The sequence below is a fragment of the Rhodococcus sp. ACS1 genome (assembly GCF_002300155.1).
Lineage (GTDB): Bacteria > Actinomycetota > Actinomycetes > Mycobacteriales > Mycobacteriaceae > Rhodococcus_F > Rhodococcus_F koreensis.
This window is the reverse complement of sequence record NZ_NSDZ01000002.1, coordinates 171,258-286,600: the sequence shown is the minus strand read 5'-3', so window position 1 is coordinate 286,600 and position 115,343 is coordinate 171,258. Positions and strand designations below refer to the sequence as shown.

The 115,343-nt window shown below is 67.5% G+C and carries 103 protein-coding genes and 2 tRNA genes (2 of these 105 cut by a window edge); 64 read left to right on the top strand and 41 right to left on the bottom strand.

The genetic code is table 11. From position 1 onward, the window contains the following. From CJ179_RS08605 to CJ179_RS08590, 4 genes are all read right to left on the bottom strand, one after another. On the bottom strand, positions 1–674 hold the 5' portion of the coding sequence (locus CJ179_RS08605) for an acyl-CoA dehydrogenase family protein (protein WP_095861193.1). It extends 487 nt beyond the left edge of the window; only the first 674 of its 1,161 coding nucleotides appear in the window; its start codon is at positions 672–674; its stop codon lies beyond the left edge, outside the window. A gap of 80 nt (positions 675–754) precedes the next feature. Next, positions 755–2,188, bottom strand: coding sequence for an aldehyde dehydrogenase family protein (locus CJ179_RS08600; protein ID WP_095861192.1), 1,434 nt, complete (start codon positions 2,186–2,188; stop codon positions 755–757). Beyond that, positions 2,185–3,015 carry an SDR family oxidoreductase gene (locus CJ179_RS08595; protein WP_095861191.1) on the bottom strand — a complete coding sequence of 277 codons (831 nt, stop codon included), beginning with the start codon at positions 3,013–3,015 and terminating at the stop codon, positions 2,185–2,187. The genes CJ179_RS08600 and CJ179_RS08595 overlap by 4 nt, the downstream gene beginning before the upstream one ends. A 35-nt stretch (positions 3,016–3,050) precedes the next feature. After that, a complete protein-coding gene (locus CJ179_RS08590) occupies positions 3,051–5,114 on the bottom strand; it encodes an acetate--CoA ligase family protein (RefSeq protein ID WP_095861190.1) in 2,064 nt (687 codons plus the stop codon). A 230-nt stretch (positions 5,115–5,344) separates the two neighbouring features. Between CJ179_RS08590 and CJ179_RS08585 the strand changes: the two genes are divergently transcribed. Further along, positions 5,345–6,832, top strand: a complete 1,488-nt coding sequence (locus tag CJ179_RS08585; RefSeq protein WP_095861189.1) for an APC family permease — start codon at positions 5,345–5,347, stop codon at positions 6,830–6,832. 36 nt (positions 6,833–6,868) lie between these two features. Here CJ179_RS08585 and CJ179_RS08580 read toward each other — a convergent pair whose 3' ends face one another. The 8 genes from CJ179_RS08580 to CJ179_RS08545 form a co-directional block, all read right to left on the bottom strand. After that, positions 6,869–7,462, bottom strand: coding sequence for a TetR/AcrR family transcriptional regulator (locus tag CJ179_RS08580; RefSeq protein WP_095861188.1), 594 nt, complete (start codon positions 7,460–7,462; stop codon positions 6,869–6,871). Continuing rightward, on the bottom strand, positions 7,459–8,676 hold the full coding sequence (locus CJ179_RS08575; protein ID WP_095861187.1) for a cytochrome P450: 1,218 nt from the start codon (positions 8,674–8,676) through the stop codon (positions 7,459–7,461). The genes CJ179_RS08580 and CJ179_RS08575 overlap by 4 nt, the downstream gene beginning before the upstream one ends. 55 nt (positions 8,677–8,731) lie before the next feature. Further along, on the bottom strand, positions 8,732–9,118 hold the full coding sequence (locus CJ179_RS08570) for a hypothetical protein (RefSeq protein ID WP_095861186.1): 387 nt from the start codon (positions 9,116–9,118) through the stop codon (positions 8,732–8,734). 43 nt (positions 9,119–9,161) lie between these two features. After that, complete coding sequence (locus tag CJ179_RS08565) at positions 9,162–9,725, bottom strand: hypothetical protein (protein WP_072941010.1); 564 nt, start codon at positions 9,723–9,725, stop codon at positions 9,162–9,164. Between the two features lie 265 nt (positions 9,726–9,990). Further along, positions 9,991–10,626 carry a DUF2461 domain-containing protein gene (locus CJ179_RS08560; protein ID WP_005238799.1) on the bottom strand — a complete coding sequence of 212 codons (636 nt, stop codon included), beginning with the start codon at positions 10,624–10,626 and terminating at the stop codon, positions 9,991–9,993. 71 nt (positions 10,627–10,697) lie between these two features. Further along, positions 10,698–11,678 (bottom strand): ribose-phosphate diphosphokinase, encoded by a 981-nt coding sequence (locus tag CJ179_RS08555; protein ID WP_072941005.1) that lies wholly within the window; start codon positions 11,676–11,678, stop codon positions 10,698–10,700. Continuing rightward, on the bottom strand, positions 11,675–13,177 hold the full coding sequence (gene glmU / locus CJ179_RS08550) for a bifunctional UDP-N-acetylglucosamine diphosphorylase/glucosamine-1-phosphate N-acetyltransferase GlmU (RefSeq protein ID WP_095861185.1): 1,503 nt from the start codon (positions 13,175–13,177) through the stop codon (positions 11,675–11,677). Before glmU ends, CJ179_RS08555 begins: the two co-directional genes overlap by 4 nt. Before the next feature lie 76 nt (positions 13,178–13,253). Next, positions 13,254–13,324: transfer RNA gene (locus CJ179_RS08545), tRNA-Gln, on the bottom strand. A gap of 238 nt (positions 13,325–13,562) precedes the next feature. Between CJ179_RS08545 and CJ179_RS08540 the strand changes: the two genes are divergently transcribed. The 3 genes from CJ179_RS08540 to CJ179_RS08530 all read left to right on the top strand — a co-directional run bounded on the left by CJ179_RS08540 (position 13,563) and on the right by CJ179_RS08530 (position 15,901). Then, the gene (locus tag CJ179_RS08540; RefSeq protein ID WP_241031699.1) at positions 13,563–14,174 is read left to right on the top strand and encodes a TetR/AcrR family transcriptional regulator; all 612 of its coding nucleotides are present in this window, start codon (positions 13,563–13,565) and stop codon (positions 14,172–14,174) included. Between the two features lie 117 nt (positions 14,175–14,291). Continuing rightward, a complete protein-coding gene (locus tag CJ179_RS08535; protein WP_072940999.1) occupies positions 14,292–14,933 on the top strand; it encodes a ScbR family autoregulator-binding transcription factor in 642 nt (213 codons plus the stop codon). Positions 14,934–15,004: 71 nt separating this feature from the next. Continuing rightward, on the top strand, positions 15,005–15,901 hold the full coding sequence (locus CJ179_RS08530; RefSeq protein WP_257015390.1) for a polysaccharide lyase: 897 nt from the start codon (positions 15,005–15,007) through the stop codon (positions 15,899–15,901). Positions 15,902–16,028: 127 nt separating this feature from the next. Here CJ179_RS08530 and CJ179_RS08525 read toward each other — a convergent pair whose 3' ends face one another. Both CJ179_RS08525 and CJ179_RS08520 read right to left on the bottom strand, forming a co-directional pair. Then, entirely contained in the window at positions 16,029–16,904 is an 876-nt protein-coding gene (locus CJ179_RS08525; RefSeq protein WP_095861184.1) for a class I SAM-dependent methyltransferase, read from the bottom strand. A 150-nt stretch (positions 16,905–17,054) separates the two neighbouring features. Next, entirely contained in the window at positions 17,055–18,425 is a 1,371-nt protein-coding gene (locus CJ179_RS08520; protein ID WP_072940992.1) for a glutamate-1-semialdehyde 2,1-aminomutase, read from the bottom strand. A 206-nt stretch (positions 18,426–18,631) separates the two neighbouring features. Between CJ179_RS08520 and CJ179_RS08515 the strand changes: the two genes are divergently transcribed. Next, positions 18,632–19,975, top strand: a complete 1,344-nt coding sequence (locus CJ179_RS08515; protein ID WP_072940989.1) for a polysaccharide pyruvyl transferase family protein — start codon at positions 18,632–18,634, stop codon at positions 19,973–19,975. Between the two features lie 57 nt (positions 19,976–20,032). On the opposite strand, the gene CJ179_RS08510 is transcribed toward CJ179_RS08515, so the two are convergent. Beyond that, the gene (locus CJ179_RS08510) at positions 20,033–20,734 is read right to left on the bottom strand and encodes a GNAT family N-acetyltransferase (RefSeq protein ID WP_095861427.1); all 702 of its coding nucleotides are present in this window, start codon (positions 20,732–20,734) and stop codon (positions 20,033–20,035) included. A gap of 236 nt (positions 20,735–20,970) precedes the next feature. On the opposite strand from CJ179_RS08510, the gene CJ179_RS08505 reads away from it, so the two are divergent. The 5 genes from CJ179_RS08505 to CJ179_RS08485 are packed head-to-tail and all read left to right on the top strand — an operon-like array spanning position 20,971 to position 28,524. Then, the gene (locus tag CJ179_RS08505; RefSeq protein ID WP_095861183.1) at positions 20,971–22,449 is read left to right on the top strand and encodes a hypothetical protein; all 1,479 of its coding nucleotides are present in this window, start codon (positions 20,971–20,973) and stop codon (positions 22,447–22,449) included. A gap of 9 nt (positions 22,450–22,458) precedes the next feature. Further along, complete coding sequence (locus CJ179_RS08500; protein ID WP_143548879.1) at positions 22,459–23,982, top strand: O-antigen ligase; 1,524 nt, start codon at positions 22,459–22,461, stop codon at positions 23,980–23,982. Next, a complete protein-coding gene (locus CJ179_RS08495) occupies positions 23,979–25,043 on the top strand; it encodes a glycosyltransferase family 4 protein (protein ID WP_095861181.1) in 1,065 nt (354 codons plus the stop codon). Before CJ179_RS08500 ends, CJ179_RS08495 begins: the two co-directional genes overlap by 4 nt. After that, positions 25,040–27,319, top strand: coding sequence for a glycosyltransferase (locus CJ179_RS08490; RefSeq protein ID WP_241031524.1), 2,280 nt, complete (start codon positions 25,040–25,042; stop codon positions 27,317–27,319). The genes CJ179_RS08495 and CJ179_RS08490 overlap by 4 nt, the downstream gene beginning before the upstream one ends. Further along, a complete protein-coding gene (locus CJ179_RS08485; protein ID WP_095861180.1) occupies positions 27,319–28,524 on the top strand; it encodes a glycosyltransferase family 4 protein in 1,206 nt (401 codons plus the stop codon). Before CJ179_RS08490 ends, CJ179_RS08485 begins: the two co-directional genes overlap by 1 nt. Positions 28,525–28,538: 14 nt before the next feature. Here CJ179_RS08485 and CJ179_RS08480 read toward each other — a convergent pair whose 3' ends face one another. Beyond that, positions 28,539–29,930 carry a putative glycoside hydrolase gene (locus CJ179_RS08480; protein ID WP_241031525.1) on the bottom strand — a complete coding sequence of 464 codons (1,392 nt, stop codon included), beginning with the start codon at positions 29,928–29,930 and terminating at the stop codon, positions 28,539–28,541. Between the two features lie 74 nt (positions 29,931–30,004). On the opposite strand from CJ179_RS08480, the gene CJ179_RS08475 reads away from it, so the two are divergent. The 5 genes from CJ179_RS08475 to CJ179_RS08455 all read left to right on the top strand — a co-directional run bounded on the left by CJ179_RS08475 (position 30,005) and on the right by CJ179_RS08455 (position 36,722). Then, the gene (locus tag CJ179_RS08475) at positions 30,005–32,161 is read left to right on the top strand and encodes an alginate lyase family protein (RefSeq protein ID WP_241031526.1); all 2,157 of its coding nucleotides are present in this window, start codon (positions 30,005–30,007) and stop codon (positions 32,159–32,161) included. Between the two features lie 78 nt (positions 32,162–32,239). Then, on the top strand, positions 32,240–33,559 hold the full coding sequence (locus tag CJ179_RS08470) for a nucleotide sugar dehydrogenase (protein WP_072940966.1): 1,320 nt from the start codon (positions 32,240–32,242) through the stop codon (positions 33,557–33,559). A 2-nt stretch (positions 33,560–33,561) separates the two neighbouring features. Then, positions 33,562–34,590, top strand: coding sequence for a glycosyltransferase family 2 protein (locus CJ179_RS08465; protein ID WP_095861178.1), 1,029 nt, complete (start codon positions 33,562–33,564; stop codon positions 34,588–34,590). 14 nt (positions 34,591–34,604) lie between these two features. Then, entirely contained in the window at positions 34,605–36,173 is a 1,569-nt protein-coding gene (locus CJ179_RS08460) for an oligosaccharide flippase family protein (protein ID WP_241031527.1), read from the top strand. Beyond that, positions 36,174–36,722, top strand: a complete 549-nt coding sequence (locus CJ179_RS08455) for a YdcF family protein (protein WP_241031528.1) — start codon at positions 36,174–36,176, stop codon at positions 36,720–36,722. On the opposite strand, the gene CJ179_RS08450 is transcribed toward CJ179_RS08455, so the two are convergent. Then, complete coding sequence (locus CJ179_RS08450) at positions 36,677–37,846, bottom strand: transferase (protein ID WP_095861424.1); 1,170 nt, start codon at positions 37,844–37,846, stop codon at positions 36,677–36,679. The genes CJ179_RS08455 and CJ179_RS08450 overlap by 46 nt on opposite strands. 62 nt (positions 37,847–37,908) lie before the next feature. Between CJ179_RS08450 and CJ179_RS08445 the strand changes: the two genes are divergently transcribed. After that, the gene (locus tag CJ179_RS08445) at positions 37,909–38,475 is read left to right on the top strand and encodes a dTDP-4-dehydrorhamnose 3,5-epimerase family protein (protein ID WP_095861423.1); all 567 of its coding nucleotides are present in this window, start codon (positions 37,909–37,911) and stop codon (positions 38,473–38,475) included. Between the two features lie 19 nt (positions 38,476–38,494). Here CJ179_RS08445 and CJ179_RS08440 read toward each other — a convergent pair whose 3' ends face one another. The 4 genes from CJ179_RS08440 to CJ179_RS08425 are packed head-to-tail and all read right to left on the bottom strand — an operon-like array spanning position 38,495 to position 42,235. Then, positions 38,495–39,535, bottom strand: a complete 1,041-nt coding sequence (locus CJ179_RS08440; protein ID WP_095861177.1) for an NAD(P)-dependent oxidoreductase — start codon at positions 39,533–39,535, stop codon at positions 38,495–38,497. Between the two features lies 1 nt (position 39,536). Further along, a complete protein-coding gene (locus tag CJ179_RS08435) occupies positions 39,537–40,187 on the bottom strand; it encodes a PIG-L deacetylase family protein (RefSeq protein ID WP_072940958.1) in 651 nt (216 codons plus the stop codon). Between the two features lie 3 nt (positions 40,188–40,190). Continuing rightward, positions 40,191–40,979, bottom strand: coding sequence for a glucose-1-phosphate cytidylyltransferase (locus CJ179_RS08430; RefSeq protein WP_095861176.1), 789 nt, complete (start codon positions 40,977–40,979; stop codon positions 40,191–40,193). Continuing rightward, positions 40,976–42,235, bottom strand: a complete 1,260-nt coding sequence (locus CJ179_RS08425) for a class I SAM-dependent methyltransferase (RefSeq protein WP_095861175.1) — start codon at positions 42,233–42,235, stop codon at positions 40,976–40,978. The genes CJ179_RS08430 and CJ179_RS08425 overlap by 4 nt, the downstream gene beginning before the upstream one ends. A 347-nt stretch (positions 42,236–42,582) precedes the next feature. Between CJ179_RS08425 and CJ179_RS08420 the strand changes: the two genes are divergently transcribed. The 25 genes from CJ179_RS08420 (at position 42,583) to CJ179_RS08300 (ending at position 77,949) form a co-directional block, all read left to right on the top strand. Then, positions 42,583–43,047, top strand: a complete 465-nt coding sequence (locus tag CJ179_RS08420) for a GyrI-like domain-containing protein (protein WP_072940954.1) — start codon at positions 42,583–42,585, stop codon at positions 43,045–43,047. Beyond that, positions 43,044–43,469 (top strand): hypothetical protein, encoded by a 426-nt coding sequence (locus tag CJ179_RS08415; protein WP_095861174.1) that lies wholly within the window; start codon positions 43,044–43,046, stop codon positions 43,467–43,469. Before CJ179_RS08420 ends, CJ179_RS08415 begins: the two co-directional genes overlap by 4 nt. Before the next feature lie 192 nt (positions 43,470–43,661). Next, the gene (locus CJ179_RS08410; protein ID WP_095861173.1) at positions 43,662–44,438 is read left to right on the top strand and encodes a hypothetical protein; all 777 of its coding nucleotides are present in this window, start codon (positions 43,662–43,664) and stop codon (positions 44,436–44,438) included. After that, positions 44,435–46,558 (top strand): Rv1355c family protein, encoded by a 2,124-nt coding sequence (locus CJ179_RS08405; RefSeq protein WP_095861172.1) that lies wholly within the window; start codon positions 44,435–44,437, stop codon positions 46,556–46,558. The genes CJ179_RS08410 and CJ179_RS08405 overlap by 4 nt, the downstream gene beginning before the upstream one ends. Before the next feature lie 14 nt (positions 46,559–46,572). Further along, positions 46,573–48,417: a bifunctional diguanylate cyclase/phosphodiesterase gene (locus tag CJ179_RS08400; RefSeq protein WP_095861171.1), complete on the top strand. Its 1,845-nt coding sequence runs from the start codon at positions 46,573–46,575 to the stop codon at positions 48,415–48,417. Between the two features lie 349 nt (positions 48,418–48,766). Continuing rightward, the gene (locus CJ179_RS08395; RefSeq protein WP_257015388.1) at positions 48,767–50,140 is read left to right on the top strand and encodes a sugar transferase; all 1,374 of its coding nucleotides are present in this window, start codon (positions 48,767–48,769) and stop codon (positions 50,138–50,140) included. Between the two features lie 259 nt (positions 50,141–50,399). Further along, positions 50,400–50,837: a holo-ACP synthase gene (gene acpS, locus CJ179_RS08390; RefSeq protein ID WP_072940945.1), complete on the top strand. Its 438-nt coding sequence runs from the start codon at positions 50,400–50,402 to the stop codon at positions 50,835–50,837. Beyond that, on the top strand, positions 50,834–51,076 hold the full coding sequence (locus CJ179_RS08385; RefSeq protein WP_015889559.1) for an acyl carrier protein: 243 nt from the start codon (positions 50,834–50,836) through the stop codon (positions 51,074–51,076). The genes acpS and CJ179_RS08385 overlap by 4 nt, the downstream gene beginning before the upstream one ends. Then, on the top strand, positions 51,073–52,278 hold the full coding sequence (locus CJ179_RS08380) for an acyl-CoA dehydrogenase family protein (RefSeq protein WP_095861170.1): 1,206 nt from the start codon (positions 51,073–51,075) through the stop codon (positions 52,276–52,278). The genes CJ179_RS08385 and CJ179_RS08380 overlap by 4 nt, the downstream gene beginning before the upstream one ends. Then, positions 52,275–53,225 (top strand): amino acid--[acyl-carrier-protein] ligase, encoded by a 951-nt coding sequence (locus CJ179_RS08375; protein ID WP_072940941.1) that lies wholly within the window; start codon positions 52,275–52,277, stop codon positions 53,223–53,225. Before CJ179_RS08380 ends, CJ179_RS08375 begins: the two co-directional genes overlap by 4 nt. Then, positions 53,222–54,187 (top strand): DUF1839 family protein, encoded by a 966-nt coding sequence (locus CJ179_RS08370; protein ID WP_072940938.1) that lies wholly within the window; start codon positions 53,222–53,224, stop codon positions 54,185–54,187. The genes CJ179_RS08375 and CJ179_RS08370 overlap by 4 nt, the downstream gene beginning before the upstream one ends. 32 nt (positions 54,188–54,219) lie before the next feature. After that, positions 54,220–56,655: a glycosyl hydrolase gene (locus CJ179_RS08365; RefSeq protein WP_095861421.1), complete on the top strand. Its 2,436-nt coding sequence runs from the start codon at positions 54,220–54,222 to the stop codon at positions 56,653–56,655. A 119-nt stretch (positions 56,656–56,774) separates the two neighbouring features. Continuing rightward, positions 56,775–60,422 (top strand): transcription-repair coupling factor, encoded by a 3,648-nt coding sequence (mfd, locus tag CJ179_RS08360; protein ID WP_095861169.1) that lies wholly within the window; start codon positions 56,775–56,777, stop codon positions 60,420–60,422. A gap of 4 nt (positions 60,423–60,426) precedes the next feature. Further along, a complete protein-coding gene (locus CJ179_RS08355; protein ID WP_072940930.1) occupies positions 60,427–61,293 on the top strand; it encodes a MazG family protein in 867 nt (288 codons plus the stop codon). A gap of 305 nt (positions 61,294–61,598) precedes the next feature. Next, positions 61,599–62,426 carry a glycosyltransferase family 2 protein gene (locus CJ179_RS08350; RefSeq protein WP_072940928.1) on the top strand — a complete coding sequence of 276 codons (828 nt, stop codon included), beginning with the start codon at positions 61,599–61,601 and terminating at the stop codon, positions 62,424–62,426. Between the two features lie 6 nt (positions 62,427–62,432). After that, a complete protein-coding gene (locus tag CJ179_RS08345) occupies positions 62,433–63,383 on the top strand; it encodes a glycosyltransferase family 2 protein (protein WP_095861168.1) in 951 nt (316 codons plus the stop codon). Next, a complete protein-coding gene (locus tag CJ179_RS08340) occupies positions 63,380–64,690 on the top strand; it encodes a glycosyltransferase (RefSeq protein ID WP_095861167.1) in 1,311 nt (436 codons plus the stop codon). Before CJ179_RS08345 ends, CJ179_RS08340 begins: the two co-directional genes overlap by 4 nt. Beyond that, positions 64,674–66,467 carry a serine aminopeptidase domain-containing protein gene (locus tag CJ179_RS08335; protein ID WP_072940920.1) on the top strand — a complete coding sequence of 598 codons (1,794 nt, stop codon included), beginning with the start codon at positions 64,674–64,676 and terminating at the stop codon, positions 66,465–66,467. Before CJ179_RS08340 ends, CJ179_RS08335 begins: the two co-directional genes overlap by 17 nt. A gap of 2 nt (positions 66,468–66,469) precedes the next feature. Beyond that, the gene (locus CJ179_RS08330) at positions 66,470–67,843 is read left to right on the top strand and encodes a lipopolysaccharide biosynthesis protein (protein WP_095861166.1); all 1,374 of its coding nucleotides are present in this window, start codon (positions 66,470–66,472) and stop codon (positions 67,841–67,843) included. After that, positions 67,830–69,071: a hypothetical protein gene (locus tag CJ179_RS08325; protein WP_095861165.1), complete on the top strand. Its 1,242-nt coding sequence runs from the start codon at positions 67,830–67,832 to the stop codon at positions 69,069–69,071. Before CJ179_RS08330 ends, CJ179_RS08325 begins: the two co-directional genes overlap by 14 nt. A gap of 2 nt (positions 69,072–69,073) precedes the next feature. Further along, the gene (locus CJ179_RS08320) at positions 69,074–69,745 is read left to right on the top strand and encodes a DUF998 domain-containing protein (RefSeq protein ID WP_072940912.1); all 672 of its coding nucleotides are present in this window, start codon (positions 69,074–69,076) and stop codon (positions 69,743–69,745) included. 31 nt (positions 69,746–69,776) lie between these two features. After that, positions 69,777–70,574: a glycoside hydrolase family 16 protein gene (locus CJ179_RS08315; RefSeq protein WP_072940910.1), complete on the top strand. Its 798-nt coding sequence runs from the start codon at positions 69,777–69,779 to the stop codon at positions 70,572–70,574. Then, positions 70,567–72,675, top strand: a complete 2,109-nt coding sequence (locus CJ179_RS08310; protein WP_095861164.1) for a hypothetical protein — start codon at positions 70,567–70,569, stop codon at positions 72,673–72,675. Before CJ179_RS08315 ends, CJ179_RS08310 begins: the two co-directional genes overlap by 8 nt. 56 nt (positions 72,676–72,731) lie before the next feature. Beyond that, positions 72,732–73,571 (top strand): glycoside hydrolase family 16 protein, encoded by an 840-nt coding sequence (locus CJ179_RS08305; protein WP_095861163.1) that lies wholly within the window; start codon positions 72,732–72,734, stop codon positions 73,569–73,571. A 409-nt stretch (positions 73,572–73,980) separates the two neighbouring features. Next, positions 73,981–77,949, top strand: coding sequence for a bifunctional diguanylate cyclase/phosphodiesterase (locus tag CJ179_RS08300; protein WP_095861420.1), 3,969 nt, complete (start codon positions 73,981–73,983; stop codon positions 77,947–77,949). An 18-nt stretch (positions 77,950–77,967) separates the two neighbouring features. Here the strand turns inward: CJ179_RS08300 and efeB are convergent, their stop codons facing one another. The 3 genes from efeB to efeU are packed head-to-tail and all read right to left on the bottom strand — an operon-like array spanning position 77,968 to position 81,342. Beyond that, the gene (gene efeB / locus CJ179_RS08295; protein ID WP_095861162.1) at positions 77,968–79,248 is read right to left on the bottom strand and encodes an iron uptake transporter deferrochelatase/peroxidase subunit; all 1,281 of its coding nucleotides are present in this window, start codon (positions 79,246–79,248) and stop codon (positions 77,968–77,970) included. Between the two features lie 2 nt (positions 79,249–79,250). Next, positions 79,251–80,390 carry an iron uptake system protein EfeO gene (gene efeO, locus CJ179_RS08290; protein WP_095861161.1) on the bottom strand — a complete coding sequence of 380 codons (1,140 nt, stop codon included), beginning with the start codon at positions 80,388–80,390 and terminating at the stop codon, positions 79,251–79,253. Positions 80,391–80,406: 16 nt separating this feature from the next. Then, the gene (gene efeU / locus CJ179_RS08285; protein ID WP_095861160.1) at positions 80,407–81,342 is read right to left on the bottom strand and encodes an iron uptake transporter permease EfeU; all 936 of its coding nucleotides are present in this window, start codon (positions 81,340–81,342) and stop codon (positions 80,407–80,409) included. Between the two features lie 246 nt (positions 81,343–81,588). Between efeU and CJ179_RS08280 the strand changes: the two genes are divergently transcribed. The 6 genes from CJ179_RS08280 (at position 81,589) to CJ179_RS08255 (ending at position 86,219) form a co-directional block, all read left to right on the top strand. After that, on the top strand, positions 81,589–82,359 hold the full coding sequence (locus CJ179_RS08280) for a lytic transglycosylase domain-containing protein (protein WP_095861419.1): 771 nt from the start codon (positions 81,589–81,591) through the stop codon (positions 82,357–82,359). A gap of 198 nt (positions 82,360–82,557) precedes the next feature. Further along, positions 82,558–83,844: a phosphopyruvate hydratase gene (gene eno, locus CJ179_RS08275; RefSeq protein ID WP_072940896.1), complete on the top strand. Its 1,287-nt coding sequence runs from the start codon at positions 82,558–82,560 to the stop codon at positions 83,842–83,844. Between the two features lie 33 nt (positions 83,845–83,877). Beyond that, on the top strand, positions 83,878–84,600 hold the full coding sequence (locus tag CJ179_RS08270) for a septum formation initiator family protein (RefSeq protein ID WP_072940893.1): 723 nt from the start codon (positions 83,878–83,880) through the stop codon (positions 84,598–84,600). Beyond that, positions 84,597–85,151 carry a DUF501 domain-containing protein gene (locus tag CJ179_RS08265; RefSeq protein WP_072940892.1) on the top strand — a complete coding sequence of 185 codons (555 nt, stop codon included), beginning with the start codon at positions 84,597–84,599 and terminating at the stop codon, positions 85,149–85,151. Before CJ179_RS08270 ends, CJ179_RS08265 begins: the two co-directional genes overlap by 4 nt. Further along, positions 85,148–86,092, top strand: a complete 945-nt coding sequence (locus CJ179_RS08260; protein ID WP_095861159.1) for a Ppx/GppA phosphatase family protein — start codon at positions 85,148–85,150, stop codon at positions 86,090–86,092. Before CJ179_RS08265 ends, CJ179_RS08260 begins: the two co-directional genes overlap by 4 nt. A 50-nt stretch (positions 86,093–86,142) precedes the next feature. Further along, a tRNA-Leu gene (locus tag CJ179_RS08255) sits at positions 86,143–86,219 on the top strand. 234 nt (positions 86,220–86,453) lie between these two features. On the opposite strand, the gene CJ179_RS52640 is transcribed toward CJ179_RS08255, so the two are convergent. The 4 genes from CJ179_RS52640 to CJ179_RS08235 form a co-directional block, all read right to left on the bottom strand. Next, positions 86,454–87,032, bottom strand: a complete 579-nt coding sequence (locus tag CJ179_RS52640; RefSeq protein WP_241031531.1) for an HNH endonuclease — start codon at positions 87,030–87,032, stop codon at positions 86,454–86,456. Between the two features lie 71 nt (positions 87,033–87,103). Next, entirely contained in the window at positions 87,104–87,880 is a 777-nt protein-coding gene (locus CJ179_RS08245; RefSeq protein WP_095861158.1) for a trans-aconitate 2-methyltransferase, read from the bottom strand. A 17-nt stretch (positions 87,881–87,897) separates the two neighbouring features. Beyond that, on the bottom strand, positions 87,898–88,269 hold the full coding sequence (locus CJ179_RS08240) for a hypothetical protein (RefSeq protein WP_095861418.1): 372 nt from the start codon (positions 88,267–88,269) through the stop codon (positions 87,898–87,900). Positions 88,270–88,423: 154 nt separating this feature from the next. Further along, positions 88,424–88,867: a hypothetical protein gene (locus CJ179_RS08235; RefSeq protein WP_072940882.1), complete on the bottom strand. Its 444-nt coding sequence runs from the start codon at positions 88,865–88,867 to the stop codon at positions 88,424–88,426. Between the two features lie 171 nt (positions 88,868–89,038). On the opposite strand from CJ179_RS08235, the gene CJ179_RS08230 reads away from it, so the two are divergent. Both CJ179_RS08230 and CJ179_RS08225 read left to right on the top strand, forming a co-directional pair. Next, positions 89,039–89,473, top strand: coding sequence for a hypothetical protein (locus CJ179_RS08230; RefSeq protein WP_072940880.1), 435 nt, complete (start codon positions 89,039–89,041; stop codon positions 89,471–89,473). Continuing rightward, positions 89,470–90,072, top strand: a complete 603-nt coding sequence (locus tag CJ179_RS08225) for a metallophosphoesterase (protein WP_072940877.1) — start codon at positions 89,470–89,472, stop codon at positions 90,070–90,072. Before CJ179_RS08230 ends, CJ179_RS08225 begins: the two co-directional genes overlap by 4 nt. On the opposite strand, the gene CJ179_RS08220 is transcribed toward CJ179_RS08225, so the two are convergent. From CJ179_RS08220 to CJ179_RS08200, 5 genes are all read right to left on the bottom strand, one after another. After that, positions 90,044–91,030, bottom strand: coding sequence for a helix-turn-helix domain-containing protein (locus tag CJ179_RS08220; RefSeq protein ID WP_095861157.1), 987 nt, complete (start codon positions 91,028–91,030; stop codon positions 90,044–90,046). The two genes, CJ179_RS08225 and CJ179_RS08220, sit on opposite strands and share 29 nt — an antisense overlap. Positions 91,031–91,046: 16 nt before the next feature. Then, positions 91,047–91,586, bottom strand: coding sequence for a MarR family winged helix-turn-helix transcriptional regulator (locus tag CJ179_RS08215; protein WP_095861156.1), 540 nt, complete (start codon positions 91,584–91,586; stop codon positions 91,047–91,049). A 91-nt stretch (positions 91,587–91,677) separates the two neighbouring features. Beyond that, positions 91,678–92,511 (bottom strand): mycofactocin-coupled SDR family oxidoreductase, encoded by an 834-nt coding sequence (locus tag CJ179_RS08210; protein WP_072940868.1) that lies wholly within the window; start codon positions 92,509–92,511, stop codon positions 91,678–91,680. A 23-nt stretch (positions 92,512–92,534) separates the two neighbouring features. Continuing rightward, complete coding sequence (locus CJ179_RS08205; RefSeq protein WP_072941198.1) at positions 92,535–93,278, bottom strand: SDR family NAD(P)-dependent oxidoreductase; 744 nt, start codon at positions 93,276–93,278, stop codon at positions 92,535–92,537. Positions 93,279–93,303: 25 nt separating this feature from the next. Beyond that, a complete protein-coding gene (locus CJ179_RS08200; protein ID WP_072940866.1) occupies positions 93,304–94,239 on the bottom strand; it encodes a 3-oxoacyl-ACP reductase in 936 nt (311 codons plus the stop codon). A gap of 247 nt (positions 94,240–94,486) precedes the next feature. On the opposite strand from CJ179_RS08200, the gene CJ179_RS08195 reads away from it, so the two are divergent. Then, positions 94,487–95,950: an MFS transporter gene (locus tag CJ179_RS08195; protein ID WP_072940864.1), complete on the top strand. Its 1,464-nt coding sequence runs from the start codon at positions 94,487–94,489 to the stop codon at positions 95,948–95,950. A 71-nt stretch (positions 95,951–96,021) separates the two neighbouring features. On the opposite strand, the gene CJ179_RS08190 is transcribed toward CJ179_RS08195, so the two are convergent. Both CJ179_RS08190 and CJ179_RS08185 read right to left on the bottom strand, forming a co-directional pair. Next, positions 96,022–96,504: a nuclear transport factor 2 family protein gene (locus CJ179_RS08190; protein ID WP_072940861.1), complete on the bottom strand. Its 483-nt coding sequence runs from the start codon at positions 96,502–96,504 to the stop codon at positions 96,022–96,024. Beyond that, the gene (locus CJ179_RS08185; RefSeq protein ID WP_095861155.1) at positions 96,501–97,397 is read right to left on the bottom strand and encodes a TIGR03619 family F420-dependent LLM class oxidoreductase; all 897 of its coding nucleotides are present in this window, start codon (positions 97,395–97,397) and stop codon (positions 96,501–96,503) included. Before CJ179_RS08185 ends, CJ179_RS08190 begins: the two co-directional genes overlap by 4 nt. 200 nt (positions 97,398–97,597) lie before the next feature. Between CJ179_RS08185 and CJ179_RS08180 the strand changes: the two genes are divergently transcribed. Next, complete coding sequence (locus CJ179_RS08180; RefSeq protein ID WP_095861154.1) at positions 97,598–98,491, top strand: IclR family transcriptional regulator; 894 nt, start codon at positions 97,598–97,600, stop codon at positions 98,489–98,491. Between the two features lie 33 nt (positions 98,492–98,524). Here the strand turns inward: CJ179_RS08180 and CJ179_RS08175 are convergent, their stop codons facing one another. Next, complete coding sequence (locus CJ179_RS08175) at positions 98,525–99,061, bottom strand: flavin reductase family protein (protein WP_095861153.1); 537 nt, start codon at positions 99,059–99,061, stop codon at positions 98,525–98,527. 197 nt (positions 99,062–99,258) lie between these two features. Here CJ179_RS08175 and CJ179_RS08170 point away from each other — a divergent pair, with 197 nt between their 5' ends. The 12 genes from CJ179_RS08170 to CJ179_RS08115 all read left to right on the top strand — a co-directional run bounded on the left by CJ179_RS08170 (position 99,259) and on the right by CJ179_RS08115 (position 110,305). Then, a complete protein-coding gene (locus CJ179_RS08170; RefSeq protein ID WP_095861152.1) occupies positions 99,259–100,134 on the top strand; it encodes an alpha/beta fold hydrolase in 876 nt (291 codons plus the stop codon). Further along, complete coding sequence (locus CJ179_RS08165; protein WP_095861151.1) at positions 100,131–101,843, top strand: FAD-binding protein; 1,713 nt, start codon at positions 100,131–100,133, stop codon at positions 101,841–101,843. The genes CJ179_RS08170 and CJ179_RS08165 overlap by 4 nt, the downstream gene beginning before the upstream one ends. Then, positions 101,843–102,628 carry a 2-keto-4-pentenoate hydratase gene (locus tag CJ179_RS08160; RefSeq protein ID WP_095861150.1) on the top strand — a complete coding sequence of 262 codons (786 nt, stop codon included), beginning with the start codon at positions 101,843–101,845 and terminating at the stop codon, positions 102,626–102,628. The genes CJ179_RS08165 and CJ179_RS08160 overlap by 1 nt, the downstream gene beginning before the upstream one ends. A 7-nt stretch (positions 102,629–102,635) precedes the next feature. Continuing rightward, on the top strand, positions 102,636–103,541 hold the full coding sequence (locus CJ179_RS08155; protein WP_206016232.1) for an acetaldehyde dehydrogenase (acetylating): 906 nt from the start codon (positions 102,636–102,638) through the stop codon (positions 103,539–103,541). 38 nt (positions 103,542–103,579) lie between these two features. Further along, positions 103,580–104,638: a 4-hydroxy-2-oxovalerate aldolase gene (gene dmpG / locus CJ179_RS08150; RefSeq protein WP_072940841.1), complete on the top strand. Its 1,059-nt coding sequence runs from the start codon at positions 103,580–103,582 to the stop codon at positions 104,636–104,638. A gap of 40 nt (positions 104,639–104,678) precedes the next feature. Continuing rightward, entirely contained in the window at positions 104,679–105,857 is a 1,179-nt protein-coding gene (locus CJ179_RS08145; protein ID WP_072940838.1) for an acyl-CoA dehydrogenase family protein, read from the top strand. An 87-nt stretch (positions 105,858–105,944) separates the two neighbouring features. Continuing rightward, the gene (gene bphC / locus CJ179_RS08140) at positions 105,945–106,856 is read left to right on the top strand and encodes a biphenyl-2,3-diol 1,2-dioxygenase (protein WP_095861148.1); all 912 of its coding nucleotides are present in this window, start codon (positions 105,945–105,947) and stop codon (positions 106,854–106,856) included. Further along, complete coding sequence (locus CJ179_RS08135) at positions 106,853–108,004, top strand: S9 family peptidase (RefSeq protein WP_095861147.1); 1,152 nt, start codon at positions 106,853–106,855, stop codon at positions 108,002–108,004. The genes bphC and CJ179_RS08135 overlap by 4 nt, the downstream gene beginning before the upstream one ends. A gap of 78 nt (positions 108,005–108,082) precedes the next feature. Next, positions 108,083–108,469 (top strand): hypothetical protein, encoded by a 387-nt coding sequence (locus CJ179_RS08130; RefSeq protein WP_095861146.1) that lies wholly within the window; start codon positions 108,083–108,085, stop codon positions 108,467–108,469. A gap of 3 nt (positions 108,470–108,472) precedes the next feature. Continuing rightward, positions 108,473–108,850 carry a PEP-utilizing enzyme gene (locus CJ179_RS08125; RefSeq protein ID WP_179377543.1) on the top strand — a complete coding sequence of 126 codons (378 nt, stop codon included), beginning with the start codon at positions 108,473–108,475 and terminating at the stop codon, positions 108,848–108,850. After that, positions 108,850–109,449, top strand: coding sequence for a hypothetical protein (locus CJ179_RS08120; protein WP_072940827.1), 600 nt, complete (start codon positions 108,850–108,852; stop codon positions 109,447–109,449). The genes CJ179_RS08125 and CJ179_RS08120 overlap by 1 nt, the downstream gene beginning before the upstream one ends. 19 nt (positions 109,450–109,468) lie before the next feature. Then, positions 109,469–110,305, top strand: coding sequence for a DUF427 domain-containing protein (locus CJ179_RS08115; RefSeq protein ID WP_072940825.1), 837 nt, complete (start codon positions 109,469–109,471; stop codon positions 110,303–110,305). A 16-nt stretch (positions 110,306–110,321) separates the two neighbouring features. Here CJ179_RS08115 and CJ179_RS08110 read toward each other — a convergent pair whose 3' ends face one another. Further along, the gene (locus tag CJ179_RS08110) at positions 110,322–111,548 is read right to left on the bottom strand and encodes a low temperature requirement protein A (protein WP_072941192.1); all 1,227 of its coding nucleotides are present in this window, start codon (positions 111,546–111,548) and stop codon (positions 110,322–110,324) included. A 70-nt stretch (positions 111,549–111,618) separates the two neighbouring features. Next, the gene (locus tag CJ179_RS08105; RefSeq protein ID WP_072940823.1) at positions 111,619–112,434 is read right to left on the bottom strand and encodes an alpha/beta fold hydrolase; all 816 of its coding nucleotides are present in this window, start codon (positions 112,432–112,434) and stop codon (positions 111,619–111,621) included. 231 nt (positions 112,435–112,665) lie between these two features. On the opposite strand from CJ179_RS08105, the gene CJ179_RS08100 reads away from it, so the two are divergent. Further along, positions 112,666–113,451, top strand: coding sequence for an SDR family NAD(P)-dependent oxidoreductase (locus CJ179_RS08100; RefSeq protein ID WP_095861145.1), 786 nt, complete (start codon positions 112,666–112,668; stop codon positions 113,449–113,451). 11 nt (positions 113,452–113,462) lie between these two features. On the opposite strand, the gene CJ179_RS08095 is transcribed toward CJ179_RS08100, so the two are convergent. The 3 genes in view from CJ179_RS08095 to CJ179_RS08085 are tightly spaced (at most 23 nt apart) and all read right to left on the bottom strand, a layout consistent with a single transcriptional unit that may run on beyond the window. Then, positions 113,463–114,254 (bottom strand): SDR family oxidoreductase, encoded by a 792-nt coding sequence (locus tag CJ179_RS08095; RefSeq protein WP_095861144.1) that lies wholly within the window; start codon positions 114,252–114,254, stop codon positions 113,463–113,465. A 23-nt stretch (positions 114,255–114,277) separates the two neighbouring features. After that, positions 114,278–114,532 carry a hypothetical protein gene (locus CJ179_RS08090; RefSeq protein ID WP_072940814.1) on the bottom strand — a complete coding sequence of 85 codons (255 nt, stop codon included), beginning with the start codon at positions 114,530–114,532 and terminating at the stop codon, positions 114,278–114,280. Next, positions 114,510–115,343: the 3' portion of a Rieske 2Fe-2S domain-containing protein gene (locus CJ179_RS08085; protein ID WP_095861416.1), read on the bottom strand. 330 nt of this gene lie beyond the right edge of the window; the window shows 834 of its 1,164 coding nt (coding positions 331–1,164); its start codon lies beyond the right edge, outside the window; it ends in the stop codon at positions 114,510–114,512. The genes CJ179_RS08090 and CJ179_RS08085 overlap by 23 nt, the downstream gene beginning before the upstream one ends.

Sequence of the window (115,343 nt, the reverse complement as noted above, 5' to 3'; positions counted from 1 at the left end):
ACGTTGTCGAAGAAGATCTCCCGGCACACGATGGCGCGCTGCCCCATCTTCTTCATCGGCTCACCGAACGTCATTCCCTCGGCGCCCTTCTCGATCAGGAACGCGGAGACGCCACCGGACCGCTGGGTGCGGTCGGTCTTCGCGAACACGACGTAGAACTGGGCGGCGCCGGCGTTGGAGATCCACGCCTTCTGCCCGCCCAGCCGGTAGCCGCCGTCGACGCGCTCGGCCGTGGTGACGATCGACGCCGCATCCGAGCCGGACCCAGGTTCGGTGGTGGCCAGCGAGGTCATCGGGGCGTTCGGTCCGGTGAGGGGGCCGAGCCACTGCTTCTTCTGTTCCTCCGTGCCGAGGACCATGATCGGATCGGAGAAGAAGCCGTTGGAGCACAAGAGGTTTCCGATGCCGGGGTCACCCCAGCACAGTTCCTCCTGCACGAGGCACTGGGTGAAGACGTCGCCCATGCCGCCTCCGCCGAACTCCTCGGGGATCATGAAGTCGGTGATGCCCACCGCGGCGGCCTTGGCGAAGATGTCGACGGGTGTCACGACATCCGCCTCGTCGACCTCCCGGCCGCGGGGCCGGATCTCCTTCTGCGCGAAGTCGCGGCACAGCTCGATGATCTGCTTCTGCTCGTCGGTCAGGGGCCAGGCGGGGATGTTCGTGGTGGTCATATCGTGGTTCCTTCGCTTCGAATGCGGTTGAGTCGGTGCGGGGCTGTGGGTATGGGGTTGTGGGGATGTAGGTGCGACGGTCAGCGCTGCACCGCCGTCAGTTCGGTGAACTCCTCGACGCCGAACCGGCCGAGCTCGCGGCCCAGGCCGGAGGACTTCCAGCCCCCGAACGGGGCCTCGGGGTTGAACGGGGCGCCGTTGATGTCGACCTGACCGGTGTCCATCCGGGCCGCGACGCCCAGTGCCCGTTCCGGGTCGGCGGACCACACGGCGCCGCCGAGCCCGTAGTCGCTGTCGTTGGCGAGCCGGATCGCGTCGTCGTCGCCGTCGTGGGGCAGGACGACCAGCACCGGTCCGAAGATTTCGTCGCGCACGATCGGGTCGTGCGGCCCGACGTCGGCGAGCACCGTCGGTCGCAGGTAGTGGCCCGTCTCGAGGCCGGCGGGCATGCCGGAACCTCCCGCTGCCAGGCGGGCCCCGCCGGCCACGGCCGCGTCGACCGCCTCCGCGATCGATCGTCGCTGGGCAGCCGAGATCACCGGGCCGAGTTGCGTCGCGCGGTCCCTGGGGTCACCCACCCGCAACGTGCGGGCGTGGCCGGCGGCGAGTTCGACCGCTTCCTCGTACCGTGTGCGCGGCACGAGCAGGCGAGTCCACGCGCTGCACGTCTGACCCGAGTTGAGCATGGCGGCGTCGACGGTCGCGGTGACCGCTGCCGGCAGCGGGGCATCGCCGAGCACCACGGACGCCGACTTGCCGCCGAGCTCGAGGCACGCGCGTGTCAGGGATTCGGCGGCGGCGTGTGCGACGCCCCTGCCGACTGCGGTGGAGCCGGTGAAGGACACCACGTCGACCCCGGGATGCGCGGCCAGCGCGGCCCCCACCGTTCGACCGCTGCCCGGAACCAGGTTCAGTACCCCTGCCGGAAGGCCGGCATCGATCGCGGCGTCGGCGAACAGGTAGGTGGACAGCGGGGTGAGCTCGGCCGGCTTCACGACGGTGGTGCATCCCGCCGCGAGAGCCGCTCCCACCTTGGCCGCGAGCTGGTAGAACGGGTAATTCCACGGCGTGATGCAGGCGACGACACCCGCGGGGCGGCGCAGCAGCAGCGTCCGGCCCAGCCGTTCCCGGAACGGAAGGTCCCTGGCGAGCCGGGCATACGAGGTGAGGATCTCGATACCGAGGTCGATGTGCGCTTCCTCGGCCACGGTGACGGGGGCACCCACTTCCGCGACGGTGGTGTCGACGAGGAGCTGCCTCCGCGCGCGCAGCTGGGTGCACAACGCGTCGAGGATCTCGGCGCGATCCTCGGGAGCACGTGCACCCCAGACTGTTCCGGCGGAGCGTGCCGCCGCGACGGCCGCGTCGACGTGGGCGATGCCGGCCGACGCGGACCGGCCGATCACCGATTCGGTGGCCGGGTCGTGCACCTCCGTGCAGTCGGTGACGGGAATCCAGTCCCCGCCGACGAGGATCGAGTCGCGGTCCCAGGTAGTGTGAATCGTGGTGGTCATCGGGCCGCCGCTCGCGAATCCGTGTACACGGACTTGCCGAGCCACTGGCCGCCGTCGGTGACGAGGACCTCTCCGGTGACGTAGCCGGAGCGGTCGCTGAGCAGGAAGGCCGCGGACTCGGCGACCTCCTCCGGCGTGGTGAAGCGGGCAGCGGGGACGCTCGACAGCACTCGGGCGCGGTCCTGCTCGGTGGGCCACAGGGCCGCGCCGGCTCCCTCGGTCTCGGTCGGTCCCGGTGCGATGCAGTTGATCCGGACGCCGCGGCCGCCCCATTCCACGGCCAGGGTGCGCGTCATGGAGACGACACCCGCCTTGGCCGCCGCACTGTGAACGGTGCCGGGGTGACCGTGCCAGGCGTAGCTGGCGATGGTGTTGAGGATGGTGCCGCGGCCGGTCGCCAGCATGTGGCGGCCTGCCGCGCGGGTGCAGTAGAACGTGCCGTTCAGGACGATGTCCACCACGGCCTTCCACCCGCCTGGCGTGAGGTCCTCGCTGGGTGCCACGAAATTGCCTGCGGCGTTGTTGACGAGGGCGTCGAGTCGGCCGTAGCGGTCGACCACCCCGTCGATTGCCGCGTCCACGGCGTCGGAATCCCGCACGTCGCACACCACGGCCTCGGCTTTCCCGCCGACCCGCTCGGCCGCCCGGACGGTGTCCTCGAGCGCGTTCTGCCTGCGGCCGAAGACGACGACGGTGCCGCCCGCGGCTGCCCACCGCATCGCGACAGCGCGTCCGATACCGGAGCCGCCACCCGTGACGACGGCGACACGGCCGCGGAATTCGTCGGCGGTGTTCGGGACGAGGCTGGGGGAGTGGGTTTCGGTCATCGCATGGTTCTCCTGTGCTGTCTCGGGATATGGACTCACGGGGCGGGGGTCGGTTCAGCGGCCACGACGAGCGCGTCGACGGTGAGTGCTCCGTCCGGGGCGACGCGGACCGGATTCAACTCGATCTCGGCGATGTCGGGCCGTTCCGCGATCAACCGGGAGACGCGCGTGATCACGTCGACCAGACCGTCGACGCACACCGCGGGGCGTCCGCGCCACCCGCGCAGAAGCGGCATGCAGCGGAGGCGTTCGAGCATCGCGAGAGCGTCGTCGGGTCCGACGGGGGCCGATTCGAGTCCGATGTCCTGGAGTACTTCGGTTTCGGTGCCGCCGGCGCCCACCACGATCACCGGACCGAGGTCGGGATCGCGGCGTGCGCCGACCAGGATTTCCACGGTGCCCGCCCGGGTGTCCTGCTCCTCGAGCACGTAGTCGCCGTCGCCGAGCCGGGAATGCATGTCCTGGAAGGTGCGCGCCAGTTGTTCGGGGCCGTCGATGCCGACCACGACGCCGCCCGCCTCGCTCTTGTGCTCGAGCCAGCTCGCCTTGAGGACGAACGGGGCACGCAGCCGGCCGGCCACGTCGACCGCCTCCTCATGGGTCCGCACGACTGCGCCGTCGGGGAAGGCGACGCCGAGGTCGGTGAGAAGTTCCCGCGCGGCCCAGTATCCCGCCCGGAGTCCGTCCTTCGGAACAGGCTCGGAGAGAGTGGGATTCGATTGCTTCTGCGGTCGCAGGCGGGACAGCCCGGACAGGGCGCGGATCGCGGAATCGATCGTGTCGAACACGGGGACGCCGTGCCGCCACAACGCCTCTGCGGTGCGCGATTCCGGAGCCATGGTGTGGACGACGACGGGTTTGCCCGTCTCTGCGGACGCCCGGCCGATCCGTTCGGCCACGGCCGCTTCGCGTTCGGCGAGAGTGGGCGCGTCCCGCGCGTAGCAGCCGAAATACCCGGTGAGCACCACGGCGTCCGACTCGTCGGCACGCAGAAGGTGCTCGACGACGCTCGCGTAACTTCCCAGATCCTGCTCACCCGCCCCGGCGAGGTCGACCGGATTGCTGCTGGCCGCACCGGGAGGCAGTTGCAGCGCAATGGATTCGGCGAGCGCCGGCGAGAAGTCGGGGACCGTCAGTGCGCTCGCGCTCGTCACGTCCGCGGCGATTGCGCACTGCCCGCCGCTGTCTCCGACGATGGCGACGCGGTTGCCGACGGGAACGGTGGTGGAGAGGAATGCGCGGGCCACGGTGATCAACTCGTCGGGGGTGCTCACGCGGAGCACGCCTGCCGCGCGGCAGGCCGCGTCGACGACATCCACGGCAGAGGTGAGTGAGCCTGTGTGGGAGCGTGCCAGGCGCGTGCTCGCGGCACTGGCGCCAACGGTCAGCAACAGGGTCGGTCGTCCGGTGTCCCGCAGGGCACGCAACGTCCGGAACAGGGATTCACCGTCGCTGAAACTTTCGAGGTACAGAGCGATCACGCGCGTCGGGTCGTGGTTGCCGAGATCGGCGAGCAGTTCCGCTGCGGTGACGTCGGACTGGTTGCCGATGGAAACGAACCGGGAGACGCCCACGCCATGCCGGGCGCCGAGCGTCGCGAGTTCGGAGCCGAGTTGCCCGCTCTGCGAGATGATGGCGAGCGGCCCGGGTGTGAACCGCCCCCACGCCAGCGAGAGGTCGGTGGCGCTGTCGTAGATGCCGAGGCTGTTGGTGCCGACGAGTCGCGCTCCGGCACTGCGGATCCGGGCCGCGAGCTCGGCTTCGCCGGGCACGCCCGCGGTGACGCCGAGGAATCCGCGGACGCCGAGTGCGAGGGCCTCGTCCACCACGTCCGAGACGAACGGCGCCGGCACACAGAGAGCCACGAGGTCGGGGACCTCGGGGAGGGCCGACAGGTTCGGGTGGCACGGGTGTTCGAGGAGGGTGTCGGTTCTCCTGTTGACCAGATGGACTCGGCGGCGGTGCTCGCCGATCAGGGCGCCGCTCGCCAGCCAGTAACCCCACTTCGCGGGATCGGCGGAGGCGCCGACGACGGCTACCGAGGCAGGGTCGGAGAAGGCGCTCAGTTGTGTGACGGACTCGGCCACCACAGTGGTCATAGGGGATTCTCCTCGATCTCACGTTGCTGTCGATCGGAAAATAGATAACTGGCTCATCAGTCAATTTAGATTGTGGCGGCACTCACAGGGGCTGTCAACCCGCCTTCCGGACGTCGCTCGGGGCGCGATGCGCTCTTGACATCGGGTGTGATCGCCCTCACGATGATTCATAACTGGCCCACCAGCCAACTATTCGACACTCTCTGTCCTGTCATCCGCGAGGAGCATTCATGAAGACTGTGCACGATGGATCGACCACGGAGGACACGATGACGTCCTCGGCGGAAACCGACGCCGAGGCCGGTCAACTGCCGCGCGGAATCCTCCCGACGTGGGCGGTGTTCGGCGTCTCGCTCGGCATTCTGGCGCCCGCGTCGACGCTGGCCCTCGCCATCGGCGTCGTCGTCACCATCGCCGGCAACCTCAGCTGGATCACGTGGGCCGTGACCTCGGTACTGGTCCTCGGATTCGCCGGGGGCATCGGCTGGCTGGCCAAACGCTTCACCACCACCGGAGGGACGTACGGACTCGCGGCTCGCGCGGCAGGCAAACCGGCCGGATTCTTCGTCATGGTCACCCACCTCGCGTCGTCACTCGTCGCGGGACCCGCGTGCGTGATCGGCTCGGCGATCTACCTCGACGCGTTCCTTCAGAAGGTGGGTCTGCCTGCGAGCACGTGGACGCTCGGCATCTGCGCCGGGGCCGTCGCGGTCGCGGTGACCGCCCTGAACCTTCGTGAGGTGAAACTGTCCGCGAAGCTGCTGCTGGTCATCGAATTCTTCACGGTGGCAGTGATCGTCGTGCTCCTGGTCGTGGTCCTCGCGAATTCGGACACCGGACCGATCGACAGCCGGCAGTTCGACTTCCACGGCTTCAGTGCCACAGCGATCCTCGCGACCGCAGGCTTCTCCGTGTTCTCCCTCGCCGGATTCGACCACGCCGCTACGCTGGGCCGCGAGGCGCGTCATCCCAAGCGGGCCATCAGCTTCGCCGTCGTCGGCTCGGTCCTGGCCTGCGGGGTGCTCTACATCGTCGCGACCTACATCATCGTGCTCGGCTTCCGCGGGTTGCCGATCGAGAACATGAACGCACCCCTCGACACCCTGGCGGAGCACAACGGCGTCGGGTGGCTCGGCTATCTGATCGACATCGGTGTCGCCGTCAGCTTCTTCGGATCCACACTCGGGGTCATGGCAGGCACCAGCCGGACCGTGTACACCCTGGCCCGCGACGGTCTGCTGCCCGCCCGCCTCGGCAAGGTCAGTGCCGGCCACGGAACTCCCGTCGGCGCGGTGACGACCCTCGGCGTCATCTACCTCGTGGCCGGGCTCCTCGGCGTGCTGGTGACGACGGCGGAGACGTCGTACGGTTTGCTCGGGACGTACGCCGGCTACATGCTGATCGCCGCATACGGACTCACCGCGCTGGCGGCCGGCTACTGCGCGGTGCGGTCGCGGTCGCTGCGCCTGGGCATCGGACTCGCGACCGTGCTCGCCGCGATCGGGTCCGTGCTCGTGTACTGGTACAGCTTCAACCCGTTCCCGTCCGGAGCGCGAGGCGTGGTCGCGTGGATCTTCTTCGCGACCGTGCTCGGCTACCTCGCCCTGTACTGCTACCTGCGGCTCCGCAAGCCGCTCGTCTTCGCGCGGATCGGTGAATCCGACCGGAAGACGACCCTCGAGGTCGATGCAGACGAGCAGGCCGGCGTGGTGCGCTGACCGTCGTTCTGCCGGACGAACGGGACGCTCGTTGCGTCAGATCGAACGAGCGTCCCGTTCGTCGGCATCGTGTGCGACCAATGCAGGTGCGACGAACTGTTCGAGCATGGTGCGTTCGTCGGAGTCGTCGATGCCCGGGACGGCGAGCAGCGAGACGATGATGCGGACGAGCCACCGAGCCTTCCTGGACGTCTCCTCTCCGGAGAATCCCGCCTGCCCCAGGAACGCGGTGCCCAGCGACTCGATGACATCCGACGAGTGCGCGATCTGCGCGGCCAGGCCCGAGTCGCCGAGCTGAAACCACGCGGCCAGAGTGGGGTCGGCGCGCACCAGCCGGATCGCGGCCAGCATCGCCTCCACGATCGCGTCCTTCGGGTCGGCGGTTCCGGACACCTCCTCCGCGACCAGTGCGCCGATGCGCCGGGCCTCGCGGTGGACGAACGCCAGCTGCAATGCCTGTCTGCTGTCGAAGTAGCGGTACAGCGTGGCGCGGGAACATCCGGCCGCCCGGGCGACGTCGGCCATACCGACAGCGGTGATGCCGTTGTCGACGTACAGCTGGGCGGCGACGTCGAGGATTCGCTCGGCGGCGAGGCGGGGTCGTTCGTCGCGCATCCAGTCGGCGTTCATTCGCGCACCCGGAACGGGATGCTCGTCGGGCGGCGCACGTAGTTGCCCTCGGCGTAGACGACGGCGTCGACGTCGACCGTGAAGTCGGGGCAGCGGGCCAGCAGTTCTTCCAGCGCTACCCGGGCCTGCATCCGGGCCGCGGCCGCACCCAGGCAGTGGTGGGCGCCGTGACTGAACGTGAGGATCTGCGTCGGTCTGCGGCGCACGTCCAGCTCCTCCGAATCCGGTCCGAACCGGCGCGGGTCGCGGTTCGCGGAGCCGTACAGCAGGAACACCTTCCGGCCCTCGGGGATGGTGGTGCCCTCGATTTCGACGTCGCGGGTCACCGTGCGGGCGAGGCCCTGGACGGGGGCGGTGAGCCGCAGCAATTCCTCGACGGCGTCGCCGAGTAGCTCCGGGTGGTCGATCAGATCGCGGCGCTGATCCCGGTGTTCGGTGAGCAACTGGACCGCGCCGCCGAGCATTCCGGTGGTCGTGTCGTTGCCGCCGGTGACCATCGTGAACGCGAAACCGAGGATGGAGAGCAGTCCGGTGAGATCGCCGTCGGCTCCCATCCCGCCCGCGACGAGGTGCGAGACGGTGTCGTCTCCGGGGTCGGTGCGCCGCCGCTCGATCAGTCCGCCGAAGTAGCCCATCAGATCGGTGACCGCACCCGTCGCCTGCAGCGTGTCGCCCTGCGCGTTGGCCGCGACGATCGCGTCGGTCCAGCCGTCGAATTGCGCCCGGTCCTCCTCGGGGACGCCGAGGTAGTGGGCGACGACCATGCTCGGCAGCGGCTTGAACAGCTCCTTCACGACATCGCCCTCGCCGGCCTCCCGCAGTCGTTCGAGGCGCTCCACCACGAAAGCCCGGACCGCCGGTTCGACGGCGGTGACCTGGCGCGGGGTGAATCCCTTCGACACGAGGCGGCGGAACGCGGTGTGGTCGGGTGGGTCGAGCATCACCAGCGGCGGATTGTCCTGCAGGCCGATCTTCTCCAGCTCGCCGTACGTCGTGGTGAGGCCGGCGGCGGACGAGAACGTCTCGGCGTCCCGGGCCGCCGCGTAGACGTCGGCGTGCCGGGACAACACCCAGTAGTCGTTCCCGGGTGCGTCCTCGGGGACGACGCGATGGACGGGGTCGTGGTCGCGCAGGGCGGCGTACATCTGCCACGGGGCGCGCCACGTGGGTCCGGACCTCGGCACGAACGAGACGCTCGACACATGTGCGGTCATGTATCGATGGTGAGACACATCGCCAGAAGTGTCAATGGTGCTAGGGGCCGGGCGCCTAGCCGAACAGGGCGAACGCCACCACGGCGAGGATCATCACGAGTACCGGGGTGAGAATCAGCAGCAGTCCGAGCAAACCGGGATTCTTCACCGGCCGGTGGTCGATGGCGCCCTTGCTGAAACTGCTGAACGGCGACGCGTAATACACCGGGGGCGCCGGGTGGTACCGGTTGTCGACGGTGATCTGCGCCTTGCCCTGCTCCCAGATCCACGGGACCGCGATCTCGATGTGGTGCACACCGGGAGGCGCCGGAATGACGTTGTGACCCCACCGAAGCGGCACGGGAAAGCCGTTGATCCGGGCATTGGGCGTCACCAGCATCGGGCCCATCGGCGGTTTCTTCGCGTCGATGACCAGCGCGGTGGGAGAGGAGACGGGCTGCACGAAGGGCGACGGTATCACCCTGCGGCAGCCCGGAGGATGTGGCCTACTGGCCGGCCGCGATCCGGGCCTTCTCCAGTGCCGCGAGGGTGCGGAGCACAGTGGCGCGCTGCTTCTCGAGGTCGCTGATCCGGGCGCGTGCGGCGAGGCCGGCGGGCTCACCGATCAGGTTCATCTGAGCATCGATGGCCGAGAGCTGATCGAGCAGGCCGGTAACGCGCGATTCGAGCGCGGCGACGTCGACGGCGTCGGTGCGCACCGGTGCCACCGGCGGCGTGGCCGACGTGCGGGACGCGCTCGGGCGAGACGACGCAGTGGCCGACGACGTTCCGGAATGGGCGGTGCTGCGCGGCTCCGACACCACGCTGGCAGCCCGGGGACGGAGCGCCTTGCGCACTGCGGCCGGGTCCGGGAGCTCCGAGAGCTTCGTCTCGTTGAGGTCGCGGCGCGCGTCGCGGGCGTTGACCCGGTGCTCGCGCTCCTCGTCGTCGTCGGACTGCAACGTGCCGCCGAGTGGACGCAGTCCGTACATGCCGAGGAAGCGGCGGGCTTCGTCGATGACCGTTTCCTTCTCGCGGCAAGTGCCACACCGAGGTTCGTTACGGAACATCTCGACTGCGTTGTCGTCTCCGCACCATACGCACGCCCCCGGCGACCAACGCCGGACGTTTCGAATTGCAGCGATATCGATAGGGCCGGAGAGAGTCTGCGCGTCGATCACGACGAGCCACAGTAGGGGAATTCGCGCGTGCGGGTCACATCGCCGTAAGTACGACCTGCGGTTCTGCGGCCAAGCGTGACGAAGATCATGTCGAGGCCCCGGAAAGTGCCGAGGAAACGCTGTGTGCCACACATGTTTTCCCGACCGGTAAGTTTCATTCTCCGGCACCGATCACGGTGGTCAGCCAGTCGACGAGCGGGCGCATCGAACGCCAGGCAGTGCGGACTTCGTCAGCGGCGCGGGGAGTTTCGATCCAGTCGGGGGAGAGGTAGCTCCGGCTGGCGGTGAGCGATTTGTGCCGCATCAGGTCGAGGCGCGGGTGGTCCTCGGCGACACCGCGGGGGCGCGTCTTCAGCGTGTCGCCGCCGATCTCGAAGCCGGACGACCGGACCTTCTTCACGAGCCGGACGAGTTCGCGACCCTTGCGGTCGTCGTCGACGGCGTCACGGAAGCGGCCGACCTGCAGCGGGGTATGCGAGTAGAAGCCGCCCGCGACGAACAGTCCGGCCGCGTCGATCTGCACGTAGTAGCCCACGCCGGGGCGGGTCTCGACGAATCCGCCCTGATGGGTCTTGTAGGGCGTCTTGTCCTTCGAGAACCGGACGTCGCGGTAGGGGCGAAACACCTTGCCCGCGCCGAACTCCGATTCGAGTTCCGCGAGCAGGGCGGTCATGGGTGCGCGCACCGAGTCGTCGTAGACGGATTTGTGCGCGGTCCAGAAACTCTTGCTGTTGTCTGCCTCGAGGTCCTCGTAGAAGTCGAGAGCAGCGGTGGGGATCCCGGTGAACACACGGGCAAGGCTACGCCTGTGAGTGGTTGACGAGTCCCTGGACTCGTCAACCACTCACAGGCGCGAAGCGCCTAGGCGTTGCCGTTGAACAGCGACGTGACGGAGCCGTTCTCGAAAACTTCCTTGATGGTGCGAGCCAGCAGCGGCGCGATGGACAGCACCGTGAGGGTCGGGAACTTCTTCGACTCGTCGATCGGGAGCGTGTTGGTGACGATGACTTCCCGCGCACCACATGCGGCGAGACGCTCGGCCGCCGGGTCGGACAGGACGCCGTGGGTGGCGGCGATGATCACGTCGCCCGCGCCGGCTTCCTTGAGGATCTTCACGGCGCCGGCGATGGTTCCACCGGTGTCGATCATGTCGTCGATCAGGATGCAGGTGCGGCCTTCGACGTCACCGACGACGCGGTTGGACTTCACCTGGTTCGGCACCAGCGGGTCGCGCGTCTTGTGGATGAACGCCAGCGGCGCGCCGCCGAGGGTGTCGGCCCACTTCTCGGCGACCCGGACGCGACCGGAGTCGGGGGAGACGACGGCGATGTTGTCGGTGCCGTAGTTGCCGCGGATGTACTCGGCGAGCTGACCCTGCGCGTGCATGTGGTCGACGGGGCCGTCGAAGAAGCCCTGGATCTGGTCGGTGTGGAGGTCGACCGTGATGATGCGGTCGGCGCCGGCCGTCTTGAGGAGGTCGGCGATCAGGCGAGCCGAGATGGGCTCACGGCCGCGGTGCTTCTTGTCCTGGCGGGCGTACGGGTAGAACGGCAGGATCGCGGTGATGCGCTTGGCCGATCCGCGCTTGAGCGCGTCGATCATGATCAGCTGTTCCATCACCCACGTGTTCAGCGGCGCCGGGTGGCTCTGCAGCACGAAGGCGTCGGAGCCGCGGACCGACTCCTCGAAACGGACGAAGATCTCGCCGTTCGCGAAGTCACGGGCAGTCTGCGGGGTGACCCGCACGTCGAGTTCCTTCGCGACCTGTTCGGCCAGCTCCGGATGCGCGCGACCAGAAAAAAGCATGAGGTTCTTCTGGTTGTCGATCCAATTCGCGGTCACTGCTCTATGCCATCCTTTAAATCTTGCTTCTCGGTTTCGTGCAGATCTGAACTGTGGTGCGGTCCCGCGGCGGCTGCCGCCTCGGCGGCGGCGGTACCGGGCCGATTTCGTTGCACCCAGCCGTCAATATTGCGCTGCTTCCCTCCGGAGACCGCGAGTGCCCCCGGCGGTACGTCGAAACGCAGCACCGTGCCGGCGCCGGTGTAAGCACCGTCACCGACCTGTACCGGAGCGACGAACATGGTGTCCGATCCGGTCCGGACGTGTGACCCCACCACCGTACGGCTCTTGGCGACGCCGTCGTAATTGACGAACACGCTCGACGCACCGATGTTGCTGTACTCGCCGATCGTGGCGTCGCCCACGTAGGTCAGGTGAGGAACTTTGGTGTGTGCCCCGATGTCGGCGTTCTTCGTCTCGACGAAGGCGCCGAGTTTGCCGGACGCACCGAGGACGGTGCCGGGACGCAGGTAGGAGAACGGACCGACGGTGGCGCCCGCGCCGATCGTCGATTCCGAGCCGTGGGTACGCACCACGCTGGCACCTTCGCCCACCGACACGTCGGTGAGGGTGGTGTCGGGACCGATGACGGCGTCCTCACCCACGGAGGTGGTGCCGAGCAGCTGCACACCGGGATGGATCGTGACGTCGCGGGCGATCGTGACGCCGACGTCGATCCAGGTGCTCGACGGATCGACGACGGTGACCCCGGCCCGCATCCAGTTCTCGACGGTCCGGCGGTTGAGTTCGGCGGCCAGCCTCGACAGCTGGACGCGGTCGTTGGCGCCTGCGACCTTCGCGGAGTCGGCCAGGTGGGCGGCGAAGACGGGGGCGCCGGCCTCGCGGGCGATCTTGACGACGTCGGTCAGGTACAGCTCGCCCTGCGCGTTGTTCGCGTTGAGCTGCCCGAGCGCGGAGCGCAGGAACTCGGCGTCGAACGCGTACACGCCGGCGTTGACCTCGGTGATGGCCGCCTGCTCCTCGGTGGCGTCGGCCTCCTCCACGATCTCGGCGATCTCACCGTCGTGGGGCAGGCGGATGATCCGACCGTAGCCCCGGGGCTCGGGGGCGGTGAACGTCAGCACCGTGACCGCCGCGGGGGTGGGTTCGCTGCGGTGCTCGTCGACGAGAGCGTGCAGGGTGCGGCCGTCGAGCAGGGGGACGTCCGCGGCGGTGACCAGCACGGTCCCGTGGAAGTCGGCGGGCAGGGCGGACAGGCCGCATTCGACGGCGTGCCCGGTGCCGTTCTGCTCCTCCTGTACGGCGATCGCGATCGGGCGGCCCAGTTCCGTCTCGAGCGCGCCGACGGCCACTCCGACGCGTTCCTTGTCATGACCGACGACGGTGACGAGGTGCGTCGGATCGACCTCCGCGGCGGCGTGCAGGGAATGCGCCAGCATCGTGCGTCCGCCCAGGGTGTGCAACACCTTGGGGGTCTTCGACCGCATCCGAGTTCCCGCGCCGGCGGCGAGGACGACCACGGCGGTCTGCACTGGCATGAAGCTCCCTCTGGGTCGTTCCACTCTTGCTGTTCTCGACAGCTCCACCTGCAGGAATTATCTCCGCAGGCTTCTGCTCCGCCGCCAGGACTCGAACCTGAACTATCTGAACCAAAATCAGAGGTGCTGCCATTACACTACGGCGGATTGCCACACACACGGGGTGTCACGCCCGTTTGCGCGAGAGAATCCTCGCATGCCGACCCGCCGGACGTCGAACCGCTGCCGAAATTTGTCCCGAACGCCCCGATAGAGTGGGTGCTACCTGCAGTGTTTCGGCGCTGCCCGTGGCGCTTCGTCGTCGCGAGTGTCAGGAAAGGATGGTGCCTCGGTGCCCCGACCCACGGACGTGGACGCGACCCCCGAGAGGGCGGTCCGCACCCGGATGACCGGCACGCAACGCCGGGAGCAGTTGATCGAGATCGGTCGAGCCCTGTTCGCGGAGCGCGGCTACGAGGCGACGTCGATCGAGGAGATCGCACAGCGCGCCCACGTCTCCAAGCCGGTCGTCTACGAACACTTCGGCGGTAAGGAAGGCCTCTACGCCGTGGTCGTGGATCGGGAGATGTCGCGGCTGCTGGAGATGGTGACGTCGTCGCTGAAGCAGAACCGCTCCCGGATCCGGGTCGAGCGGGTGGCGCTGGCGCTGCTCACCTATGTGGAGGAGCACACCGACGGATTCCGCATCCTCGTCCGCGACTCGCCGGTGGCGGCGCCGGACGGAACGTACTCGAGCCTGCTCAACGAGGCGATCGGCCAGGTCGGGCACATCCTTGCAGGCGACTTCGCGCGGCGAGGGTTCAATCCGGATCTCGCCCTGCTGTACGCGCAGGCGCTGGTCGGAATGGTGTCCACCACCGCGACGTGGTGGCTGGACGAGCGGACGCCGCCGAAGGAGGTCGTCGCCGCGCATCTCGTCAACCTGTGCTGGAACGGGCTGACCAATCTCGAGGCGGATCCACAGTTGGGCACCGATCGGCCCCGCGCGACGCCGTAGTGAACGTGTTCTCGTTTTCCGACTCGCGGTTCAACTTCCGGAGGGCTGAGCCTGTCAAGTGCTAGGGTTCGCTGGAGTTTGCGCGCCCCGTCGGGGGGGTTGTTCGGGAGGCAGTCGATGGCGAGACAGGTTCGAGCAGAGGTAACTCGGGCTTCGGTCCTCATGGCGGCGGCCGACGTGTTCTTACGGCTCGGCTACGCGAATGCGGGTCTCAACGAGATCATCGAGCAGTCGGGTGTGACCAAAGGTGCGTTGTACTTCCACTTCAGTTCGAAGGAAGACCTCGCCCGCGGTGTCATCGACGAGGGACAGATCCGCCTCACGGCAGGTATGACGTCCGTGAGTGACGGGCCGACGCCGGCGCTGGAGGCGCTCGTCGCCCTGTCCTACGTGGCGATCGAGGCCGCGAGTGCCGATCCGATCGTCGCGGCGATGTTGCGGCTGCAGCACGAGATCGGCGACTACCAGGGTACGCACGGCAACGTCGTGGCGTCGTGGCAGCAGGGTTTCGAACGACTCGTCACCCGCGCGCTCGAGGAGGGCGACATTCTCGCGGAGGACGACGTCTCCGCGACGACGCTGTCCACATTCCTGCTCGGGTCGCTGCTCGGGGCTCACGTCGTCGCGAGCGCGACCGGCGCCTTCGATGATCTCCCGCGTCGCATGGAACGGGTCTGGTACTTCATCCTTCCCGGTCTGGTCGAGCCGTCGAAGCTCGTGTACTTCCGCCAGTTCGCTTCGCGGCGCCTACTGCGCTGACCGGAGCCACTAGCTTCCAGATGTCAGGCTGAGTACGCTCATCATCAAAGTGATGGATAGCTCTCTTGCCTATGTTGGGGGCGGACAGAAGGCTGTGGGAGGCCGCGCTCACCCAAAGTGATGGAGCCACCATGTTCCGCTCGCGTCCTGTGTTTGCTTCGCGTGTGGCCGTTGCGGCCGTCGTCGTTGCCATGTCGGTCACACCGCTTGCTGTGACGGTAGCGGCAAGCGCCGCGCCGACCGCGGGGCGGGTCTTCACGGGCGACTACAGCGGCGGCAACTTCTCTCAATGGCCTTCGGTGCAGAACAAGAGCTACAACGGCCCCGGAACGGGCTACGTCCCCACCTATTCCGCGAGCATCGTCCCGGACGCGACATATGGCCAGGCCGCTCGCTTCGAGGTCCGCAGCGGCGACGCCCCGTCGTTCGGGGAAGGTGAGCGTTCCGAGGTGGCGGCCGGGAACGACACCGGCGGCTTCGAGGGCCAGGCACGCTGGTATCAGTTCGCCACTAAATTCGACTCCACATTTCCACAGAACCACGCCAGCCTGGGCTGGGGGCTGACGAACCAGTGGCACCAGGACGTGAGTATCGGAAGCCCACCGGTCGGATGGTATGTGAGCCAGCGGAACGGCTACTGGTCGCTCGTCGTCAACAAGCAGTCGCTTCCCGGCGCCGATCTGGAAACGCTGTCCATCTTCGACACCCCACTGGACGTGGGGAGTTGGCATGACGTGAAGATGCAGATCAACTGGTCGGCGTCGGACGCGACCGGATGGATCAAGCTGTGGCTCAACGGCGTACGGCAGACGTTCGCCAACGGTGCCGACACATACTTCGTCCGTACACTGATTCCCGGCACGTCCACCGTCTATTACAAAGAGGGCTACTACCGGGAACAAATGCAACCCACCGGTGTCGTTTTCCACGCGGGATTCCGGTGTGCCACCGAGGAGGGGGCGCTGTAGGCGACAGTCGACGGTCCCGCCCTGTGAATCACATTGCGACGGATCTGGACGTCCGCTACCCCAAATCGCTTATCTCACAGGGAAAGTGAAACAGGGCGCGGCGGTCCTCGTGTCCCTTCGGTGTGCGCTACCTGCGCTCGGCGATCAACATGACTTCACGGACCGCGAGTGGGCCGGCGAGCTTCGCACGAAGGGACGGCGGGGCTGCCTGCAACGGACGCTCGATGATCGCCTTCACTGCGACCGGCACATACGCGTGACGCTTGATCCTGCCGAGGTGTGTCAATATCCGACTCGGCACGGCGCGGCCGCGCACGCGCCGGAAACCCGCATCGCGCAGCATGGCGCCCAACTCCCCGTTGGTGTATTCCTTCAAGTGAAAGCCCGTGGCCACTGGAGTGAAGCCGCGCGAAATGTCCCAAGGGCCGGTCAGTCGACTGGGTGTTTCGATGAGAAAGCGACCTCCCGGACGCAGAATCTTCCGTACCGCGGCCAGATGCTCGGGAACATCGTCGGGGTGCAGGTGCTCCATGACCTGACGGCTTACCACGAAATCGGCGGAGGACGGCGGGAGCGGTGGGTTGAGTACGCTACCGACCATGAAGCGTGCGTTGGCCGGTCGCTCCTGGTCCGCCAGTTTCACCATCGTGTCCGAGGCATCGATGCCGATGCAGTCGCGCACGGCGGGCGCGAACCGGCGAATCAGCGCCCCTGTCCCGCAGCCTACGTCGACCAAGGTGTCCGTTGGCCGAGTCAGAGCTCCGTACTGCTGGAACCATACCTCTTCGAAGGCTTCTTCGGACGCCGCGTCCGTAACATGCGCTCGATGCCATGGAACCTCCTCGAACAGGCGGTTGTATACGTCACGAGTGACAGCCTCCCGCGTGTCGGGGGTGCTGGCCAACAGCTCCTCGCGCAGTTCGCGTTCGATGTGCCAGTGAACTCTGTCCCGGTCTTCTGGCGGCGGCCAGTGTTTCGATGGTTCGCCCGGTGGATGAGACATATCGATCGAGTCCTCCCGTGAAACTGAAGTGAGGGTTCCGGCCGAGACCTCCCGAGAGCTCTGACCAGGAAGGATCGCTCGAGGACGGAGATCCGCCTTACACACTTCAGTGTAGACATCGGGGAGGCGCCTCCGAGGCGAACCCGGCGACTAGTCCGATGGGCCGATTCTGCGGGGTGCGGCATACCGGCGGAGGGCGGGGGCGACGGGCCGGCCGCGGAGGAATTCCGCCACGCTGCCGGATTCGATTGCCTTGCTGTAGGTCTGCAGGGCACGTCGGGTCGCCTCGAGGGTGTGGGCGATGTCCGCCGGGGTGTGTGCTGCGGATGTGACGAATGATTGACCGAGCACCCCGCCCGACAGCAGTTCCTGTAGGAAGAGCGTGCGGAACTCCTGCGATGGTTGACGTTCGGGGTCTCGGGTGACGAAGACGAGGCAGGATGGCCTGCCGATCACTTGGACGTAGTCTGCGACACCCATCTCTGCTGCGGCTGCGTTGACACCATCGGCCAAGAGCTGTCCCGACTGCATCATGTGCGATATGGGGTCTTCGGTGGCGTAGACGTGAACGACCGCTCGGAAGGCCGCCAGCCCGGCGCACTCGGGGCCGTGCGTGGTCGACAGGAGAAACACACGCTCACGGTCCGTATTCAGGCCCCCTAGGTCCATGTACTCACGTTTACCGGCGAGGGCCGAGATCGGAAAGCCGTTGCCCATGGCCTTTCCCCAGCACGACAGGTCGGGTTCGACCGAGTAGACCGACTGTGCACCGCCGGCCGACCAGCGGAATCCGGTAATCATCTCATCGAAGATGAGTAGTGCGCCGTGTCGGTCACAGAGGGTGCGGACCCCCTGCAGGAAGCCAGGTTCCGGCTCCGCCGTTGCGGTGGCGGCTTCGAGGATGACACAGGCGATCTGACCGTGATTCGAGTCGAAAAGTGCGCTGAGCGAAGCGAGGTCGTTGTACGCGAAACCGGCGGATCTGGCGGCGACATCGGTGGGGACGCCACTGTTCATCGCGGTGGTACCGATGAACCAGTCGTCGACCGAGAAGAAGGGTTGATTGCAGATGGCCACCACATCTCGACCCGTCACCGCCCGTGCAAGGCGGACCGCGGCGGTGGTGACGTCCGACCCGTTCTTGGCGAACTTCACCATGTCCGCGGCGGGAACCAGTTCGAGGAAATCTTCCGCGGCATGCAGTTCGAGTTCGGTCGGCCGGCTGAAGTTCGTCCCATCGGCGATCGCCGCACACACGGCGTCCGTCACAGGACGGTAGCCGTGCCCCAACGTCACCGATCTCAGACCCATGCCGTATTCGACAAAACTGTTTCCGTCCGCATCCCATACGCGGGCGCCTGAACCGCGAACGAGAACGGGCGCCATGAAGTCCGGATACTGGTCGGGTCCGCGCGCATAGGTGTGCGCGCCGCCCGGGACCAATCTGTTCAGCCGGGACTGCAGTTCGTTGGAGCGTGTGAACGACCTGCGGGCTGAGCCGTCGTCGCGTGCAATCGACATAGCCGAACTCCGGGGTGTGGAGGGTGCAGTGCCTACAAGTGTGCGGTACTGTCGAGACGAGTCTCTCCCCGCTGGGGTGCACTCGCAAGTGGCGTCGATCGGAAATCTGTTCCCCGGCTGCATCTGACGAGACTGTTGTCGGCCCAGCGCTGCTGCGCGAGACTGGAGCCGTACTGGATATCTCTCCGGACCGTTCAAGGACAGTAATGGCGAACTATGAGGCCGACTCGACGGGCATCGACAGTTCGACTGTGCGTGTATTGATCGAGAACGGGGAGTACTGGCTTACCAATCGAGGTGACCTCGCCATCCTCGACGTCACCGTCCGGCGCCTGAGTGAGCGATGGCCGGGTGCGCGGCTCGGCGTTCTGACCTACGCACCGTCGTTGCTGCGCGCGTTCGCTCCCGCCGCCGAGCCGGTGACCTATCGACGTGGGAGCAGATGGTCACGATCCGGACCGTGGTGGCAGGTGCCAGCGTACGCCGGGCCCCGGTTGGTCGGCCCGGTCTCGGCGGGCTGGTGGGCTGTCTCTGATCGTCCACGGCACTACGCGCGCAAGGTCCGGGACTCCCTTCGCACACCGACCGCCGTGCCGGACGAAACCGGGCGAATTCCGCGCATTCCGATGGCCGTCCGCGATGCCTCACTGGTGCTCGCGATGGGCGGCGGCTACATGACCGACGTGGATCCCTACCAGGCTCACCGCACCCTCGATCTGCTCGAGCGTGCGGCTGACCTGCACATACCGACCGCGATGTGCGGACAGGGCATCGGACCGCTCACAGGAGAACACATACTCGCTCATGCCATGCGTGTCTTGCCGAAGGTCGACCTCATCGCGGTCCGAGAGCAAGAGCGAGGTCCCGCTCTCCTGCGGTCGCTCGGCGTGCCTTCCGAGCGGGTCGTGGTTACCGGGGACGACGCGGTGGAGTTGGCCTACGGCATGCAATCCGACACGATCGGGACCGACATCGGGGTTTGCCTTCGCGTGGCCGGATACTCCCCGGTCACGGACAGGGCGCAGGATGTCGTCGGCCGTGTGTTGAGGGGGTTCGCCGGCACGGTCGACGCTGGTCTCGTCCCGCTGATCGTCTCCGAATACGAGGCCGAAGATCGTCACTCGACGATGCCGTTGGTCGACGGGTTCCCGATCGTGAGACCCACGGTGGGGCGCTTCGCCAGTGCCCGGGACCTGGTGTCCGAGGTGGCGCGATGTCGTGTACTCGTCACCGGCGCATACCACGTTGCGGTTTTCGCTCTCGCCCAGGGAATTCCGGTTGTGGGCCTGTCGACTTCGCGCTATTACGACGACAAACTCGGTGGCCTGAGCGGGATGTTCCCCGGCGGTGTCGAGTTGGTTCAGCTCGCTGAGGACGGGCTCGACGAACGGCTCACGCGTGCGATTCACCGCATGTGGAGGGAGGCCCCGGGTCTGCGATCCGACCTGCGTGCGCAGGCACGCGCGCAGGTGTCTGCGAGCAAGCAGGCGTTCGAGCGAGTGTTCGCGCTCGTAGAGTCGGAACAGTCGCGCCGGGCTACGGAACGATAACGCGCCGTTCGTGTTTCGGGCGAATCGCGCGCCGCGAATGCGGTGGTCAGGGGGCCGTCAATGTTGGATGGTGTCGGGATGTGGGTCCCCCGTCTTCGGGGCGAGCGCCCACATTTCCGGCGTGATCGCCCACAGGTCGTGATCTCGACGGCGGCCGCCGACGTCGAGGAAGCTGGCCATTGTGCCCTCGCGTCTCAGGCCCATGCGCTCAGCACGCTTCGCAGCCGCAGCATTGTCCACACAGATGGGCGCGGTGACTCGGCGTAGTCCCAACGTACTGATCGCGTATTCCGCGAGTAGCACGCCCACACCTGCGCACACGCCCTTGCCCGTCACCCGGGCGTCGAGCCAGATGCCTAACTCTGCGGTCTTGGTGCGCACGTCGATACGCTCGAGATTGCATTGCCCCGCAAAGCGCCCGTCGATCTCGACCACCAGCGGCAGCGCTAATCCGGCACGGGCGGCTTTTCGTGACTGGAGGCATTCGTCCACCCAGATCGCCTCGGTGTGGCGCTCCGGCCAGCTCAGGGCAGAACTGACCCAGTACGGTTCGATCAGACGCTGATCTCGCAGCCGAATTTCCCGCCAGGCGGCTGCGTCGGACAGCCGAGGGGAACGGAGCGCCACCTCTTGTCCGGCGACGACTACCGGGCCGAGGCGTAAGGCCGGGGCCCGGCGTGCAAGATGAATCCGGCGGAGCGGCCGGAGGTGGAACCTGGCGGCCGCGACGACTGCAACTCTTGTTTTCGGAAGATCCAACGATCTCACCTCTGGCGAATGATGATACTCGGCCGCGTGTGCTAGTCGTCAAATATGAAAAATCCGCCAAAACCATACCGCAGGTACTCTTCTATGGAGTAAATTAATCTTGAGGTCGGGAAGATCGCTTAGTCGACATTTCGGGTCGGCGCCGTGGGTTGAACGATGGCGTGCCGAGCCGCCCGACATCTCAGCGGGGGCGCGCAATTCTCCGCAACCTGATGGTGGAGGGGCAGATGACCAGCACATTGAACGTCCAGCTCGAGCGCATTTGGCGCCGTCGCGTGTTGGTCGTCTTCGTTGCTGCACTGGCGGTTCTCGGAGCGGTCGTGGCGGCGAAGGAAGCCGGGACCAGCTATACGGGCAGGGCGGCGCTGATCGTCTCCTCGCCGGGCCGGGCCCCCGAGCAGGACGCAATCCTCGTGGTGGGGTATGTCGACTACTTCAACAACGGGCCCTACCAGGAGCGGATCCGGGCTCGCGCGGACGTTCCCGACGATGTGACCTTCGCCGCCAGCACGGCTGCTGCGAGTCCGATCCTCTACATCGACGCCACCGCGAACGATCCCAAGGTCGCGGCGTCCTCGGCAGCCGCAATGGCCGGGGCTTTCCGCGACGATGTCAACACCGTCAGGTTCGCAGGCAGAGCCGGCACCCTCGAAGAGCTCAGGCAACAGCTCGAGGAGCAACGTTCGTCCCCCGAAGCAGACCCCGTCGCAATGGCGCAGCTCCAGGACCGAATCACTGCGATCGAGTTGGACACGACGAACGAGCTGCAGGATCAGCAGCTCGCTGCGGGCGTCGCAGAGGAGAGCCCGTCTCTGGTACGGAACGCGGTACTCGGGCTGTTCGGCGGCCTGATACTCGGGTGCGTTGCCGCTCTCGCGCTGGATGCGGTGTCGAAACGCCTCACGACCGCCGACGACGTGCGTGCGAAGGTCGGCGTGGATACTCTGGTCGAGGTTCCGCGTGGTGGGAAACCTCGGGCGGAACAGCGTCGCGAGGCGCAATTCCGACGTTTGGCAAACATCGTCGGCTTAGCCGATCTTCCCCGCCCGGCAACGGTTGTGGTGACCGCGCCGCGGCGTACGGAGGGCGTTGCCCAGGTTGCGCGGGCAATTGCCGAGCACAGGGCGATCCAGGGCGAACGATCCTTGATTCTGCGGGCGGATCTGCACGGTTCCGAGAGCGCCACGAATACCGATGAAGTTCCGGGCGTTGCGGATTTCCTCGCTGAGGCCACCCCACCTGCGATCGCCGGGTTCATCCAGGAGGCGGTACCCGGCGAGATGCCGGAGATGCCGAGTGGAACGGGAAACGGTGATCCCTACGCGCTGTTCACCCGTGAGCGGTTCGGCAACCTGCTCCAACACGCCCACAGTATCGCCGACATGGTTGTCGTCGAGGCTCCGCCGATCACTGAAGCAGCTGAAGCGCAGGTGATCTGCGCGGCAGCAGACGCGGTAGTGCTGGTGGTCGAAAGGCGCCGCACGCGGGTCCCCGAAACGGTGGAGGCATGTCGGCTGCTCGGGCAGGTGGAGTCGAGATTGCTTGGTGCCGTCATCATCGATCCTCGATGCGCACGACGCAGTGCGCCGATCCCGCCATCGGCCGAGTCGGACGAGTCGGCCGAGCCGGCGGACTCGGACGAGTTGGAAACGGTCGACCTCGTGAAGGTCCGCGAGTCCGCTCCGGATCGAACCGCGCGTCCGTGACCTGATGACATGAGACGGACACCGAGCCTCGCCGACCCCGCCAGTGTCTCGTCCACGGGTGGATGGACCTCCCGATGGATGGTGGGCGCGGTGTTCCCCGTGGCTGTGCTCGTCGTGCTTGCAGCCGCCGCGAAGGTGCCGACTCAATTCGGTGTGCTCCTCTTGCTCGGCGCCGTCGGCAGTGTTCTCGTCTTCGCCGGGCTTCGCGATCCGGTGGTCGCTGTGCTCCTGCTGTTGGTCACCACGTTTCTCCGGGTCGCCCTACCCAGCATTCTGCCCGTGGATCCCTTCGTCCTGGCGTACCTCGGCGTTGTGGGCGCGTGGGCAATCTGGATTGCCCGGGGAATCAACCGCGCTCCGCGTCTGGGCGCCATCGAGTGTGCAATGGTTCTCTACGTCACCTGGAACGTGATGTCGATGTTCTCCTCGCACCAGTACGGCTCCGTAATCCCTCTGTCCGGCGCAGAACTCTCCGTACCGCGATTCGTACTTACCGGCACCATCATTCCGTTCACGGTGTTTCTCGTGGGGCGGTACACATTCGACCGGGCGTCTGCAGTCCGGCTACTTCTGTGGACGATCCTGTCGCTCGGCGCTTACTCGGCAGCGATGTGCATTCTGCAGTTTCATGGTCCGACCGCACTCGTCTGGCCACGCTACATAGTCGAGTCTCCGAGCTGGGAGGGGCGAGCCGTCGGCATCTTCGACCAGCCTGTGGTCAACGGCGTGGTGTTGACCCTCGGTTTCATCGTGGCGCTCCTTCTTGCCGCAACGCGCAGTGAACCCCGGTGGAGCAGGATTCTGGCCATCGCTATCGCGGTAGCGTGCGCATACGGCGTCTATCTCACCCACACGCGAGTCGTCTGGCTGGCATTCACTGTGGTGGTTTTGATTGGTGCGACGTTTGCCAAGGGATTTCGGACCGGGTTCGTCATGACCGGTGCGGTCATGACGGCCGCCGTGGCCATCAAGTGGTCGACCTTCACCAGCAGCGATCGGTCCGCGGGTGGCGTCGGATCACCCGACGAACTGCAGGATCGGCTCAACACTGCGGAGACGGCGATCTGGGCAGTCCAGGAAAAACCGTTGGCGGGGTGGGGGATCGGGCGCTTCACCGCGATGAACACGTACCATCACCAGAGGTGGGCGCCGGATGTGCCATGGATTCGCGGCTTCGGAATCGCGTCCCATTTCAATGAGCTAGGAATCGCGGCGGAACTGGGGCTGATCGGGTTGGTTCTGTGGCTCGCGGTGCTTCTTCTCCTCGCCAGTGGTCTCTTCCACGCATTCCGGGTGCTGCCGGCCGACGGCCTGTGCGGGAGGCGTCTCGCGCTGGTGGCGATGATGGCCTTCGTTGTGCTGGTGATCGCGGGCCTCACGGTAGATCTACGGTTCTTCGACTTTCCGAACGCGGTCGTGATGCTGCTCGTCGGAATCGTAATCGGCTGGGCAGAGCGGGCTCCCGCGGACCAGATGACACCGGATCCGCCTCGACGCGCGACTGACTCGGTCCCAGCACAGGAACCAACATGAAGCGGCAGCGGGCCCTGTGGGCATCTACCAGCACGTCCACCCGGGGCGGCGTGGCAAGCTTCGTCCGAACGATGCAAGGCACTCCGCTGTGGGAGTTGTGGAACGTTCGCCATGTCAGCACTCACCGGAACGGGACGGTCGCGACGAAAATCGTGGTGTTCGCGACAGGGCTGGGTGCGTTCGTGGCTGCTCTGGTTCGCGACCGGCCGGATGTGGTACATCTTCATACCTCCGTCGCCGGCAGCTTCATCCGGAAGGTGATCCTCGCCTGGATATGTCGAATCTTCCGGGTGCCGATCGTGATGCACGTGCACGGTTCCGATTTCCATCAGTTCTACAGCCGATCGCCGCGCCCATTTCAGGCGATCGTCCGCGCCACCCTCACCGGTGCGGACGTGGTGGTGGCGCTCGGCGACTGCTGGGTGGAGCGCCTCGAGCGGATTGCGCCACAGGCACGGATCGTCTCTGTTCCCAACGCGGTCCGGCCTTGCCGTCCGGTACGGCAGCCGTCCGGAAGTGAACAGGTGCACGTGCTGTTCCTCGGCTGCATCGGCGATCGCAAGGGGACTTTCACGTTGCTCGACGCGTGGGCGAAGATGGTCGGCGACGGAGGCGAGCGTGCGCGACTGACGATCGCCGGTGACGGCGAAGTGCAGCGCGCGCGGGACAGGGTCGACGAGCTGTCGGTGGGATCCACCGTCACGGTGCTCGGATGGATCGATCCGGCTCGGGTGCCCGAATTGTTGGCGAGCTCCCACGTACTGGCCCTGCCCTCGCGCAACGAGGGCCAGCCGATGGCGATACTCGAGGCGATGGCCCACGGTCTGTGTGTTGTCGCCAGCGCCGTGGGGGGCATCCCCGAACTGATCGACGACCGTTGTGGGGTGCTGGTTCCGGTCGACGACGTGGACGCACTCGCGCAAGCCTTGCGTCACGTGGTCTACGACGACGATGCCCGCACCCGCATCGGAGCGCAGGCGTTGGAGCGCATCCGGGCCGAATTCGACGTCGACGTCGTGTGGCGCCGTTTCGATGCCCTTTACCAGGAGGTGCGGCGGTGACGGCCGATCGCCCACTGCGGGTGTTGCATGTGGTGCCGGACCTCCGCGTCGGGGGAGCGGAGCGGCACGCTGCAACGCTGTTTCCCCGACTGGACCGAGAACGGTTCGAGCCCAGCGTCATCTGCATCGGAAGCGAGGGCGAACTGTATCCGGCCCTGGCGGCCGGTGCTGTTCCCGCCCTGGCGTTGGGACGAACGAAGTTGCAGGCGGTCGGTGCCCTTTGGGACCTCGTGCGTGAGACGCGCAGGATTTCCCCGGACATCATGATCGTGCGCGGCTTCAACGCCGAGACTCTCGGCCGTGTCGCGGCTGTCCTGGCCCGAGTTCCACGGACGGTCGTATGGGTTCACAACTGCGGTGAGACCACCACGAGGAGTGTCCTTCGGCGGTTCGCCGACCGCGCACTCGGCCCGGTCACGAGCGCGTATTTCGGTGTGGCGAAGGCGCAAGTTTCCTATCTGGTCGGCGATCTGCACATCCCGCCGGGCAAGATCCGAATAATCCACAACGGGGTGGATCCCGCAGCGTTCGATCCGAGTGGAGATCGGGCGGCGATCGCGGAGTTCGGGATCGGGCCGCTCGACCGAGTGGTGGGGATACTTGCCGCGCTGCGGCCCGAGAAGGACCACGCCACGCTGCTGCACGCGGCACGGCTGGTCATCGACGAGCTGCCGGCCGCGAAGTTCCTGGTGGTCGGAGACGGGCCGATGAGAGGCGAGCTGGAACAGCTGGCCAGTGAGCTGGGCATCGCCGACCATGTGGTCTTCACCGGGTCTCGTCACGACGTGAAAGATTTGCTCGGAGGGATGGACGTCTTCGTCCTGAGCTCGTACAGCGTGGAATGTTTTCCGATGGCGCTGCTCGAGGCAATGGCCGCGGGTCGGCCGGCGGTCTGTACCGCGGTGGGCGGCGTCCCGGAGATGATCACGGAGGGGGTGACCGGATTTCTCGTGCCCCCGCGTTCGCCGCGTGCGCTCGCCGAGAAGCTGCTCCGAGTGCTGTCGGAGCCGAAGAAATCCCGGGAAATGGGCCTCGCGGCGCGGACGCGAGTCGAGTCCGAGTTCAGCCTGCGCGCAAGCGTCGCCGAGAGCGAACTCGCGCTCGAGGAGGTGGCGGGGCGACTCCCACCTCGTTCGACGAGGCCGATCCGGCTCAGTCTGGTGTTGGACTTGACGTTCGTCGGGGGTGTCGAACTCCTGATGCTGGAACTGTTCCGGAACTTCGATCCACGGGTCGTACGACCACGTCTGATCTGTCTGCGCGAGGCCGGGCCCCTCGGCGAGGAGTTCCGGAGGGCAGGATTCGAGGTCGAAGTGCTGGGGCGTACGGGGCGCTACGACGTGCGAACCCTGCCACGGTTGATCCGCAGCCTGCGACGCGATCGCACGGACGTGGTGCTGGTCACTCATCATCATCGAGCGGCACTGGCGCTGGGGCGAATTGCGGCAAGGCTGGCGGGAGCGCGTGCCAACATCGTCGCCGCTCACGACATGGACCTGACGTCGGTCGGCAAGCGCTGCCTGCCGCGCTCCACGGTGGAAACGTTGTGGCTGTCCGACGCGCTCGTCCTGCTCGCCCCTCGGCAAGGCGAGTACCTGCGCCGAGAGGAGGGTGTTGGGCGCTTCGCCTGGCGACGCACCCGCGAGGTGGTGATTCCGAACGGGATCGTGCTGCCTCCGCTGCCGCGAAACACCGACTCCGAGCTTGCCAGGGCCGCATTCGGTCTCGACCCGCGGGACTTCATCGTCGGTATCGTCGGTCGCCTCAGCGATCAGAAGGCGCACCAGATGCTCTTCGAAGCGATTTCTTCCGTGGCGGAGTCTGATGTGCGGGTGCGGCTGGTCGTGATCGGCGGCGGCGAACGTGAGGCCGAGTTACGCACTCTTGCGGATGAACTCGGGATTGCCGGCCGCACACGCTTCATGGGCGTTCGACGGGACGTGCGACAACTCCTGCCGGGGCTCGACGTGTCCTGTCTGTCGTCGGTGCACGAGGGAGTGCCGATCATCGCGATCGAGTCCATGGCCGCGGGCGTGCCGCTCGTGGTCACCGACTGCGGTTGCCTGCGAGACATGGTCACCGATGGTGAACAGGGCTACGTGGTGCCGGTCGGAGATGCGCATGCGATGGCGCAGCGGCTCCTCGCCCTGGCCGCGGACCCGGGGCTGCGCACTCGGCAGGGGTTGTCGGGGCGTGCACGGGTGGAACAGCAGTTCCGGATCGAAGACACGGCGCGAGGATTCGAGCGTCTGCTCACCGAAGTGGTGGAGGTGTGATGAGTCGGCACATTCTGATTCTGGTAGAGAACCTTTCGGTACCGTTCGACCGCCGGGTGTGGCAGGAGAGCACTGCGTTGGTGGAGGCCGGCTATCGCGTCACAGTGATCTGCCCGATGGGGACCACCCAGGACAGGGAGCCGGACGTCACGATCGACGGGGTCCGCATTCTCCGCTACCCCCTGCGTGCCGCGGAGGGTGGGCCGTTGGGCTATCTGCGGGAGTACGGGCTGGCGTTGTGGCACACCACGCGGCTCGCTCTTCGGGTGCGCCGACAAGATCGGGTCGATGCCGTCCACGCCTGCAATCCGCCCGACCTGCTGTTCCTCGTCGCTGCGCTGCTTCGCCCGGTCGGCGCCAAGTTCGTGTTCGACCACCACGATCTCGTGCCCGAACTCTTCCTGTCCCGGTTTCCCCGAGGCGGCCAGGTCCTCTACTGGGCGACCAGACTCCTGGAACGGCTCACACTGGCCGCCGCCGACGCTGTCATCTCGACGAACGAGAGCTATCGGCGGGTTGCACTCGAGCGCGGTCATCTGGCGCCGGAGCGGGTTACCGTCGTCCGGAGTGCGCCCGATCTGAGTCGATTCGTCCGCCGAGACCCCGATCCGAGCCTGAGGCGCGGCAAGCGGTATCTCGCGGCATACCTGGGGGTGATGGGTCCGCAGGACGGCGTCGACTATGCGTTACGCGCCCTCGCTCACCTGCGGGACGGCCTCGGCCGGGACGACCTCCACTGCATATTCATGGGCGCGGGGGACGCCTTCGAAGACATGGTCGCCCTCAGCGAGAAGCTCGGGCTCACGGACACGGTCGAATTCACCGGCCGGGTCCCCGACGAGTTCGTGCAGCGGTGTCTGTCGACCGCCGACGTCTGTCTTGCGCCTGACCCACGAAACCCGTTGAACGATGTGTCGACGATGAACAAGGTCGTCGAGTACATGGCGATGGGGCGGCCACTCGTCTCGTTCGAACTCGTCGAGTCGCGAGTATCGGCGGGGGAGTCCGCTGTCTACGCCCCGGCCAATGACGAATCGGCCTTCGCGGCTGGGATCGACGAGCTGTTACGGGACTCCCGGAAACGTCACAGGATGGGCGAACTGGGCCGGGCTCGGGTGGAGCAGCAGCTGTCGTGGGAGACGTCGCGCCGGGCACTCATCGACTTCTACGCGCGGCTCTTCGCGGTCGAGCGGGTGATGCGATGAGAGACCGGATGCGGTTACGGGTTCTCGCGCAAGAGCACGAGACCGTCGCTCGGCTGGAGGGTCACCGACGTGACGGTGGCCCCGTTGTTGGTGCTCGGATCCAGGCTGCCGTGAAGTCGCCGAAAGGGTGTCTCGAGCTGCACTTCCCGGGCTTTGCCATCGGTGTTCAGCAGGACGATGCCGTGCTCGAAGTCGCGACGGAAGAGGCCGTGGCCCAGCGACCCGACCCCGTCCGCATACGGATCGTTCAGGGCGGCCGGCGACGGGTTGGCCACCAGGGGGTGCCCGAGGTACCCCGAGCCGAGTCCGCCACCGTCCATCTCGTCGAAGTAGGCCGGCTCGTCGTAGTCGGCGCCCATCGGGGCCCAGAATCCGTCCTGGAGCAACGTCGCCGCCAGGAAGTACCGGGCACGCTGGAAGTCCGGTGCCGAATGCGGTGCGGGACCGAGCCTGTCGATCGTCATCGCCAGGCCGGGCATGCGATGGTCCCCCTCGGCAGTCAGACTGGCATACTGCTCGATGTCGAACATAGGATTCCGGTCGGCGCGGGGGTCTGCGAATTTCTCCCACGCCCGGCCGTCCAGTTGTTGCGCCAGCAGCGTCCGGTCTCCGTTCGCGATCAGGATGGCGTCCGGAATTCGTTGCCGGATGATCTGTTCGGCCAGGTTCACGCCACGCTCCCAGGGGTTTCCGAACCCGTAGATCGCGTCGTCCGGTTCGTCGGTGCCATCGGAATCGATGTCCCAGTGATCTCGGTTCGCACTGTAGATCCGGTCGCCCCAGACGTCGAGGAAGATACCGTCCCACACCCCCGCAGACCAGACGTCGTCGACCACCCAGTTCGCGGCGTACTCGGCAAAGACCTGGCCGTTGATCCGTGGCGCCTGGTCGGTGAGGTTGGTCATCGTCGACTCCGGCCACTCGCTGACCGGCGCACCGTCCATGGTGTGCGCCAGCCAGGAATCCGGGAACGCACTTTCGCCGTTCTGGTCGTACTGCCACAACGCGTATCGGTTGGCCCAGTACGCCTCCGAGCCGAGTTGATCGGGATGGTCGACCACATTCACGTAGGCGAACAACCGGAGGCGCGGGTTCGCGTGACGGAGTTCGTCGAAGTACTCGCGCGGCTTCCGGTTCGCCCATTCGTTGTCGATGACTACCACGTCATATCGGGCGAGCTCGTCGACGGACGGAAGTTCCTGCTGATTGAGGAAGTACGTTGCCGTCCTGGGGAACGTGAGGGAGTGCGGATCGCCGGGCGCGGGCGCCGGCGCCGGCGCTGGCGCTGGCGCCTGAGGTTCTTCCACGGGCGTAGAGCACGCGGCGATCAGTCCGACGGCTGCAATGGCCGCCGTCAGGGCGAACCGGAAGCGGCCGAACCGCCGGAAGGCGAGAATGCCGGGCACCGAGTCAGCTTGACACGCCCGACGGCACCTTGTCACCTGCCGCACGAGGTTCTCGTATTCGCAAGGAGGACGCCGTGAGTCAACTCCTCTGGCGCGTACGCCGATTGCGGACGATGGGACCGCGCGAGGTGGCGTGGCGTGCGAGTCGGGCCGGTCGGAGCCTGCTTCCGCTCAGCGGGCGCGGCGAGACGACCGACTCCGAGTTGCTGGGGACGCCGGAACCGGACTGGGACGCCGCATTGGCGAGATTCCGGGAATGCGTCGGCCGGCCGGCACTTCTGGACCGCGACCGGGCCGCCGATATCGCCCGTGCACATCCGGCCGCGGTCGGGCAGGTGATCGCGGCCGCCGAGCGTGTGGCCTGCGGGCGATTTTCGTACTTCGGTCACCCCGAAGTGACGCTGCCGGAGCCGATCGACTGGCACTACGACCCGCTTTCGAAAGTGGGCTGGCCCGTCGTGCCCGCATCCCGAATCAACCACCGCACGGCGGACGGTGATCCGAAGTGGATCTGGGAGCTCAATCGACTCCAGCATCTGCCCTGGCTCGCCGAGGCGTGGTTGTTCACCGGTGAGGAGCGATTCAGTGACGCGGCGTTTCGTCAACTCGACTCGTGGATCGAACAGAATCCATCGGGCCTCGGCATCGGATGGCGTGGTGCATTCGAGGCGGGCGTGCGCTCGATCTCGATCGCGGTGGCACTACAGGGGCTGCGGGATTCGCCCGGGTTGACGACCACGAGGTTCCGGGCTGTCGTCCGTCTGCTCGCCGAGTCTGCCCGTCGCTGCTGGGACGAGCGTTCGCAGTTCAGCTCGGCCAACAACCACCTCGTCGGGGAAATGGCCGGCGTCGCCACAGTGGCGATTCTTCTGCCGGAGCTGGCCGGCGCCGAGTCCTGGGAGGAGGACGCGATCCGTGTGCTGTCCGCCGAGGCAGCCCGGCAGATCTTGCCCGACGGCGCAGGCGCCGAGCAGTCGGTGGGATACCAGATCTTCACGTCGGAACTGCTGCTCACCGTGGCCGCGTTGCTGACGCTTCGTGACGGTCGACCACCGCCGGAGTTGACCGCCGCCGTCGACCGGAGCGCGGACTTCATCGCAGCACTCGTCGGTGATCGTGACCCGGCGCCACGCTACGGAGACGACGACGAGGGTTTCGCGCTCCGGCTCGGCGCCGAGCCGGTGCGCACGGTCCGAGATCATCTCGGCACGGTCGCCGCGGTGACCCGCAACGCGTCGGCACGCCGGGTGGGCGGCACGACGCTGTCGGCGGCCTGGATGAACTACGCTCGCACAGAACCTGTTTCCGGATCGGAGGCCGTCCCAGAACCCGGTCCTCGCAGCTTCTTCGCTCCGGACGGCGGCCTGGTGGTGCTGCGCGCCGGATCGCGGCGGCTGACTATGGACGTCGGCCCGCTGGGATACCTCTCGCTCGCCGCACACGGGCACGCCGACGCCCTCGCAGTGACGTTGAGCATCGACGGTGAGGACGTCATCGGCGATCCCGGCACCGGCAGCTACTACAGGCACCCGGACTGGCGCGCTGCTCATCGGGGCACTCGCGCTCACGCGACCGTGTGTGTCGACGGCCTGGACCAATCGGTTGTCGGCGGGCCGTTTCTGTGGACGGAGCATGCCCGCGTACGGGTGCGGTCGGTCGACCTCGAGCGCAGCGTCGTCGATGCCGAACACAGCGGCTACGGGAGACTCTCGAAGCCGGTGGTGCATCGGAGGTGGCTCATCGCGCCGCCGGATCGGGGCAGCGTCCTCGTCGTCGATCTCATCGCAGGCCGAGGCCGCCACGAGGTGCGCACGTCGTGGCCGCTGTCGCCGTCGCTGGAGGTCACACCGGTCGACGGGGGTCACCTCGCCAGCCGAAATGGGGAGCCGATTCTCCAGTTGGTCCACGCCGCCAGCACTGAGCTGATTCCGTACGAGGTACGGGGCGACGCCCGGCACGGCCTCGGTTGGTGGTCGTGTCGGCTGGAATCGAGAGAGCCGTCATGGTTGGTCGGCGGATGCTGTGCCGGCGAAGTGCCGGTAGCGGTCGCTACCGTGCTCAACCCGATGGACGAGCGCGGCGCGTGGGCCGAAGACCTCACCCTTGCTGTTCGCGATGGGTCCCTCGCCGTGAGATGGCGAGATGGGGATGCGTTAAATCGAGTAACAATCAACTGCGCGATCGGAACCACAGCTAAAAACGGGGACGTAGTATGGAATACGCTGCACTAGCAAACCTTGAGATCCCTACTGGTTTTGGCGGTTGAGATGAGCGCGACCGAATTGTATGTACGTCCATCGGAGCGTCGGATGGCCCTGAGCGTCTTCGGGCTGGGGTATGTCGGATGTGTTTCCGCGGCATGCCTGGCATCCCGGGGTTTCCCCGTGGTCGGGGTCGACGTCAATTCCTCGAAGATCGAATTTCTGCGCCGAGGCCAGACCCCGGTCTTCGAAGAGCGGATCGGCCAGCTGATCGCCGAGGTCGTGGAATCAGGCTTGCTCACCGTCAGTGACGACCCCGCCCGCGCTGTCCTCGACAGCGACGTCACGATGGTCTGTGTCGGCACCCCGTCCGCGCCGGGGGGAGGACTGGCCACCCGCTATCTCGAACGTGCGACCGACGAGATTGGCGCCGCCCTGGCCACCAAGGACAGTTTCCACGTCGTCGTCTACCGCAGCACCATGGTTCCGGGTACCTGCGAGGAGATACTCATCCCGCGACTGGAACGCGCATCGGGCAAGCGGGTGGGAGTCGACTTCGGCGTCTGCGTCAACCCCGAGTTCCTGCGCGAAGGCAGCAGTGTGCGCGACTTCCTCAATCCGCCCAAGACGGTGGTCGGGGAAAGCGACGAACGCAGCGGGAGGCAGGTCATGGGTCTGTACGACGGGCTCGGTGGACCGCGGTTCCGCGTTCCGATCCCGGTCGCCGAGATGGTCAAGTACGTCGACAACAGTTTCCACGCCCTGAAAGTGGGGTTCGGCAACGAAATCGGAGCCATCTGCGCGTCTCTGGGACTCGACTCACACGCCGTGATGGACATCTTCCTCGCCGACACGAAACTGAATCTCAGTGCCGCCTATCTGCGTCCGGGATTCGCGTTCGGCGGATCGTGTCTGCCGAAGGACGTGCGCGCGCTGATGCATACCGCGCGAGTCCATGACGTCGAAGTGCCGGTGCTGGCGAACGTGCTGGTGTCGAACGAGATGCACCTGCGGCGGGCAGTGGACCAGGTGATCGCATTGGGTAAGCGCAGGATCGGCATCTTCGGTCTGTCGTTCAAACCCGGCACGGACGATCTGCGGGAGAGCCCGATGGTCGAGCTGGCCGAAAGGCTCATCGGCAAGGGCTACGACGTCAAGATCTGCGATGCGAATGTCGCACTGTCCAGGCTGTTGGGTGCGAACCGCGAATTCATCGAGGAACTGCTGCCGCACATCGGTCAGGTTCTCACCGATGATGTCGATGCAGTTCTCGACCACGCGGAGGTGCTCATCGCCGGGTCCAGGGAGCCCTCGGTGGTGGCGGCGGTCAACCGGGCGGGCGCGCAGCACACGGTGGTCGACCTCGTCAGACTCCCGGGCGCCGAGGAGCGGCGCCGGCGCGAAGGTTACGTGGGTTTGGGGTGGTAACGGTGAGCGTGTCGCGACCCCTTCCTGCATTCAGCTTTCTGACCACCGCGTACCGGACCGAGCCGTACCTGGTGCAGACGATCGAGTCGGTGCGCGGCCAGACCCGTACCGACTGGGAGTTGATCGTCGTCGACAACGGACGCTCCGACGAGATCGCGGCGATAGTCCGGTCCTACGCATCCGACAGCCGAATCAGACTGGTGAGACAAGAGAATCGTGGATACGAGGGGGGCGTGACGGCTGCGGCCGCGCTGGCGCGCGGACAGTACTTCTGCGTGCTCGACAGCGACGATCTGCTGATGCCGGACTTCTGTGCGCGCACCGGGACGGTGCTCGCCGCCGACCGGGGCATCGACGCGGTGGGCTGTGACGCCTTCCTGTTCGACGACCACGGTGGCACACACAAGGGATACCTACGCTCTATCGGCTTCCGGACACGACCGCACCCTGGGCACCCTCTCACGCTGACCGACATGCTCGCGGGGTACATCCCCTACTACACGGGCGCGGTTCGGCGCGAGGCGTGGAGTGCTGTATGCGGGTACGAGCACGCGACACAGGAAGTCGAGGCGGACGTGGTCATGTGGCTGCGGCTCGTCGCCTCCGGATTCGACGTGCGAATACTCCCCGAGCGCCTCGCGCGCTGCCGGGTCCGGAAGGACTCGGTATCGCGCGACCCCGCCGGAGTCGAGGCGTTCGATCGGCGCATTCAACGGTCGTTCCAGACGGTGGTGCATTCCACGAGCCGGGCCGAGGACCTGGACGCGCTACGGACGAACCTGCAGCGGTTGCGGTATCACCAGGCGATGCGGCAGGCTCGACGGTCTCTCCTGGAAGGAGACCTGGTCGCGGCGCGTGTCGAGGCGAAAGCGGCGTTCGCGCAGCGGCACACGCTCCGCGCAGCCCTGGTGGCCTGCTCGTTGTTCCTCTTCCCTCAGACGATGCGCAGGCTGCATCCGCTCAAGCAACGGGCGACCGCTGCTCTCGGACACACGATCGGTCGGCGTAGCGAATCCGTGAGTCGGCTGTGAACGATGGCGGCGCAGTGGGTTCGTCGACACCCGGGCGCGCCCCCGAGCGCGATGACGCGGGATCTGTACCGGCGCCCGAGACCGTCCCGGTCGGCACTCTGAGCGGAAAGCTGCGCCGCGGAGCGGCGATGGCAGCGGCCGGTCTGCTGATCGTGCAGGGTGTGACGTTCGTGCAGACGTTGGTGCTGGCGCGATTGCTGAGTCCCGAGATCGTCGGCGTGTTCGCGGCGGGCACGGTGATGACCACCTTTCTGGTGGTCGTCACCCACGGTACGTTGGCCCAGGCACTCGTTCAGCGCGAGCACGACGTCGAAAATGCGGCCACAACGGTGTTCTGGGTGACGCTGGGCACCGGGATCCTCATGAGCCTGGTCATGTTGGCGGCATCTCCATTGATCGGACGCATATTCAACAGCCCGGCGGTCGGGACCGTGGCCGCTGCCATGTCGGGGTCGATGTTGTTGATCGCGATCACGTCCGTCCCGGATGCCCTGATGCAGCGCCGTTTCCAGTTCAAGCGCCGGATCATCGTGGATCCCGCCGTCGGGATCACCTTTGCAGCGGGTTCGATTGTCTTCGCCGCCCTGGGGTACGGAGTCTGGTCCCTGGTGATCGGCTCGTATTCGTCGATGCTCGTGTGGATCGTCGCGAGTTGGTGGCTGTCCCGATGGCATCCGTTCGGTGGGCGGTTCTCGATTCGGCTCTGGCGTGAGATGGCGGTCTTCTCCTTTCCGCTGTTGCTGGACGGCGCGGCCGCCAGGGCTCAGGAGGTCGTCGAGTTGACGATCATCGGTCGCGGGCTGAGCGAGGCTGCGCTCGGCAACTACCGCTACGGCCGCAGGATCGCGTTGCTCCCCGGCATGGCGATCGTCCAGGTCTGCTCGTACGTGCTGTTTCCCGCCTTCGCTCGTATCTCCGCCGACTCTCAGCGGTTCAAGGACGCCTTCCTGCGTGCTCTGAGCTGGATCTGGCGGGTGGCGATGCCGGCCGGGGCACTGATGGTCGCCGTCGGTGAGCCCGCCGTCGTGGTGCTGCTCGGCGAGCCCTGGCGCGGTGCCGGAGTGGCGGTGGCATCGATGTCGGGCTTCGGACTCGGCGTGGCGATGAACTCGGTGAGCGCGGAGGCGATGAAGGGCGCCGGCCGATCCAGCCGTATGAATTGGATGACCGCAGCGGGCTTGCTGACCGGGGTCCCGTTGCTGCTGCTGTTGCTACCTCTCGGGCTCGCCGGGGTCGGTCTCGCGGTTTCGGGGGCGGCGATCGTCGTGGGGATCACCGGGCTCGGACTCGCACGCTCGGTGGTCGGGGCATCGGGCGGTGAGATAGCCCGGGTGATGGCCCCACCGGTGATCGCCTCGCTTGCGGCGTTCGCGGTGATCGCGCCGCTCGAACGGTACGTGGTGCAGTCGGACCAGCGGTCGATCGCAGTCGGACTCGCGGCGATCGCCCTGGAGTGTGTCGCGTTCCTGATCGCCTACCTGCTGACCCTTCGGCTGGTCGCACCGTCCGTCTTCGCGGAGATACGGGAGGCCGTCCGCTCGGTCGGTGGCCGCGTCGCACGAGCCGTGAGAGGGGAACGCTAGGTGCGCCGGACGGCTCGATGGTTGCGCTGGATGTTCATCTGCGTGGTTGCGGCCGTTCTCACCGCGACGGCAGCGTGTGTGCCGACATATGTCGAACCCCAACTCGACGAGCTGCACCGAGCCGATGCGATCCTCGTCCTCGGCGGCCCCGGACACGAGCGGTATACGTACGGACTCGACCTCGCGCTCGAGGGGCTCGCCGGGAATGTGGTGCTGTCCGATCCGAGCGGTGGATCCGACAAGTGGCTCGCTCGACTTTGCGCGGCGCAGTTCGCGTTTGCCCTTGTGTGCTTCGATCCCGACCCCGCGACCACCGCCGGGGAAGCGAAGGCGTTCCGCGATCTCGCGACCGCCGGCGGGTGGAACAGCGTCATCGTGGTCACGTTCACACCACACGTGTCACGGGCTCGGTACATCATTCAACGCTGCTTCGGTGGGGACGTCATGATGGCGGCCAGCCCGGCGGACATCTCGACCGCCGATTGGGTGTGGCAGAGCGGCTATCAGACGGCAGGGTACGTGCGGAGCGTGTTCCAGCCAGGCTGCTGACCTCCATGAGCAAGTGCGTGATCGGCGTCCGGCCGGTCCCCGTCGGCAATGTCCACCACCCATTTGCCGGTCAACCCCGGAAGCTGCGACTGCACCTCCGGGAGCAGGTCGGCGATTGTCAGCAGCACCACGTCGGGGTCGTCCGCGAGCAGCTGCGCAGGGGAGATGATCGGGACGTCGGTGCCGGGCATCCGGCGGCCCTGTTTCGTGGGGGACGCGTCGGCTACCGCGCACAACACGCGATGGTCGACTCCCGCCCGGCTGAACAAGGCCACCGCCCGGGACGCCGCGCCGTATGCGTAGACCCGTTGTCCGCGACCGGCCATCGTGGCGAGCCAGGTATGCAGCGCACCGGCGTGACCGTCCGCAGCCTGCTGGAGGGTCCGGAGTGTTCGCGGCTCGCACACCCCCAGGGCGTTTTCAGCCGCAAGGATGTTGCGGACGGTGTGCGATGTGTCCGAGCGGACTCCGTGCCGCGCGGCAATCAGGACGGTGCCGCCGTAGAGGTCGAACTCCCACGCGTGCGACACGCTCATCCCCACGTCCGTGAGCATCCGCTGCAGCGCGGTCAACGAGTAGTACGCATAGTGACCGTGCCGCAGCGCGTTCCACTGGCGGTGTGTGACTATCGTAGCGAGAGAGTGGAATTGGAGCAGAAGGACACCGTCACTTGCCGTCGCGTTCACTCGTTCCCGCAGTGCCGACCGCTGGCAGGCCTCGTGCATGAGGCCGAAGCAGTCGAGGACGACCGAGGCACGTCTCCCCGGGGGCGGCGGGCAGAATCCGCGCGACGCGAGCAGTCCGAGCCAGCTACCGCCGTGCGGGCTGCCGAACTCGAGTACGGTGTCACCGTCGAGGAAACCCGACACCGCGACCGTCCGAACGGCGTCGGCAGCCTGCTTCCGCAACGCCAGCGGCTCGACGCCGTGCGGCTCCTCGGGCGTCGTGTCGTCCTCCGCGAGTTGCGCGAGGCCGCACCGTCGGCACAACTCCATTGCCAGCGGATGCGCCGACTCGCACGAGTCGATCGCCGACCACTCCGGCGGGAAATGGTCCGCAGCAGGCGTGCACCCGAGGTCGAGCACCCGCACCGTGTCGGATCCGGCACATCCGCGGCAGATCATCGTGGCCACCCTGACTTCCGGAAATGCCGGATCCGCCCACGACGATGCGGCACGATGGTGACGTGCGCGTGGAAAACACGGAACTCGAGGACGTCCTGCTCTTCACTCCCGAGCCGTTTCGGGACGGGCGGGGACTCTTCACGCGGACGTTCGATGCGCAGATCTTCGACGACGCCGTCGCGCGCCGGGCGTGCTCGGGCCGGCCGGTCCGTGCCGCGGACTTCGTGCAGGACTCGCAGTCGCGATCGGTGCGCGGCGTGATCCGCGGTATGCACTGCAGATCGGGAGATGGCGAGGCCAAGCTCGTGCGTTGCGCGCGGGGAGCGATATACGACGTGCTCGTGGACGTGCGGCGAACGTCGACGACCTTCGGCCGGAAGCAGGCGTTCAGACTCGATGACGTCAGCTTCTCGCATCTGTTCGTGCCACCGGGATTCCTTCACGGTTTTCAGGCAATCACCGACTGCGACGTCTGTTACCGGATCGACCGCGGCCACGATCCGACCGAAGATCTCGCCGTGGCCTACGACGATCCCAGCCTGGGGATCGAGTGGCCGCTCCCGGTGTCCGCTGTGAGCCCACGCGATGCCTCGGCGGGAAGCTGGGAGGCTCTGCTGCGGTGTCTCTGACGACCGCGAGATGCCGATGTCAGCCATGTCCGGCCCCGACACGGAGAAACCGGAGTGACTCGTCGAGCACGCCCGAGGCCCGCAGCGTCTGCAAGTGAGCCAATCGGGTGAATCGCGTGGTGAACAGTTCCTCGGTGAGCCCCCACCGCACGTAGTTCTCGTACAGTTCGACCGCGCCGTCGGCGACGGTCCACTGCGGTGTGTATCCGTCGAGCGCCGTCCGGATCGCGCTGAAGTCGACTCGATACGACCGCGGATCCGGGCCAGTCTCTCCGGTGACGGCGACGGTCGAGTCGGGCACAGCCGCCGCGGCGGCTTCCGCGATCTGCGCCACGGTGACGTTGTTGGTCTCCGTGCCCACGTTGTAGGCGCGGCAGTGAACAGCGTCCACAGGCGCGACGAGTGCGGCGCAGAATGCAGTGGCGATGTCGCGGGCATGTACGAGCGGACGCCATGGTGTGCCGTCCGACAGCACACGCACAGTGCCGGTGAGCATCGCGACGCCGACGAGGTTGTTGAGAACGATGTCGGCGCGAAGGCAGGGCGAGAACCCGAACGCGGTAGCGTTTCGCAGAAAGACCGGCGAGAACCCCGAGTCGGCGAGGGCGGTCACGTCTTCCTCTACGCGCACCTTGCTCTCCGCGTACGGGGTGAGTGGGCGCAGGGGAGCGTTCTCCGTCACGAGTTCATCGCCTGCCGAGCCGTACACCGAGCACGTCGATGCGTACAGGAAACGTTGTACTCCGGCATCTTTCGCAAGTCGAGCGAGGCGTACCGACGCGTGATGGTTGATGGCGTAGGTGATTTCGGGGGCGAGCGAACCCAGCGGGTCGTTCGACAGCGCGGCGAGATGGATCACCGCGTCGAATCCGAGGAGATGTGACTGCTGCACATCGCGCAGGTCGACATCGATCGACGGCACGTCCACCGGAGCGGGACCGAGAATACAGCCGGCGAACAGTCCCGAGTCGAGCCCGACCACGTCGTGACCGGCGCCGAGCAGACACGAAGCCATGACCGTGCCCAGGTAGCCACGGTGTCCGGTGAGGAGTACTCGCATGTCAGGTCCTTCCGAATCGGATGGCCGCCTTCTCGAGAACGAAGGCTTCGGCGTGCATCCGGCGGCACTGGACACCCCGTAGCCGGGTGACGCCCAGGAATGCTTCCTGGTCGAACCAGTCGCGGTCGACCTGGGACGGGTAGTGCTTCAGGAGAAGCCGGGCCTTTTCCTCCGCCACCGCTCGTATCAAAGGGTGGAAGACGGTGGGTTGGGGGGTGTCCGCCTCCCACTTGAGGATCTCGTATCCCAACACGAGATGGTCCCGAAACACGGTCGGTACGAGTTCGGCCAGTAACCGGTGATCCTGGTGAGCGTCCCCGCGGTGCGGTGCGAACACGATGTCGGGCTCGCATCGTCGCCGGAATCCCTCGAGTGCAGTCTTGATCGGCTCCCAGTATCCGGGCGCGTGGCCGTCGGGAACGTCGAGGACATCGAGTTCGAGGTCGGCTCCGGGGCACAGCGCGGTGAGCGCGTGCCGTTCCTCTATCTCTCGCCGGGAGTCGTCACCCGACAACACCAGGGCACGCACCCGGAGTCCTGGCGACATGGACGCCAAAGTCAGCAGCGTCCCGCCCATACCGATCGCGATGTCGTCGCAGTGCGCACCGAGAACGGCGATCTCGGCGACACGCAGAGCATGGAGGTCGAGCATGGGCTATGACACCGCCTCCGGTTGCTCCCACACCATCCACGGATGGATGCCCTTTGCGTAGTTCGCGTCGAGTTCCGCCCGCTCCTTGAACGTGTCGGCCGGCTTCCAGAACCCTTCGTGGCGGTATCCGAACAGCCGGCCCTCGCCCGCCAGGGTTTCGCAGACATCCGCGACCAGATCGCCACCCGGTGGGAGAAGTTCGAAGATCTCGTCGCTGAGGACGAAATACCCGCCGTTCTCCCAGACTGGTAGCCGGCTGACCGGAATGATCTCTTTGACCTCACCGTTGTCGGCCACATTCACGCAGTGGAACGACGACTGCGGCGGGACGACGAGCATCGACGCCGCGGCACCGGATTCGTGGAACTTCGCGACCACGTCGTCGAGGGGAGCGTCGGTCAGGACGTCCGCGTAGTTCGCGAGGAAATGCTCGTCGCCGTCCAGGTGCTGCCGCACGCGCCGCAGTCGTTCACCGATCGCCGATTCCAGACCCGTGTCGACGAACGTGATGGACCAGTCGCTGATGTCGGAATGCAGTAGCTCGATCTTGTTGGCGTGAAGAACGAAGTCGTTGGACTCCGCTTCGCGGTAGTCGAGGAAGAACTCTTTGATGGCCTCGGCGCCGTACCCGAGACAGAGGATGAACTCCTTGTGCCCGAAATGGGCGTAGTAGTGCATCACGTGCCACAGCAGCGGCCGAGGGCCGACCATCTGCATCGGCTTGGGGATGGCGTCGTTGCGGTCGTTACGCATCCGCATGCCGTAGCCGCCGCAGAACAGGACAACCTTCATGTCGTGAGCCTCCTTGCCGCGCTGTCGGGTTGAAATGTCGCGCTGTGTAGGGAGGGGAGCGGGAAGACGAGCTCACCGCCCCACTCGGTGATGTATCGCAATTGTTCGGTCAGTTCCGCTTCGAGATTCCACGGCAGCGCGAGGACGACGTCGGGACGATCCTTCTCGATCTGCTTCGGGTCGAGAATCGGAATCCGGGTGCCTGGCGTGAAACGGCCATGCTTATAGGGATTCCGGTCGACTGTGTATTCGAGGAGGTCGGGACGAATTCCGCAGTAATTCAGCAGTGTGTTGCCCTTGCCGGGAGCGCCGTAGCCGACGACGGTCCTGTTCTGGGCTCGGCAGGCGAGAAGGAACCCGAGTAACTGTTGTCGAGTGGCTCTGGCCTTCAGTTCGAGTCGGCCGTATCCTTCGGCGTCGTGCAGGCCGGCTTCTTCCTCCTGCTTCAACACGTCGGCGACACGCTGTGTGGGCACCGCGCCCGCAGTGTCGGGACGCGCCCAGATCCGGATCGAGCCGCCGTGTGTTTCCAGCAGTTCCACGTCGACGACCGAGAGGCCGGCCGTGGCGAGCGCACGCGTCGCGGAGAGGAGTGTGTAGTACTGGAAATGTTCGTGATAGACCGTGTCGAATTGCGCGAGGACGATCAGATTCAGGGCATGGTGCACCTCGATACTCAGCCTGCCGTCGTCGGCAACGAGGGTACGCAGAGCGCGAGTGAACCCGCGGAGGTCGGGGATGTGCGCGTACACGTTGTTGGCAACCACGAGGTCTGCCGGCCCGTGCTCCGCGCGGACGTGCGCGGCCAGTTCCTCGTCGAGAAATGCCGTGAGAGTGGGAACTCCTCGTTCACGCGCGGCCGCACCGACGTTGTGCGAAGGTTCGATTCCGACGCAGCGGATCCCGGCGTCGACCGCGTGCTGCAGCAGGTAGCCGTCGTTGCTCGCGACCTCGACGATCAACGAGCGCCCATCGAGGCCGAGTTGCGACACCGAAGAGTGGACGAATCGGCGTGCGTGCTCGACCCATGAGTCCGAGTAGGACGAGTAGTAGGCATAGTCGGTGAAGGTGTCTTGCGGAGAGATCAGGGCCGGAATCTGAAGCAGGAGGCAGTCCTCGCAGATGCGTAGGTGCAGCGGGTAGTTCGTCTCGGGGGCGTCCAGGCCCTGTTCGGTCAAGAAGAGCTCGCACGGCGGCGTCGCTCCCAGATCCAGGACGCTTCGCAAGCGATCGGAGTCGCACAGTCGGCAGCGCACGGGCAGTCTCCCCTCGTCACCGAGACCTGGAGGCCGCTGCGCGTGAGTTGCGTCACACCCGAAGTCTCGATCCGTCCAATTAACCACACTTGGAGTCGTCTTGCAAGGCTCTAAACCAACTTCAAGTATGTATATAGTCCGAATTAAGGATGACTGTTCTTTTATTTGGCGACATGTGGGGACTCGGTCAAATGGGCGATTTCTCAGTCCTGGAGGTTTTCGCGACTAAGGGCGCAGACCGCGGGATACGGAGGAGGTATGGTGATATCTCGTCCCCCAAATTAAAGGCGGGCGAACATTAATAGCCATTACAGGCCCAATGTGCCGGTGACAGCGGAGGGTGCCCGATGCCGTTCGTCATAGTCGAACGCAAAGAGACGCTGGTCGCCGGACTGGCCGTCCGCAGCCCCAAGAGGGCGCTGGGGAAAGCGCGCGACAAGGATCTCGAAAAGACGTGGTCCACCCTGCTGGCGCAGAACGTGGACAGGCCTTTGGCGTCTGCCTATGTCGACCACGCTCCCGAGATCAACTCGTACTACACGCAAATCGTGGGCTACGAGTGCACATCGATCGATCAGGTCGGGCGCGGGCATCTGGTCTCACGGATTCCTGCGGGAACCTATGCAAAGTTCTCCTCGGTCGGAACCTTTCCCGACCTTTTCGACGCGCTCTGGGGGCAGATTCGTGAGGCGGAGGAATCGCGGCAGATCGAGAGGTCCTACACCGGCGACTTCGAGTTCTACCCGCACGCATTCGGGATCGATCTGTATGTGGCGATAGTGCCACCCGCCACGATGCAGGGGCCGCAATGAGTTTCGAGATCGTCAAGCGTGAGTCCGCCGACTTCGGGGGGCTCGTTCTGCCGCGCACGGAACTCAGCTCGTCGGCGCATTCGACCGATCTGATGAAGTTCACCCGCGAGCGCATCCAGCAACGCGGCACTGCCGAGCTGGTCACCGTATATGTCGCGGTCCCGGATCTGGGGTGGACCGCCGTGATCGGATATCGGTGTACCGACCTCGGTCAGCTCGAGGTCGGTGACGTACTGGTGCGTGTCCCGGCCGGCTACTTCGCCAAGTTCACGCCCGACGGACGATCGTCCGACCCGATCGAGGACGTGTGGATTCAGGCCGAGCTGGCGGAGAAGGAAGGGCGCATCGAGCGCGCCTACGCGGAGGAGATCGAGGTCTTCCGCGCTCCGAGCAACGTCGAGCTGTTCATTTCCCTCGCTTAAATTCGGGTCGACAATTACCGACCTGAAGTTTGTTTTCGAGCGCATTTGTGGCATCTCAGGTGACAAATCCGGTGTAAACGCGGAAAATAAGTAGCCGCGGGGCTGTGACCGGGTTCGTGTGTCCAGTTCTTGGGGTCTTTACGTAACCCGTGAGTCCCCGGAATTGCCGCACCGACTCCGATGGGAAAGCCAATGCCAGTGGAACAGCTGTCGCGTCCGCAGGTCGACGCGTGGTCGACAGACACCCTAATTGACCGAACGCTGAGCGTGTGGGATCCACGGTCGGAGTGTCGCTTCGTCGTCGCCCGGCCCTCCGACGAGCCCGAGCTGTGGGAAGCATATCTCGAGGGAGCGGTAGCGGGCTATCGCAAGTACGGCGCCGAGAAGGCGCTCGAGTACCGCCGGATTCAGGACGGCGACAGCACCGCGATCTTCTTCGTCGCGATTGAGCCGAACGGCTCCGTCGCAGCGGGTGTCCGCGCGCAGGGGCCGTACATTTATGCTGGTCAGGCGCATGCGATCACGGAATGGGCAAACGATCCCGGGGCTCCCGCCGTCCGCCGGATGATCGAGGACCGGCTGCCGTTCGGTGTCGTGGAGGCGAAGGGCGCATGGGTGTCGGACACCGCCGCCCGGCGCGGTGAACTCGTCGGCGCACTGGGTCGTATTGCTACCTTCTCGATGGATCTGCTCGACGTCCAGTTCATGCTCGCGACCGCCGCATCCCACGTGTTGGACACGTGGCGAACCACCGGTGGGGTAGTGGCAGACCATATTGCTCCCGTGCCCTATCCGGATGACCGCTACGAGACACGGCTGATGTGGTGGGATCGGAGTAGGCGCAGGGGCCGCGCCGAATCCATGCAGCTGGCCCAACTGTTACTCACGACGTCCGGACCGGCGCCGTCGGCAGCCATCGCGACGGGGACGGGAGGAGACGTCGTCCGGCCGATGCGGAGCGTCTCGTGAACGAAACACACGGTGAGTACACCGCACTGCTGCTCGACGAGGGCCACTCCGGGGACGCGGCGGTACTCGACCGCCTCCGCCGCGACCCCGCGGTAGTCTTCGTCGATCGACTCGACCATCAGCGGGACGCTCTGCATTCCCTCGTTCCCGCGCCGGGCCCAGATGTGCTCGATGAGGCTCCGGTGTGGGCGTACTACTCGTGGCGACGCACCGTGGTGCGTCTACTCGGTCCTACGTCGTTCCGGCTGTTGCGGCTGGACCGGAATCGGAACAAGATCACCGCGCAGGAGCAGGAACGCCTCAGAGACGTCACCGTCGGGATCGTCGGTCTCAGTGTCGGTCACGCCGTCGCGTTGGCTCTCACGCTGGAAGGCGCGTGCGGCGGCTTGCGGCTCGCGGACTTCGACACGCTCGAGCTGTCCAACCTGAACCGGGTTCCCGGCACCGTTCTGGACCTCGGCGTGAACAAGGCGGTGGTCGCCGCCCGCCGTGTCGCGGAGATCGACCCCTACGTCACAGTGACGTTATGGAAGGACGGTGTCGACGTCGTATCGGTCGCCGAATTTCTGGACGGCACGGACGTGGTGATCGACGAATGCGACTCCCTCGACGTCAAGGTGTCCCTGCGGCGGGAGGCCCGGCGCAGGGGATTGCCGGTGCTGATGGCGACCAGTGACCGGGGTCTGCTGGACGTCGAGCGTTTCGACGTCGAACCCGATCGACCCTTGTTCCACGGAGTGATCGGTGACGTCGACGTGGAATCGCTGGCGGGCCTCGGCTCGCGGGACAAGATTCCGCTCGTGTTGCAGATTCTCGACGCCGGACAGTTGTCGGCGACGATGGCGGCGTCGTTGGTGGAGGTGGACGAAACCATCACCACGTGGCCTCAGCTCGGGGGCGAAGTGCTGCTCGGTGGGGCGGAGGTCGCGGCGGCGGTGCGGCGCATCGGGCTCGGGCAGCCGCTCGCGTCGGGTCGCTGCCGGATGGATCTGGACGATCATCTCGATGCCCTCGCCGATCCACCGCTGCCGCAACACCTGCCGGAGCAACCGGTGAACCGGGCCGCGGCCCCGCCGCAGGACACTGTCGACGCCGTCGTGAATGCGGCGGCCCGCGCGCCTTCCGGCGGCAACGTCCAGCCGTGGACGATCGCGGCCGACGACGCGGGACTGACCATCTCCCTGGCCCCGGAGTACACGACGGCCATGGACGTCGGGTACCGCGGCAGTTGTGTCGCGGTCGGCGCCGCGCTGCACAACGCCCGGATCGCCGCGTCCGCCGCCGGGCTTCTCGGCGCGGTGACGGTCCACGACCGCGGTCCGGGGCTTCCCGTCGCCACGATGACGTTCGGCAGCGGGAACGACCGGGAACTCAGCGACCGCTACGAGCACATGCTCGACCGGACCACCAACCGCAGGCTGGGCGTCCCCCGGCCGTTGGACGACTCGCAGGCCGGCCTTCTCGCCGAGGCCGCGGCTCGCGAAGGCGCCCGCCTCTGCCTGGTCACCGACCGGGACGACATCGCGGCGATCGGCGCCATTCTGGCGGAGTCGGACCGCATCCGTTTCCTCACACCCACCCTGCACCGCGAGATGATCGGCGAGTTGCGGTGGCCACCCCGGGATTCGGTCGACACCGGCATCGACGTGCGCGCACTGGAACTCGACTCGGCGGAACTGTCGACGCTCGCGCTGTTGCGGAGACCCGAGGTCATGGAACGACTCGGCGCACAGGACGCGGGACAGGCGCTGGGCAAGTCCACCGCCGACCGGATTGCCTCGAGTTCGGCTGTCGCGGTCGTCGCGGTTCCGGGCAGCACCTCACGGGACTATGTGCGCGGCGGTGAGGCGACCGAAAGTGTGTGGATCCACGCGCAGGCGCTCGGCCTCGCCGTCCAGCCGATTTCGCCGGTGTTTCTCTACGGTGTGGAAAGTGCGGAACTCGAACAACTCTCACCGCAATATGCGGCACCATTGGAGAGGCTGCGGGAAGAATTGTTCGACGTCGTCGGAGCGAAGGCAGGTGAGGCGCTCGCCATGGTGTTACGGCTCAGCCATGCGCCGGGCCCGTCGGTTCGGAGCGAGCGCCGCGCCGACCGGGTGCGAGGGCGGATATCGTAACGACAGGAGGGCCCGTGAACACCGAGAAGCAAACCGAAAAACTCGAGACCCTGGTGACAACCGTGGCGTCGCGGCTCACGCCTGTCGACGCGGTCTCGTTCAAGGCCGTGGCCACCCGCGTGCTGCAGGATCTCGTGGAACACTTCGAGGTCGACACCAGCTTTCTCCGGTTCACCGACCACCAGATCGCGGCGACGGTCCTGGTCGCGGAATACCCTCTTCGGCCCTTCATCCCCGACCCCGACCCACTCGGCGTCGTCTACTTCAAGGATGCCGATCCGACCTTCGCCCAGATCGAGCACCAGAAGGAAGTCGCCATCTTCCGTCCGGAGGTGTCCGGTCCGGATTACAACGAACGGGTCCGCGAGGCGTCGGGGGTGCCGCAGGTGTCACTCGCCGCCGTTCCGCTGCTGTCCGGCGAGACGACGACGGGCACGCTCGGATTCATCAAGTTCGGCGACCGCGACTGGACACCGCCGGAGCTCGACGTCCTCAAGGCGATCGCCGCACTGCTCGCCCAGGTCCAGGCCCGCATCGTCGTAGAGGAGCAATTGCGCTACTCGGCCGATCACGATTCCCTCACCGGACTCAGCAACCGGCGCGCCCTCTACCACCACCTGGACACCCGCCTGGCGTCGACCGAACCCGGGCCGGTCGCCATTCTGTTCCTGGACCTGGATCGCCTGAAACCCCTCAACGACTTCTTCGGTCACGGGGCGGGCGACGGGTTCATCTCGACGATCGCGGACCGGCTCAGATCGACCAGCGAGGCCGACGACCTCGTCTCGAGGCTGGGCGGCGACGAATTCGTGCTCGTGCTCGGAGGGTCGGTGGGTCTCGAGGAGGCGGAGAGACGGGCGCAGCACATCCGCGACGTCGTGACCGAACGGGTGCGGCTCGGCCGCGAGGTGGTCAGCCGCAGTGTCAGCATCGGGGTCGCGGCGGGGCGTCCGGGCAAGGCCACCACGAGTTCGCTCCTCAGCCAGGCCGACCAGGCCGTCATGGTTGCGAAGACCAAGGGCGGTAACGCGATCAGCGTCTTCACCGACGAGATGCAGGAGGAGAGCGAGAAACGCAACATGATCGAGCTCAGTCTGCGTGCGGCCATCGCGGACGAGTCGCTGTTTCTCGAGTACCAGCCCGAGGTCGACCTGAGCACCGGCCGGATCATCGGGGTGGAGGCCCTGGTGCGGTGGAATCATCCGTTGCTCGGGCTGCTGCAACCGGGCTCGTTCATCGACGTCGCCGAGGCGACGAATGTGGCGGGCGAACTCGGACGCTGGGTCATCCGGAAGGCCTGTCGGCAGTGGGCCGACTGGCGGTCGCAGGTGCCCGAGCGGGATCTGGATCTCCGCGTCAATGTCTCACCGGGCCAGTTGGCCGGTCTGGACTTTCTCGACGTCGTCGCGAACGCGTTGACGGAGTTCGACCTTCGGAAGGGCGCACTGTGCCTGGAGATCACGGAGAACGCAGTGCTCAGCGACCTCACCTGGACGCGTGAAGCGCTCGAAGGACTGCATGCGATGGACGTGGAGGTCGCGATCGACGACTTCGGCACCGGATACAGCTCCCTCAGCCACCTCAAGGCACTGCCGGTGGGGACGTTGAAGATCGACAAGGGGTTCGTGATGAACCTGGACACCAACCCGGAGGACCGGGCGATCGTGAAATCGATCATCGGCCTCGCCGAGTCGTTCGGCCTGGAATTGGTGGCGGAGGGCGTCGAGAACGTGGAGTCGGCCCGGCAACTTCTGGACATGGGATGTCATCGGGCGCAGGGATTTCTGTTCAGCCGCCCGGTCTCGGCGGAGGAGATCGGCAAGTTGCTGGTGGCCGGAGTTATCGAGGTAGGCCTTTAAAGGTCGAGCAAAAACCATACCGAAAGCTCGGTTTATTTCAATTATAATAATTAAAGGCATTTGATTGCAGCTATAACAGACTCGGAGTATGTTTTGAGGGTAGTAATCAACTCCACGGCGCGATCGGATCGACGCGGTGGCGGGCGGGCTCCGAGCATGGGTTTGATCAATGTGCGAATGTGGAAGCGATTTCGAGGCACTGAGCGTGTCCGAGCGGACTCAACTCCTCATCAGATCTCAATGCGCACACGGCCGTAGGGGGGCGGGGGTCCCGACCATTCCCGGTCGTTCCGTGCCCGAACCCCCCTCGCCGCGGCCGTCCTGGGAGCGTACGTACTCTCAGGCGGCGATGGGCAGCGATCTGGTCAGCGTCGTCGCTGCCGACCTCTTCGTCACGGTCGTCTACCGCCAAATCCCTCTCTGGACGTGGGCCGGGAGCCTCGCGGTCGCGGTCGCGGTTCCGGTCCTTACGATGCTGTCCCTGGCGTTGGCGCATGCGTGGGATCCACGCATTCTCGGCAGCGGAGCCGAGGAGTTTCGCAGAGTGGGACGAGCGTACGTGTGGGTGATCGCGGTGATGGCCGTCGCCGGGTACGCCCTGGGTACGGCGAACGGCCACTCATGGGTGTTCGGCGCTCTTCCGCTCGCGGCGGCGCTGTCGGTGCTCGGACGCTACGTGCTGAGACGGGCACTGCGCAGGCGCCGGAGATCGGGAGGCTATCTGCGATCCGTCCTCGTCGCCGGTGACGTCGACGAAGTGCTCGAATTGATCAAGCGCACGCCGGACATCTCGCAGGCCGGGTGGCGCGTGGATGCGATCTGCCTGGCCGACGTGAGACCGGGTGAACAGCTTCCGCTCGCCATCGACGACACTCCCGTGATAGGCACGGAGAAGGACATCGTCGGCATCACCAGGCTTCATTCGTTTCAAGCGATCGCGGTTCTCCCCTCGAGCGGCTGGACTCCCGCTCGCACCGAGCGGTTGAGCTGGGAGCTGGAAGGCACCGGTACCGATCTGCTGATTGCGCCCGTGCTCATGGATGTCGTCGGTCCGCGCTTGCACATCGCCCCCGTCGCGGGAGTCCCGTTGATGCAGTTGAGTGCGCCGACGTACTCGGGCCCGGCGTGGGTGATCAAGAATGTCTTCGATCGAATCTTCGCTCTCGTCATCGTCATCGCGATCGCGCCCGTTCTTCTCGTCATCGGCGGGGCGATCCGCGCCGGCAGTCGTGGTCCGGCGTTGTTCAAGCAGACTCGCGTCGGACGGGACGGCGAGGTGTTCACGATGTACAAGTTCCGCAGCATGGTGGTGGATGCGGAAGCTCGAATCCGTGAGCTCGAGGCGTTCGACGAGGGCGCCGGCGTCATGTTCAAGATGCACGACGACCCTCGGGTCACCCGGATCGGCAGGTTCATTCGCCGCTATTCGCTCGACGAGCTGCCACAGTTGTTCAATGTCGTGTCGGGCAGTATGTCGCTGGTAGGTCCGCGGCCGCCGTTGGAATGCGAGGTAGCGCGTTACGGCGACGACGGTGCGCGGCGTCGTCTGTTCGTCAAACCGGGACTCACCGGACTGTGGCAGGTGAGTGGCCGGAGCAACCTCAGCTGGGAGGAGTCGGTGCGCACCGACCTGCACTACGTCGAGAACTGGAGCTTCACGCTGGATTTGCTGATCCTCTGGAAGACCGTGCGCGCCGTGCTGCGACCGGAAGGCGCGTACTGAGGGTGTGTCGGTCCGGCGCCGATCATGGGCGTGCGAGGCGGTAGGGCGGTCGCCCGTCGAGACTGCGGACAACCCACGGACATCATCGGCTTCGAGGAGACAGCGTTACAGACTCGGGGTATGTTTATGCCCACACCGAAGGACCTCTTGTCTTTATTTGGCAAAGTACGGTAACTTCTCGAAGGGTTTGCTGGAGAGTCGCTGAGAGTGGCTTCCCGCACGAAACGTGGGACTGTCGAAGACTGGAGCAGGGGGATCGATGTCTGGTGGTTCGGTGTCGCCGATCCCCGAGTCCCGCATCGGGTGCGACGTGATGACGGTCGGGCACGTGCGAAGCAGTGTCGAGCGGTTCGGCGACCGCTATCTGAGCAGAATCTTCACACCCCACGAATTGGAAACCTGCGCAGGACCTGCGCGGGTCCAACGGCTGGCCGCCCGATTCGCGGCCAAGGAGGCCGTGGTCAAGGTGTTGCGCCCCGGCGACGTCGCCCTGCCGTGGCAGTCCATCGAGATCCGGCGCGAGAGCTGGGGAGGATGCGGAGTGCGATTGTCCGGCAACGCATCGGCACTCGCCGAGCGGCAGGGGCTCGGCGGGTTCGACGTCTCGATCTCGCACGAGGCCGACGTCGCGATCGCGATGGTCACCGCATCCCGGCTGGGCACGCCCCCCGATCACGAAGGAGAACGCCACCCATGAGCGAGCACACCATCCGCAAGGTTCTCGGCGACCACGCCAGGCTGTCCGTCGACGCCGCGAGCATCGCCGTCGGCGCCGATCTCTACGAACTCGGTCTGACATCCCACGCGAGCGTCAACGTCATGCTGGCGCTGGAGGATTCGTTCGACATCGAATTCCCCGACGAGTTGCTGCGCAAGAGCACGTTCGCGAGCGTCGACTCCATCCGGGGCGCGCTCGTCGAACTCGGCGTGGCATGAGCATCGCCCTCGCGGGTGACACCGGGATCGGGTCCGCCCAGGTTTCCGGACCGTCGGCGCGGGCCGCGAGTGTGGCCGAGGTGGCCGCGCGGTGGGCCGTCGACGTCGATCGTGACGCGCGCTTTCCGCAGGAGGCCGTGGATGCGCTCCGGGACCAGCGTCTGCTCTCGTGCGCCGTCCCTCCGGAACTGGGTGGTGAAGGTGCGACACTTCGGGAACTGTGCACGATCGCCCGGACCCTGGGCCGCCAGTGCGCCGCGACCGCGATGATCTTCGCGATGCACCAAACCCAGATCCTTTCGCTCGTAAGACATCCGGGTGGTGATGGCGTCGCCGGCTTCCTTCGCGCCGCGGTCGCCGGTCAGTACCTGCTGGCGTCGGCGACGACGGAACTGGGCATCGGCGGCGACGTCCGCCGCAGCACCTGCGCGGTGGAGCGGTCCGGTGGCGTGGTGTCGCTGGTCAAGAACGCCCCGGTCATCTCGTACGGCGAGTACGCCGACGCGATCCTCGCGACCGCGCGGCGCACCCCCGACAGCCCGTCGAGCGACCAGGTGCTCGTCATCTGCCGGCGTGCCGACGTGACGCTCGAGCGCACCGGTGACTGGAACACGCTGGGGCTGCGCGGAACCTGCAGTCCCGGGTTCGTGCTGCGGGCCACCACCACCCCGGATCTCGTCGTCGCCGATCCCTACTCGGAGATCTCGGCGACGACTATGCTCCCGGTGTCGCACTCGGTGTGGTCGGCGGTGTGGCTCGGCATCGCCGACGCCGCGGTGGAGAAGGCGCGCCGGTACGTGCGGGTAGCCGCGCGTAAGCAGCCGGGCGCGGCGTCGCCCGCCGCCCTGCGCCTCGCCGAGGCAGCCGCTGTGCATCAGCAGTTCGCGGACGTCGTGTTCGCGGCGGCCGGGCGGTTCGACGACGCCGACGCGGCTCCGGCCGGTTCGCCGGAGGCCGAAGTCGCCTGCGGCGTCGGCTATTCGCTGGCGATGAACAACCTCAAGGTCACGGCGTCGACCCTGGCCGTCGACCTCGTCGGCAGGGCCCTGCTGATCTGTGGGATCGCCGGCTACCGAGAAGACACGGAGTACTCGCTCGGCCGGCACCTGCGTGATGCGCACGGTGCGGCCGTGATGGTCAACAACGATCGAATCATGGCCAACTCGGCGCAGATGGCCACCGCATACCGGGGGACGATATGAGCACGGATATCGCAGTGGAGCAGGAAGAGACGAGCGAACTCGAGCGCGCCCGCCGCGCGTTCCGGGCGGAACTGCTGGGAGCCGGGCTCCTGGTGGACACGTCCGTCGCCGGCCTCTACGGACGGTCGGGGTTGTTCGAGGACATCGTCGACGGCATCGACGCAGTCGTCCGGGCAGCGGGCCCGGGCGCGTCCGCGGCCCGATTCCGGTTTCCGCCGGTGTTCCCGCGCACCAGTTTCGAGCGTACCGACTACATCGCGTCGTTCCCGAATCTGACCGGTGCCGTCAACACGTTCACCGGCACCAACGCCGAGCACGCACAACTGCTCGCGGCGCGGGCCGAGGGCGAGAGCTGGGACAGGTGGCTCGAGCCGACCGACACCATGCTGGTGTCGGCGGCCTGCCATCCCGCGTACCCGATGTTCACGGGAGTGCTGCCGGACGGGGGAGCACTGCTCGACGTGTACGGCTACTGCTTCCGGCACGAGCCCGCGTTCGATCCCGCCCGCATGCAGGCGTTCCGGATGCACGAGTTCGTGCGGATCGGCACCGCGGACCAGGCTGCGGACCACCGCGACTCGTGGATCGAGCGCGGGCTGGAGGTGCTGTCCGACCTGTGGCTGGACGCGTCACCGGTGATCGCCAACGACCCGTTCTTCGGCAGGGCCGGACGCATGCTGGCCGCCAACCAGCGCGACGAGAACCTCAAGACCGAGCTGACGGTGCGCCTGTACGGCGATCTCGACGACGGGACCGCCGTCGTGTCGTGCAACTGCCATCAGGACCATTTCGGTGTCACGTTCGACATCGCGACCGCGGGCGGCGATGTCGCGCATAGTGCGTGTGTGGGGTTCGGGATGGAACGCATCGCGCTCGCGATGCTGCGGACCCACGGCATGGACCCGTCGCGCTGGCCGAGCGCGGTGAAATCCCGGATGTCGCTGTGACGTCCCGGCTGATCGACATCTCGCCGGACGGCTACGAACCGCACCCCATCCACGCGGACGAACGGACCTGGACCGAGACCAACTGCTACCTCGACCTGTGGGTGGAGGTACTCCACTCGCTCGGGCTCGATCCGGTGCCCGCCGCCGCGTGCGCATTCGGCGCCCGGTTCGACGGATCGCAGTGGACGTTCCTGAAGTTCAAGCCCGAGGATCTGTTCGCCCTGTACGGGATCGACGTGGGGGAGATGAACGTCTGGCGCGGTGTCCTCGACCATGTGGAGGACAATCTCGCAGTCGGGATGTTGTCGACCGTCGAGGTGGATGCGCACTGGCTCCCGGACACGGCAGGCACCGGCTACCGCGAGAGCCACACCAAGACCACGATCGTCGCGAACTTCGTCGACCGCGAGTCCGGTGTGCTCGAGTACTTCCATAACAGTGGGTATCACCGGCTGACCGGGGACGACTTTCGCGGGCTGTTCGGACTCGACCTCGCCGGATCGGCGACGTTCACGCCGTACGTCGAGCAGGTCCGGTTCGACGGGGAGCCGGAATACCGACCGGGCCGCTTTGACGCGGTGCTGCGGCATCATCTCGCGACGCGACCGGACGGAAATCCGGTGCGCGCTCTCGGTGAGCGGGTGGTCGCCGACGTGCCCTGGATCCGCGGCGCGGGCATCGACACGTTTCACCTGTGGACGTTCGGGGTGTTGCGGCAGTGCGGTGCCACCGCGGAACTCGCTGCCGACGTCTGCGAGTACCTCGAGCGCAACGGGTTCGCGGGGGCCGCGGCGTTCGCTCCGGGCTTCCGGGAGGTGGCGCAGGGCGCGAAGAGTGTGCAGTTCCAGATGGCGCGCGCCGCTCGCGGACGCAGCGTCGACCCGTCAGCACAACTCGACGGCATGGCCGAGGCGTGGGAACGATCGGTGGACGGCGTGGCGCGCGTGGTCGGACGCGCGTAGTGGATCTACTCGACGGCGCCCGGTGGCGTTGCGTGGCAACGGAACCGGGTTCGGTCACCGATCCGTCGGGATTGGCTTGTGTGCCGGGTCCGTGGTATCCCGCGCAGGTTCCGGGAACCGCGGCCGGCGCGATCCGGGCGGCCGACGGCGTCGCGGCGGCGCGCGCGGTGCAGACCGATGCGGTGGACTGGTGGTTCGTCACCGACGTGTCCGGCGGCGGCCCCGGTCCGTGGCGGCTCGAGTTCGACGGCCTGGCCTCGCTCGCGGAGGTGTGGGCCGGCGACGACCTCGTCCTGTCCTCGGAGTCGATGTTCGTGCCGGCCTCGGTCGACGTGGACTCTCGCCCCGGCACGGTCACGCTGGCGATCCGATTCCCGTCGCTCGACGCGGCGCTGCGCAGCCGGCGGCCCCGCGGACGCTGGCGGTCGTCGCTGGCGAGTGCGCAGGGGCTGCGCTGGATGCGCACGAGCCTGCTCGGTCGCGCTCCGGTCTTCGGCGGCGTGCCCGCCCCGGTCGGGCCGTGGCGGCCCGTGCGACTGCACGACCGCACGGCGCCGGTGCTGTCGGACCGTCACGTGGTCACCACGGTGCAGGACGGGACGGGCGTGCTGGAACTTGCCGTGCGTGTGCACGGCTCGGCCTGCCCGCCGCCCGTCGTCCGGCTCGGCGACGTCTCCGTGGAGGCGACCGTCGTCGAAACCGGCTCCGGCGCGCGGGAGGTCCGCGCCCACCTGCGCATCCCGGACGTCCGGTTGTGGTGGCCCCACACCCACGGCGTCCCGGTGACGTATCCGCTGAGCATCACCCTCGGCGAGCACGTCGTCGACCTGGGCGCCGTCGGATTCCGCACCGTGAGCGTGGCGCGCAGCGACGGCGGGTTCCGGCTGGCGGTCAACGGCGTCGACGTGTACTGCCGCGGCGCCGTCTGGACCCCGGTCGATCCGATCGGGCTGGGCGGCCGGGATCAGACGCGGGAGACCCTCGAGCGGGTGGTCCAGGCCGGGCTCAACATGGTCCGGGTGCCGGGCACGATGCTGTACGAGGACACCGCATTCTGGGACGACTGTGCCGAACTCGGCGTTCTGGTATGGCAGGACGCCATGCTGTCGACGTTCGACCCGCCCGACGACCAGCCGTTCCTGGAACTGCTGACCGCGGAGATCGAGGCGGTGCTGCGGCCGCTGTCCGGGAACCCCGCGCTCGCCGTGTTCAGCGGCGGCAGCGAAACCGAACAGCAACCCACGATGCTCGGGCTCCCCGCGGCGCACATCCCGGCGGTACACGACGTGATCCCGGCGGTGGTCGCGCGGACCGCGCCGGGGGTGGCGGCGGTGTCGTCGTCGCCGTCCCCGCCGCCGGGAGGCTACGCGCTCGTGACCCACGTCGGAACGGGTGTCTCGCACTACTTCGGCGTCGGCGGTTATCGGCTTCCGCCGTCCGACGTCCGCCAGGCCGGGGTGCGGTTCGCCGCCGAATGCCTCGCGTTCTCGATCCCGCCGTCGGACGCGACGATCGAGACCGAGTTCGGCAGCCTCGCCGCTGCGGGCCACCATCCGCGGTGGAAGGCCGCCGTGCCCCGGGACAACGGGGCGTCCTGGGACTTCGAGGACGTCCGCGATCATTACGTGCGGACACTGTTCGGTGAGGAGCCGTCGACGGTCCGCTGGTGTGATCCCGAGCGGTACCTGGCCCTCGGTCGCGCCGCCGTCTGCGAGGCCTTCGCGGCGGCCCTCGGATACTGGCGTCGGCCCGACTCGGGATGCGACGGCGCTCTGGTGCTCGCGCTCCGCGACCTCGAACCCGGCGCCGGGTGGGGACTGCTCGACTCCGACGGCAGGCCGAAGGCGCCGTGGTTTGTGATGCGGCGGCTGTCCCGGCCGGTCGCGGTGCTCCTCGGCGAGGACGGGATGGACGGACTGCGCATCGACGCGGTCAACGACTCGGCCCGCGCGATCGTGGGGGAGTTGCGGGTGCAGGTGCACACCCGCACGGGTTCGCGGGCGTTCGACGTCGCCGAACCGGTGACCCTCGCCGCGCACGCGGCCCGCCGGTGGTCGCTCGATACGGTGCTCGGGCGTTTCACCGACGCGACACACGTCCATCGGTTCGGAGTCCGCGGCTACGAGAGCGCGACCGTCACGCTGTCGGGCGAGGACGTTGTCGTCGCCGAGTCCGTTCACCTCTTCGGTGGCCCGGCTCGTGCCCTCGAACGCACCGTCGGCCTGACGGCGGCGGCGCGGGAAACGGCGCCCGGCGACTGGGTGGTCGACGTCGCCACCGACGGCGCTGCGCAGTACGTCCACCTCGAACTCGGCGGATTCGAACCCGCCGACTCCTGGTTCCATCTGCCACCCGGCGGCACCCGGATCGTGCCGGTGCGCAGGACCGGGACGGCGGAGTCGGTGACCGGGCAGGTGCGGGCGCTGAACTCGGTGAGCGTCGCCCCGGTGGTGCGGGCCGCCACCTGATCCGGACCCCGGTTCGTCGATGTGCGATATCGACTAGGCTGGCTCAGTCCGCAACTGGCCGCTCGTCCCGGCCCGAGCTGTTCGCCGGCAGTTCGTCATCACTGCTCAGGAGTGCGTCGTTGTCTTCCCCGCTCATCGCTGCCGAGCCCTCGTCCGACACCCCGCTCGCCGGACTGGCGAAGATCGCGCTGGGCGACGCCGTCGTCGCGCAGGTGACCGAGGCCCTCGGGCGGCATCACCTCGACATCGTCGCACCCGCACCCGCCCGGCCGTTCGTGGCCGCGGCCCTCGCCGAGCGCACCCACCTGCTTCTGGTCACCGCGACCGGTCGCGAGGCCGACGACCTCACTGCCGAACTGCAGGAGATGATCGGCGACGCCGTGGCGCAGTTCCCGTCGTGGGAGACGTTGCCGCACGAACGGCTGTCGCCGAGCGCCGACACGGTCGGTCGCCGGGTGGAGGTGCTCCGCAGGCTCGCGCGGCCCGACGACCGCTCGTACGGGGCGCCGCTCCAGGTCGTCGTCACCACCGTCCGTTCACTGGTGCAGCCCATGGCACCCGGTCTCGGCGAGATCGAACCCGTCACGCTGCGGGTGGGGGTGGAGCACGACTTCGACGGGCTGATCCAGCGGCTCGTCGAAATGGCGTACACGCGCGTCGACATGGTCGGCAAGCGCGGCGAGTTCGCCGTCCGCGGCGGCATCCTGGACCTGTTCTCGCCCACCGCGGATCATCCGGTGCGCGTCGAGTTCTGGGGCGACGAGGTCACCGAGTTGCGCGCGTTCTCCGTCGCCGACCAGAGGTCGCTCGCCGAACTCGACATCGACGCCGTCATTGCGCCGCCGTGCCGCGAACTGCTCCTCACCGAGGACGTCCGCGACAGGGCCGCGCAGCTCGCGGTCGACAACCAGGCCGACGCCGCGCTCGTCGAGATGCTCGACAAGATGTCGGCAGGCATCCCGGTCGAGGGCATGGAGGCACTGCTGCCCGTGCTGCGGCCGGGGCAGCTGCAACTGCTCACCGACGTGCTGCCCGAAAGCGCGCACGTGCTGCTGTGCGATCCGGAGAAGATCCGGACACGCGCCACCGACCTGGTGCGCACCGGTCAGGAGTTCCTCGAGGCGTCGTGGACGGCGGCCTCGATCGGCGGCGCCGCCCCGCTCGACACGTCGGTGCTGAAGGGCGACGGCATCGACCTCGGCGCCTCCGCCTACCGCTCGCTCAGCCAGGTCCGCGAATCCGCGGAGGCCGCCGGTCTGCCGTGGTGGACGCTGAGCCCGCTCGCGTCCGGCAGCGGCGAGGAGCTGGAGCTGGCGGTCACCCCTGCACCGCAGGTCCGCGGTTCCGACGAGCTGCTGTCCGAACTGTTCGTGAGCCTGCGCGCCCATGTCAGCACGGGCGGCCGGGCAGTCATCGTGGTCGCAGGCGCCGGTACCGCGCATCGTGTGCTCGAGCGCCTCCGCGAGGCCGAGGTGCCCGCGGCGGAACTCGCACCCGGTTCGGAGCCCGCCCGCGGTCAGGTCGGGGTGCTGCGCGGATCGCTGCACGACGGCCTGGTCTTCCCCGGCGGCGACACCACCCCCGGACTCGTCGTCGTCACGGAGTCCGATCTCACCGGCAACCGGGTGGCCGCGGTCGGCGACGGCAAGCGGCTGCCCGCCAAGCGCCGCAACCAGGTGGACCCGCTCGCCCTGACGGCCGGCGACATGGTGGTGCACGACCAGCACGGCATCGGACGATTCGTCGAGATGGTCGAACGGACTATCGGTGGCGCGCGGCGCGAATACCTCGTGATCGAATACGCCGCCAGCAAGCGCGGCCACCCGGGCGACCGGCTGTTCGTCCCGATGGAGTCCCTCGACCAGCTGTCGCGGTACGTCGGCGGCGAACTGCCCGCACTCAGCAAGCTCGGCGGTTCCGACTGGGCCAACACCAAACGCAAGGCGCGCAAGGCGGTTCGTGAGATCGCCGGTGAACTCGTCCAGCTGTATGCGGCGCGGCAGGCCGCACCCGGTCATGCGTTCGGCCCGGACACCCCGTGGCAGAAGGAGATGGAGGACGCGTTCGCGTTCACCGAGACCCACGACCAGCTGACGGTCATCAGCGAGGTCAAGGCCGACATGGAGAAGGCCGTCCCGATGGACCGCGTCGTCATCGGCGACGTCGGCTACGGCAAGACGGAGATCGCGGTGCGGGCGGCGTTCAAGGCCGTGCAGGACGGCAAGCAGGTGGCGGTCCTGGTGCCGACGACGCTGCTCGCCCAGCAGCACCTGCAGACGTTCACCGAGCGGATGGCGGCGTTCCCGGTCAAGGTGCGTGGGCTGTCCCGGTTCACGGATGCCGGGGACTCCAAGGAGATCGTCGCCGGCATGGCCGACGGCGAGATCGACGTCGTCGTCGGCACGCACCGGCTGCTGCAGACCGGGATCCGGTGGAAGGACCTGGGCCTCGTCGTCGTCGACGAGGAACAGCGCTTCGGTGTGGAACACAAGGAACACATCAAGGCGCTGCGCACCCACGTGGACGTTCTCACCATGTCGGCCACGCCGATCCCGCGAACGCTGGAGATGAGCATGGCGGGCATCCGCGAGATGTCCACGATCCTCACGCCGCCGGAGGAGCGGCACCCCATCCTCACGTACGTCGGCGCGTACGCCGACAAGCAGGTGGCCGCCGCCATCCGACGCGAACTGCTCCGCGACGGACAGGTGTTCTACGTCCACAACCGGGTCAGCTCGATCGACAAGGCCGCCCAGCGGATCCGCGACCTCGTCCCCGAGGCGCGCGTCGTCGTCGCGCACGGCCAGATGAACGAGGACACGCTGGAGCGGACCGTGCAGGGCTTCTGGGAGCGGGACTACGACGTGCTGGTGTGCACCACCATCATCGAGACCGGCCTCGACATCTCCAACGCCAACACGCTCATCGTCGAACGCGCCGATTCGCTGGGCCTGTCGCAGCTGCACCAGTTGCGCGGTCGCGTCGGGCGTAGCCGGGAACGCGGCTACGCGTACTTCCTGTACCCGCCGGAGAAGCCGCTCACCGAGACGGCCTACGACCGCCTGGCGACCATTTCGCAGAACTCCGACCTCGGCGCGGGCATGGCGGTCGCGATGAAGGACCTCGAGATCCGTGGCGCCGGAAACGTGCTGGGCGCCGAGCAGTCCGGTCACGTGGCAGGAGTCGGGTTCGACCTGTACGTGCGGCTGGTGGGGGAGGCGGTCGAGGCCTTCCGGGCGGCGGCCGACGGCAAGCCGATCACGACGGAGGACGCCCCGAAGGAAGTCCGGATCGACCTTCCCGTCGACGCGCACATCCCCCCGGACTACGTCACCAGCGACCGTCTCCGGCTCGAGGGGTACCGAAAGCTCGCGGCCGCCACCGAACTCGACGGCATCACCGCCGTCGTGGACGAACTCGTCGACCGGTACGGCCCCCTCCCCGAGGAGGTTCGCCGACTGGTCTCAGTGGCCAAGCTGCGCCTGCTGGCCCGCGAATACGGCCTCGAGGAGATCGCCGTCGTCGGAACGCAGCTGAAGATCGCGCCGATGGCCCTGCCCGACTCGAAGCAGCTGCGTCTCAAGCGGATCTACCCGAGTGCGCAGTACCGCGCCACCACCGGCATGGTGCAGTTGCCGCTGCCCCGGGCGGGTTCGGGCGGGATCGGCGCCGAGCGGGTGCGCGACGTGGAGTTGCTGCAGTACATCGCGGACTTAGTGCTCGCACTGGACGGCAAGGCCGCCGGGGCCGTGGTGATGGAGGCCTGACCCGATGACGGTGGTCCTGCTCGACCCGTTGCGGCCCACGACGATCCCGATGGAAGCCGTCGGGGTGGTCGGTGGCGGAGTGGCGTTCACCGACGAGGTGCCCGAGTCCGTGCGGACGCTGCTGTCCGCCGCACCCGGCGCCGCTGTCCTGATCAGTACCGATCCCGACCATCCCACCGTGCGCGAGTGGGTCGCGTCGGGGTCCCGGATCATCGCGGCACCGAAGGTCCCGGGCGACAACCTCGTCGAGGCCGCCGAGGTGATGGACCGGTTGTGGAGCTACGGCGGCTGGGAAGTGACGCAGACACACCGGACGTTGTCGCACTACCTCGTCGAGGAGACGTACGAGGTTCTCGACGCGATCGAGTCCGCCGAGCCCGGAGACCTGCGTGAAGAGCTCGGGGATCTGCTGCTGCAGGTCCTGTTCCATTCGCGCATCGCCTCGGCGTCGGGCAATTTCGACGTCGACGACGTGGCCGCGACCCTGGTCGCCAAACTCGTGCACCGCAGCCCCCACCTCGGTGAGGACGTCGTCGGCCCGATCGACATCGCCGAGCAGGAACGGGCCTGGGAGATCCGGAAGGCGGCGGAAAAGGCCCGCAGCTCCTGCCTCGACGGGGTCGCGATGAGTCAGCCCGCGGCATCCCTCGCGGCGAAGGTCATCGCCCGCGCGAGCAAGGCTGGCCTGCCGCCCGAGCTGGTGCCCGCGGAGATCACGGCGGACAGCGCGGCGGTGGTCGCTGCCGAGTCGAGGCTGCAGGCGGCGACGCACGACCTGATCGCCCGTGTCCGCGCGGCCGAGGATGCTGCGCGCGCGGCGGGGAAGACCGAACTCGCCCCCGCGGACTGGCTCGGGTACTGGACGTCCTGATACCGGGGCGGTCGGCGTTATCGCTCGGGTTTGCCAAAATGTAACTGAGGGATGAATCACTCCCGTGTCCGTAGTGCACGAAAAACAAACCTGAGGTAGTTTAAAGCGCGCATAGAAGACCAGTTGGTTGCAAATACGCGTTTCGAAGTACTGCGAAGTCCTTCTGCTCGGGTGTTTATGGTCTTCGCGCACTGCACGTGGTGGGTATCCGAGCTCCCGGTCGGGCGAGGGCCGATACCCACAGGGGACCACACATAGTGACGCTTCCGGGCCGAGTCGATTGCCCGACGATGAGAGACGGACACATGAGCCTGTACACGCCTGACCGCCTGGAACCTTCCGACGAGACAGACGCGCACGACATCGACGAGACCGGCGCCGCCGACCGCGCGCCCGGCCGCCCGACGGTCACCGTCGTCGTGCCCGCGATGAACGAAGCCAAGAACCTTCCTCATGTCGCCGCGCGCATGCCGGCAGACATCGACGAAATCGTCTTCGTGGACGGCCATTCAGTCGACGACACCGTCGATGTGGCGCGGAGCCTGTGGCCGGACGCGAAGTTCGTGACGCAGAGTCGCAAGGGCAAGGGCAACGCCCTGGCCTGCGGATTCCGTGTCGCGACGTCCGACATCATCGTGATGATCGACGCCGACGGCTCCACCGACCCGGCAGAGATCCCGTTGTTCGTCGGTGCCCTCGTGGCCGGCGCGGACTTCGCGAAGGGAACCCGCTTCGCAGACGGCGGCGGCAGCTCGGACATCACCTTCGGTCGAAAGCTCGGAAACAAGGCGTTGAACGCAATCGTCAACCTCAAGTTCGGGGCAGCGTTCAGCGACTTGTGCTACGGCTACAACGCATTCTGGCGCCACCACGTCCCGGTGATGGCATTGCCCGCGGTAGAGGCGGCCGAGGCGCAGTGGGGCGACGGGTTCGAGATCGAGACCCTCATCAACGTGCGGGTCGCCAACGCGGGCCTGAAGATCACCGAGGTCCCGAGTTTCGAGCAGGATCGCATCCACGGCGAGAGCAACCTGAACGCAGTGCGGGACGGACTTCGTGTGTTGCGCACCATCAGGAGCGAACAGCGCACGACCGCAACGCACCTGTCCCCGGCGCCCGTCCCGCAGGGCTGAGCGGCCATGACGGTGTCCACGCTCGTGTCCTGCTCCGTCGTCATCTGCGCCTACACCACCGAACGGTGGAGCGACCTGTGCGCGGCGGTCGACTCGGTCCTCGCCCAGAGTGTGCCGGTCCTCGAGGTTCTGCTGGTGATCGATCATTCGGAGGAGTTGTTCTCCCGTGCCGAACGGCACTTCGCAGCGGAACCTCGTGTGACCGTGCTACGCAATTCCGAGTCGAAGGGCCTGTCCGGCGCCCGCAATACCGGCGTCCGCGCGTCGAGGGGCGACATGATCGCGTTCCTCGACGACGATGCCCGCGCCGAGCCTGACTGGTATCGCGTGTCCGCCGCCCACTATTCCGATCCCGACGTGCTCGGTGTCGGCGGATTCGCCAGCCCGGCGTGGCCGGCCGACCGCCCCGTGTGGATGCCCGCCGAGTTCGACTGGGTGGTCGGCTGCAGCTACGTCGGCCAGCCGACGCGCATCGAACCGGTGCGGAACTTCATCGGCTGCAACATGTCTCTGCGGCGCACGGTCTTCGACACCGTCGACGGGTTCAGTGACGGAATCGGCAGGGTCGGGACGACGCCGGTCGGGTGCGAGGAGACCGAACTCTGCATCCGGATCCGAACTCACAAGCCCACCGCGCAATTGCTGTTCGACCCCGCGATGAGGGTGGTGCACCGCGTCAGTGACGACCGCACCACATTCCGCTACTTCCTCTCGCGCTGCTTCCACGAGGGCGTGTCGAAAGCACTGGTCTCCGATCTCGTCGGGGCCGGCGACGCGCTCAGCAGCGAACGGGCGTACACCGCACGTGTACTCCCACGAGCCGTCGTCGCGGGGATCGCGTCCCCTCGGCACGGCGGACTGTTCCGAGCGGGTGCCGTGGTCGCGGGGTTCACGGTGACCGCAGCCGGATACGTCCGAGGTCTCGTCGGTCTGCGATCGAAGCGGGTGACGGCATGACTGGAACACTCGATCGCCGGATCGACCTGGCGCCGGCTCTCGAGAGCGATCACCCGCCGACGTGGGACGGCGCCGTCTGGGTCGGCGAACTACGTGGACCTGTCCGGGAAGACACCGAATACCGGCTGGACCGAGCCGAGGGTTATCGGCGCGCCCGGCTGCTCGTGCGAGAAGATCGCACCCTGCTGGGATTCGTCGAGGTGGACATCGAGGACGGCAGGCTCGAGACCGCCGCACTGCGGCACGCACTGGACGGGCTCGTGCCGGTGGCGGTGGCCGACAGCGTCGTCGACACCGAAGCATCCGGCCCGTCCGTCACCGTCGTGGTGTGTACCCGCGACCGGGTCGACAGCCTGAAGGACGCCCTGCAATCGATCCTGTCGCTCGACCATCCCGGCTACGAGGTGATCGTGGTCGACAACGCATCCCGCACGGATGCCACCCAGCGGTATGTCGCCGAACTCGGTGACCCCCGCGTGCGCGTCGTGACCGAGCCCCGGCCCGGACTGTCCCGGGCGCGCAATGCGGGAGTCCGCGCGGCGAACACCGAGATCATCGCGTTCACCGACGACGACGTCGTGGTCGACCCGCACTGGCTCACCGAACTCGTGGCCGGCTTCGGTGCAGGGAACGCGGTGGCGTGCGTATGCGGGATCGTCCCGAGCGGTGAGATCCGCACACCCGCGCAGGCGTACTTCGATCAGCGGGTGGGGTGGGCAAGTTCCTGTGTCCCACGGCTGTTCGACCTCGCGCACCCGCCCGCCGACGTGCCGCTCTTCCCCTTCCAGGTCGGGATCTACGGCACCGGCGCGAATTTCGCCGTCGACCGGCAGGCCGTGTACGCGCTCGGCGGTTTCGACGAGGCACTCGGGGCGGGAGCCCCCACCGACGGCGGCGAAGACCTCGACATGTTCTTCCGCGTGCTGCACTCCGGGCGGCAACTGGCGTACCGACCCGGGGCGGTCGTGTGGCATCGGCACCGCGAGGACAACGAGGCGCTCGCCGTCCAGGCGCGCGGCTACGGACTCGGACTCGGCGCCTGGCTGGCCAAGATCGCCGTCCATCCACGCACCGCGTGGCTCGCGGTGCGTATCGCGGTGCGGCAGGCGCCCACGTTTCTCCGTCTGTCGCGGAAGATGTCCCACGTCGCCACGCCTCCGGACCGTCTCGCCGACCACCTTCCCGAGGGGATCGGGGCCACCGAGCTCCGGTCCATCGCACGCGGACCGTTCGCCTATCTGAAGGCCCGCGTCGAGGGCCGGGATCCGGCGCCGATGAGAGGGGTGACTCATGACGGCCCATCCTGATCTCGTAGGCACCGAGCCGCTCGGCGGCCGCGCCGACGGCACCCGGTTCGCCACCTGGTTCGGACCGGACGACGCACCGCTGTTCGCCGTCGTCGATCGTCCTGCCGACGGCCGCTGCCGCGGTGCCGTCGTCCTCTGCCCGCCGATCGGCAAGGAACAGGTCGACTCGTATCGCGGAATGGTGTATCTCGCCCAGCAATTACGCGCTCGAGGGCTGCTGGTGTTGCGGTTCGACTACCGCGGCACCGGCGACTCGTCCGGCGCCCAGGACGATTCCGACGCGGTCGCGGGGTGGCTCGACAGCATCCGGAGAGCGGTCGACTACGTGCGCAGCTCCGGCATCACGGACATCGGGTTGGTCGGCCTCCGGGTCGGCGCCCTGCTCGCCGCACAGGTCGCCGCGGTGTGCGGTCCGGTGCGGGCCGTGGCCTTGTGGGATCCTGTGGTTCGTGGCCGCGCCTACCTGCGCAAGCAGACCGCGCTCCACCAGATGGTGGTCGGTCCCGAGGACACGGACGATCCGCGAGTGACGCTCATCGGTGCGGTGCTCGCACCGGCCGCGGCGTCGGCCCTGTCGGCGATGTCTCTGCGTGCCGCGACCCCGCCGTCGGGCGCGAAGGTCCTGATGGCGGTGCGGGACAGTGAGGTCGATTCCGTCGCGACGCGTGAGGCCGTTGCCGCCTGGAACGCCGAGACCGTCACCGTCCACGACTACGAATCATTCCTCGAGCCGGCGGACTTCGTGGTCCGGCACCCGTTCGGCGACATCGACCGGATCGCGGCATGGATGTCCGCATCCTTCGGCGACCACCACACCGGTGCCGCACTCGATCTCCGCCCCACCGCCGTGGTGGATCGCACCGTCGACGGCAGGCAGGTCATCGAGACACTGGAGTTCGCGGGAGCGGCCGAACTCTTCACGATCCGTACGTCCGTCGCGGCCGAACAGGGTGCGACGCACAGCCCTGCGGGACCGACGGTGATCTTCCACGGAACCGCCAACGAGCACCGTGTGGGACCGGTCCGGCTGTGGGCCGAGACCGCGCGCGAGCTGGCGGCCCACGGGATCGTCAGCGTCCGCTTCGATCGTCGCGGCACCGGCGACACCGGTCTGGTGCAGCACGGCGAATGCACCACCATCTACACGGACGAATCCCGGGACGACGCCGTCGACATCATCTCCGTCAGCGGTGCGCCGCCCGGATCGGTTGTGCTCGCCGGGATGTGCTCGGGGGCATGGAATTCGAGCTACGCCGCCATCCGGCACCCCGTCCGGGCAGTGGTCCTGGTCAACATGGCGGACTGGACAATCACCCGGAAGGCGTTCGTGAAGCAGTCCACGATGGACGCCGACCGGAGGTCCCTGAAGGGGGCAGCGCTCGCGCTGCTCCACCGGCACGCGGCGACGGCGAAGAAATACCTGCGGGTGTGGTTGCCCTACCGCGGCTGGTTGTGGCTGGGCCGGGCCGGGCTGCTGCAGGTGCCGGAAGTCATGCTCGCTCCGCTTCACGAGCGCGGCGTGCACGCTACCGTCCTCCTCTCACCGGTCGATTACGCGGCGTTCGTCGAGAACCACGGCGAGCGCAGCCTTCGCCGGCTGCGGGGTGCCGGCTGGAACGGACGTCTGGTCACCTACCCGTCCGGTGACCACTCGCTGTACAGCACCGCCCTGCGCGACAGGGTTCTCCGGGACGTCCTCGCCACTGCGCTCGGTGAACTGACCGTGGGCCGTGTCGACGACGCCCGTGACGATTCCCGGTCGGCGTTGGTCGGGTAGTCATGGGATCCCTGACAGCGACGCAGTCGCAACTACGCGCCAGACACCGTGCCGAGCAGCCACCGCGCTCTGCGGGGCGGAATCTGCAGCTCAACTCGATGGCACTCATGCTGTCGAGTGTCGTCACCGGTGTCCTCGGCCTCGCCTTCTGGGGCGCGGCTGCGCGGTTGTTCCCCGCTGATCAGGTGGGCGTGGCGTCCGCTCTCATCTCGACGGCGATCATGCTGTCGACGCTCTCGAATCTCAGCCTCGGCTCGATGTTCGAGCGCTTCCTGCCGGTGGCGGGCCACCGCGCGGGACCGTTGCTGGTCAAGGGTTTCGCCGCCGTGGCCACGCTGGCCTTCGTGTCGGCTGTCGGGCTCATCGTCCTCGGTCCGCGGGACACGCTGTTCGAAAACAACTTGGAAATCGCGATCTATCCGGTGTTCGTCGTCGTCCTCGCGCTCTTCGCGCTGCAGGACCAGACCGTCTCCGGTCTGGGCGTGGCCCGCTGGGCGGCGTCGAAGAACGTCTTCCACGCGCTGGCCAAACTGCTGGCGGTCGTGGTGCTCGCGGCGTCCGGGTCGGCGCTCGCCATCGTCGCGTCCTGGGGGGTCACCGCGGCGGTCGCCGTTGTGGTTCTGCTGACGTCGATGGGGCTGCGCATCCGGTCCGACCCGCGATACCGGCAGGTACCCGCGCTGCCTTCCAACAAGGAACTCGGGGTGTACTTCGGTTCCTCGTACGGCATTTCGGCCCTGGGGGCCATTGCCCCGCTCGTCGTCCCGCTGATCGTTGTCACCCGGGTCGGCACCGCGGCGAACGCTTACTTCGCGGTGACGTGGTCGATCGTCAGCGCCCTCTACATCATGGTGAACCTCATGGTGGGCCCGTTCGTGGCCGAGGCCGCCGCGCATCCGGACAAGATCGTCAGCCTGTCCCGCCGGTTCGTCCGCACCATTGCCGTGATCGCGGTGGTGGGCGGATTCGGGCTGGCCTTCGTCGCGCCGCCCGCGCTCGGAGTCATCGGGGCGGAATACCGTGCGGAAGGAACGCCGCTGCTCCATCTCGCCGCGGTCTTCGTGCCCCTCGCCGTCATCGGCGCCGTCTACGACGGTCTCGCACGGGTGTACCGGCGGCTCACCCTCGCAGTCGTCACCCAGTGCCTGGCCACGGTGGTGATCATCGTCGGCAGCCTGGTCTTCAGCGCGTCGATCGGCGTCGCGGGGGTGGGCTGGGCGTATCTCGCCGCCGAAACACTGACCGCCGTGATCCTCGCCGGACCGCTCATCTCCTGGCTCCGCCGACTCCAGAACCGCGCCAAGTGGGAGCGGTGGCTGGCGAAGAAGAGCGCGAACCAGAAACCGATGTGGCAGGTGTCCGATGTCGACGGATAGAGCGAGTTCCCGCGACCTGATGCGCAGCGGCAGCCGGATGATCACCGCAATCGGTCCCGTCCGCCTGCCCCGCATCGGCGAGATCCGGGACACGCTGACCGTGCTCGCGCACGCCGGTGGACGTCACACTCCGATCGGGCTCGTCCCGACCACCGAGTCACGCCGGTGGGAGCACCGACCGCAGGACTTCCTCGGGAACGTCCAGCAATTGGGGCCGTGCACCCGGGAGGACGTGCCTCGGTTGCTGACCGGGCTGGCGCGCGCGGGTGCATCCGTGTACCCGCTGAACGTCGCGGTCGCGGGTGACTTTCTCCTCCTCGACATCTCGCACGGACTCGGTGACGGAAGGCTCGCACTGTCACTCGTCCGTGCTGTCGCCGGCGGACGCAGCGGGACGCCGGTCCCCGAATGGGCCCGGACACGCGACAGCGCACTGCCGCTCGCACGCGCCCTGACCCGGGCGTTCGCGTCGTCCCCCGCCCGTGTCGCTCAGCTCCTCGAATCCCGGCCCTCCACCGCACACGATTCCTGTCCCGTCGAGGTCGTACCCTGGGGCAGAGCGCCCACTGCGGTCGTCGCGTCCGCAGTGTCCGGAACCATCGCGGAACTCCGTCGTTGGCGGGATCGGTATCTGCCCGGGGCGTCGGTGTCGTCATTGCTGTTTGCGGCCGTCGCGCGGGCGATACGCAGTCGTGGCCTGAAGATCGAAGACAGGGTCGACGTCCTTTTCGACTGCCGCCGTTACCTTCCGGACGGTGCGACGGTGAACGGAAATTTCGCTGCCGGAGTGCGATTCGCACTGTCCGACCCCGGTGATGCCGCAGAGATGAGTGCGGCGATCGCGCAGGCCACCGCGTCGGGCAGGCCGCTCGCCTCGCTCGCACTCAGCATCGCCAAGTTCCGTAGGCGGGTGCGTGCCGGCACGGCGCACACCGCGGCCACCCACGTCGCGGCGACACCCCGGGCGAGACTCGTGTACTCCGACATGGGCGAGGCGGCGATGCTGGCCGATCTCGACTGGACCGACGAGCCCGGCCGGCGGATCGTCACCGCGCTGAGCGAACCGGCCGATCCGGCGTCGATCGTCTTCACCTCGGTGCGCCGCGGTCCCGAACTCGACGTGTCGGCGTCCCTGCACGACAACGTGTTCGACCCTGAACTCGTCCGCGACGCACTTGCGGACGCCCTGTGTGATCCACTGTCTCTCCTGTCTCGAAGGATTGTCTAGCCATGCCATCACACGTCCTGGAGACTTCGAAGCGAACTCCGCTGTACCTCACCGTCGCCGTGCTGCAGTTCTTCGTCGTCGAATTCCTCGTCGCCGGAACCTGGCGCGGTCACTACAGCTATTCCGCCAACTTCATCAGCGACCTCGGCGTCCCGTTCTGCGGCACCGACGGCACGGCGCCGTGTAGCAGGACGTCGCTGTTGATGGACGCGGCGTTCGTCATGGTCGGCGTCGCATATGTCGTCGGCGCCGTCCTCTGGTACCGCGTCGAGCGGGTGCTCCCGCTCGTTCCGGTGGTATTCCTCGTCGTAGCCGGAATCGGCGGAGTAGTGGTCGGTCTGGCGCCGTCGAACACGCACTGGGAGGTGCATTCGCTCGGTGCCACGCTGTTCCTCATCTTCGGCAGTCTCTTCACACTGACGACGGCGCTCACCGTATGGCCCCACAGGTCGGGTCCGGCAACGTACGTCGCCCTCGCGCTGGGGGTGATCGGTCTGGTGGGGTACTTCTGTTTCACCTACTCCTGGGACCTCGGTCTCGGCGTCGGTGGTATCGAACGGGTCGCGGCGTACTCGGCGATCCTCGGGTTCGTCGTGTGCGTCCACCTCGTGACACAGCTGCAGTCGGTTCGGCGTTCGGCTGACGTCCGGGTCGGAGACAAAGCCGGTGCATAGGCAGCTGAACCGTCCACGCAGGACCCGTGCAGTGTCGTCGGCTGCGGTGTTCCTCGCGCTCGCCTGCGTCGGCGCCACCGGGTGGTATGCGTCGAGCGATGTCGCGCAGGCATCCGGGAAGGGCGAGTCGGTGCTCATGTTCGACGATTTCGTCGGGGCCGCCGGAACCTCACCCGACTCCCGCTACTGGGGCCACGCGGTCGGGGGCGGAGGCTGGGGAAACGACGAGGCGCAGGTCTACACGGACGATCCCGCCAATTCCCGGCTCGACGGCGAGGGCAACCTCGTGATCGAAGCCCGCCGCGACGGATCGGGCTACACGTCAGCCAGGCTGGTCACCCTCGACCGCTTCGCCTTCCAGTACGGACGTGCCGAGGCCCGCATCAAGATGCCGAAGGGACAGGGCCTGCATCCGGCGTTCTGGTTGATGGGCACGGACGTCAACCGCGTGGGCTGGCCGCAGTCGGGAGAGATCGACGTGATCGAGACGATCAACGACGCGTCGTTCTATCACAGTGCGCTGCACGGCCCGTCCGCGGACGGCACACCCTGGTATCTGAACGTCGAAGGCAGCAACGACGTGTCGGACGGTTTTCACGACTACTGGGTGGAACGGTCGGCGGACCGGATCACGTTCGGCATCGACGACGGTGTGACGGGCGAGTTCTCGCGTGCGGATCTGGACCCGGGGCAGGAGTGGGTGTTCGACAAACCGTTCTCCCTGTTGCTGAACGTCGCCGTCGGCGGACGGTGGCCGGGTGACGTCGGAGCCGACACGACGTTTCCGGCGACGATGCTCGTCGATTGGGTGAAGGTGACCGATGAGTGATCTCCTCACTGCGGAGCGCGTGAACAGGACGGCTCCGGAGCTGTCCCGGTACTACGACGTCGCCGCGTTGGCGTCGGCGGTCGCGGGACTGACATCCCTTGCGCCGCTTCCGTCGCCGGTCAGCGCCGTACTCCTGACGGTGTTCGTACTGAGCGGCCCTGGTCTCGCGATCGTGACGTGGCTGCGGATACCGGTCGCCGCAGCCGTCGCGGCCGTCCCCGTCCTCGGGCTGTCCGTGGTGACCGCCGCCACCACCGTCCTGGCTTGGTTCTACCGCTGGCCCGCCATCGGTCTGCTGCTGGTGATGGTCCTGGCCGTCATCGCGTCCGCGCTGCGGCATCGGTGGCACGACACCGGCGCCGACTCGGTTCGCGCGGTCACCCTGCAGCAGGTGTGGTTTCGTCTGTCGCACTGGGGTCACGCCGCCCGCGTCAATCGACCCCTGATCCTCGTCGTCGTGGCCCTGGCTCTCTGGGGGGTGGTGCTCGCCGGGCTCGGCACCACCGGGTACTCACAGTTCGGCCTGTTGTTCGTCGGAAGCGGGCCCGGCCTGGTGGTGTGCGCGCTGATGATGCTCGGCGCGTTCGTCTGGGCGCTCCGCGCGGGGGCGGTCGGGACCGCGGCCACGGCCCTGCTCGGTGTGATCGTGGTGGAACGGCTCACCCCGACACTCGTCACCGACGTGCCCATCTACGGGTGGACGTACAAGCACCTCGGCGTGGTCGACTACATCCAGCAGTTCCAGACACTGCCGCCCAAGGGCGTCGACATCTACGGTGAGTGGCCGGGTTTCTTCACCGCATTCGCGTGGTTCGGTGACATCACGTCGGCAGACATGATGTCCATCGCCCACTGGTTCGCGCCGGTGATCCACGTGTTGCTGGCGGTCGTGATCGCCGCGATCGCCCGGCTCCTCGGGTTCGACATGCGGGTGGCACTGACAGCTGCGATGGTCGCGGAACTCGCCAACTGGGTGGGGCAGGACTACTTCTCGCCGCAGGCCATCGCACTCGTCATGGCGCTGGGTGTGGTGGCACTGCTCGTCGTGTCGACGGAGCACCGATCCGCGGCGTACCTGTCGATCCTCGTCTTCGCTGCGCTGGTACCCACCCACCAGCTGACCCCCTACTGGCTGTTCGGTGTGACGGCGGCCCTGGCAGTGACGCGGAAGATCCGACCGTGGTGGCTTCCCGTGCCCTACTTCGCGATCCTCGTCGCCTATCTCGTGCCGCGGCTGGACATCGTGGCACCGTACGGGCTGCTGTCCGGTTTCAACCCGGTCGACAACGCCGCCAGCAACGTGACCGCGGTCGGCACGTTGGGGAAGATCTTCACCTCTGCCGTGTGCCGTTCCCTGTCCGCGGGCATCATCCTGCTCGCCGTGGTCTGCGCGATCCTCCTCTGGCGCAGCAAACGTCCCGCCTGGGTCGCGACCGTCATGGCGTTCAGTTCGTTCGCCCTGCTGGCGGGTCAGAGCTACGGTGGTGAGGCGATCTTCCGGGTCTACCTCTATGCCGTCCCCGGCTGCGCGATCCTCATCGCACCGATTCTCGTGGACGCGCTCACGATCAGGTTCCGGTCCGGATTGCTCCGCGCAGTCGTCCCCGTCGGACTCGCGAGCGGACTGGCATACGTGACGTTTGCCGGCCTGCAAGGGTATTACGGGCTGTGGTCGCTGGTCGTCGGCTATCAGTCCCAGGTGACGTTCGCGGAGGACATCCTCGCGAACGAACAGCCACCGGCGACGATCATGTCCCTCTATCCCGCGGGTCTCCCCACTCGTGTCAGCGCCGACTACATCAAGTTCGCCGTCGTCGACAAGGATTTCGATCAACCCCTGCTGGCCTTGCCGCCGGCCTTGTTGGAGGGCTTCCCGCACGGCGGCCAGATCGAGATGCTCACCGCGGATGCGGCGGAACGCGAAGGCGACACGTATCTCGTGTTCAACACGCAGGGCACTGCCGCCATCCGCTACTACGGTTATCTACCGGACGGATCGGTCGACAACTTCGAGGACCAATTGCGTTCCAGCCCCGACTGGTCCGTGTCCGCGCAGGACGTCGACAGCACCATTTTCCGTTACACGGGGCCGCGGAGGTAACGGCTACCTGGCGTATTCGGTCACGAACGGTCGAGGCGGGCGCTTAGCATCGGCACATGCAGCGGATGCGCTCGGCCATGTTCGACATGGCGTTGACGTGCTCGGTGGCGCTGTGCGCGCTATCCCTCACCCCAGCTGTGGCCGTCGCCGTTCCCGTCGCCGGAGGCGCCCGGACCGCCTATCCCGGGTACACCGTGATCGGCAGCGACGAGTTCGACGGACCCGCAAATGCTGCACCCAGTCCACAGTTCTGGGGTTACGACCTCGGGGGCGGCGGGTGGGGCAACAACGAGAAACAGGTGTACACCGATTCCCGCCAGAATTCGCGACTCGACGGCAACGGTCGTCTCGTCGTCGAGGCGCGCAGAAACGGTGGCGGCTTCACCTCGGCTCGGCTCGTGACCCGTGGAAAATTCGACTTCACGTACGGCGTGATCGAGGCACGGATGCAGGTGCCGTCCGGCCCGGGGATCCATCCGGCGTTCTGGACACTGGGAAGCAATATCAACAGCGTCGGGTGGCCCGTCTGCGGAGAGATCGACATCCTCGAAGTGATCGGGGACGGTTCGCGATATCACGCGGGAGTACACGGCCCCACCGTCGGCGGCGGTCACTGGGAGCGCTCGACGGATGGCGCGATCGGCGCGAATCTCAGCGCAGGTTTCCACGACTATGCGCTGATCAAGGCACCCGGCCGCATCTCGGTGGGGATCGACGGGAACATCGTCGGTACTGTCACCACGGCGGATCTCCGACCCGAGGAACGCTGGGTGTTCGACGCCCCCGCGTACCTACTGCTGGATGTGGCCGTAGGCGGAAACTGGCCCGGCCCGGTCACGCCGTCCACACGCTTTCCCGCCACCATGCTGGTGGACTGGGTGAGGTTCTCCCAGTGACGTCAGGGACCGGCGAATTCGGCGTGTGAATAGAATCAACTTCATGGCCGTGTCGAACTCCGAGTGCCGCTGCGGCCACCCATTCGCCGCTCACGAGCATTACCGCAAGGGCACGTCCTGTGCGATGTGCGACTGTCCGAAGTTCCGGCGGCCGCTCCCACGATTGATCGGGAAACTCGTCGGCCGCTGACCGCGCACAGAATTCGGCCGCCCTCGCTGAGCGCTTCGTGTCCCTCCGACCCCGGGTGTCGCCTCTTGGTGCGCGACGGCATAACATACTTTAAGTATGTATAAGGCTGTATTACAGTATATAGATCGTGTAAATAGGGTCGTCTGGAAACTTTGAATCCGATAACGCAATGAACGAATGTATGCGCAGGTGCCTCAGACGGCAGTTCGGATGGTGGCGATGGAACATCGGACAGCCGAACGCATGGGGACGTCGTCGAATGTGAAGGCCGTCCTGTGGAGCGACGTGCTGTGGCTGGTCGCAGTGACGATTGCGGTGCCGGCGTTGCTGTTCGCGCTGGCTCGGTGGCAAGGGTGGGACCGGGCGTTCGCGGCCACGGTGGTCGTCGGCGTGGGCTTGCTGGTGTTCGCTCTCGTCGCGACCGGGTGTGCCGCGTGGGCGGCATGGAGAGGACGGGGCGGCCGCCGCCACAGTTGGCTGGCGCTGGCCGGTGGGCTCGCGGCCTGGTCGGTGGGCGAAGCCATCTGGTGCTACTACGAGGTGTGGCAGGGGCTCGATCAGATCCCGTTCCCCTCGCCGGCGGACGCGGCCTTCCTGCTGTTTCCGGTCGGCGCGGGCGCAGCGCTGCTGCTGTTCCCGGCGGGTGACGGCGGGCAATCCCGCACCCGGCTGATTCTGGACGGAATCATCGTGGCCGGTTCACTGTTCGTGGTGTCGTGGGTGAGCGTGCTGGGCAGCGTGTTCCGCGCGGGAAGCGACAGACCGGTCGCTCTCGTCTTGTCCCTCGCGTATCCCGTCGCGGACCTGGTGATCGCCACGATGGCGATAGTAGTGCTGGCCCGGGCCCGGTCCGGGCAACGTCTGACCCTGGGGTTGCTGTGCATCGGGATCGTCCTGATGGCGCTGTCCGCCAGCGCGTTCACGTACATGAGCGCGATGGGCAGCTATCACACCGGCAGTGTGATCGACCTGGGCTGGGTGGCGGCCTTCGCCGCATTCGGGCTGGCGGCGCTGTCGAGCACCCGCGAGCCGTCGCGCGAACCGGTTCCGCTGCAGATTCCGTCTCGGACCCGATTGTGGTTGCCGTACCTCCCGTTGCTGCTGGCTGCTGCGGTCGGCCTGCAGCGGGAGCTGCCCGGCCTGGGTTCCGGCCCGATTCCCGCTGTGATCATCGTCCTGGTGGTCGCCCTGCTCGCGCGGCAGTTCATCGTGCTGGCCGAGAACCGACGGCTCTTGCTCACCGTGGCCCGGCAAGCCTTTCGCGACCGGCTGACCGGATTGGCGAACCGGGCGTTGTTTCTCGACCGGCTCGACCAGGCCGTACAGCGCCGGCGCCGGGAACCGACACCGATCGTCGTGCTGTGTGTGGATCTCGACGATTTCAAGACCGTCAACGACAGCCTCGGCCACCCCGCCGGCGACGAGTTGTTGATCCGCGTCGCCGAACGACTCACCGGCTGCATGCGGAGCACCGACACCGTGGCCCGGCTCGGAGGTGACGAGTTCGCGGCACTGGTCGAAGGGAGCGTCGAGGATGCACTGTCTGCCGCGGATCGGGTACTCGAGGCTTTCACCCCGCCGTTCATCATCGACGGTGTCGTCCTTTCCATCCGCCCCAGCATCGGGCTCACCATCGCCACGTCCGAGGTCCCCGACGCGACGACCGAGAGCCTGCTCAAACAGGCCGACCTCGCGATGTATGCGGCCAAACGCTGCGGTGGCGGCTGCCTGCGCAGTTACATCCCCGACCGGGCCGACGCCGATGATTTCGAGGCGCTGGCCGACGTCGACCGCCCGACCCACCGCCCCGTCGTCGTCAGCCCCGGGGAGGCCGCACACACACCGCGGCACGCGCGTCCCCTGGCCGTATCGGGAAGCGACAGCGTGCCGGAGGCGACGATCGCACATCGCCTGCCACAGTCGATTCGGGCGAACTGGGTGTCGCCGTCCGACCCGTCGCGGTGTGGCGTCACGGTCAGGCTCGGAATTCTGCTGATCGGTGTGGTCCTGTTGGGGATCTCGATCGGGTCGGAGGATCAATCCGGTTGGGTGGTGCTGCACGAGGTGCTCTACGACGGACTGGCCCTGTCGGCCGCGCTTCTCGTCGCTGCTCGCGCATGGTGGGTACCGACCGAGAAGAGGGCGTGGGTGCTGGTCGCGCTGGGCATGACGAGCTGGGGTGTGGGCGCTGTACTGGCGACGTCGTGGGTGACTGGCGGCCTGTCGCCCTCGGTGGCCGATCCGCTGAAGTTGGCGTTCTACCCACTCGTGTATGCCGGGTTGGTGATGCTGCTGCGCACACGGGTGCGGCGGATACCGACCGAGATCTGGTTGGACGCGGTCACCGCAGGTCTGACGCTCGCGGCGCTGGCGGCTGCCCTCGCATTCGGGCCGATCGACTCGGTGGCCGACGGATCGCCCGCCACGGTGATCGTCGGGTTGGCCTATCCGGTGGGAGATGTGCTGCTGCTGACACTCGCAGTCGGGGCGCTCGCGATGCTGGGGTGGCGTGCCGAGCAGCGGTGGGTCCTATTGGTCGCGGGGTTCACGCTGTTCGCGGTGGCCGACACCGTGTACCTGTTCCGGAGTGCTGCCGGTCACGACGTGGACATATGGGTCGATGCACTCCCACACGTCGCCGTGATGCTCGTTGCCGTGGCAAGCTGGCGAGCCCCGGGTCGAGAAAAGTCGGGTCAGCTACCGGGACTGGGCATCTGGGTTCCCCCACTGGTGTGCACCGCCGCAGCAGTGGGGCTGCTGGTCGTCGACCACGATGCGCGACTGCCGAGGCTCGCGGTGCTGCTGGCAGCGCTCAGCCTGGTCGCGGTCGCGGCCCGATTCGCGGTGACGTTCCGGCAAGTCGTCGTGCTGGCCGACAGTCATCGCGAGGCGAGCATCGACGACCTCACGAACCTGGCCAACCGGCGGGCAATCGTGGCCGCGCTGACGGCCGCGTACGACGACCAGGCGGTACAGCCGGCCGGGTACCACAACCGTCCGGGTCCTGGTCTGCTGCTGATGGATGTGGTCCGCTTCAAGGAGATCAACGACTCGTTCGGACGCTACGTGGGCGATCAATTGCTGTGCCAGGTGGCGGACCGATTGTCGCGGTCGGTGCGACCGGGCGATCTGCCGGCACGCCTCGACGCAGACGCCTTCGCGGTCCTGCTGCCGGCGGGGACCGATCTCGCGGGCGCCAGGGCGCTGGCGGGTCGTCTCCTCGAGGCATTTCGCGAGCCGTTCGACCTCGATGAGGTCACGGTCCGTATCGAGGCGTGCATCGGGATCGCCCTCTGCCCGCAACACTGCACCAATCCCCAGGACCTGCTGCAATGCGCGGGAGTGGCGGTGTATCGCGCCAAGTGTTCCCGCCGCACGATCGCCGTGTACGACGCCACCGAGTACCAGCGCAGCATCGAGGAGCGGCAGACCGTCGAGGAGCTGCGCACGGCGATCACCGGTGGCGAGCTCACGTGCTACTACCAACCCAAGGTCAGCGCCTCCGACGGCCGAGTGCACGGCGTCGAGGCGCTCGTTCGGTGGGAGCACCCCCTCCGCGGCCTACTCCTGCCCGACGAGTTCCTGCCCCAGGCCGAACAGTCCGGACTGATGCGGCCGCTGACGACGAGGGTGCTCGAGCTTGCGCTGGGTCAGGCGCGGAGCTGGCTCGATCGCGGCATATCGCTCACCGTCGCAGTGAATCTGTCGGTCACCAATCTCCTCGACGTCGACCTGGTTGCCGAGATCAACCGACTCCTGGACGACCTTCGGTTACCCGCCGACACGCTGATCCTCGAGATCACCGAAAGCGTCCTGATGACCGACTACAAACGCGCCAGGAGGGTGGTCGAAGCGCTGCAGGGACTGGGAATCGGATTGTCGATCGACGACTACGGCACCGGCTGGTCTTCCCTGGCGTACCTGCAGGACCTGACCGTCGACGAGCTCAAACTCGACCGGGTCTTCGTCGCACGCCTCGCGAGCGACCCTCGGTCGGTCGCGATCGTGCGTTCGACGGTGGAACTCGCGCACAGCCTCGGTGCGTCGCTGGTCGCGGAAGGTGTCGAAGACGAGGACACCCTGCGCGCGCTGCGCCGGTACGGCTGCGACGTCACCCAGGGGCACTACCACGGTCGGCCGTTACCCCCCGACCAACTCGACCTTCGGTTGATCGGCGGGCACCGTTGACGCGAGGCGCCGTGCCGGCTACGTGAACAGACCCTGACCCCAGTGCTGGCCCTCGGCGAGTCCGGGCGGGCAGACGAAGAGTGCGGATCCGACGTGCTGGATGTACTCGTTCATCGCGTCGTTTCTCGACAGGTTGAGCTGCATCGGCACGAACTGTTCCTGCGGGTTGCGGCAGTAGGCGATGAAGAAGAGTCCGGCGTCGAGGTGGCCGAAACCGTCGGAGCCGTCGGTGAAGTTGTAACCGCGACGCAGGATCTGGATGCCGCCCAGTTCCTGCGCGGACGCCAGCCGCACGTGGGCGTCGACGTCGATCACCGGGTCGTGTCCCTTCTTGGAGTCGAGGTCGAGTTCGTCGAACTCGGCCTTGCCGCTCAGGGGAGCGCCGCTGCCCTTGGACCGCCCGATCACGCGTTCCTGCTCGCCGAGCACGGTGCGGTCCCACTGTTCGATGAGCATGCGGATCCGCCGCGCCACGAGGTACGTGCCGCCGCCCATCCACGGCTGGTCGTCGCCGGAGGCCACCCAGACGTTCTGGTCGACGACGTCGGTTTCCTCCGCCTTGATGTTGTTCGTTCCGTCCTTGAACCCGAACAGGTTCCGCGGGGTGTCCTGGGTGGTGGACGTGGACGACGTGCGGCCGAAGCCGAGCTGCGACCAGCGGACCGAGGCCGTCCCGAACGCGACGCGCGCCAGGTTGCGGATGGCGTGCACGGCCACCTGCGGGTCGTTGGCGCACGCCTGGATCGCGATGTCGCCGCCACTGCGCGCCGGATCCAGGTTGTCCGCTCGGAAGTGCGGAAGTTCTTCGAGCGCCGTGGGCTTCTTGGATGCGAACCCGAACCGGTCGTCGAACAGCGATGGTCCGAACCCGATGGTCAGCGTCAGCTGGGACGCCGCCAGGCCGAGCGCCTCCCCGGTGTCGCTGGGCGGAACGTACAGGCCGTCGCCGACGGCCCCGTCCGGGGTGGCCTCCTCGCCGGCGGTCATCCGCTCGGCCATCACGGTCCATTTCTTCAGCAGCGCCTCGAGTTCCTCCCGGGACTTCGTGGTGACGTCGAACGCCACGAAGTGCATCCGGTCCTGGGCGGGCGTCACGATGCCTGCCTGGTGTTCGCCCCGGAAGGCGACGACGTCGGCATGCGAGAACGGCGGTTCGGCGGCGGTGGCGCGCCCGACCAGTGCACCGGCGCCTGCCAGGGCGGCTCCCGCCCCGACGGCGCCGAACAGACGTCGTCGGGACATGCCCTTGCGCTCGTCCACCGTGGTGGTCGTCTCGGTCGGATCGGTCGGATCAGTCATGATTATGCGCCTGCTACTACGCCCTGAACCTGGCTGACCTCGGCCGACAGGGCGTCGATCTTGCGCGACAGTTCCTGGCGCTGTTGTTCGTTTACAGTGTCGTAGAAGACGAACCCGTCACCCTGGCGGTATTGAGCGAGGTCGGCATCGAGGTCCGCGAAACGCTGGGTGATGTTCGCGGCCAGTTCGGGATTGCGTTCTTCGATGATCGGCTGCAGTGCGGCGACCGCGGCCTGCGAGCCGTCGACGTTGGCCTGGAAGTCCCACAGGTCGGTGTGCGAGAAGATGTCTTCCTCACCGGTGATCTTCGACGTCGAGATCTCGTCGAGCAGCCCCTGCGCGTCGCCGGCGATCTTGGTGGGGTCGATCGCGTAGTCCTCCGCGTTCACCTGGTCGGCGAGGTACTGGACGTCGACGACGAGTTGGTCGGCGATCGCGTTGGTGTCGGGCTGGGGACCGGTCACCCACAGGTCCTTCTCCAGTCGGTGGAAGCCCGTCCATTCCTGCCCGGGCTCGAGGTCGGCCTCCCGCAGATCGAGCTTGGGATCGAGCTCACCGAAGCTCTCCGCCTCCGGCTCGATGCGCTCGTAGTAGGTGCGGGCGACGGGGAACAGTGCCTTGGCCTGATCGATGTTGCCGGCCTTGACTGCGTCGACGAACTGCTGCGTGGTGTCCTGCAGGGCGACGACCTGACTGCGGATGTAGCGGCGGTAGCCGTCGGCTGCCTCGGCAAGCTGCCCGCTCTCGTCGGAGGCGCTCATCGAGTCGCCGGTGACGGTGAATTCCTGCCGGATGCCGTTGCCGACCATGCCGGGCTTGCAGGCGAGCTGGTAGGTGCCTGCGTCGGGCAGCGACACGATGAGCTGGCGGGTGAGCCCGGGACCGATGTTCTCGACCTCACCCATCGCCCGGTCGCCCTCGGCGTACACGTAGAACTCGGTGACCTTGCTGCCGTTGTTCGTGACCTGGAACGTGCTGCTCCCGGTGGTCCCGGTGTCGGCGCTGACGTCGCAGGTTTCGTCGCTCGCGGTGACGGTGATGTCGTCGGTGTTCGCCGTCGACTTCTCGGTACAGCCTGCGAGGGCAAGCGGCAGCACGGCGACCGAGGCGAGGGCGAAGGTGGATCGGCGCATGGTCTTCATGGGCGGACGTTGCCTTTCACGAAACTGTTTCGTCGGGTGAGGGGGAGGCAGTGCGCTCGGGGGCCGCGGAGGCCGTCGGGGATGCGGAGGGCTCGGGTGCGCGTGTGGGCGCGGAGACGGGCCGGAGGAACAGGAACAGGACCACGACGACGTACACGACCCAGGCGACCGCCTGCAGGACGGTCGGGTCGGGCCGGAAGTTGAAGATGCCGGCGAGGACGGTGCCGTACCAGCTGGAGGCGTCGTATCCGCCGGAGATGTCGAACGCGAGTGCGGAACCGCCGGGCAGGACGCCACCGACCTGCAGGGCGTGGATGCCGTACCCGAGGATTCCGGCGGCGACGATGATCAGGAAGATGCCGGTGTACTTGAAGAATTTCGCGAAGTCGAGGCGGACGGCACCGATGTACAGCAGCACGGTGAGGACCGCGGCCGCGACGATGCCGAGCAGGAGGCCGACGAGAGGCCACGCACTGCCTGCGGTGTTCTCGGCGTACCCGACCATGAGGAGCGCGGTCTCGACACCTTCTCGGCCGACGGCGAAGAACGCGAGCGTGAGTACCGCGATCGGACCGGCGACCAGTGCCTTCTCCATGCCGGCCTTGAGGTCGTGGGAGATGGTCCGCGCGGCCTTCCGCATCCACAGCACCATCGTGGTGACGATCGCGACCGCGACGAGGGAGGCGACGCCGGCGATGATCTCGGCGGTCAGTCCGGTGACGGTGGATGTTCCGTAGTGGATGACGAGGAAGATCGCCGCCACCATCGCCACGGCGATGCCGACGCCGAGCCAGACCCATTTGAGTGCGTCCTTGCGTTCGGCTTTCACGAGGAACGCGGCGAGGATCATGACGACGATGCCCGCCTCGAGGCCCTCGCGCAGACCGATCAATCCACTGCCGAACAGCTGTGTGGCGATCGACGGCGCGGTCCCTGCGGCGAGAACTGACATGCACACTCCTGATCGAGGCGGGTCGAGCGCGAGCGATCAGCAAGGTTGGGTAGGCAACCTTGCAGTAGGCAAGGCGAACCTTAGCCCTGTGGAAAAACATACACCGGGTGAGCGCGTCCGAAGAACCCCTCACCTGCACTTTTACAACTCTTTACGTTAGGCGTGTTGCCGTGTCGTGACCCGTATTCGGTGTGGACGCCGTCTCGCCTGGCCGGGATCGACGAGTTCGGTGTGGATGATGGAGACGTGAACCGATATCCCGCGCGGCCGACACGTCGTTCCCGATGGCCCGGACCGCTGTTCGCTCTGCTCGCGGCGACGGTGGTCGTGGTTCTCGCCTACGGCGCGTGCTCGCGGGAGCAGCAACCGAGGATCGCCATACCGGAAGGCATCCCACCAGGTCCCGGTGCGGCGACCCCGCCGATCGACATCAACGCGCCGGGACGCTCCGCGGATCAACTGCACGAGTGGTCCGCCGGACTGGCCGACTCGATCGGCGTCGGAGGTACCGCGCTCGAGGCGTACGGCTACGCGTCGGCGGTGATGGCCGAGACGAAACCCGGATGCGGGATCGGGTGGACCACCCTCGCCGGAATCGCCAGCGTCGAGAGCAGGCACGGCACGCACGCCGGTTCGACGGTCGGGCCGACCGGACAGGTGACGCCCGAGATCCGGGGCATCCCGCTCGACGGCGGACCCGGCGTCGCCGAGATCCCCGACACCGACGGCGGGGTGATGGACGGCGACCCGGTGCACGACCGCGCCATGGGTCCCCTGCAGTTCATTCCCGAGACGTGGAAGAGGTGGGGTGTCGACGCGAACGGTGACGGCGTGGCCGACGCCGACAACATCGACGACTCGGCGTTGACCGCCGCCCGCTACCTGTGCGAGCGGGGCGGCGACCTCACCTCGCCGGAGGGCTGGCAGTCGGCTCTGATGGCCTACAACCTGTCGGGGGAGTACCTCACCCTGGTACGCGACCGGGCGTCCGCCTACTCCGTCGGGGTGCGCCCGTAACCCTTCCACCACCGCTTCGTGACCTGATCGCCGTCGTATCGAGAGAGGTGTCGCGCGGGCGGATCGCCGTCGGCGGGGCGCGCCATCCCGCGCCGGTTTCGGTGTGCCGTTACGCTGTGTCCTGGCACGATCTGGTGTCCTGGCACGATCGGACCGGTCGCTGCACAGTGCGAAGGCCAATATAAGGAGAATCAGCAAGTGTCCATCATTGAGCAGGTCGGAGCCCGTGAGATCCTCGATTCCCGTGGTAACCCCACGGTGGAGGTCGAGGTGCTGCTCGACGACGGAAGTTTCGCTCGCGCCGCGGTTCCGTCGGGTGCCTCGACCGGTGAGCACGAGGCCGTCGAACTGCGTGACGGTGGTGACCGGTACAACGGCAAGGGTGTCGAGAAGGCCGTCGAGGCCGTCCTGAGCGAGATCGCTCCGGCCATCATCGGGATCGACGCCACCGAGCAGCGAACCGTCGACCAGGCCCTGCTGGACGCCGACGGCACCCCCGACAAGTCGCGTCTGGGCGCCAACGCGCTCCTGGGTGCGTCCCTCGCGGTCGCCCGCGCGGCCGCCGAGTCGTCCGGTCTCGACCTTTTCCGTTACGTCGGAGGCCCCAACGCCCACGTCCTGCCCGTCCCGATGATGAACATCCTCAACGGTGGCGCGCACGCAGACACCGGTGTCGACGTCCAGGAGTTCATGGTCGCCCCGATCGGTGCCGCCACATTCAAGGAGTCCCTGCGCTGGGGCGCCGAGGTGTACCACGCCCTCAAGTCGGTGCTGAAGGAGAAGGGCCTGGCCACCGGTCTCGGTGACGAGGGCGGCTTCGCCCCCGACGTCGCGGGCACCAAGGAAGCCCTCGACCTGATCAGCGTCGCCATCGGCAAGACCGGTCTGGTGCTGGGCACCGACGTGGCGCTGGCACTCGACGTCGCCGCCACCGAGTTCTACACGGACGGCACCGGCTACAAGTTCGAGGGCAGCAACCGGACCGCGGACGAGATGGCGGCGTTCTACGCCGAACTGGTCGACGCGTACCCGATCGTATCCATCGAGGACCCGCTGGACGAGGACGACTGGGACGGCTGGGTCGCCCTCACCGATCAGATCGGCAACAAGGTCCAGCTCGTCGGTGACGACCTGTTCGTCACCAACCCGGAGCGTCTGGAAGAGGGCATCGTCAAGGGCGCCGCGAACGCGCTGCTGGTGAAGGTCAACCAGATCGGCACGCTGACCGAGACCCTCGACGCCGTCGACCTCGCGCACCGCAACGGCTACAAGACGATGATGAGCCACCGGTCCGGCGAGACCGAGGACACCACCATCGCCGACCTCGCGGTCGCCGTGGGCAGTGGTCAGATCAAGACCGGCGCCCCCGCACGCAGCGAGCGTGTCGCCAAGTACAACCAGCTGCTGCGCATCGAGGAGAACCTGGGCGACGCCGCCCGCTACGCCGGCGAGGTCGCCTTCCCGCGGTTCGCATTCGAAGGCTGACGTTCGACAGTCGAGTGAGGGGTGTTGGGGTAGGTGGCACAGCGCGGCAGGCCGCGGTCGTCCGGAGCAAGTCCGGGCGGCCGTGGCACCGGGCGTGGTGAACGGGCCCGCGGAAGCCGCGCGGAGGGCGCTCCCGGAGCGCGACGCCCCCGCACCACCAAGTCGACGACGCCGGGGCAGGCCGACGGCAAACCGGACGCCGTCGACAGCGCCGACACCGGCAAGGTGCTCCCCGGCCGCGCCCGCCCGAGACGGGTGGGCGCGACCGGGGCCGCCCGCATACCTCGGTCCGAGCACAAGATCCTCGGGCTGTCGACGGGCCAGGCGCTCGTCCTCGTCATGGTCGTGCTGCTTCTCGCCCTCACCCTCGCGGTTCCGCTGCGCAACTACCTCACCCAGCGTGGTGAAGCGGATCGCATTGCAGCGGAACAGGTTCAACTCGAGAAGGATCTGCGGGAACTGCGGATTCTCGAGGAGCGTTACTCCGACCCCGCCTACATCGAGGCGCAGGCGCGGGGACGGCTCCGGTGGGTGAAGCCCGGCGACACGCCGTTCCAGGTGCAGCTGCCCGGCGACTACAAGGAGCCGGAGAAGCAGGAGGAGAAGGACGCCGAGATGGCGGGCCCCTGGTACTCCGACCTGTGGAAGACCATTTCAGAACCGCCGGCCGCGCCCGAGGTGCAGCCGGCACCGGCTCCGGCGCCCCCCATGGTGCCGCCGCCCGTACCGCCAGAACCAGGAGAACCCACCGGGTGACCACTTCGTCCAACCCGTCCAGCCCCGTGCCGCAGGAAGACCTCGACGCCGTCGCCGCCCAACTCGGCCGCGAACCGCGAGGAGTGCTCGAGATCGCGTACCGCAGTCCCGACGGCGCACCCGGCGTCGTGAAGACCGCGCCCAAACTTCCCGACGGAACGCCGTTCCCGACGCTGTACTACCTGACCGACCCGCGACTGACCGCGGAGGCCAGCAGGCAGGAGTCCGCGGGTGTGATGCGTGAGATGACCGAACGTCTCGGGCAGGACCCGGAACTCGCGGCCGCATACCTGCGCGCCCACCAGTCGTATCTCGCCGAGCGTGACGCCATCGAACCATTGGGAACGGACTTCACCGGCGGCGGCATGCCCGAACGCGTCAAATGCCTGCACGTGCTGATGGCCCACTCGCTCGCGAAGGGGCCGGGCGTCAACCCGCTCGGCGACGAGTCGGTGGCCCTCGCCGCATCCGCGGCAGGCGGAAAGCTGAGGGGCACCGCGATTCCCGCGGACTGGCCCGGCATCGACGACATCGAAAGTCCCGAACAGTGACGCGCGTCGCCGCCGTCGACTGCGGCACGAACTCCATCCGCCTCCTCGTCGCCGATGTCGACGACAAGGGTGCCTTGCACGACGTCTGCCGCGAGATGCGCGTCGTCCGGCTGGGGCAGGGCGTGGACGCCACCGGGCGTCTGGCGCCCGAGGCCATCGAACGCACCCGCGTCGCGTTGACCGAGTACGCCGGAATGATCGCGGACGCCGGCGCCACCGCCGTCCGCATGGTGGCCACGTCCGCCACCCGCGACGCGTCCAATCGGGAGGATTTCTTCTCGATGACCCGCGACGTGCTCGGTGCCGTCATCCCGGGCGCCGGGGCCGAAGTCATCACCGGCGACGAGGAAGCGCGACTGTCGTTCAACGGTGCGGTCGGGGAACTCGATCCCTCCCAGGGGCCGTTCGTGGTCGTGGACCTCGGCGGTGGTTCCACCGAAGTGGTGCTCGGCGACGAATCCGGCGTTCACGCGGCGTTCTCCACCGACATCGGGTGCGTGCGCATCACCGAGCGCTGCCTCCACCACGATCCGCCGACGCCCGCACAGATCGAGGACGCCCGGGCCTTCGCACAGGAACGCCTCGACGACGCGTTCGCTCGCGTCCCCGTCGAACAAGCCCACACCTGGGTGGGCGTCGCAGGCACCATGACCACGATCGCCGCACTCGCGAAAGAGCTGCCCGAATACGACGCCGAACAGGTGCATCTCTCCCGCATCCCGCTGCCCCGGCTGCGGGAGGTCTGCAACTCGCTGATCGCCATGACCCACACCGAACGCGCCGCGCTCGGACCGATGCACCCCGGACGGGTCGACGTCATCGGCGGCGGAGCGATCGTGACCCTCGCCCTCGCCGACGCATTCGAGAAAAAGGCCGGCATCGACCAACTCGTCGTCAGCGAACACGACATCCTCGACGGAATCGCCTTGTCGATCGCCTGAGCTAGGGTGATCTGCGCACGGTCGCCGAGCAACACCCTCGGCGACCGGTAGCCCCTATAGCCCAATTGGCAGAGGCAGCGGACTTAAAATCCGCCAAGTGTCGGTTCGAGTCCGACTGGGGGCACCATTAAGCCGCAGTGGAGCATTTCCGCCTCGCGCTACGAAGGTGACGTTGACCAGGTCGCGGCGTGGCTGGATCGGGTGGAGCGGCACGAGCACGACACGGACCGAGACGTCCGTCCGATCCGAGGCCGAAGGGTCGGCGACACATGCATCGGATGGCGAACTGGTCGTTTGAGGTGTGCGAGCTGGCGGAGTGCGAGAGCACGGGGCAGGCGATATGACGCACCGCAGGCAAGCCCTACCCCGCCGCGATGATCCTGTTCGACTTGGTCCGGTTACACCGCCAGCACAAGGTTTGAAGATTCTCCGGCGCTGTCAGACCGCCCTTGGACACAGGCATGATGTGATCCACCTCCAGCAACAGATGCGGTTCCGCCGACAGAGAAATCGAGCAGTACCGGCAAGTGTGGTTGTCACGGGTCTTGATCATGTTGCGCAGCGTCGTGGTTATGAGCGCGCGCTGGCCGGCCGCGCTCTTCAGCCACTTGATCTTCTGCGACATAGTTTCGATCAGCACGTCGATCGTCTGCCGGTTGAGAGTGACAGATGATCGCTGGCCGCTGTTTCCACCGGCACTGACGTACTCGAAGGTATAGACCGGGTACGGCACGCTGATCGGCGACAACTCGACTCCGACGTGCTTCATGAGCTCGTCGGAGTAGTGCTCGAGGACGAACTTCGGCGGGTTGACCATTTGTGTGATGCCGGCCTCCCGCTGCTGAAGATTCGCGACCGCATCCTCCAGACGGGTGATGCCGTCCCCGAGGCTCTCCACCTCGGCGAGGTCTTCCTCGTTGAGATGGCGCGACAAGTTCAAGTCAGCGCGTGAGCCCGTGCGCTGGGCGAGGAAGTAAGCGCCAAGCCCGAGCCACCGCCGACGCGCCGCTGTCAGGACTGCCGGACGAGTTCCGCGCGCATCTGAGTGAACAGGAACAACCCCGGGCGTCGGGAGATCTGCTCGTACTCGCGTGCGACGTCGTCCATGAACTCGGGGACGGCGGCGTCGTCGAGGTGCGCGGTCCAGTCGGTGGATCCGACGGTGCACCACCGCACGAAATCTTCTCGGGAGCCGAAATCCCATTCGACGTCCCGGACGACGAGGTTCGTGGTGTCGAGTCCTGTCGCTTTCGCGAATCCGCGGAATGTCGCGGGCTCGATGTGGATGAACGGCGCCGTGAAGTCGGTGAAGAACTCCGCCCACCGTGGGCGTGCCGAGATGGCCATCATCACGTCTTCGATACTGGTCCGTGGACCGGCGCACACCATCTGGACGATCACACGGCCACCGTCCACGACGCTGCGGGCGATCGCGGCCAACGCCACCTGCAGGTCGGGAACCCAGTGCAGCGCGTTGAACGACACCGCGACGTCGAACTCACGGTCGAACGGAAGGTCGCGAGCGTCCGCGAAACGGAACTCGGCGCGGGCCCCGTCCGGCACCGCCCTCGATTCTGCCTTCGCGATCATCCGCGGGGAGGCATCCACTCCGACCACCGAACCGCCGGGAAGCCGCTCGGCGATCCGGAGCGTGACGAATCCGTCGCCGCACCCCACGTCCAGCACACGTTCAGTGCCGGCGAGGGTGAGCTCCGCGATCGACTGCTCCGCGACGGCGCGCTGCAGTGCGCCGACATCGGCGTAGCCTTCGCCGTCCCAGTCGACCACGACGGCCCGCGGTTCTCTCAGGCTCCCTGGTGGTGCGGGCTCGAGTGTGCGCCGCCCCCGGATCGCGCGATGGACGCGCGGACGCGGGCCGTGGCCTGCCAGATCTGAGTGCTGTCGTGCACGCTGATACACGGTATTCCCTGTTCACGGGCGCTCTGAATCGCCTGCGCGTCCTGAGGGGAGCCGACTCCGTCGAGGACGTCCTCGGTGACGATCGCGCAGAGCGCGGGGCCGTCCAGCTTCCGGACGGGCTCGAGTCCGTGGACGACCATCCACTGCTTGACCATCGCCCAGTGCGACACCTCTTTGTACCGGGTGGGGTTTCCGATGAAGAGAACCCGACGAGAGCGGCGGGCGCGAGCGATATCGATGTGCGTGACGGTAGCCATGGCGGAGGGTTCCTGTCCGTTGCGGGATTCCGTACTGTCAATCCCCACTCGCACCGGTTTCGTTACGCCCCGCCCCAGGAAGTTCGCCGATCCCGCATACGTGAGTGCGAAAGAGTGCTCGAACACGCTTTGCCGCTCACGTACGCGGGGGCCGTCAGCTGCCGAACGGGCTGCCCGACGAGCCTCCGCCGCCTGGCCCGGACGTGTCGGTCACGGTGACGGTGGTGGGGTCCTCGGTGCCGTTGGTCAGCGGCGGAGCGGTGCCCCACTGCTCGAAAGACGGAATGCTCGAGCAGGACCACTGGACCGAGTACTTGCCGGGGTCGACGGTGGCCCGGAGTTCGCCGTCGTCTCCGCCCATCACGACGGTGGGTCCCACAATGGCGGCGGGCACGGTCCCGTCGACGGGGAGGACGTTCATCAGGCACAACACCGCCCCGGGGACGTCGTACCGGACTTCCATGACCACCGCGTTCCCGTCGTCGGTGATGTCGACGGCGATGTCCTCGGGTGCCGCGGACGCCGTGGGTGCGGCGAGCAGACCCACGCCGGTGACTGCGGCGGCGATTCCTGCGGTTCGTGCGATCGTGACCTTCATCGGTGCATCCTTCCGGACTTCTCGGTTGCCGGTTTTGGTACGAGCCAGGAGCCACCCGGGAGTATCGCACCTCCAACCCGGATCTGCTGGGATGCGAAAGGTGGAACACTGCTGGTCTGGGGGTTCTCAGCGTGTCGATCCGGCACCCGGTGCATCGAAGGAGACGGCGAAGTGCTCGGACGGAAGAACTACACGGAGGAAGAGATCGATCACGCCGAGGCGTCCGTCGCGGAGCAACTCGCCGTGTACACGTCGCTGACGGGAGCGATCGCGGGCGAGGTCACGGGCAAGAAGGTCTTCGCCGCGCTGGAGGATTTCGAGCCCCTGTTCTTCGGCAACATGGTCCTCGCGCTGGACCGCTACTTCGTCCACCGGGTCCGGGCGGTGACGGGCAAGGACGCGAACCCGCTCAACGAAGTCGAGATCATTGTCGACTCATTAATGAACAACGGCGGCGTCCTGCGCGGCATCAGCGTCCTGAAGTATGTCCCCGACCAGTCCGTTCTGAAGCTCGAGATCGGCGACCCGATCCGGGTGAGAGCCGACGACTTCACACGTCTGTCGGCAGCGTTCTTCGCGGAGCTGCGGTCGCGGTTCCTGGCATGAGCGTCTGGTTCACGTCCGACCTGCACCTTCGTCACGCGCGGCTGGTGGAGATCCGGGGCTTCGACGCGGAGATCGACGCGCACGACGAATCCATCCTCGACAGTCTGGGTGCCGCCGTCGGGAGCGGCGACCAACTGTGGATACTCGGCGACGTCACCGTCGGGGGTAAAGCCGCCGAGGACTGGGCGCTCCGCGCGCTGGACGAGTTCGCGCGAAAACGGAACGTCGAGCTGCATCTGATCCCCGGCAATCACGACTCGTGCCACCCGATGGCGAACCGCAACAGCCACCTCAGGCAGCGGGTCTTCCTGGACACGTTCGCGTCGGTGCAGCTGTTCGCGCGACGGAAGGTCGCGGGCCGGACCGTGCTGCTGTCCCATTTCCCGTACACCGGCGACCACACCGAGGAGGACCGGGGCGTGAAGTACCGCCTGCAGGACGGGGGAGACTGGTTGCTGCACGGGCACACTCACCAATCCGCTGTACTCGACGCCGCCGTGCATCCCCGGCAGATCCACGTCGGCTGGGACAGTTGGCGCCGACCCGTCCACGTCGACGAGGTCGCGGAGATCATCGAATCCGTCGCTCCGTCTCCGTGAGCGGGGTGGCCGCGGCGCGATAGGTGCCGGGCGTCGATCCGTGAGTGGCCTTGAACAGCCGGGAGAAGTGGGCGGCGTCGGCGAAACCCCAGCGGGCACCGATGGCCGAGACGGTCAGCTCGCGGTACCGGGGGTCGGCGAGATCTCGACGGCACTGCTCGAGTCGCCTTCGCCGAATCCATCCGCTCACCGTGTCGCCCTCGGCTTCGAACATCTTCTGCAGGTGCCGCACCGAGATGTGATGGGCGGCCGCGATCGACTGCAGATCCAGCTCCCGGTCGGCGAGCCGCTCGTCGATGAACGCGGTGACCCGGGCCTGCAGTTCGTCGCCGCGCGACAACGGGGTCGGCCCGTCGGCGAGGTGGAGTTGCTCTGCGAATGCGGCCGCGACCAGGTCGAGGACGGCATCGCCGAGATGCAGCGCGACGGTGGGGGAGGCGTCGGCGATCTGCTCGCCGAGTCCGCGCAGCAGGGGCGTGACGACGGCGCCGAGCCCTTGCCTGCCCGACACCCGGCGCGCGGTGAGCTGCGCGATGCCGTCGGGCGGAACGCGCAGGAGATGCCGGGGGAACATCACGACCAGCATCCGGAACCGGTCGTCGAACGACAGCTGATACGGGCGGGTCGTGTCGTAGATCGCGAAGTCACCCGGGGTGAGCGCAGCTTCACGGCCGTCCTGGGCGAGGATGCAGCAGCCGCCCACCTGCAGTCCGAGTTTGAAGTAGTCGGGGTTGGCGGCGCGGATCGTCCGCGGCGTGCGCCGAATGACGTGCGGGGCGGCCGTGACCTCACTGATCCGGACCGCCCCGACCGTCGCGCCGCGCACCACGCCGCGGAAGTCGTCGTGGTCCGCCGACGTCATCTCGAGGGGGACGAACGCGTCGCTCACCGACTCGCGGAACTCGTCGAACGACACGAGGCGCTGTTCCCCGGGACGGATCAGGCTGCTCACGGCCATCACCTACTCGTCACGGCTAGCTGCGTTTGACGGCTTCGCGGGCGGCGGTGCCCGACGCCATCTTCTCCAGCAACCCGATCAGGACGACCCGTTCCGACGGTGTCAGCGTCTCGGTCCACGTCTGCTCACGCTTGTTGTGCGCCGAGTACGTGCTGACGATGGCCTCGCGCCCGGCGTCCGTCAGCTCGAGATCGACGGCCCGGCGGTCGCCGGCGGACGGTCGCCGGGTCACGAGCCCGTCGCGCTCGAGCGTGTTGACCAGGGCCGACACCGCAGACCTGCTCATCCCGGACAGCGACGCCACCCGCTTGGCCTCGCACGGTCCGGCGAGCCACAACACGAACAGCACCCGGAACCCCGGCCAGCTCCACCCGCTGGGCCGGTGGACCGTCGCCTCGAGGTCGTAGACGAGGGCGCTCGTCACCCGGTGCAGCGCGAGCACCAGCCGCATCGACACCGGATCGACCTCGGGCAACTCGTCGACGGTCTTGCCCACCGCGAAGTCCATGAAGGACAGGAAGTCCAAATCGCTCTGGTCGGTCGTCTCGTCGGGCATGAACCCAGGTTAGCGGCCTGTACTGCTTAATCAAAGCCTTGACCAAAGGCGTCCCGTGAGTACTTATCAACGTCCGGCGGTTGATAAGTACTCACAGGCCGCGGGCGGCAGTACCCGCGTCGACGGGCAGGACGATGCCGCTGATGTGCGCGCTGCCCTCGGCGCCGAGGAACAGCACGACGCGGGTGATCTCGGCGGCGTCCAGCCACGCCACGGGCTGGGCGTGCAGGCTGCGGAACACCGGTTCCACATCCTCGGCGGCGGGTGCCTCCAGGTCGGGACGCATCATCCGGTAGAGGGCGTCGTTGTGGATCATCGGTGTCGAGATATTGCCCGGTGCAATCGCATTCACGGTGATGCCGTGCGGGGCGAGATCGAGCGCAGCGCTCTTGGTGAGCCCGATGACGCCCCACTTCGACGCCGCGTACGCCGCCATGTTGGTGCTGCCTGCGCGGCCCAGCATCGACGAGATGGTGACGATCCGGCCGTATCCCCGCCGGATCATGCCGGGTGCCACCGCCCCCACCGTGTTGAAGACGCCGGTGAGGTTGGAACCGATCGCCTCCGACCACTGTTCCTGCGTGAGCGACTGCACGGGGGCGGCCACGGAGACGCCGGCATTCGCGACCGCGATATCGATCCGCCCGAACTCGGACTCCGCCTCCGCGACGAGTGCGTCCATCGCGGCCCGGTCGGCGGTGTCCGCCTTGGCGGTGAGGCACCGGCGGCCGGTGGCGCGCACCAGTTCGGCGGTCTCGTCGAGGTCGGCGGCGGTGGCCAGGGGGTAGTTCACCGCCGGGCTGTCCTCGCAGCGGTCGCACAGCACGATGTCTGCCCCGCGTTCCGCCAGTGCCACCGCGTGGCTGCGTCCCTGGCCGCGCGCGCCGCCGGTGATCAGGGCGACTCGGCCCTGGAAGTCGTTCATCGTCGTTCTCCTGTCCGGGCGGATCAGCGCAGCTTGATGCTGCCGCCGTCCGCCATCAGTGTCTGGCCGGTCATGTATCGGGAATCGTCGGACGCGAGGAACACCGCCACGGGTGCGATGTCGGTCTCGGGGTCGCCGATGCGCTGCAGCGGAACCTTCGCGACGGACGCGGCGGCGCGGTCGGGGAATTGTTCCTGCCAGGCGAGGACGCCCTCGGTCGCGGCGAACGGGCAGATCACGTTGACCCGGATCTGATCGGCCGCCCATTCGTTGGCCGCCACCCGGCTCACCCCGCGAATCGCTTCCTTCGCGGCGGCGTACGACGTCTGGGTGGGCATCCCGTCGAGTCCGGACCCGGACGCGAAGTTGATCACCGAACCGTTCGCCGCCTTCAACTGCTCGTAGCAGGCCTGCATCAGGTGCACCACCGGATAGAACCCGGTGCGGAACGAGAGGTCGAACATCTCCTGGGTGTGGTCGATCAGCAACGCCTGACGCGAGGCGTGGGCGTTGTTGACCAGCACGTCCACCGATCCGAACGCTGCGACCGCGGCGTCGCGGATCTGCTCGGCGGACTCGCGCCGGGAGATGTCGGCGTTCAGGAAACGGGCGGCCGCTCCGAGTTTCTGCTCGAGTTCCCGACCGCGTTTTTCGTCGATGTCGACGAACAGGACGTTGGCGCCCTCGCGGACGAACACCGTCGTGACGGCCCGTCCGATGCCGCCGGCGCCGCCGGTCACGATCGCTGTCTTTCCGTGCAGCCTCAACGTGTGCTCCTTCTGCGATCGCGGCTCAGGCACCGGCGAGGACGCCGGTCGCCAGCGCAACCTTCTCCAGTTCGGCGACGCTGAACGCCGCGTAGTTCTCGTACGGTCCGCGACCGGCGAAATACGGTGTGAGGAGGCCGTCGAGCTCCTCGGGTGAGAACGCGGAACCCGCTGCGTCGAAGCGGTTCTCGACCTTCGGTGCCTCCATGAGCGCGACCATCTTGCCGTAGACGACGAACACCTGCCCGGTGATCGCGTCGGCGGCGGGGGAGGCCAGGTAGTGGACGAGGGTGGCGACACGTTCGGGGGACAGGGGGTCGAGGCCCGTGTCGCCCGGGTTCTCGCCGAACGCGTCGGCGGTCATGGCCGTCCTGGCGCGCGGGCAGATCGCGTTGGCCCGAACCCCGTAGCGGGACAGGCCCTGCGCCGTCGACAGGGTGAGCGCGGTGATCCCGGCCTTCGCGGCCGAGTAGTTGGGCTGTCCCGCGGACCCGAACAGGAACGCCTCCGACGACGTGTTGACGACCCGCCCGTACACCGGGCCGCCGGCGGCCTTGCTCGCCTCGCGCCAGTGCACGGCCGCGGCGCGCGACGTGGCGGCGTGCCCCTTCAGGTGGACGCGGATGACGTCGTCCCAGTCGGATTCGGAGAGGTTGAAAATCATCTTGTCGCGCAGGATTCCGGCGTTGTTGACGAGGATGTCCATCGATCCGAACGCGCTGACGGCCTCGTCGACGAGGCGCGCGCCGAGCGCCCAGTCGGAGACGTCGCCGGTGACGGCGACGGCCCGGCCGCCGGCCGCGGTGATCTGCGAGGCGACCTCGTGTGCGCCGTCGCCCATGTCGTTGACGACGACCGCGGCTCCGGCGGCCGCGAGTGCGAGGGCTTCGGCCCGGCCGAGGCCTGCGCCGGCGCCGGTGACGACGGCGGTGCGTCCGGTAAGGCTGAGTGATTCCGTCATGGGAACTCCTGATCCGCGAAGAGAAAATTAGATTTCATTCTAGTTGTATCGCATGAACTACTGATCAGTCACTAGATGGTCGCAATATCGTGCAGGAATGTTTTCTACTATTCGTGTCGTTTCGCGTCACCGGGCACCGGCCGCGGGTAGGTCTCGGTGAGTGGGAACTGTGGTCGGCGTCACTGTGCGTCATGCCAGGTTGGGCGTGCTGATCCACTCGAATCCCCCGGAGCCACATATGCATAACATGCCCCTGTCCCCAGGTGAGGCGGAGCGCGCACCGCTCTCACGCGGGAAGTCGTTCGCCCTCCTGGCCCTGATCATCCTTCTGGTCGAGGTCATCCCGCTCGCCTACAACTTCGTCACCCCGGCGCTGCCGGAGATCGCGAAACACTTCGGCACCGCGAACGTCGGCTGGGTGATCACGATCGTCACGCTCGTGCTCGCCGCCTCGACTCCGCTCGTCGGCAAACTCGGCGACATCTACGGCAAGAAGCGGATGATGCTCGTGTCGGCCGCGGTATTCGGCGCCGGATCACTCCTCGGAGCGCTGGCCCCCACCTTCGAACTGTTCCTCGTGGGCCGCGGCCTCCAGGGCGCGGGCATGGCGATCCTCGTGCTCGCCTACGGGCTGATCCGCGACATCCTGCCGCCGTCGATCATTCCCGTGGCGGTGGGATTTGTCGCCACGGGCATGGGCGCCAGCACCATCCTCGGCCCGATCATCGGCGGCTATCTCATCGACCACTTCGGCTACACCGGCGTGTTCTGGGCGCAACTTGCCCACGTGGTGGTCGTCGGCATCGCGGTCGCGATCTTCGTGCCCGAGACCACCCTGCGCACCCGGTCGAAACTCGATGTGCTCGGTGCGGTGATTCTCGGTCTCGGCGCCTTCGTGCTGCTGTTCGGCATCGGCAAGGCCGCCACGTGGGGGTACACGGCGCCTCAGACGCTTCTCTGCGTGGGTGGCGGTCTCGCCGTTCTCGCCGGTTGGCTGGTCTACGAACGCACGCCGAAGGAGCCGCTCGTCGACCTGCAGATGCTCAGGCACGGACCCGTCGCGAAGACGCTGGCCGCCAGCGGTTTCGTGCAGTTCGTCCTGGTCAGCCATTCGATGCTCATCCCGATGTTCGTGATGACCGACCCCGACCTCGGTCTCGGCTACGGATTCGGCGTCACCGCCCTCGCCGTCGCAATCTACACCGTTCCGACGGGTGTCGTGTCGATGATCGCGGGCCCGGTGGGCGGCTACTTCACCCGGCGCATCGGCCCCGCGCCGGTTCTGGTGTTCGGCGGCGCTTCCCTGTCGCTCGGGTCGGTCCTGCTCGCCACCCTGCACGACTCGACCGTCCAGATGATGTTCGGGCAGTTGGTGATCGGCCTCGGGCTCGGTTCCGCGTCGGCGACGTTGCCGAATCTCATCATGCGCACCGTGCCCGCGCAGACGCAGGGGATCGCCGGTGGGATGCTGAACCTGTCGGGCTCGCTGGGCAGTGCGATCGGCAGCCAGATGATGATCGCCATCGTCGCGATCCCCGGCGTCGTGCTGGTGGGCCGCGCCGCCCAGTACTCGGAGAAGGGATTCGTCTACGCCTTCTTCACGCTGGCGGTCGCCGGACTGCTGGCCGCGGTGATGGGACTTCTCCTCACCCGCAACAAGATCGAGCGCCCGGCCGACGCGGCCGCACCCACGTCGGAGTTGGTCGCCTGACCGTCGCCCGCCGCACCAGGACGAGGCCCGCAGCACCTGCGGGCCTCGTTTCGGTGCAGCCGAAGCCGTGCTCAGTCGCGCACCCCCGCGGCCAGCAGGGTGCGGGCCTCCTCGCGACCGTCGAGAAGCCGATTGACGCGGCGGGTCACCTTCCACTCGCCGTCGATCTTGGCGAGCTCCCACCGGTTTGCGGTGATCCGGTGGACCCGGAACCCGGCGTCGTCGTGAATGATCAACTGCGACTTGCATGTGGCCACCGCGGTATCGCCGTCGACGCGCACGTGCCCGGGCTCGAGCATGTGCGCGCAGCCGCCGCCGATCCAGCCCTGATGTGCCTGCGACTGCACCATCGCCGTGATGGCCGCATGCCCGCGCATCACCCCGGTGTCGACGTCGTACACGCCGTCCTCGGTCCACAGACGCGCGACGGCGTCGGCCGAGCCGCTGTCGATGGCGGGGCCGTAGGCGGTCATCAGCTCGAGGATGGCGAGCTTGTCCTCGAGGGCGGTGACGCGTTCGGCGAGTGTGCGGACGAGTTCTTCGGTGCCGGTCATGGGCGGATCCTGTCTTCGGTCGTGGTGCGGAAGGAGAGGCCGAGGGTGTCGCCCAGCTGCCGGAGGGCCTCCAGTTGCTCGCAGTAGTGGGCTGCGCTCGTGGACGTGAGGGTGGCGCTGACGACGGTGGTGCCGGCCTCGCGACGTCGTTCGAGGGAGCGGGCCACGGCGCCCCGTGAGCCGATCGGATCGAGCGGTGCGCCTGCGCTGAGGACCACCTCGAATTTCTCGGGAAGGTCGACCCGGGCGAGCAGCGCGCACAACTCGTCGAGTGACAGACCGAACGGCACCCAGCCGTCGCCGAGCGTCGTCGCGCGGCGCAGGGACCGCAGTGTGCGTCCCCCGATCCACAGCGGGACTCGCGGCTGGACGGCGTGCGGTTCGACGACGACGCCGTCGAAGTCGTAGAACGGGCCGTGGTACTCGGGCCTCGGTTGCGACAGGGACGCGCGCAGCGCCGCGAGCGCGTCGTCGGCGCGGGCGCCGCGGTCGTCGAAGTGGGCGCCGAGCAGGTCGAATTCCTCGCGCAGGCTGCCCACGCCCAGGCCGAGCACGAGCCGGCCGCCGCTGACGACGTCGAGCGTGCCGTAGCGCTTGGCGATCTCGAGGGGGTGGTGATAGCCGAGCACCAGAACCTGCGTGGCCAGGCGGATGCCGGTGGTCTGTGCGGCGAGGAACCCGAGGGTCGCGAGCGGGTCCCAGTAGGTGCCGCCGCGTTCCACTGCGACGTCGGTGGGGACGGCGACATGCTCGCTGCAGGTGAGGTGGTGGTAGCCGAGGCGGTCGGCCGTGCGGGCGATCGCGGTGAGCTCCGCGATGCCGGCGCCGAGTTCCCAGTCCGCGCGGACCGCGGGGTGCGCGATGACGATGGGCGGCGCGATTCCTATGTGCATCAGTTCGTAACTCCGCTCTCGGGGTCGTCTGTTGTCACCGTTGTAGTGGAGGTACCCCGCGGGGTGCGCGGAGATTCCCGGTGACCGGGCGCGGCGGTTGCCCGATTCCTTCCCCGCGGCGGGCGCGGCTGGTACATTTTAAGAATTCATTTCAGTTTTTGTCGGACGTATGCGTGTGACCAGGATATTTGGAGGCGTCGATGACTGTCGTCGATTTGGATGATGCACTGTCGGTACCCGCTGCGAAGAAGGATCTGCCGCCGTCGATGGTGGAACGGATGACGCTCATCCTCGACGCGTTCGACGGCCGGACGTCGCGCCTGACGCTCGAAGAGGTGGCGTGCCGCACCCGGCTGCCGCGGTCCACCGTGCACCGCATCCTCGACCAGCTCGTCCGTCTCGACTGGGTCGACCACGCCAGCTTCGGCTACTGCCTCGGGCGGCGGGCGATGGGACTCGGCGGCGGCGACAACGGGCACAGCCAGGTCCGGGCCGCGGCGGCCCCGCTGCTGCACGAACTGCACATGCAGACCGGGATGGTCGTGCACCTGGCCGTGCTGGACGGCGCGGAGAGCGTGTACCTGGACAAGGTGGGCGGGCGGATGGCCGCGGCCCTGCCGTCCCGCGTGGGTGGGCGCGTGCCCGCCTACACGACGGCGGGCGGCAAGGCGATGCTCGCATGGGTCGACCCGGAGCAGGTGGACGGCATGTACGGGCCGCGGCTCAGCCGCAGCACGGACCGCACGATCACCGAACTGTCCACGTTGCACCAGGAGCTCAACCGGATCCGGCAACGTCGCGGTCTCGCCTTCGAGCGCGGGGAGGCGGTGCGCGGAATCGGGTGCGTCGGTGTCGCTGTCCGCAGCGCCGACGGACCGGTCGCCGGCATCTCGCTGTGCGGAGACGCGCGCACCGTCCAACTCGAGCGCGTCGCCCCGCTCGTCGTCGACGCAGCCCGGGAAGTCACGCGGACGCTGCACCCCGAACTGGGAACGCCCCGCCGCGGCCGCCGGACTCCGGAGATCCCGGACAGCTCGTGGTCGACCGAGACCCTCGACCAGCTCCTCGCGGTGCAGTCGGGGCAATGGCTGTAGCGCCCGTGCGTGGCTGACGAGTCCCCGGACTCGTTACGCGCGCACGGGCAGCGGGGCGGCGTCGAGGCCGAAACCGCCCCGGAAGAACACCATCGGACGCTCGTCGCACACCGATTCGAGTTCCAGGACGCGTCCGATCACGACGTCGTGATCGCCGGCGGTGTGCACCGACTGCACGTCGGCATGCACGCGCAGGAGGACCCCCGGCAGCGACGGCGTCGACCACCCCGACGGCTCCCAGACGAGCCCGTCGAACTTGGCACCCCGGCTCGAACCGAACCGGGCGCAGAGGTCCGTCTGGTCCTCGTGTAGCACGTTGATCGTGAAGCGTCCCGACCGCCGGATGCGCGGCCATGCCCGGCCGCGGTGATCGGCACAGAACAGGATCAGTGGCGGCTCCAGCGACACCGACGCGAACGACTGGCACGCGAAACCGACCGGGCCCTCCGCGTCGAGCCCTGTCACCACCGTCACGCCGCTGGCGAATTGCCCCAGGGCACGGCGCATCTCGCCCGGTGACGGTGCGTCCGGGTGTGCCGCGGGCTTGTTGCCGGCCGGTTCGGTTGCCATCAGACCGCCTCCGATTGCTCTTCCGTCGCCGACCGATTCGGCGATCGACCCCGAGGCTAGAGACGCCCCCGAAGCGTCACGAGATGCCGTCTCGGTCAGTGGAAGTCCCCGCCCGGACCGTGCCCGAGCCGTGCGGTGTCTCGCTGACCGGGATCGCTCCTGTCCGAGTCGGGACCACGCTGGCAACGTGATCGACCATGACGACTGACTCGAGTTACGAGGGCACCCTGAAGGAGCTGAAGACCGACCTCGGCGTGCTTCGCTACCACGAGGCCGGCGACGGTCCGCCTCTTCTGCTGCTGCACGGTTCCGGCCCCGGCGTGACGGGGTGGCGCAACTTCCGCGGCAACCTCGGCGTCTTCGCCGAGCACTTCCGCACCTTCATCCTGGAGTTCCCGGGATTCGGGGTCAGCGACGATTTCGGCGGCCACCCGATGCTCACCGCGGGCGACGCGGTGCTCCGCTTCCTCGATGGTCTCGGACTCGATGAGGTGGCGATGCTCGGAAACTCGATGGGCGGCATCGTCGCCACCCAGTTCGCCATCGCACACCCCGACCGCGTCGCCAAGTTGATCACCATCGGCGGCATCGGCAGGAACCTCTTCAGCCCCGGTCCCGGTGAGGGCATCAACCTCCTGATGGAGTTCACGGACGAACCCACCCGGGAACGACTGATCGCGTGGCTGCACTCGATGGTGTTCGACCCCGCCATGGTCACCGAGGAACTGATCGAGGAACGCTGGACGCAGGCCACCGACCCCGAGACCCTCGCCAGCGCCCGCAAGATGTACAGCAAGGCCGCGTTCGAGGCAGGCGCCAAGGCGGCACTCGCGTCCGACGCCACCCCGTACTGGGCCCAGCTGCACAAGGTGACGGCGCCGACGCTGCTCACGTGGGGCCGCGACGACCGGGTCAGCCCGCTGGACATGGCGATCCTCCCGATGCGGTCGATCCCGCGGGCGGAACTGCACGTGTTCCCGAACTGCGGGCACTGGGCGATGATCGAGCAGAAGACGGCGTTCGAGAGCGCCGTCCTCGCCTTCCTCCTCCGCAAGGACGGCAGCGGACGATGAGCGGCACCGCAGAAACCTTCGATACCACAGTCGATTTCCTTGTCGTCGGCAGCGGTGGCGGCGGCATGGCCGCGGCGATCACCGCGGCCCACCGCGGGATCGACACCCTCGTCATCGACAAGGGCGCGACGTTCGGCGGATCCACCGCCATCTCCGGCGGCGGCATCTGGATACCCAACGCCCCGACGCTGCGCGCGAAGGGTGTCGTCGACTCCCGCGAGTCGATCCGCCGCTACCTCGACATCATCACCGAGGGCACCGTCGCCGCCGACCGCCTCGACGCGTTCGTCGACAAGGGTCCCGAGCTGATGGAACTGCTCGACCGCAGCCCGCACATGGAGCTGTACTGGGTGAAGGGCTACTCCGACTACCACCCGGAATACGAGGGCGGGCGGCCGCTCGGGCGCACCATCGAATGCATCCCGTTCGACACCCGGGCGCTGAAGGAGGACGAGCAGTTCCAGCGTCCCAACAGCATGAAGGGTCCGCTGGGCCTGTGGGTCACCTCGAAGGATTACCACGACCTCGCCATGGTCAAGCGCACGTGGAAGGGCCGCAAGGCGTCGCTGGTGGCGGCGTGGCGGGTGGCGTCCAACGTGGTCCGGCGACGCCACATGGCGACCGGCGGACGCGCACTGGTGGCGCGGATGCGGATGGTCCTCAAGGACGCCGGGGTGCCGCTGTGGCTGAAGACGTCGATGACGGAACTGATCGTCGACGGCACCGGAGCGGTCGTGGGTGTGCTCGCCGAGCGCGACGGACAGACGGTCCGGATCGGCGCCCGCCGCGGCGTGCTGCTCGCGACCGGCGGGTTCGACCACAACCAGGACATGCGGGCCAAGTACCTGCCCCGGCACGGCGTTCCGGACGTCAGCGCCGGCGCCCGGGAGAACACCGGCGACGGCATCGTCGCCGGCCAGAAGCTCGGTGCGGCAGTCGACCTCATGGACGACGCCTGGTGGATGCCGTCGGTGCTGCACCCGATGGGTGCCGTGATCCCGCTCGTGTCGGAGCGGTGCATTCCGCCGTCCGTCATCGTGAACGGACGCGGCGAACGCTTCACCAACGAGTCGTCGCCGTACGTGAACTTCGTGCACGACCAACTCGACGGCGGCCATGTCCCGGCGTGGTTCGTCATGGACAACAAGGCGAAGTCGCGGTACCCGTTCGCGCAGGTGCTGCCGGGTGTGCCGTTCCCTCAGGGGTTCTACGACTCCGGTGTCGTGCACAAGGCGGACACGCTGCGTGACCTCGCCGAGAAGATCGGCGTCAAAGCAGACACCCTCGTCGCGACCGTCGATCGCTTCAACGGCTTCGCCCGCAGCGGCACCGACGAGGACTTCGGCCGCGGCGAGAGCGCGTACGACCGGTACTACGGCGACCCGACGATGAAGAACCCGTGCCTCGACGAGATCGTCCAGGGCCCGTTTTACGCGATCCGCTGCGAGGCAGGCGACCTGGGCACGAAGGGCGGACTCGTCACCGACGCCGACGCCCGGGTGCTCCGCGAGGACGGGACCGTCATCGACGGCCTGTACGCCACCGGCAACACGTCGGCGTCGGTGATGGGCAACGAATACGCCGGCGCGGGCGCGACCATCGGTCCCGCCATGGTGTTCGGCTACATCGCCGCGCAGCACGCCGCCCACGTGAGTGGCAAAGAGTCCCGGAACACACGACAGCACTCACGTGCGGGGGAGGTGGCGTGATGCTGAGCGACGCGCAACGACTGTCCGCCGCCCACCTCCTGCGGAACGCCGAACGGAACCGCGCACCCATCGATCCGCTGACCACCGTGTTCCCGGGCATCGACGTCGTCGACGCCTACGAGATCGCGCTGCTGAACATCCGGGCACGGCTGGCGGCGGGGGAGACGGTGTACGGCCACAAGGTCGGACTGTCCTCCGAGGTCATGCAGAAGATGATGGGCGTCGACGAGCCCGACTACGGACATCTGCTGTCGAGCATGGTGTACGCCGAGGGGACGCCGATCGACACCGCGCAGTTCTGCTACCCGCGCATCGAGGTGGAGATCGGATACGTCCTCGGCGAGACCCTGCCGGGGGAGGGGTGCACCGAGACCGACGTGCTCGCGGCCACCGAATACATCGTTCCCAGTATCGAACTGATCGACTCCCGCATCACGGACTGGAAGATCGGGCTCGCCGACACGATCGCCGACAACGCGTCCTCGGCCGGCGTGATCCTCGGAGCCGGACGGGTGGAACCGGCGAACGTCGACATCGGCGCGATCTCCGCGGTGCTGTTCCAGGGCGAGGAGGAGATCGCGCGGGGGGAAGCGTCGGCGGTGCTCGGCAATCCCACGAAGGCCGTGGCCTGGCTGGCGCGGAAGGTCGCGAGCTTCGGAGTGCAGCTCGAGGCCGGGCACGTGATCCTGCCCGGTTCGTGCACCCGCGCGATCGACGCCCGCCCCGGCGACGTGTTCCGCGCCGATTTCAGTGACATCGGCTCCGTATCAGTAGAATTCAAGTAAGGCGACAATTGTGACCAAGGCTTTCGCCGCGATCGTCGGATCCGGCAACATCGGCACCGACCTGATGTACAAACTCCTCCGCTCGGAGATCATCGAGCCCCGCTGGATGATCGGCGTCGACCCCGACAGCGAGGGACTGAAGCGCGCCGCGGACCGGGGTGTGATCGCCAGCGCCGAGGGCGTCGACTGGCTACTCGCCCAGGACGAGCGCCCCGACATCGTCTTCGAGGCCACCTCGGCCTACGTGCACCGGGCGAACGCGCCCCGCTACCGGGAACTCGGCATCCAGGCGGTCGACCTCACCCCGGCCGCGCTCGGACCCGCGGTCGTGCCCGCCGTGAACATGGGCGAGCACCGCACCGCACCGAACGTCAACCTCATCACGTGCGGCGGCCAGGCGACCATCCCCATGGTCCATGCCGTCTCCCGGATCACCGACGTCGCGTACGCCGAGATCGTCGCCAGCGTGGCCTCGCCGTCCGCGGGCCCGGGTACCCGCGCGAACATCGACGAGTTCACGATCACCACGAGCCGGGGCATCGAGACGATCGGCGGGGCGAAGAAGGGTAAGGCGATCATCATCCTGAACCCGGCCGAGCCGCCGATGTTCATGAAGGACACCGTGTTCTGCTCCATCCCCGCCGACGCCGACCGCGGCGCCATCACCGCGTCCATCCACGACGTCGCGGCGTCCGTGCAGGCGTACGTCCCCGGCTACCGTCTGCGCGCCGAACCGCAATTCGACGACCCGACGCCGATCAGCGGAGGACTCGCCCGCGTCGGCATCTTCCTCGAGGTCGAAGGCGCCGGCGACTTCCTGCCGCCCTATTCCGGCAACCTCGACATCATGACCGCCGCCGCCACCAAGGTCGGCGAGAGCTTCGCGACGCAGATCCTCGGCGCCAGCGTCTGAGCGCGTCCGCCCCACATTCACTCTTCGAAGGAATACCGATGCCTTACAGTGCCGATCTCGACATCCGGGTGACGGACTCGTCGCTGCGCGACGGCTCCCACGCCAAGCGACACCAGTTCACCGTCGACCACGTCCGCTCCATCGTCGGGGCGCTCGACGCCGCCGGCGTTCCGGTCATCGAGGTCACCCACGGCGACGGACTCGGCGGTTCCTCGTTCAACTACGGATTCAGCCACACCCCGGAACAGGAACTGATCAAGGCCGCGGTTGAGACGGCAACGCGGGCCAGGATCGCGTTCCTCATGCTCCCCGGACTGGGTGTCCAGTCCGACATCCGGGAGGCCGCGGACAACGGCGCGAGCATCTGCCGCATCGCCACGCACTGCACCGAAGCCGACATCTCCGTGCAGCACTTCGGGCTCGCCCGCGAACTCGGGCTGGAGACGGTCGGGTTCCTGATGATGTCTCACAGCCGGCCGCCGGAGGTTCTCGCGCAGCAGGCGCGGATCATGGCGGATGCCGGCTGCCAGTGCGTCTACGTGGTGGACTCGGCCGGGGCGCTGATCCTGAACGCCGTCAGCGACCGCGTGTCCGCCCTGGTGGCCGAACTCGGCGACGACGCACAGGTTGGATTCCACGGCCACGAGAACCTCGGCCTCGGTGTCGCCAACTCGGTGCTCGCCGTCGAGGCGGGCGCCTTGCAGATCGACGGCTCCACCCGGCGCTTCGGCGCCGGCGCGGGCAATACCCCGGTCGAGGCGTTCGCCGCCGTCACCGAGAAACTCGGAATCCGCACCGGCATCGACACTCTGAAGATCATCGACGCCGCCGAGGACGTCGTCCGGCCGATCATGGACGGCGACTGCCTGCTCGACCGGCTGTCGCTGACCATGGGTTACGCGGGCGTGTACTCCAGCTTCCTCAAGCACGCCGACTCCCACGCCCGCCGGTACGGCGTGTCCGGTGCGGAAATCCTCATCGAGGCCGGCAGGCGCGAGCTGGTCGGCGGTCAGGAAGACCAGCTGATCGAAATCGCCCTCGGCCTCGCGGACCGGCAGTCCGCGGAACCTGCAGTCGCCGAGAAGAAGTCCGCCTAGGCGTTCCGCCGGGTACCGACACCAGAAAGCCGAGATCATCATGGGCCAGGTTCTTGACAGGATCGAACAGTACGCGGACGAGATCCGCGCGGAAGGCACCGAGGGCGACAAGCTGATGCGCCTGTCGGACACGTCCGCGAAACGGTTGCGCGACTCCGGGGTGATGCGGATGCTGCAACCCAAGGAATACGGCGGCTACGAATCGCATCCGCGCGAGTTCGCGGAGACCGCGATGGGCATCGGCGCCATCGACGGAGCCGCGGGCTGGGTCAGCGGCATCGTCGGCGTCCACCCGTGGGAACTGGCGTTCTTCGACCGCACCGCGCAGGACGAGGTGTGGGGCGAGGACTCCGACATGTGGATGGCGTCGCCGTACGCCCCGATGGGGGTGGCCGTGCCCGTCGACGGCGGCTACGTCCTCAACGGACGGTGGTCGTTCTCCTCGGGCACCGACCACTGCGGGTGGGTCATGATCGGCGCCGCCGTCGGCGACCGAGACGGCAACCGGGTGATGCCACCCAAGATCCTGCACGTGCTGCTGCCACGCTCGGACTACGACATCGACCAGGACAGCTGGAACGTCGTCGGACTGCGCGGCACCGGATCCAAGGACCTGATCGTCAAGGACGCATTCATCCCGCAGCACCGGACACTGCAGGCCGACAAGGTCTTCGACGGATCCGCGCCGAAGGAGTTCGGCCGCACCCAGACGCTCTACAACTTCCCGTTCTCGTGCATCTTCCCGCTCGGCATCACGTCCTCGCTCATCGGCATCGCCGAGGGCGCGCTGGCCTGCCACCTGAACGCGCAACGCGAACGCGTCACCGTCTCCGGGACCCCGATCAAGGACGACCCCTACGTGCTGTTCGCGATCGGCGAGGCGGCCGCGGAGATCGCGGCGTCCCGCGCGGCGATCCTGGAGACGGTCGACCGGTTCTGGGACATGACCGAGAAGGGGCAGGACATCTCGTTCGAACTCCGCTCCATCGGTCGGCGCACCCAGACGGCCGCCGCCTGGCGGGCGGTGCGCGCCGTCGACGAGATCTTCGCGCGCTCCGGCGGCGGTGCGCTCCAACTGAAGACGCCCATGCAGCGTTTCTGGCGGGACGCCCACGCCGGCCTGTCCCACGCCATCCACGTGCCGGGCTCGATCTTCCACTCCTCGGCCCTCACCCAGCTCGGCGGCGAACCCCAGGGCATCCACCGCTCCATGATTTAGGCGCTTCGCGCCCGTGCGCCTTTTTGGTCGTTCCAGCTACCAGAAAGGCGCACGGGTGGCGGAGCCGCCTCCAGGAAAGGACTTCACATGACCGACATCCGAGGGCTCGGCTACCTGCGGATCCAGACGAAGGACGTGCCACGCTGGCGGGAGCTGGTGGTGGACGGGCTGGGCATGGCCGTCGGTTCCGGCCCCGAGCCCGACGGCCTGTACCTGCGCGTCGACGAGCGACGGTCGCGGCTGATCGTCCTGCCCGGCGACACGGACAAGGCGCTCGCCGTGGGCTGGGAGGTGCGCGACCAGTTCGCCCTCCAGCGAGTGCGGGAGCAGGTGGAGAAGTCGGGCGTCACGGTCGACGTCCTGTCCGAGGAGGAGTCGCGCTACCGCGACGCCGAGCAGGTGATCGCGTTCGACGATCCGTCCGGCACCCGGGTGGAGGTGTTCTTCGGGCCCGTGCTCGACCACAGTCCCGTCGTCACCCCGCACGGGGGCCGCTTCGTCACCGGCGCACAGGGGCTGGGCCACGTGGTCCTCCCGACGCCGGCGTTCGAGGAGGCCTACACGTTCTACACCGAGGTGCTGGGGTTCCTGCCCCGCGGCGCGATCCGGCTCGGACCGGCCGACGCCCCGGGACCGGCCCGGCGGGTGCGGTTCATGGGCGTCAACCAACGCCATCACAGCCTCGCGTTGTGCCCCGCGCCGCACAGCGGCGAACCCGGGATGGTGCACCTGATGACGGAGGTCGACTCCCTCGACGCCGTCGGCCAGGCACTCGACCGGCTCGGCAAGCTCGGCTTCTCCATCTCGTCGACCCTCGGCCGTCACACCAACGACCGCATGGTGTCGTTCTACGTGCGCGCCCCCGGCGGCTGGGACCTCGAATTCGGCACGGAGGGCATGCTCGTCGACGAGGCGCACTACACCGCCGAGGAGATCACCGCGGACAGTTACTGGGGCCACGACTGGTCGGGTTCCGAGCCGCTGGCGGCGTTCGCATGACGGTCTCGCGCGCCCGGATCGGCGCGGTGGCCGCACTCGTCCTCCTCGGCGGAAGTGCCTGTTCCAGTGCGGCATCCGAGACGGTCACCGACACGTCGCCCCGGCCGGGTCAACTCCTGTCGGCCCGCTCCGTGAACGATGGTCCCGCGCTGCCGAGCGCCGGACGGAACGAGGTGATCACCTACGCGTCGCAGGACGGCAACGGCGACCCCGTCGTGGTGTCGGGCACCGTGTCTATTCCCCGCACGCCGGCACCCGAGGGCGGGTATCCGGTGATCAGCTGGGCGCACGGCACCACCGGAGTCGCGGACGCCTGCGCCCCGTCCGCGGATTTCGCGGGCGGCCCCGCCCACAGTTATCTCTCCGGGGTGAATGCGTCCCTCGACGACTGGGTGGCGAAGGGGTACGCGGTGGTGAGCACGGACTACCAGGGTCTGGGCACGCCGGGAATCCATCCGTACATCAACGGTGACACGGAGGCGAACGCCGTCGTGGACATCGTCCGCGCCGCCCGCGACGTGGATCCGGCGGTCGGCTCGACGTGGTTCGTGATCGGGCACAGCCAGGGTGGGCAGGCGGCGCTGTTCACCGCCGCGCAGGCCGGGGAGCGTGCCCCGGAACTGCATCTCGGCGGTGCGGTGACGATCGCCCCGGGCAACGGGCTCGACCAGACGCCGCAGTACTTCCGCTCGGGTGTGCCGGGTATCGAAGCGGCCGAGGCGTTCCTCCCGCTGATCCTCCTCGGCGCGCAGGCCGCCGATCCCGCGATCGACCCGTCGGCGCTGTTGACGGAGCAGGCGCAACCGCTGCTGACGGCGGCGCGGACCGGGTGCATCGACGACATCCGGAAGGTGCCGCCCGTGCCTGCGGGTCAGGTCTTCCGCCCCGACGCCGACCTGGGGCCGCTGACGGAGTACCTGGGCCGCCAGGAGCCGTCGAGGGTTCACGTGCAGGTCCCGACGCTGGTCGCGCAGAGTTCCGGTGACCTGGTGGTGAGCAAACCGTCGACGGATCTGATGGTGAAGACGTTGCAGGACAACGGGAACGAACTCACGTATCGGACGTACGAGGGTGCGGACCATCGCGGGACGATCGGGGCGTCGCAGCAGGACGCGCAGGATTTCGTCGCCGGGATCCTCGCCCGCTGAGGGTGCCGGGACCTCACCGGACGACACGACCATCAACAGTCTGTTGACAACAGACTGTTGATGGCGTGAAGTGGTCGGGTGACCACCGACGACCAGACACACGCGGCAGAGCTTGATTCGGCACGCTCGACGCTGAACCAGGCCGGTGCCGCGAGGCTCGAGCGGCGTCCGTGGGAGCATCCCGGGCAGCCGCGGTCGGACACCGACTTCGTCAGGTTCGCGGCGTGGGCCGGCCGGGATGCGCAGGGCACGGACCCGGCTGTGGTCGCGGCAGGGCTGCGGCTGCTGTCTTCGGCGCGGGTCGAGCTCGACCAGATCGAGGCCGGTCTGCTGTTCGCCGCCCGCAGCAGTGGGCTGACCTGGCCGCAGATCGCGGAGGCGCTCGGCCTGGGGACGGCTCAGGCCGCCCAGCAGCGCCTGAACCGGGTCCTTGCCAGAGCCGGCGACCGCGACGCGGAGGCATGAGCTGTGCCGATTCTCCCCCTGCCGGACGCGTCGGAGCGATACGGTGACACTCTGCTGACGGGCGTCGCAGCCAGCCCGGGAACCGCCGTCGGCCCTGCGCGGATCATCGGCGGCCTGGACGACTTCGTCCGTTTCCGCTCGGGCGACGTCCTGGTCTGCCGAACGACCGCGCCGGCGTGGACCCCGCTGCTGGCCCTCGCGTGCGCGGTGGTCACCGAGACCGGCGGTGTGCTGGCGCACGCCGCGATCGTGGCCCGTGAGTTCGGCATCCCTGCCGTCCTGGCCGCGCCAATGGCCATGACCACCCTGACCGACGGCCTGCTGGTCCGCGTGGACGGCACGCACGGGCACGTCGCTGTTCCGAACGCCGGGGGGATCTGATGCCGCACCGCACTCCGACGGACATTCTGGTGTTGCACGCCGTGCGGATCCTGGGCTACGCCGAGACCGCGCGCATCGCCGCCCGTTTCGATCTGTCTGTCGAGACGACCGTCGAGCACCTGCTCGATGCCCAGGCCCGTGGGTGGGTCACCCGCACCCCCTTCGCCGAGGACAGCGGCTGGTCCCTGACCGATCTCGGGAAGGCGCACGGCGAAAGACTGCTCGCCGCCGACCTCGACCGGTGCGGGATCCGTGCCGTGGTGGTGCAGGTCCACCGGGAGTTCCTGCCGCACAACGTCGCCGTCGCGGACGCGTGCACCGCCTGGCAGTTGGCCGAGCTGGGTATCGGCGAGGCCATCGTGACCCTCGACGAGACCACCACCCGCCTGGGAATCGCGGCAGACGCCCTGGCCGATTTCGAGACGCGCCTGGTTGCGGGCACGGACCGATTCGCCGGCTACCAGCAGCGGTTTGCCGACGCCGTCGGGCGGTCGAGCACGGATCCGGGCTGGATCACCGCGACCGACCGCGACTCCTGCCACCGCGTCTGGTTCGAGTTCCACGAGGACCTCATCGCGTCCCTCGGCCTGGCCCGGTAAGAGGCCTAGTCTCGAACTCATGGGCCTGCGACTGCGCGACACCGTCGGACATCAGCTACGCGAGCTTCGCTACGAGCCGACGGCGAAGCGGATCCGTGCCGAGCTGAACGGGACCACGGTGGTCGACAGTGACCGTGCGGTCCTCGTCTGGGAACCGCGGCGCGTCGTTCCCACCTACGCGGTGCCGGCGGAGGATATCGCCGCGGAGTTGTCGCCGGAGCCACCGGGTTCGGTGCAGGCCGACGGCGACGTCGGCTTCGCGCTGCCGGACGTGACGACGATGCCGGTGCTCGATCCGCGGATACCGTTCTCGGTGCACAGTGCGGAGGGCGAGCCCGTCGCGATCCGCATCGACGGAGCACGGTACGCCCTGGGGTTCCGGCCCGGCGACGACGAACTGTCCAGCTACGTGGTTCTCGACTTCGACGGCTTCGACCGCTGGCTGGAGGAGGACGACGAGATCGTCGGCCATCCGCACGACCCGTTCCAGCGCATCGATGTTCGCCGCACGTCCCGCCACATCCGGGTGATGCTGGGCGACACCCTCCTCGCCGACACTCGGCGGGCGAAAATGCTGTTCGAAACACTGCTTCCGGTGCGCTACTACCTGCCGCCCGAAGACGTCGTCGCGGAACTGCAACCGAGTGCGACGACGACGTACTGCGCCTACAAGGGCAAGGCCGCCTACCGGTCCGCGGTCACCGCCGGCGGAGTGCTCCACGACATCGCGTGGCGATATGACGAGCCCCTCGTCGACGCGTCGGAAGTCCGGGGACTCGTGGCGTTCTTCGACGAGCGGCTCGATCTGATCGTCGACGGTGTGGCCCGGCCGCGGCCGGAAACGCCCTGGTCGTAGCGTTCGCTCCCTGGTCCTAGTCCTCGGCGGCGTCCGCGCCGTCGAGTGCGATCTCGAGTGCCCGGGCCTCGTGGGCGTGCCCGAGCAACTCGTATCCGACGACGGTGACGACCGGGGCCAGCATCACCACGATCAGGCACCACGCCATCGACACGCCCTGCGCCGCCAGCACGAGGGCGAGCGCGATCGTCGCCGCGGTCAGGACGAGGAGTAGGACGTGGAACGGGTCGGGAACCCGCAGCAGATACGTGTACAGCAGGTACACGGCCGCGAGGTAGATCGCGACGGGGACGGCGACGGCGAGCACCGTCGCCGTCGCGCCGATGTGGGAGGCGTGTTCGATGTAGTACGCCGCCACGTGCAACCCGGCCCCCACGGCGGCCAGCGCGGCGAAGACCACGATGTGGCTGTACCCCCAGACGAACGAGCGGCGGCGATACACCGCGAGCACCTCGGCCGACGGCAGGGTGTAGTACACCCACCACAGGCCGAACGTGAGTCCGATGCCCGCGACGGCGACGAGTATCGCATCGAGCGACCACCCCTGGTGTTCGACGACGGCGGACAGTGAGGCCACCGTGCCGATCACACCCTCGCCGAGCGTGATGATCACGAGCAGGCCGTGACGCTCGACGATGTGGTGTGCGTGCCAGGGTGTTCCGCCCTTGTACCGTTCGGCGATGACGGGGCTGCTCATCTCGACGAGGATGAGGACGGCGCCGAGGCCGAACGCGTACTCGACGGTGAGGGGTGCGATCGCCAGCGTCACCCAGCCGATCTGTGCGAAAACGAGCGCCGTGGCGTACGTCAGCGACGCCGAGCGGTGGTCGGGGTCGTGCCTGGCCGCGCGCAACCACTGGAACACCATGGCGACGCGCATGACGATGTACCCGGACACCATGACGGTGTTGTCGAGTTCGACTCCGCGGTCGATGGATGCGAACATCTGCGGCATGCCGAGCGCCATCACGATGACGCCGATCATCTGGATCATGGTGGTGACGCGGTAGATCCAGTCGTCGGTGTCGTAGGCCGAGGCGAACCAGGAGAAGTTGATCCAGGCCCAGATGGTCGAGAACATCGCGAACGAGAAACCCGCCAGCCCGGCGCCGACGTGTCCTTCGGCGAGGAGGTGGGCGAATTGATTGCCCGCGACACCGAACGCGACGACGAACGTCAGGTCGAACAGCAGCTCCAACGGCGTTGCCGCACGGTGTTCCTCGTCCGGATCGCGGCCGACCATCTTCTGGACGCGGTGGGCGAGGCTCCTGCCGTTCGATGCCGATTCTTCGGGCGCGTTCACGGCTGTGCAGTTACGGCGTCGCCTGGTCTGCCTGCACCACGAGGTCGGCGACAGCGACGGGCTGGGATACCAGGACGGCGTGCGACGCGGGAATCTCCGTGATCTGCGCCCCCGCCCGGGTGGCCATGAACCGCTCGGACGCCGCCGGAATCACCTGATCGTTCTGAGCGACCATGGCCCAGCTGGGAGTCGACGCCCACGACGGCGCACCGCTGGGTTCGAGGTTCGCCACCAGCGCGGCCGACCGCTGGTGCGCGAGCATGTCGGCGGCCGTCGCGTCGGACACGTCCGGCGCGAACACCCGATGGAAGTCGGCCGGGTTGATGTAGCCGTCGAGGTTCCTGCCCGCGATCCCGGTGGGATCGTTCTCGACGACCTTCACCTGCAGCACGGGCGGGAGCAGCTGGCTGCCGGGAAAGCGGATGGGGTCGAGGTTCAGCATCACCGGCTCGCCCTGCGCCGGGGCGAATGCCGCCACGTAGACGAGCGCCTCGACGTTCGGCGAGTGCACATTGGTGATGACGGCGCCGCCGTACGAGTGACCGACGAGCACCACCGGTCCCGGGATGTCCGCGAGCACCTTCTCGATGGCGGCGGAATCGTACGCCGGTCCGCGCAGCGGGTTGTCCGGGACGACGACTTCGTACCCGCGACCACGCAGGTCCGCGGCCACCGCGTCCCAGCTGGTCGTGTCGGCGAACGCGCCGTGGACCAGCACCACCGTCGGCAGATCCTGGGCGACGGCCGGTCCGGCCCCGACGGTGAGCGTACCGGCCGCGGCGATCGCGCACGCGGCGACGGCGGTTCGAAGTCGAAGAAGTCGCATCACTCGTCTCCCGGGTCAGGACGGAACACAGTGGTCAGGGGCGAAGGGGGCTGTGCGCCAACCTCTGTCGTACGACGAGAAGCAGTGTCGTACGACGGACGACGCCGTGGCCTGGCCCTTCGTCGCTGAGATTACTCGCCCGCAGCGCGGTCGGCATCATTTCGGCTAGCGTGAGCGGAGGGGGACATTCCGCTCGTCCGTGCACGCTCCGCCGTCGTCAGGAGGAACCCCGTGGATCTCGCATTGCGCGGCACCGTCGCCGTGGTCACCGGAGCCAGCAAGGGTATCGGGCTCGCCATCACCCGGGCACTCGCCGCGGAAGGTGCCTTCGTGGTGGCGGGGGCGCGTTCGCCCGGCCCGGAACTGGAAGAACTCGTCCGCAGTGGAAACGTGGAGGCGGTGAGCGTCGACCTGTCGACCCCCACCGGCCCGGGTGAACTCGTTGCCGCCGCCGCTGCCCGTGGCAGTCTCGGCGTCGTCGTCAACAACGTCGGCGCCGCCCACCCGAGACTGACCGGCTTCCTCGACGTGACCGACGACGACTGGATCACGACGATGAATCTCAACCTGATGTCGGCGGTGCGGACCATCCGGGCCGCGCTGCCCACGATGATCGCCGCGGGCCGGGGGAGCATCGTGACCACGAGTTCGGTCAACAGTTTCCTGCCCGATCCCACCGTCATCGACTACTGCGCGTCCAAGGCCGCGCTCACCAACTTCTCGAAAGCTCTGTCGAAAGAGATGGGACCATTGGGAATTCGGGTGAACACTGTCAGCCCCGGCCCCGTGTCGACCGCCCTGTGGCTCGGTGACGACGGGGTGGCCGCCACGGTGGCGCGCGCCGCGGGCGGCGAACCGGAGGCGGTTGCGGAGAGTGTCGCCAAACAGGCGGTCACGGGCCGGTTCACCCGCCCGGACGAGGTGGCGGATCTCGTCGTGTTCCTCGCGAGCGACCGGGCGGGCAACGTGACGGGATCCGATTTCGTGATCGACGGCGGACTCGTCACCACCCTCTGACCGCCCGCGGACTACCGGCGCCCCAGAAGTTTCCGCATGCCCTCGGCCGCGCCGCGCACGAGTGCGTCGCGGGGGAACCCGCTGCGCTTCTGCGCCGCGTCGTAGTTGCCGCCCGCCACCCAGACCGGCCCGTCGGCCAGGTGCGTGAGACCCTCCCGGGCCACGTCTTCGGGCTCGGCGACCTTCATCCCCGGCAGATCGAAGTTCAGGCCTGCCCGGACCATCGCCGGCGTGCGGGTGACGCCGAGAACGAGTTCGACCACGTGAACCCCGAACGGCGCCAGTTCGAGCCAGAGGCTTTCCGCGAAGATCCGGCCGAACGCCTTCGACGCGGCGTAGATGCTCTGATCTTCCGACCCCAGATAGCCGGCCAGCGAACCGACCAGCACGATCCCGCCCCGGCCGCGGTCCTTCATCCTCGTGCCGAAATGCTGCGACAGGTGCAGTTGAGAGGTGATGTTCAGGTCGATGACGCGCTGGAAGCCGGCGAGGTCTCCGCTGACGAACTCGTGCCCGTAACTGTTGGCTCCGGCGTTGAAGATCAGCAACCCGACCTCGACGTCGTCGGTGGCCGTGCGGATCCGGTCGAGGGCGTCCGGGTCGAGGAGATCGAGCGCGAGGGTGCGTACCAGGACGCCGTGCGCGCGGACCTTGGCGGCGGTCTCCTCGAGGGGGCCGGGCTTGCGGGCGATCAGCACGAGGTTGATCCCCGCTCGGCCGAGTTCCTCGGCGAAGCTCGCGCCGACACCCTCGGAGCCGCCTGCGATCACGGCCCACGGTCCGTAGTGATCGATGTCGATCATGATGTGTCCCTTCGGGAATGGTGTCAGTGAACGACGACGGGAGTCGGTACGGGGTCGGGATCGCGCACCGGCACGGCACCCGCCTGCGCGGCCCGGGTGATCGACGCGGTCAGCGCCGCGCACCCTTCCCGGGGAGCGCCGGGGCGTCCCGGTCCGGAGCCGCCGATCTCACGGCACCGGGAGCGGGCCGCGTCGTCCCACTGAATGGATGTGTGCTCCCAGCTGTTCTTCTGGACGAGGACCCGCGCGCCGCACTCAGTGCACTGCAGCGGCTGCATCGGCTTCGCGCGCCTTTCGTGCGAGGTTTTCTTCCACTTCCCGCTTCCACGATTCCACGGGCCGGGTGGTGTCGAGTTCGAACTCGAACCGCTCGGTCATCTGCGGCGTCACCGCGGCGACGTCGACGTAGAACTGCTCGTACCACCGTCGCAGCTGGTAGACCGGACCGTCCTCCTCACACAGCAGCGGATTCTCGATGCGGGTCTTGTTCTTCCAGATCTCGATGTCCTGCTCGAAACCCTTCGCGATGAACGTGCCGAAATTCTTCGCCATCGCGGTGGCCGCGTCGCCGTCGAGTTCCTTGGACTTCTTGACGATGATGCCGTACTGCAGCACGAACTTGTCGGCGCTGACGGGGTAGTGGCAGTTGATCAGCACGGAGTCGACGTCGTGCGTCTCGTACTGGTACGTCAGGTCGTCGACCATGAACGACGGTCCGAAATAGGTGGCGTCCGATCGGCTTCCGACCATCTTCGGCTGACCCGACGCGTGCGGGCGCATGTCCTCACGGGCCTGCCCGCGCATGAACTGGCTGGCGACGTGGCCCTCGAAGACGTTCTTGAAGTAGGTGGGGAACGAGAAGTGCACGTAGAAGAAGTGCGCCATGTCGACGATGTTGTCGACCACCTCGCGGCAGTTCGTGTCGACGGTGGTGCGGTACCAGACCCAGTCCGTCCACTCGTCGTCGAGGGCGCCGTCGATGCGGGGAATCGTGACGTCCGCGGGCGGCGGATTGCCTTCCGGATCGTTCCACACGAACAGCATCCCGTCCTGGTCCAGCGCGTGCCACGACCGGGTTCGCGCGAGCGG

Excerpts from the sequence above, each read along its gene's own strand:
- CJ179_RS08600 (WP_095861192.1), bottom strand. The coding sequence starts at position 2,188 with ATGACCACCACGATTCACACTACCTGGGACCGCGACTCGATCCTCGTC.
- CJ179_RS08595 (WP_095861191.1), bottom strand. The coding sequence starts at position 3,015 with ATGACCGAAACCCACTCCCCCAGCCTCGTCCCGAACACCGCCGACGAA.
- CJ179_RS08590 (WP_095861190.1), bottom strand. The coding sequence starts at position 5,114 with ATGACCACTGTGGTGGCCGAGTCCGTCACACAACTGAGCGCCTTCTCC.
- CJ179_RS08585 (WP_095861189.1), top strand. The coding sequence starts at position 5,345 with ATGAAGACTGTGCACGATGGATCGACCACGGAGGACACGATGACGTCC.
- CJ179_RS08580 (WP_095861188.1), bottom strand. The coding sequence starts at position 7,462 with ATGAACGCCGACTGGATGCGCGACGAACGACCCCGCCTCGCCGCCGAG.
- CJ179_RS08575 (WP_095861187.1), bottom strand. The coding sequence starts at position 8,676 with ATGACCGCACATGTGTCGAGCGTCTCGTTCGTGCCGAGGTCCGGACCC.
- CJ179_RS08565 (WP_072941010.1), bottom strand. The coding sequence starts at position 9,725 with ATGTTCCGTAACGAACCTCGGTGTGGCACTTGCCGCGAGAAGGAAACG.
- glmU (WP_095861185.1), bottom strand. The coding sequence starts at position 13,177 with ATGCCAGTGCAGACCGCCGTGGTCGTCCTCGCCGCCGGCGCGGGAACT.
- CJ179_RS08540 (WP_241031699.1), top strand. The coding sequence starts at position 13,563 with ATGACCGGCACGCAACGCCGGGAGCAGTTGATCGAGATCGGTCGAGCC.
- CJ179_RS08535 (WP_072940999.1), top strand. The coding sequence starts at position 14,292 with ATGGCGAGACAGGTTCGAGCAGAGGTAACTCGGGCTTCGGTCCTCATG.
- CJ179_RS08530 (WP_257015390.1), top strand. The coding sequence starts at position 15,005 with ATGTTGGGGGCGGACAGAAGGCTGTGGGAGGCCGCGCTCACCCAAAGT.
- CJ179_RS08525 (WP_095861184.1), bottom strand. The coding sequence starts at position 16,904 with ATGTCTCATCCACCGGGCGAACCATCGAAACACTGGCCGCCGCCAGAA.
- CJ179_RS08520 (WP_072940992.1), bottom strand. The coding sequence starts at position 18,425 with ATGTCGATTGCACGCGACGACGGCTCAGCCCGCAGGTCGTTCACACGC.
- CJ179_RS08515 (WP_072940989.1), top strand. The coding sequence starts at position 18,632 with ATGGCGAACTATGAGGCCGACTCGACGGGCATCGACAGTTCGACTGTG.
- CJ179_RS08505 (WP_095861183.1), top strand. The coding sequence starts at position 20,971 with ATGACCAGCACATTGAACGTCCAGCTCGAGCGCATTTGGCGCCGTCGC.
- CJ179_RS08500 (WP_143548879.1), top strand. The coding sequence starts at position 22,459 with ATGAGACGGACACCGAGCCTCGCCGACCCCGCCAGTGTCTCGTCCACG.
- CJ179_RS08495 (WP_095861181.1), top strand. The coding sequence starts at position 23,979 with ATGAAGCGGCAGCGGGCCCTGTGGGCATCTACCAGCACGTCCACCCGG.
- CJ179_RS08485 (WP_095861180.1), top strand. The coding sequence starts at position 27,319 with ATGAGTCGGCACATTCTGATTCTGGTAGAGAACCTTTCGGTACCGTTC.
- CJ179_RS08470 (WP_072940966.1), top strand. The coding sequence starts at position 32,240 with ATGGCCCTGAGCGTCTTCGGGCTGGGGTATGTCGGATGTGTTTCCGCG.
- CJ179_RS08450 (WP_095861424.1), bottom strand. The coding sequence starts at position 37,846 with ATGATCTGCCGCGGATGTGCCGGATCCGACACGGTGCGGGTGCTCGAC.
- CJ179_RS08440 (WP_095861177.1), bottom strand. The coding sequence starts at position 39,535 with ATGCGAGTACTCCTCACCGGACACCGTGGCTACCTGGGCACGGTCATG.
- CJ179_RS08435 (WP_072940958.1), bottom strand. The coding sequence starts at position 40,187 with ATGCTCGACCTCCATGCTCTGCGTGTCGCCGAGATCGCCGTTCTCGGT.
- CJ179_RS08430 (WP_095861176.1), bottom strand. The coding sequence starts at position 40,979 with ATGAAGGTTGTCCTGTTCTGCGGCGGCTACGGCATGCGGATGCGTAAC.
- CJ179_RS08420 (WP_072940954.1), top strand. The coding sequence starts at position 42,583 with ATGCCGTTCGTCATAGTCGAACGCAAAGAGACGCTGGTCGCCGGACTG.
- CJ179_RS08415 (WP_095861174.1), top strand. The coding sequence starts at position 43,044 with ATGAGTTTCGAGATCGTCAAGCGTGAGTCCGCCGACTTCGGGGGGCTC.
- CJ179_RS08410 (WP_095861173.1), top strand. The coding sequence starts at position 43,662 with ATGCCAGTGGAACAGCTGTCGCGTCCGCAGGTCGACGCGTGGTCGACA.
- CJ179_RS08395 (WP_257015388.1), top strand. The coding sequence starts at position 48,767 with ATGGGCAGCGATCTGGTCAGCGTCGTCGCTGCCGACCTCTTCGTCACG.
- acpS (WP_072940945.1), top strand. The coding sequence starts at position 50,400 with ATGTCTGGTGGTTCGGTGTCGCCGATCCCCGAGTCCCGCATCGGGTGC.
- CJ179_RS08385 (WP_015889559.1), top strand. The coding sequence starts at position 50,834 with ATGAGCGAGCACACCATCCGCAAGGTTCTCGGCGACCACGCCAGGCTG.
- CJ179_RS08380 (WP_095861170.1), top strand. The coding sequence starts at position 51,073 with ATGAGCATCGCCCTCGCGGGTGACACCGGGATCGGGTCCGCCCAGGTT.
- CJ179_RS08375 (WP_072940941.1), top strand. The coding sequence starts at position 52,275 with ATGAGCACGGATATCGCAGTGGAGCAGGAAGAGACGAGCGAACTCGAG.
- CJ179_RS08355 (WP_072940930.1), top strand. The coding sequence starts at position 60,427 with ATGACGGTGGTCCTGCTCGACCCGTTGCGGCCCACGACGATCCCGATG.
- CJ179_RS08350 (WP_072940928.1), top strand. The coding sequence starts at position 61,599 with ATGAGCCTGTACACGCCTGACCGCCTGGAACCTTCCGACGAGACAGAC.
- CJ179_RS08345 (WP_095861168.1), top strand. The coding sequence starts at position 62,433 with ATGACGGTGTCCACGCTCGTGTCCTGCTCCGTCGTCATCTGCGCCTAC.
- CJ179_RS08340 (WP_095861167.1), top strand. The coding sequence starts at position 63,380 with ATGACTGGAACACTCGATCGCCGGATCGACCTGGCGCCGGCTCTCGAG.
- CJ179_RS08335 (WP_072940920.1), top strand. The coding sequence starts at position 64,674 with ATGACGGCCCATCCTGATCTCGTAGGCACCGAGCCGCTCGGCGGCCGC.
- CJ179_RS08330 (WP_095861166.1), top strand. The coding sequence starts at position 66,470 with ATGGGATCCCTGACAGCGACGCAGTCGCAACTACGCGCCAGACACCGT.
- CJ179_RS08325 (WP_095861165.1), top strand. The coding sequence starts at position 67,830 with ATGTCGACGGATAGAGCGAGTTCCCGCGACCTGATGCGCAGCGGCAGC.
- CJ179_RS08320 (WP_072940912.1), top strand. The coding sequence starts at position 69,074 with ATGCCATCACACGTCCTGGAGACTTCGAAGCGAACTCCGCTGTACCTC.
- CJ179_RS08310 (WP_095861164.1), top strand. The coding sequence starts at position 70,567 with ATGAGTGATCTCCTCACTGCGGAGCGCGTGAACAGGACGGCTCCGGAG.
- CJ179_RS08305 (WP_095861163.1), top strand. The coding sequence starts at position 72,732 with ATGCAGCGGATGCGCTCGGCCATGTTCGACATGGCGTTGACGTGCTCG.
- CJ179_RS08300 (WP_095861420.1), top strand. The coding sequence starts at position 73,981 with ATGGAACATCGGACAGCCGAACGCATGGGGACGTCGTCGAATGTGAAG.
- efeB (WP_095861162.1), bottom strand. The coding sequence starts at position 79,248 with ATGACTGATCCGACCGATCCGACCGAGACGACCACCACGGTGGACGAG.
- efeO (WP_095861161.1), bottom strand. The coding sequence starts at position 80,390 with ATGAAGACCATGCGCCGATCCACCTTCGCCCTCGCCTCGGTCGCCGTG.
- efeU (WP_095861160.1), bottom strand. The coding sequence starts at position 81,342 with ATGTCAGTTCTCGCCGCAGGGACCGCGCCGTCGATCGCCACACAGCTG.
- CJ179_RS08240 (WP_095861418.1), bottom strand. The coding sequence starts at position 88,269 with ATGGCTACCGTCACGCACATCGATATCGCTCGCGCCCGCCGCTCTCGT.
- CJ179_RS08235 (WP_072940882.1), bottom strand. The coding sequence starts at position 88,867 with ATGAAGGTCACGATCGCACGAACCGCAGGAATCGCCGCCGCAGTCACC.
- CJ179_RS08225 (WP_072940877.1), top strand. The coding sequence starts at position 89,470 with ATGAGCGTCTGGTTCACGTCCGACCTGCACCTTCGTCACGCGCGGCTG.
- CJ179_RS08220 (WP_095861157.1), bottom strand. The coding sequence starts at position 91,030 with ATGGCCGTGAGCAGCCTGATCCGTCCCGGGGAACAGCGCCTCGTGTCG.
- CJ179_RS08215 (WP_095861156.1), bottom strand. The coding sequence starts at position 91,586 with ATGCCCGACGAGACGACCGACCAGAGCGATTTGGACTTCCTGTCCTTC.
- CJ179_RS08210 (WP_072940868.1), bottom strand. The coding sequence starts at position 92,511 with ATGAACGACTTCCAGGGCCGAGTCGCCCTGATCACCGGCGGCGCGCGC.
- CJ179_RS08200 (WP_072940866.1), bottom strand. The coding sequence starts at position 94,239 with ATGACGGAATCACTCAGCCTTACCGGACGCACCGCCGTCGTCACCGGC.
- CJ179_RS08195 (WP_072940864.1), top strand. The coding sequence starts at position 94,487 with ATGCCCCTGTCCCCAGGTGAGGCGGAGCGCGCACCGCTCTCACGCGGG.
- CJ179_RS08190 (WP_072940861.1), bottom strand. The coding sequence starts at position 96,504 with ATGACCGGCACCGAAGAACTCGTCCGCACACTCGCCGAACGCGTCACC.
- CJ179_RS08185 (WP_095861155.1), bottom strand. The coding sequence starts at position 97,397 with ATGCACATAGGAATCGCGCCGCCCATCGTCATCGCGCACCCCGCGGTC.
- CJ179_RS08180 (WP_095861154.1), top strand. The coding sequence starts at position 97,598 with ATGACTGTCGTCGATTTGGATGATGCACTGTCGGTACCCGCTGCGAAG.
- CJ179_RS08175 (WP_095861153.1), bottom strand. The coding sequence starts at position 99,061 with ATGGCAACCGAACCGGCCGGCAACAAGCCCGCGGCACACCCGGACGCA.
- CJ179_RS08170 (WP_095861152.1), top strand. The coding sequence starts at position 99,259 with ATGACGACTGACTCGAGTTACGAGGGCACCCTGAAGGAGCTGAAGACC.
- CJ179_RS08165 (WP_095861151.1), top strand. The coding sequence starts at position 100,131 with ATGAGCGGCACCGCAGAAACCTTCGATACCACAGTCGATTTCCTTGTC.
- CJ179_RS08160 (WP_095861150.1), top strand. The coding sequence starts at position 101,843 with ATGCTGAGCGACGCGCAACGACTGTCCGCCGCCCACCTCCTGCGGAAC.
- dmpG (WP_072940841.1), top strand. The coding sequence starts at position 103,580 with ATGCCTTACAGTGCCGATCTCGACATCCGGGTGACGGACTCGTCGCTG.
- CJ179_RS08145 (WP_072940838.1), top strand. The coding sequence starts at position 104,679 with ATGGGCCAGGTTCTTGACAGGATCGAACAGTACGCGGACGAGATCCGC.
- bphC (WP_095861148.1), top strand. The coding sequence starts at position 105,945 with ATGACCGACATCCGAGGGCTCGGCTACCTGCGGATCCAGACGAAGGAC.
- CJ179_RS08135 (WP_095861147.1), top strand. The coding sequence starts at position 106,853 with ATGACGGTCTCGCGCGCCCGGATCGGCGCGGTGGCCGCACTCGTCCTC.
- CJ179_RS08120 (WP_072940827.1), top strand. The coding sequence starts at position 108,850 with ATGCCGCACCGCACTCCGACGGACATTCTGGTGTTGCACGCCGTGCGG.
- CJ179_RS08115 (WP_072940825.1), top strand. The coding sequence starts at position 109,469 with ATGGGCCTGCGACTGCGCGACACCGTCGGACATCAGCTACGCGAGCTT.
- CJ179_RS08110 (WP_072941192.1), bottom strand. The coding sequence starts at position 111,548 with ATGGTCGGCCGCGATCCGGACGAGGAACACCGTGCGGCAACGCCGTTG.
- CJ179_RS08105 (WP_072940823.1), bottom strand. The coding sequence starts at position 112,434 with ATGCGACTTCTTCGACTTCGAACCGCCGTCGCCGCGTGCGCGATCGCC.
- CJ179_RS08095 (WP_095861144.1), bottom strand. The coding sequence starts at position 114,254 with ATGATCGACATCGATCACTACGGACCGTGGGCCGTGATCGCAGGCGGC.
- CJ179_RS08090 (WP_072940814.1), bottom strand. The coding sequence starts at position 114,532 with ATGCAGCCGCTGCAGTGCACTGAGTGCGGCGCGCGGGTCCTCGTCCAG.